102 protein-coding genes, 1 tRNA gene and 2 pseudogenes (2 of these 105 only partly in view) are annotated in these 113,493 nt (G+C 72.4%); 65 read left to right on the plus strand and 40 right to left on the minus strand.

Features of this window, described 5'->3' with window-relative positions; translation table 11 throughout:
- On the plus strand, positions 1-185 hold the 3' portion of the coding sequence (locus tag ABGB01_RS20470; protein WP_347775139.1) for a PIG-L family deacetylase. Its footprint begins 640 nt before the window's first position; the window shows 185 of its 825 coding nt (coding positions 641-825); the start codon falls outside the window, past its left edge; it ends in the stop codon at positions 183-185.
- 71 nt (positions 186-256) lie between these two features.
- Here ABGB01_RS20470 and ABGB01_RS20475 read toward each other — a convergent pair whose 3' ends face one another.
- Positions 257-1,420, minus strand: a complete 1,164-nt coding sequence (locus ABGB01_RS20475; RefSeq protein ID WP_347775140.1) for a carbohydrate kinase — start codon at positions 1,418-1,420, stop codon at positions 257-259.
- A gap of 147 nt (positions 1,421-1,567) precedes the next feature.
- Here ABGB01_RS20475 and ABGB01_RS20480 point away from each other — a divergent pair, with 147 nt between their 5' ends.
- The 4 genes from ABGB01_RS20480 to ABGB01_RS20495 all read left to right on the plus strand — a co-directional run bounded on the left by ABGB01_RS20480 (position 1,568) and on the right by ABGB01_RS20495 (position 5,438).
- Complete coding sequence (locus ABGB01_RS20480) at positions 1,568-2,551, plus strand: sugar ABC transporter substrate-binding protein (RefSeq protein WP_347775141.1); 984 nt, start codon at positions 1,568-1,570, stop codon at positions 2,549-2,551.
- Between the two features lie 11 nt (positions 2,552-2,562).
- Complete coding sequence (locus ABGB01_RS20485) at positions 2,563-3,525, plus strand: ABC transporter permease (RefSeq protein ID WP_347775142.1); 963 nt, start codon at positions 2,563-2,565, stop codon at positions 3,523-3,525.
- Positions 3,522-4,334 (plus strand): ATP-binding cassette domain-containing protein, encoded by an 813-nt coding sequence (locus ABGB01_RS20490; protein ID WP_132606027.1) that lies wholly within the window; start codon positions 3,522-3,524, stop codon positions 4,332-4,334. The genes ABGB01_RS20485 and ABGB01_RS20490 overlap by 4 nt, the downstream gene beginning before the upstream one ends.
- 93 nt (positions 4,335-4,427) lie before the next feature.
- The gene (locus tag ABGB01_RS20495) at positions 4,428-5,438 is read left to right on the plus strand and encodes a LacI family DNA-binding transcriptional regulator (protein WP_347775143.1); all 1,011 of its coding nucleotides are present in this window, start codon (positions 4,428-4,430) and stop codon (positions 5,436-5,438) included.
- A gap of 58 nt (positions 5,439-5,496) precedes the next feature.
- On the opposite strand, the gene ABGB01_RS20500 is transcribed toward ABGB01_RS20495, so the two are convergent.
- A complete protein-coding gene (locus tag ABGB01_RS20500) occupies positions 5,497-8,907 on the minus strand; it encodes a S8 family serine peptidase (protein ID WP_347775144.1) in 3,411 nt (1,136 codons plus the stop codon).
- Positions 8,908-9,046: 139 nt separating this feature from the next.
- Between ABGB01_RS20500 and ABGB01_RS20505 the strand changes: the two genes are divergently transcribed.
- On the plus strand, positions 9,047-10,012 hold the full coding sequence (locus ABGB01_RS20505) for a helix-turn-helix domain-containing protein (RefSeq protein ID WP_347775145.1): 966 nt from the start codon (positions 9,047-9,049) through the stop codon (positions 10,010-10,012).
- 60 nt (positions 10,013-10,072) lie between these two features.
- Here the strand turns inward: ABGB01_RS20505 and ABGB01_RS20510 are convergent, their stop codons facing one another.
- From ABGB01_RS20510 to ABGB01_RS20525, 4 genes are all read right to left on the minus strand, one after another.
- Complete coding sequence (locus ABGB01_RS20510; RefSeq protein WP_347775146.1) at positions 10,073-10,549, minus strand: ATP-binding protein; 477 nt, start codon at positions 10,547-10,549, stop codon at positions 10,073-10,075.
- Between the two features lie 126 nt (positions 10,550-10,675).
- Positions 10,676-14,761 (minus strand): TIGR02680 family protein, encoded by a 4,086-nt coding sequence (locus ABGB01_RS20515; RefSeq protein ID WP_347775147.1) that lies wholly within the window; start codon positions 14,759-14,761, stop codon positions 10,676-10,678.
- On the minus strand, positions 14,758-15,972 hold the full coding sequence (locus tag ABGB01_RS20520; protein ID WP_347775148.1) for a TIGR02678 family protein: 1,215 nt from the start codon (positions 15,970-15,972) through the stop codon (positions 14,758-14,760). Before ABGB01_RS20520 ends, ABGB01_RS20515 begins: the two co-directional genes overlap by 4 nt.
- Complete coding sequence (locus ABGB01_RS20525) at positions 15,969-17,672, minus strand: TIGR02677 family protein (RefSeq protein ID WP_347775149.1); 1,704 nt, start codon at positions 17,670-17,672, stop codon at positions 15,969-15,971. The genes ABGB01_RS20520 and ABGB01_RS20525 overlap by 4 nt, the downstream gene beginning before the upstream one ends.
- Positions 17,673-17,829: 157 nt before the next feature.
- Between ABGB01_RS20525 and ABGB01_RS20530 the strand changes: the two genes are divergently transcribed.
- The 7 genes from ABGB01_RS20530 to ABGB01_RS20560 all read left to right on the plus strand — a co-directional run bounded on the left by ABGB01_RS20530 (position 17,830) and on the right by ABGB01_RS20560 (position 24,752).
- On the plus strand, positions 17,830-18,249 hold the full coding sequence (locus ABGB01_RS20530; protein ID WP_347619121.1) for an SRPBCC family protein: 420 nt from the start codon (positions 17,830-17,832) through the stop codon (positions 18,247-18,249).
- A 197-nt stretch (positions 18,250-18,446) separates the two neighbouring features.
- The gene (locus ABGB01_RS20535) at positions 18,447-21,209 is read left to right on the plus strand and encodes a Na+/H+ antiporter subunit A (protein WP_347775150.1); all 2,763 of its coding nucleotides are present in this window, start codon (positions 18,447-18,449) and stop codon (positions 21,207-21,209) included.
- Complete coding sequence (locus tag ABGB01_RS20540) at positions 21,206-22,024, plus strand: Na(+)/H(+) antiporter subunit C (protein WP_347775151.1); 819 nt, start codon at positions 21,206-21,208, stop codon at positions 22,022-22,024. The genes ABGB01_RS20535 and ABGB01_RS20540 overlap by 4 nt, the downstream gene beginning before the upstream one ends.
- A gap of 37 nt (positions 22,025-22,061) precedes the next feature.
- Complete coding sequence (locus tag ABGB01_RS20545) at positions 22,062-23,627, plus strand: Na+/H+ antiporter subunit D (RefSeq protein WP_347775152.1); 1,566 nt, start codon at positions 22,062-22,064, stop codon at positions 23,625-23,627.
- Positions 23,624-24,163 (plus strand): Na+/H+ antiporter subunit E, encoded by a 540-nt coding sequence (locus ABGB01_RS20550; RefSeq protein ID WP_347775153.1) that lies wholly within the window; start codon positions 23,624-23,626, stop codon positions 24,161-24,163. Before ABGB01_RS20545 ends, ABGB01_RS20550 begins: the two co-directional genes overlap by 4 nt.
- Positions 24,160-24,420 carry a monovalent cation/H+ antiporter complex subunit F gene (locus ABGB01_RS20555; RefSeq protein WP_347775154.1) on the plus strand — a complete coding sequence of 87 codons (261 nt, stop codon included), beginning with the start codon at positions 24,160-24,162 and terminating at the stop codon, positions 24,418-24,420. Before ABGB01_RS20550 ends, ABGB01_RS20555 begins: the two co-directional genes overlap by 4 nt.
- Positions 24,417-24,752, plus strand: coding sequence for a monovalent cation/H(+) antiporter subunit G (locus tag ABGB01_RS20560; RefSeq protein ID WP_347775155.1), 336 nt, complete (start codon positions 24,417-24,419; stop codon positions 24,750-24,752). Before ABGB01_RS20555 ends, ABGB01_RS20560 begins: the two co-directional genes overlap by 4 nt.
- A gap of 76 nt (positions 24,753-24,828) precedes the next feature.
- Here ABGB01_RS20560 and ABGB01_RS20565 read toward each other — a convergent pair whose 3' ends face one another.
- From ABGB01_RS20565 to ABGB01_RS20575, 3 genes are read right to left on the minus strand one after another with little or no spacing between them, the layout of a single operon-like run.
- The gene (locus tag ABGB01_RS20565) at positions 24,829-26,859 is read right to left on the minus strand and encodes a xanthine dehydrogenase family protein molybdopterin-binding subunit (RefSeq protein WP_347775156.1); all 2,031 of its coding nucleotides are present in this window, start codon (positions 26,857-26,859) and stop codon (positions 24,829-24,831) included.
- Positions 26,856-27,827 (minus strand): xanthine dehydrogenase family protein subunit M, encoded by a 972-nt coding sequence (locus ABGB01_RS20570; protein ID WP_347775157.1) that lies wholly within the window; start codon positions 27,825-27,827, stop codon positions 26,856-26,858. The genes ABGB01_RS20565 and ABGB01_RS20570 overlap by 4 nt, the downstream gene beginning before the upstream one ends.
- Positions 27,824-28,312 carry a 2Fe-2S iron-sulfur cluster-binding protein gene (locus tag ABGB01_RS20575; protein ID WP_347775158.1) on the minus strand — a complete coding sequence of 163 codons (489 nt, stop codon included), beginning with the start codon at positions 28,310-28,312 and terminating at the stop codon, positions 27,824-27,826. The genes ABGB01_RS20570 and ABGB01_RS20575 overlap by 4 nt, the downstream gene beginning before the upstream one ends.
- Positions 28,313-28,433: 121 nt before the next feature.
- On the opposite strand from ABGB01_RS20575, the gene ABGB01_RS20580 reads away from it, so the two are divergent.
- From ABGB01_RS20580 to ABGB01_RS20615, 8 genes are all read left to right on the plus strand, one after another.
- Complete coding sequence (locus tag ABGB01_RS20580; RefSeq protein ID WP_347775159.1) at positions 28,434-29,567, plus strand: acetate kinase; 1,134 nt, start codon at positions 28,434-28,436, stop codon at positions 29,565-29,567.
- 77 nt (positions 29,568-29,644) lie between these two features.
- Entirely contained in the window at positions 29,645-31,771 is a 2,127-nt protein-coding gene (locus ABGB01_RS20585; RefSeq protein WP_347775160.1) for an ATP-dependent RecD-like DNA helicase, read from the plus strand.
- 55 nt (positions 31,772-31,826) lie between these two features.
- A complete protein-coding gene (locus ABGB01_RS20590; RefSeq protein WP_347775161.1) occupies positions 31,827-32,372 on the plus strand; it encodes an RNA 2'-phosphotransferase in 546 nt (181 codons plus the stop codon).
- Between the two features lie 119 nt (positions 32,373-32,491).
- Positions 32,492-32,713: a DUF2945 domain-containing protein gene (locus tag ABGB01_RS20595; RefSeq protein WP_132599853.1), complete on the plus strand. Its 222-nt coding sequence runs from the start codon at positions 32,492-32,494 to the stop codon at positions 32,711-32,713.
- The gene (locus tag ABGB01_RS20600; RefSeq protein WP_347775162.1) at positions 32,710-33,039 is read left to right on the plus strand and encodes a DUF3140 domain-containing protein; all 330 of its coding nucleotides are present in this window, start codon (positions 32,710-32,712) and stop codon (positions 33,037-33,039) included. The genes ABGB01_RS20595 and ABGB01_RS20600 overlap by 4 nt, the downstream gene beginning before the upstream one ends.
- 156 nt (positions 33,040-33,195) lie before the next feature.
- The gene (locus ABGB01_RS20605) at positions 33,196-34,548 is read left to right on the plus strand and encodes a potassium transporter TrkG (protein ID WP_347775163.1); all 1,353 of its coding nucleotides are present in this window, start codon (positions 33,196-33,198) and stop codon (positions 34,546-34,548) included.
- Positions 34,541-35,203: a TrkA family potassium uptake protein gene (locus ABGB01_RS20610; RefSeq protein ID WP_132599844.1), complete on the plus strand. Its 663-nt coding sequence runs from the start codon at positions 34,541-34,543 to the stop codon at positions 35,201-35,203. The genes ABGB01_RS20605 and ABGB01_RS20610 overlap by 8 nt, the downstream gene beginning before the upstream one ends.
- 197 nt (positions 35,204-35,400) lie before the next feature.
- Positions 35,401-37,518, plus strand: a complete 2,118-nt coding sequence (locus tag ABGB01_RS20615) for a DEAD/DEAH box helicase (RefSeq protein ID WP_347775164.1) — start codon at positions 35,401-35,403, stop codon at positions 37,516-37,518.
- 112 nt (positions 37,519-37,630) lie between these two features.
- Here the strand turns inward: ABGB01_RS20615 and ABGB01_RS20620 are convergent, their stop codons facing one another.
- Entirely contained in the window at positions 37,631-38,392 is a 762-nt protein-coding gene (locus ABGB01_RS20620) for a hypothetical protein (RefSeq protein ID WP_347775165.1), read from the minus strand.
- Positions 38,393-38,641: 249 nt separating this feature from the next.
- Here ABGB01_RS20620 and ABGB01_RS20625 point away from each other — a divergent pair, with 249 nt between their 5' ends.
- Positions 38,642-38,989: a hypothetical protein gene (locus ABGB01_RS20625; protein WP_347775166.1), complete on the plus strand. Its 348-nt coding sequence runs from the start codon at positions 38,642-38,644 to the stop codon at positions 38,987-38,989.
- Here the strand turns inward: ABGB01_RS20625 and ABGB01_RS20630 are convergent.
- Both ABGB01_RS20630 and ABGB01_RS20635 read right to left on the minus strand, forming a co-directional pair.
- On the minus strand, positions 38,944-40,116 hold the full coding sequence (locus tag ABGB01_RS20630; RefSeq protein ID WP_347775167.1) for an MFS transporter: 1,173 nt from the start codon (positions 40,114-40,116) through the stop codon (positions 38,944-38,946). The two genes, ABGB01_RS20625 and ABGB01_RS20630, sit on opposite strands and share 46 nt — an antisense overlap.
- A 71-nt stretch (positions 40,117-40,187) precedes the next feature.
- Positions 40,188-40,766, minus strand: a complete 579-nt coding sequence (locus ABGB01_RS20635) for a TetR/AcrR family transcriptional regulator (protein ID WP_347775168.1) — start codon at positions 40,764-40,766, stop codon at positions 40,188-40,190.
- Positions 40,767-40,929: 163 nt separating this feature from the next.
- Here ABGB01_RS20635 and ABGB01_RS20640 point away from each other — a divergent pair, with 163 nt between their 5' ends.
- Positions 40,930-41,904: an aldo/keto reductase gene (locus ABGB01_RS20640; protein WP_347775169.1), complete on the plus strand. Its 975-nt coding sequence runs from the start codon at positions 40,930-40,932 to the stop codon at positions 41,902-41,904.
- A gap of 41 nt (positions 41,905-41,945) precedes the next feature.
- On the opposite strand, the gene ABGB01_RS20645 is transcribed toward ABGB01_RS20640, so the two are convergent.
- The 5 genes from ABGB01_RS20645 to ABGB01_RS20665 are packed head-to-tail and all read right to left on the minus strand — an operon-like array spanning position 41,946 to position 47,503.
- On the minus strand, positions 41,946-42,491 hold the full coding sequence (locus ABGB01_RS20645; protein ID WP_347775170.1) for a hypothetical protein: 546 nt from the start codon (positions 42,489-42,491) through the stop codon (positions 41,946-41,948).
- A gap of 39 nt (positions 42,492-42,530) precedes the next feature.
- The gene (locus ABGB01_RS20650; RefSeq protein WP_347775171.1) at positions 42,531-44,156 is read right to left on the minus strand and encodes an alpha-L-arabinofuranosidase C-terminal domain-containing protein; all 1,626 of its coding nucleotides are present in this window, start codon (positions 44,154-44,156) and stop codon (positions 42,531-42,533) included.
- Positions 44,157-44,176: 20 nt separating this feature from the next.
- The gene (locus tag ABGB01_RS20655) at positions 44,177-45,052 is read right to left on the minus strand and encodes a carbohydrate ABC transporter permease (RefSeq protein WP_347775172.1); all 876 of its coding nucleotides are present in this window, start codon (positions 45,050-45,052) and stop codon (positions 44,177-44,179) included.
- Entirely contained in the window at positions 45,049-46,017 is a 969-nt protein-coding gene (locus ABGB01_RS20660) for a sugar ABC transporter permease (protein ID WP_347775173.1), read from the minus strand. Before ABGB01_RS20660 ends, ABGB01_RS20655 begins: the two co-directional genes overlap by 4 nt.
- A 28-nt stretch (positions 46,018-46,045) precedes the next feature.
- Positions 46,046-47,503, minus strand: a complete 1,458-nt coding sequence (locus tag ABGB01_RS20665; RefSeq protein ID WP_347775174.1) for an extracellular solute-binding protein — start codon at positions 47,501-47,503, stop codon at positions 46,046-46,048.
- A 497-nt stretch (positions 47,504-48,000) separates the two neighbouring features.
- Between ABGB01_RS20665 and ABGB01_RS20670 the strand changes: the two genes are divergently transcribed.
- From ABGB01_RS20670 to ABGB01_RS20680, 3 genes are all read left to right on the plus strand, one after another.
- On the plus strand, positions 48,001-48,996 hold the full coding sequence (locus ABGB01_RS20670) for a LacI family DNA-binding transcriptional regulator (RefSeq protein WP_347775175.1): 996 nt from the start codon (positions 48,001-48,003) through the stop codon (positions 48,994-48,996).
- Between the two features lie 98 nt (positions 48,997-49,094).
- Complete coding sequence (locus tag ABGB01_RS20675) at positions 49,095-50,264, plus strand: hypothetical protein (protein ID WP_347775176.1); 1,170 nt, start codon at positions 49,095-49,097, stop codon at positions 50,262-50,264.
- A 237-nt stretch (positions 50,265-50,501) separates the two neighbouring features.
- The gene (locus ABGB01_RS20680; RefSeq protein WP_347775177.1) at positions 50,502-51,461 is read left to right on the plus strand and encodes a nitronate monooxygenase; all 960 of its coding nucleotides are present in this window, start codon (positions 50,502-50,504) and stop codon (positions 51,459-51,461) included.
- Here the strand turns inward: ABGB01_RS20680 and ABGB01_RS20685 are convergent.
- A complete protein-coding gene (locus tag ABGB01_RS20685) occupies positions 51,445-52,920 on the minus strand; it encodes a hypothetical protein (RefSeq protein ID WP_347775178.1) in 1,476 nt (491 codons plus the stop codon). The two genes, ABGB01_RS20680 and ABGB01_RS20685, sit on opposite strands and share 17 nt — an antisense overlap.
- Before the next feature lie 100 nt (positions 52,921-53,020).
- Here ABGB01_RS20685 and ABGB01_RS20690 point away from each other — a divergent pair, with 100 nt between their 5' ends.
- Entirely contained in the window at positions 53,021-53,632 is a 612-nt protein-coding gene (locus tag ABGB01_RS20690) for a helix-turn-helix domain-containing protein (protein ID WP_347775179.1), read from the plus strand.
- Positions 53,633-53,789: 157 nt separating this feature from the next.
- Here the strand turns inward: ABGB01_RS20690 and secD are convergent, their stop codons facing one another.
- Positions 53,790-56,033 (minus strand): protein translocase subunit SecD, encoded by a 2,244-nt coding sequence (secD, locus tag ABGB01_RS20695; RefSeq protein WP_347775180.1) that lies wholly within the window; start codon positions 56,031-56,033, stop codon positions 53,790-53,792.
- 38 nt (positions 56,034-56,071) lie between these two features.
- On the minus strand, positions 56,072-56,416 hold the full coding sequence (locus ABGB01_RS20700; RefSeq protein ID WP_347775181.1) for a hypothetical protein: 345 nt from the start codon (positions 56,414-56,416) through the stop codon (positions 56,072-56,074).
- Between the two features lie 316 nt (positions 56,417-56,732).
- Between ABGB01_RS20700 and ABGB01_RS20705 the strand changes: the two genes are divergently transcribed.
- Entirely contained in the window at positions 56,733-58,367 is a 1,635-nt protein-coding gene (locus ABGB01_RS20705; RefSeq protein ID WP_347775182.1) for a cytochrome bc complex cytochrome b subunit, read from the plus strand.
- A gap of 21 nt (positions 58,368-58,388) precedes the next feature.
- Here ABGB01_RS20705 and ABGB01_RS20710 read toward each other — a convergent pair whose 3' ends face one another.
- Positions 58,389-59,924: an FAD-dependent monooxygenase gene (locus tag ABGB01_RS20710; protein ID WP_347775183.1), complete on the minus strand. Its 1,536-nt coding sequence runs from the start codon at positions 59,922-59,924 to the stop codon at positions 58,389-58,391.
- A 115-nt stretch (positions 59,925-60,039) separates the two neighbouring features.
- Here ABGB01_RS20710 and ABGB01_RS20715 point away from each other — a divergent pair, with 115 nt between their 5' ends.
- The 6 genes from ABGB01_RS20715 to ABGB01_RS20740 all read left to right on the plus strand — a co-directional run bounded on the left by ABGB01_RS20715 (position 60,040) and on the right by ABGB01_RS20740 (position 65,289).
- Positions 60,040-60,663, plus strand: coding sequence for a TetR/AcrR family transcriptional regulator (locus ABGB01_RS20715; RefSeq protein ID WP_347775184.1), 624 nt, complete (start codon positions 60,040-60,042; stop codon positions 60,661-60,663).
- Between the two features lie 146 nt (positions 60,664-60,809).
- The gene (locus ABGB01_RS20720; RefSeq protein ID WP_347775185.1) at positions 60,810-61,469 is read left to right on the plus strand and encodes a helix-turn-helix domain-containing protein; all 660 of its coding nucleotides are present in this window, start codon (positions 60,810-60,812) and stop codon (positions 61,467-61,469) included.
- A 9-nt stretch (positions 61,470-61,478) separates the two neighbouring features.
- A complete protein-coding gene (locus ABGB01_RS20725) occupies positions 61,479-62,690 on the plus strand; it encodes a cytochrome P450 (RefSeq protein ID WP_347775186.1) in 1,212 nt (403 codons plus the stop codon).
- A 173-nt stretch (positions 62,691-62,863) separates the two neighbouring features.
- A complete protein-coding gene (gene chrA, locus ABGB01_RS20730; RefSeq protein WP_347775187.1) occupies positions 62,864-64,051 on the plus strand; it encodes a chromate efflux transporter in 1,188 nt (395 codons plus the stop codon).
- 33 nt (positions 64,052-64,084) lie between these two features.
- A complete protein-coding gene (locus tag ABGB01_RS20735; RefSeq protein WP_347775188.1) occupies positions 64,085-64,906 on the plus strand; it encodes an ArsR family transcriptional regulator in 822 nt (273 codons plus the stop codon).
- Entirely contained in the window at positions 64,903-65,289 is a 387-nt protein-coding gene (locus tag ABGB01_RS20740; RefSeq protein WP_347775189.1) for a VOC family protein, read from the plus strand. The genes ABGB01_RS20735 and ABGB01_RS20740 overlap by 4 nt, the downstream gene beginning before the upstream one ends.
- A 7-nt stretch (positions 65,290-65,296) precedes the next feature.
- On the opposite strand, the gene selB is transcribed toward ABGB01_RS20740, so the two are convergent.
- The 3 genes from selB to ABGB01_RS20755 all read right to left on the minus strand — a co-directional run bounded on the left by selB (position 65,297) and on the right by ABGB01_RS20755 (position 68,490).
- Positions 65,297-67,084, minus strand: a complete 1,788-nt coding sequence (gene selB / locus ABGB01_RS20745) for a selenocysteine-specific translation elongation factor (protein WP_347775190.1) — start codon at positions 67,082-67,084, stop codon at positions 65,297-65,299.
- Positions 67,084-68,382, minus strand: a complete 1,299-nt coding sequence (gene selA / locus ABGB01_RS20750; protein ID WP_347775191.1) for an L-seryl-tRNA(Sec) selenium transferase — start codon at positions 68,380-68,382, stop codon at positions 67,084-67,086. The genes selB and selA overlap by 1 nt, the downstream gene beginning before the upstream one ends.
- 14 nt (positions 68,383-68,396) lie before the next feature.
- Positions 68,397-68,490: transfer RNA gene (locus ABGB01_RS20755), tRNA-Sec, on the minus strand.
- Positions 68,491-68,557: 67 nt separating this feature from the next.
- Between ABGB01_RS20755 and selD the strand changes: the two genes are divergently transcribed.
- Complete coding sequence (gene selD, locus ABGB01_RS20760; protein WP_347775192.1) at positions 68,558-69,586, plus strand: selenide, water dikinase SelD; 1,029 nt, start codon at positions 68,558-68,560, stop codon at positions 69,584-69,586.
- On the opposite strand, the gene nrfD is transcribed toward selD, so the two are convergent.
- From nrfD to ABGB01_RS20785, 5 genes are all read right to left on the minus strand, one after another.
- Positions 69,537-70,592, minus strand: coding sequence for an NrfD/PsrC family molybdoenzyme membrane anchor subunit (nrfD, locus tag ABGB01_RS20765; protein ID WP_347775193.1), 1,056 nt, complete (start codon positions 70,590-70,592; stop codon positions 69,537-69,539). The genes selD and nrfD overlap by 50 nt on opposite strands.
- Positions 70,589-71,386, minus strand: a complete 798-nt coding sequence (locus ABGB01_RS20770) for a 4Fe-4S dicluster domain-containing protein (RefSeq protein ID WP_347775194.1) — start codon at positions 71,384-71,386, stop codon at positions 70,589-70,591. Before ABGB01_RS20770 ends, nrfD begins: the two co-directional genes overlap by 4 nt.
- Positions 71,379-74,567, minus strand: a complete 3,189-nt coding sequence (gene fdh / locus ABGB01_RS20775) for a formate dehydrogenase (RefSeq protein ID WP_347775195.1) — start codon at positions 74,565-74,567, stop codon at positions 71,379-71,381. The genes ABGB01_RS20770 and fdh overlap by 8 nt, the downstream gene beginning before the upstream one ends.
- Positions 74,568-74,753: 186 nt before the next feature.
- Positions 74,754-75,110, minus strand: coding sequence for a hypothetical protein (locus tag ABGB01_RS20780; protein ID WP_347775196.1), 357 nt, complete (start codon positions 75,108-75,110; stop codon positions 74,754-74,756).
- Positions 75,111-75,185: 75 nt separating this feature from the next.
- Complete coding sequence (locus ABGB01_RS20785; protein ID WP_347775197.1) at positions 75,186-77,021, minus strand: glycoside hydrolase family 15 protein; 1,836 nt, start codon at positions 77,019-77,021, stop codon at positions 75,186-75,188.
- Positions 77,022-77,166: 145 nt separating this feature from the next.
- Here ABGB01_RS20785 and hypF point away from each other — a divergent pair, with 145 nt between their 5' ends.
- From hypF to hypE, 13 genes are all read left to right on the plus strand, one after another.
- Entirely contained in the window at positions 77,167-79,452 is a 2,286-nt protein-coding gene (gene hypF, locus ABGB01_RS20790; RefSeq protein WP_347775198.1) for a carbamoyltransferase HypF, read from the plus strand.
- Between the two features lie 142 nt (positions 79,453-79,594).
- Positions 79,595-80,641 carry a hydrogenase expression protein HypE gene (locus ABGB01_RS20795; RefSeq protein WP_347775199.1) on the plus strand — a complete coding sequence of 349 codons (1,047 nt, stop codon included), beginning with the start codon at positions 79,595-79,597 and terminating at the stop codon, positions 80,639-80,641.
- A gap of 15 nt (positions 80,642-80,656) precedes the next feature.
- Positions 80,657-82,462 carry a nickel-dependent hydrogenase large subunit gene (locus ABGB01_RS20800; RefSeq protein ID WP_347775200.1) on the plus strand — a complete coding sequence of 602 codons (1,806 nt, stop codon included), beginning with the start codon at positions 80,657-80,659 and terminating at the stop codon, positions 82,460-82,462.
- 9 nt (positions 82,463-82,471) lie between these two features.
- Entirely contained in the window at positions 82,472-82,927 is a 456-nt protein-coding gene (locus tag ABGB01_RS20805; RefSeq protein ID WP_347775201.1) for a hypothetical protein, read from the plus strand.
- Entirely contained in the window at positions 82,924-83,568 is a 645-nt protein-coding gene (locus ABGB01_RS20810) for a DUF5947 family protein (RefSeq protein WP_347775202.1), read from the plus strand. The genes ABGB01_RS20805 and ABGB01_RS20810 overlap by 4 nt, the downstream gene beginning before the upstream one ends.
- Positions 83,565-83,783: a hypothetical protein gene (locus ABGB01_RS20815; RefSeq protein ID WP_347775203.1), complete on the plus strand. Its 219-nt coding sequence runs from the start codon at positions 83,565-83,567 to the stop codon at positions 83,781-83,783. The genes ABGB01_RS20810 and ABGB01_RS20815 overlap by 4 nt, the downstream gene beginning before the upstream one ends.
- Positions 83,784-83,788: 5 nt before the next feature.
- Positions 83,789-84,427 carry a DUF6084 family protein gene (locus tag ABGB01_RS20820; RefSeq protein ID WP_347775204.1) on the plus strand — a complete coding sequence of 213 codons (639 nt, stop codon included), beginning with the start codon at positions 83,789-83,791 and terminating at the stop codon, positions 84,425-84,427.
- 6 nt (positions 84,428-84,433) lie between these two features.
- Positions 84,434-85,417 carry a hypothetical protein gene (locus ABGB01_RS20825; protein ID WP_347775205.1) on the plus strand — a complete coding sequence of 328 codons (984 nt, stop codon included), beginning with the start codon at positions 84,434-84,436 and terminating at the stop codon, positions 85,415-85,417.
- Positions 85,414-86,265, plus strand: coding sequence for a hydrogenase maturation protease (locus tag ABGB01_RS20830; protein WP_347775206.1), 852 nt, complete (start codon positions 85,414-85,416; stop codon positions 86,263-86,265). Before ABGB01_RS20825 ends, ABGB01_RS20830 begins: the two co-directional genes overlap by 4 nt.
- Positions 86,266-86,391: 126 nt before the next feature.
- A complete protein-coding gene (locus ABGB01_RS20835; RefSeq protein WP_347775207.1) occupies positions 86,392-86,757 on the plus strand; it encodes a hydrogenase maturation nickel metallochaperone HypA in 366 nt (121 codons plus the stop codon).
- Positions 86,735-87,007, plus strand: a complete 273-nt coding sequence (locus ABGB01_RS20840) for a HypC/HybG/HupF family hydrogenase formation chaperone (RefSeq protein ID WP_347775208.1) — start codon at positions 86,735-86,737, stop codon at positions 87,005-87,007. Before ABGB01_RS20835 ends, ABGB01_RS20840 begins: the two co-directional genes overlap by 23 nt.
- Positions 87,008-87,029: 22 nt before the next feature.
- Entirely contained in the window at positions 87,030-88,178 is a 1,149-nt protein-coding gene (gene hypD, locus ABGB01_RS20845) for a hydrogenase formation protein HypD (RefSeq protein ID WP_347775209.1), read from the plus strand.
- Positions 88,175-89,248 (plus strand): hydrogenase expression/formation protein HypE, encoded by a 1,074-nt coding sequence (gene hypE / locus ABGB01_RS20850; protein ID WP_347775210.1) that lies wholly within the window; start codon positions 88,175-88,177, stop codon positions 89,246-89,248. Before hypD ends, hypE begins: the two co-directional genes overlap by 4 nt.
- On the opposite strand, the gene ABGB01_RS20855 is transcribed toward hypE, so the two are convergent.
- Genes ABGB01_RS20855 through ABGB01_RS20865 form a run of 3 tightly spaced genes read right to left on the minus strand, consistent with a single transcriptional unit; the run spans position 89,231 to position 90,689 of the window.
- A complete protein-coding gene (locus ABGB01_RS20855; protein ID WP_347775211.1) occupies positions 89,231-89,830 on the minus strand; it encodes an SIS domain-containing protein in 600 nt (199 codons plus the stop codon). The two genes, hypE and ABGB01_RS20855, sit on opposite strands and share 18 nt — an antisense overlap.
- Positions 89,827-90,105 (minus strand): hydrogenase assembly protein HupF, encoded by a 279-nt coding sequence (locus ABGB01_RS20860; protein ID WP_347775212.1) that lies wholly within the window; start codon positions 90,103-90,105, stop codon positions 89,827-89,829. Before ABGB01_RS20860 ends, ABGB01_RS20855 begins: the two co-directional genes overlap by 4 nt.
- Complete coding sequence (locus ABGB01_RS20865) at positions 90,102-90,689, minus strand: phosphoheptose isomerase (RefSeq protein ID WP_347775213.1); 588 nt, start codon at positions 90,687-90,689, stop codon at positions 90,102-90,104. Before ABGB01_RS20865 ends, ABGB01_RS20860 begins: the two co-directional genes overlap by 4 nt.
- Positions 90,690-90,887: 198 nt before the next feature.
- On the opposite strand from ABGB01_RS20865, the gene ABGB01_RS20870 reads away from it, so the two are divergent.
- The 8 genes and pseudogenes from ABGB01_RS20870 to ABGB01_RS20905 all read left to right on the plus strand — a co-directional run bounded on the left by ABGB01_RS20870 (position 90,888) and on the right by ABGB01_RS20905 (position 96,893).
- The gene (locus ABGB01_RS20870) at positions 90,888-91,724 is read left to right on the plus strand and encodes a M23 family metallopeptidase (protein WP_347775214.1); all 837 of its coding nucleotides are present in this window, start codon (positions 90,888-90,890) and stop codon (positions 91,722-91,724) included.
- Positions 91,725-91,864: 140 nt separating this feature from the next.
- Positions 91,865-92,818 (plus strand): alpha/beta hydrolase, encoded by a 954-nt coding sequence (locus tag ABGB01_RS20875; protein WP_347775215.1) that lies wholly within the window; start codon positions 91,865-91,867, stop codon positions 92,816-92,818.
- A gap of 16 nt (positions 92,819-92,834) precedes the next feature.
- Positions 92,835-94,028 (plus strand): acyltransferase, encoded by a 1,194-nt coding sequence (locus ABGB01_RS20880; protein WP_347775216.1) that lies wholly within the window; start codon positions 92,835-92,837, stop codon positions 94,026-94,028.
- The gene (locus tag ABGB01_RS20885) at positions 94,012-94,296 is read left to right on the plus strand and encodes a hypothetical protein (protein ID WP_347775217.1); all 285 of its coding nucleotides are present in this window, start codon (positions 94,012-94,014) and stop codon (positions 94,294-94,296) included. Before ABGB01_RS20880 ends, ABGB01_RS20885 begins: the two co-directional genes overlap by 17 nt.
- 57 nt (positions 94,297-94,353) lie before the next feature.
- Positions 94,354-94,611 (plus strand): hypothetical protein, encoded by a 258-nt coding sequence (locus ABGB01_RS20890; RefSeq protein ID WP_347775218.1) that lies wholly within the window; start codon positions 94,354-94,356, stop codon positions 94,609-94,611.
- Positions 94,602-94,778: pseudogene (locus ABGB01_RS20895) on the plus strand (LuxR C-terminal-related transcriptional regulator); the annotation flags it as partial. The gene ABGB01_RS20890 and the pseudogene ABGB01_RS20895, both read left to right, overlap by 10 nt.
- A 99-nt stretch (positions 94,779-94,877) precedes the next feature.
- Entirely contained in the window at positions 94,878-95,882 is a 1,005-nt protein-coding gene (locus ABGB01_RS20900; RefSeq protein WP_347775219.1) for an NAD-dependent epimerase/dehydratase family protein, read from the plus strand.
- An 18-nt stretch (positions 95,883-95,900) separates the two neighbouring features.
- Positions 95,901-96,893, plus strand: coding sequence for a magnesium and cobalt transport protein CorA (locus tag ABGB01_RS20905; protein ID WP_347775220.1), 993 nt, complete (start codon positions 95,901-95,903; stop codon positions 96,891-96,893).
- A gap of 22 nt (positions 96,894-96,915) precedes the next feature.
- Here the strand turns inward: ABGB01_RS20905 and ABGB01_RS20910 are convergent, their stop codons facing one another.
- Entirely contained in the window at positions 96,916-97,125 is a 210-nt protein-coding gene (locus ABGB01_RS20910; protein ID WP_347775221.1) for a hypothetical protein, read from the minus strand.
- Positions 97,126-97,202: 77 nt separating this feature from the next.
- On the opposite strand from ABGB01_RS20910, the gene ABGB01_RS20915 reads away from it, so the two are divergent.
- Both ABGB01_RS20915 and ABGB01_RS20920 read left to right on the plus strand, forming a co-directional pair.
- Positions 97,203-98,186: an aldo/keto reductase gene (locus ABGB01_RS20915; protein WP_347775222.1), complete on the plus strand. Its 984-nt coding sequence runs from the start codon at positions 97,203-97,205 to the stop codon at positions 98,184-98,186.
- A 4-nt stretch (positions 98,187-98,190) separates the two neighbouring features.
- On the plus strand, positions 98,191-98,811 hold the full coding sequence (locus ABGB01_RS20920) for a TetR/AcrR family transcriptional regulator (RefSeq protein WP_347775223.1): 621 nt from the start codon (positions 98,191-98,193) through the stop codon (positions 98,809-98,811).
- Between the two features lie 528 nt (positions 98,812-99,339).
- Here ABGB01_RS20920 and ABGB01_RS20925 read toward each other — a convergent pair.
- Positions 99,340-99,939, minus strand: a complete 600-nt coding sequence (locus tag ABGB01_RS20925; RefSeq protein WP_347775224.1) for a TetR/AcrR family transcriptional regulator — start codon at positions 99,937-99,939, stop codon at positions 99,340-99,342.
- A gap of 86 nt (positions 99,940-100,025) precedes the next feature.
- Between ABGB01_RS20925 and ABGB01_RS20930 the strand changes: the two genes are divergently transcribed.
- The 4 genes from ABGB01_RS20930 (at position 100,026) to ABGB01_RS20945 (ending at position 103,962) form a co-directional block, all read left to right on the plus strand.
- Positions 100,026-100,769 (plus strand): SDR family oxidoreductase, encoded by a 744-nt coding sequence (locus tag ABGB01_RS20930; protein ID WP_347775225.1) that lies wholly within the window; start codon positions 100,026-100,028, stop codon positions 100,767-100,769.
- A gap of 229 nt (positions 100,770-100,998) precedes the next feature.
- A complete protein-coding gene (locus tag ABGB01_RS20935; RefSeq protein WP_347775226.1) occupies positions 100,999-102,012 on the plus strand; it encodes a DUF418 domain-containing protein in 1,014 nt (337 codons plus the stop codon).
- Positions 102,013-102,076: 64 nt separating this feature from the next.
- Positions 102,077-103,303 carry a histidine kinase gene (locus ABGB01_RS20940; RefSeq protein ID WP_347775227.1) on the plus strand — a complete coding sequence of 409 codons (1,227 nt, stop codon included), beginning with the start codon at positions 102,077-102,079 and terminating at the stop codon, positions 103,301-103,303.
- Complete coding sequence (locus ABGB01_RS20945; protein ID WP_347775228.1) at positions 103,300-103,962, plus strand: response regulator transcription factor; 663 nt, start codon at positions 103,300-103,302, stop codon at positions 103,960-103,962. Before ABGB01_RS20940 ends, ABGB01_RS20945 begins: the two co-directional genes overlap by 4 nt.
- Before the next feature lie 122 nt (positions 103,963-104,084).
- Here the strand turns inward: ABGB01_RS20945 and ABGB01_RS20950 are convergent, their stop codons facing one another.
- Entirely contained in the window at positions 104,085-104,966 is an 882-nt protein-coding gene (locus tag ABGB01_RS20950) for a sigma-70 family RNA polymerase sigma factor (protein WP_347775229.1), read from the minus strand.
- Between the two features lie 87 nt (positions 104,967-105,053).
- Here ABGB01_RS20950 and ABGB01_RS20955 point away from each other — a divergent pair, with 87 nt between their 5' ends.
- Complete coding sequence (locus tag ABGB01_RS20955; RefSeq protein WP_347775230.1) at positions 105,054-105,350, plus strand: hypothetical protein; 297 nt, start codon at positions 105,054-105,056, stop codon at positions 105,348-105,350.
- Positions 105,347-105,715 carry a DoxX family protein gene (locus ABGB01_RS20960; RefSeq protein WP_347775231.1) on the plus strand — a complete coding sequence of 123 codons (369 nt, stop codon included), beginning with the start codon at positions 105,347-105,349 and terminating at the stop codon, positions 105,713-105,715. The genes ABGB01_RS20955 and ABGB01_RS20960 overlap by 4 nt, the downstream gene beginning before the upstream one ends.
- A gap of 24 nt (positions 105,716-105,739) precedes the next feature.
- Here the strand turns inward: ABGB01_RS20960 and ABGB01_RS20965 are convergent.
- The 5 genes and pseudogenes from ABGB01_RS20965 to ABGB01_RS20985 all read right to left on the minus strand — a co-directional run.
- Positions 105,740-105,925, minus strand: a pseudogene (locus tag ABGB01_RS20965) (transposase); the annotation flags it as partial.
- Between the two features lie 334 nt (positions 105,926-106,259).
- Complete coding sequence (locus ABGB01_RS20970) at positions 106,260-107,468, minus strand: acyl-CoA dehydrogenase family protein (protein ID WP_347619020.1); 1,209 nt, start codon at positions 107,466-107,468, stop codon at positions 106,260-106,262.
- Positions 107,469-107,544: 76 nt separating this feature from the next.
- Positions 107,545-108,471, minus strand: a complete 927-nt coding sequence (locus ABGB01_RS20975; RefSeq protein ID WP_347619019.1) for a glucosyl-3-phosphoglycerate synthase — start codon at positions 108,469-108,471, stop codon at positions 107,545-107,547.
- 33 nt (positions 108,472-108,504) lie between these two features.
- Complete coding sequence (locus ABGB01_RS20980) at positions 108,505-109,944, minus strand: helix-turn-helix domain-containing protein (protein ID WP_347775277.1); 1,440 nt, start codon at positions 109,942-109,944, stop codon at positions 108,505-108,507.
- A gap of 162 nt (positions 109,945-110,106) precedes the next feature.
- Positions 110,107-112,089, minus strand: a complete 1,983-nt coding sequence (locus ABGB01_RS20985) for a PQQ-binding-like beta-propeller repeat protein (protein WP_347775232.1) — start codon at positions 112,087-112,089, stop codon at positions 110,107-110,109.
- A 149-nt stretch (positions 112,090-112,238) separates the two neighbouring features.
- On the opposite strand from ABGB01_RS20985, the gene ABGB01_RS20990 reads away from it, so the two are divergent.
- A protein-coding gene (locus ABGB01_RS20990; RefSeq protein ID WP_347775233.1) for a hypothetical protein crosses the window boundary here: on the plus strand, positions 112,239-113,493 show its 5' portion. The gene runs 683 nt beyond the window's last position; 1,255 of the gene's 1,938 nt are visible here — the first part of the coding sequence; the start codon lies at positions 112,239-112,241; the stop codon falls past the right edge of the window.

Genomic DNA, 113,493 nt, shown 5'->3' on the forward strand with positions numbered 1-113,493 from the left:
ACACCGAGCGCAAGCTCAAGGCGCTCAAGGCGCACGAGAGCCAGGGGGAGAACATCTTCGTGCTGGACATGCCTGAGCACATCCAGCAGCAGGCGTTCTCCCAGGAGGCCTTCGAGCGCAAGCTGTGCAAGGTCGACGCCCCCGCCCGCGAGGAAGACCTCTTCGCCGGCCTGCGCGCCACATGACCCAGGCCGGAGGTGGCCGGATCATGTCGAAGCGGACGTCCCAGGGCCCAGCCGGGTCGGCCGCTTCGACGTCATCGCGGGGCGGCGGTGGTGAGGTGGTGGGACCAGGGTGGATTGGCGCCTGCCACTGAGCACGTCAGGGCCGCCACCCGGGTGGCGAAGCCGGCCGCCGCCACCGCCGTCTCGAGGTCCAGATCGTCGAGACGCCCGCCCAGGTGGCCCTGGGCGTCCAAGGCGTGCAGCAGGCCGGCGGTGAAGGCGTCGCCGGCGCCGACCGTGTCCACCACGTCCACCTCCGGCGCCCGCACGCCCGCCCGCTCGCCGTCCACCGACACCAGCGCGCCCGCCGCACCCCTGGTGACGACGATCAGGCGGGCGCCGGCGGCGTGCCAGGTGTCGCAGGCGCGCTCCATCGACGTGCCGGGCAGCAGGAGGTCCAGGTCGTCGTCGCTGAGCTTGAGGATGTCGGTCCACTCGCACCAGCGGGTGACCTGATAGTCGTCTCTGGTGGCGAAGCTGGGACGCACATTCGGGTCGATCGAGATCGTCGCATGCCCGGCGGCGGAGCTCGCGAACTCCTCGACCGCCTCCCGTCCCGGCTTTCCGACCAGCGCCATCGAGCCGGTGTGCAGGCACCTGAAGGGGCCCACGCGCCGCGCGTCCAGCTCGTGCGGCCGCCACTGCCAGTCCGCTGCACCGTCGGTGTAGAACGTGAAGGCCGCCCGCCCGTGCGGGTCGAGAGCGGCGACGGAGAGCGTGCTCGGCTCCTCGGCTTCGACGCACGCCGACAGGTCCACGCCGGAGGCGGTGAAGCGGTCGCGGAACATCTCGCCGAACACGTCACGCGAGAGGCGGCCCAGGAACCGGGTGGGAGTGCCGAGCCTGGCCAGCGCCACCGCCGTGTTCGCCGGCCCTCCACCCGGCAGCACCCGCAGCGCCAGCCCCTCCGTCTCCTCGCCGGGCCGCACCTCACCACCGACCGGCCGACCGCCCTCACCTGACGGCCCATCACCGACAGGCCGGCCGCCCTTGCTCGGCACCTCGCCACCGACCGGCCGGCCGCCCTCGCGCGGCGGCCCACCGCCGAGTCGCGATGCGCCGTTGTCGACCCGGGTGGGCGGGTCGCCGGCGGGTGGTGAAGGGTCGGCGGGCGTGGTGGGGGCGGGCCCGCTGGGCGCGGCCGGGTGGCGCGTGGTGAAGCTGTCGGCGACGCACTCGCCCAGGACGGCGATCATCGGACCTGCCTCTCTGGCATGTTGCCGATTCGTTACGGCAGCAGGGCATTGACGTTTCCAGGATCGGAGTCCATCATCGCAGCACGAAGATGTCAACGTTGACATATGTCAACGATGACATCGGATCCCCCCTGATAGGACAGCGCCATGAATGCAAAGCTATCGGCCGGCCTCCTCGTCACCGCGCTTCTCGTCACCGGCTGCGGTGGCAGCGGCGGGGGAAGCGACTCCGCCGCCCCCAAGGTAGGACTGATCACCAAGACCGAGACCAACCCGTTCTTCGTCAAGATGAAGGAGGGCGCGCAGAAGGCGGCCCAGGCCGGCGGCATGGAGCTGATGAGCGCGGCGGGCAAGTTCGACGGCGACAACGCCGCCCAGATCACCGCCATCGAGAACATGGTCGCCGCCGGCGTGAAGGGCATCCTCATCACCCCGAGCGACACCAAGGCCATCGTCCCGGCGATCAAGAAGGCGCGCGACGCGGGCGTGCTCGTCATCGCCCTCGACACCCCCACGGAGCCGCAGGAGGCCACCGACGCGCTGTTCGCCACCGACAATCTCAAGGCGGGCGAGCTGATCGGCCAGTACGCCAAGGCCGCCATGGCCGGCGAACCCGCCAAGATAGCCACTCTTGACCTCGCCCCAGGCATCACGGTCGGCAAGCTGAGGCACGACGGCTTCCTGAAGGGGTTCGGCATCCAGGAGGGCGACCCGTCGATCGTCTGCTCCCAGGACACCAGGGGCGACCAGGCCAAGGGCCAGACCGCGATGGAGAACTGCCTGCAGAAGGCTCCCGACATCAACCTCGTCTACACCATCAACGAGCCCGCCGCGCTGGGCGCGTACACGGCGTTGAAGGCCAAGGGCCGTGAGAAGGAGGTGCTGATCGTCTCGGTGGACGGCGGCTGCACCGGCGTCAAGGCCGTACAGTCCGGGCAGATCGCCGCGACCAGCCAGCAGTACCCGCTCAAGATGGCCGAGGACGGCGTCAAGGCGGTGGCCTCGTACGCCAAGGGCGGCCAGAAGCCCTCCGGCTACACCGACACCGGCGTCACCCTGATCACCGACAGGGCGGCCGACGGCGTCGAGGCCGAGGACACCGCCTTCGGCCTGGCGAACTGCTGGGGCTGATCGTGGCCGTGATGGAAGCGTCGCTGCCGCGGCGCCTGATCAGCACCCCCGTCGCGGGCCCGCTCGCCGCGCTCCTGCTGGCCTGCCTGTACTTCGGCCTGAACACCGACCAGTTCTTCACCGGGACGAACTTCTCACTGATCATCCAGCAGGTCATGGTGGTCGGCACGCTGGCCATCGGGCAGACCCTGATCATCCTCACCGCGGGCATCGACCTGGCCAACGGCGCGATCATGGCGTTCGGCGGCATCGTGATGACGAAGCTGGCGGTGGACAGCGGCCTGCCCGCGCTGCTCGCGGTCGCCGCCGGGCTCGTGGTCTGCGCCGGGTTCGGGCTGGTCAACGGGCTGCTGGTGACGCGGATCTCGCTGCCGCCGTTCATCGTGACGCTCGGCATGCTGAACGTGGCGTTCGCGCTCACCCACATCTACTCCGGCGAGCAGACCGTCACGGACCTGCCGCCGCTGCTCACGTTCCTCGGGCAGACGTTCCAGGTCGGCCAGACGAACGTCACCTACGGCTCGCTGCTGACGATCCTGCTGTTCCTGCTGTTCGCGTACCTGCTGGGCTCGACCGCGTGGGGCCGGCACGTGTACGCGCTGGGCAACAACCCCGAGGTGGCCCGGCTGACCGGCATCAGGACGCGGCGGCTGACCGTGGGCGTCTACACGCTGGCCGGCCTCGTGTACGGCATCGCGGCCCTGCTGCTCGTCTCGCGTACCGGCGTGGGCGACCCGCAGGCCGGCCAGACCGACAACCTCGACAGCATCACGGCGGTCGTGCTCGGCGGCACCAGCCTGTTCGGCGGCCGGGGCATGGTGCTGGGCACCCTGGTCGGAGCCCTCATCGTGGGGGTGTTCAGGAACGGCCTGCAGCTGATGGGCGTACCGTCGATCTACCAGACCCTCATCACGGGCATCCTGGTGATCCTCGCCGTCGCCGTCGACCAGCTCTCCCGCAGGAGGACCCGATGACCACACCCGTGCTCCAGGCGCGCGGCCTGGTCAAGAAGTACGGCCACGTGACCGCGCTCGACGGCGCCGACTTCGACCTGATGCCCGGCGAGGTGCTCGCCGTCATCGGCGACAACGGCGCCGGCAAGACGAGCCTGATCAAGGCGCTGACGGGCGCGCTGCAGCCGGATTCCGGCGAGATCCTGCTCGACGGGAAGCCGGTGCGGTTCCGCGACCCGCTCGACGCCCGCAGGCACGGCATCGAGACCGTCTACCAGGACCTCGCGGTCGCGGCCTCGCTGGACATCGCGACGAACATGTTCCTCGGCAGGGAGCTGCGGAAGCCGGGCATCCTCGGCCGCGTCTTCCGGATGCTCGACAAGAAGCGCATGCGCGAGGAGTCGGCCAAGCACATGGCCGAGCTCAAGATCGGGCTGCGCTCGCTCACCCAGCCGGTCGAGTCGCTGTCGGGCGGGCAGCGGCAGGGCGTGGCCGTGGCGAGGGCGGTGGCGTGGGCCACGAACGTCGTGGTGATGGACGAGCCCACGGCGGCGCTCGGGGTCAAGGAGTCCGGCCAGGTGCTCGACCTGATCAGGCAGGTCCGCGACCGCGGCACGCCGGTGGTGCTGATCAGCCACAACATGCCGCACGTGTTCGAGATCGCCGACCGCGTCCACATCCAGCGCCTGGGCCGCAGGGTCGCCGAGATCGTTCCCGGCGACCACAGCATGGCCGAGGTGGTCGCCATCATGACGGGCGCCATCCAGATGTCGGAGGGCAAGTCCGTGGTGACCGACAAGGACGCGGCGGAGGCGATCGGGCTGTCGTGACACGTTCCCGTACAAGCGCTCCGCCGGGCCGGGCTGTTGTGATGCGCCCCCGTACCCGGTCTGCCGCTGTGACGGGCCACTAGCATGGGCGGGATGCGGCGTCCGACGATGACAGATGTGGCGCGCGAGGTCGGCGTCACCGCCAAGACCGTCTCGCGGGTGCTCAACGACGACGGCCCGGTCGCCGTCGAGACCCGTGAGCGCGTCATGGCGGCCGTCAGGAAGCTGGGCTACCAGCCCAACCTGATGGCCCGCAACATGCGGGTGGGCGCGCGTGACGCCGCGATCGGCCTGATCATCCCCGAGATGGGCAACCCGTTCTTCGGCACGGTCGCGGGCGGCGTCGAGAGCGCCGTCAGGGCCCGCGGGCTGACGCTCATCGTCGGCTCGTCGAGCGAGACGGCCGCCCTGGAGCAGTCGCTGATCGCGGCGTTCCTGGCCCGCAGGGTGAGCGCCCTCATGATCGTCCCGTCGGCCACCAGCGAGCACCGCGGGCTGCGCGGCGAGCGGGTGGCCGGGCTGCCGATCGTCTTCCTCGACCGCCCGGCGGTGGGCCTGACCGCCGACAGCGTGGTCAGCGCCAACCGGGAGGGCTCGCGGGCCGGCGTCGCCCATCTGATCGCGTACGGCCACCGCCGCATCGGCTTCGTGGGCGACCTGCCGGCCTCCCTCTACACCCGACGCGAACGTTTCCAGGGCTACCGCGACGCGCTGGAGCGGGCAGGGCTGCCGTTCGACCGCTCCCTGGTGGAGACCGGGCACGACCAGGATGCCGCGGCCCGGGCCACCCTGCGGCTGCTGGCGCTGAGCGACCCGCCGACGGCGTTGTTCGCGGCCAACAACCTCGCGTCGATGGGCGCGGTGGTGGCGCTGGCCCGGGCGCGGCGCACCGACGTCGCGCTCGTCGGGTTCGACGACCTGCCGCTGGCCGAGGTCCTCGACCCGCCGCTGACGGTAGTGGCCCAGGATCCGGCGGGGATGGGGGCCGCGGCGGCGGAGCTGGTGTTGTCGCGGCTGGACGGCGACCGCTCCAAGGCCCGCAGGCAGGTGGTGCCCACCCGGCTGATCGTCCGCGGCTCCGGCGAGCTCACTCCAGCCCCTTGACCGGCCGGCCCCGGGCGAGCCGCTCCTCCCCCGCGCGGGCAGGAGCGGCTCGCCGGTCTCAGCGCCTGACCGTGAACCGCCCCGACAGCGGCCCGAGCTCGACGGTGTACGTGCCGCGCTCGCCGCGCCGTACGTCGAACGAGATCCGCTCGCTCCGGCCGGGCCGCAGCGAGACGGTCCGCCGCTGGTCCTCCTGACCGTTCACGTGCAGCACAGCCGCGTACTCGCCGGCCCGCTCGCCCACGTTCTTCACCCGGGCCCGCACCCGTACGCGCCCGGACCGGGAGTTCTCCGGGGTGATCTCCAGGTCGCTCAGCGCGAACAGCGGCTCGGGGCCGGGGGCCAGGTCGTGCACGAACACGTCGGAGCGGTGGTTGGTGTCGCCTTCGACGAGGTTGGCCGCGGAGCTCTCGAAGGCCACGAACCTGCCGTCGTCGCTGATCGACGCCAGGTCGGACCCGCCGTCGCCCTCGGCTCCCTTGGGCGCCAGGGAGATCTTCCTGCTGGTGCCCGCCGCTACGTCACGCACGAACACGTCGTTCGACCTGTTCGTGTCGCCTTCGACGATGTCGTCGGCGAGGCTGTGGAAGGCGACCAGGCGCCCGTCGGCGCTCAGCGACGGCGCGAACGACATGTTGGAGGCCTCGCCTCCGTCCTTGTTGGCCGACACCAGCCTGGAGGTGCCGGTCGCCAGCTCCTGGACGTAGATCTGGCCGAGTCCGACGCCGTTGGTGAAGGCCAGCACCTTGCCGTCGGCGCTGAGCACCGGGGACCTGGTGTCGGTCTCCGGGTGCGGGACCACGACCAGCTTGAGCACGCCGGTTTCGCGGTCGAGGACGAAGGCGTCCGTCCGGCCGTTGCCGTCGCCCGGCACGAGGCCGTCCGCGTCGCTCTGGAACGCCACGAAACGGCCGTCGGCGCTGATGGACGGCTCGCGGGACTGGTCGGCCGCCTGTGAGCCGTCCTGGGCGACGGAGATCCGCTCGGTGGTGGCGGCCTGCCGGTCGCGCAGGAACACGTCGGCGCGGCCGTTGGTGTCGCCGGGCACGAGGTTGGTCGCGTCGCTGACGAAGACGGCGAGCCGGCCGTCCGCCGAGAACGCGGGCGCACCGGAGATCCCGTCGCCCTGCACGCCGTCGGACGACACGGAGATCCGCTCCGTCGCCCTCTTCTGCCGGTCGTGCACGAAGGCGTCGGTCTGGCCGTTCGTGTCGCCGGGCACCAGGTTGGCCGCCCCGCTGTTGAAGCCGACGTACCTCCCGTCGTGGTTGACCGTCGGCGAGAGCGAGAACGAGTCGCCCACGCCGCCGCCGGTCGGCACCGAGACCCGCTCGGTCGTCCGGGTCCGCAGGTCGGTGGCGAAGATGTCCAGCTCGCCGTTGGTGTCCTCGTCGCTGACGAGGTTGGAGGCGAAGCTGGCGAACACTACGACGTTCCCGTCGCCGCTCAGCTCCGGCCACCACGCCTCGTGGTTGCCCTGGCGACCGTCGGGCCCCAGCGACACGCGCTCGGTGTCCGGCCGCCGCGGAAGGGTCAGGTCGGCGGTGTTCCTGCCTCTGCCGACACTCGCCTGTACGGGCTCCGACCTCGAGATGCCGGCGGCGTTCGCCGAGACGCGGTAGCCGTCGCCGAAGGGGACGTCCTTGACGGTGTAGCGGCCGTTCCTGTCGGTCGTCGCCGACAGGTCGTCGGGCACGCCGAGCACCGTCACCGTGGCGCCGGGCACCGTCGAGCCGGTCGGCCCGTACACCACCCGGCCGGAGAGCGTGCCCCAGCGCGTCCGCTCCAGCTCGAAGCGCTCGCCGGTGAGCCGGCCGGCCCGTACGCGGACGGTCTCGGTGCTGGTCTCGTAGCCGAACCTGGACAGCGTCAGCTCGTGCCTGCCCTCGGGCAGCCGCAGCTCGAAGCTCCCGTCCTCGCCGGTCTGGACGCTGCGCCCGTCCGCCCTGGCCACCTTCACGCCGGCCAGCGGCTCGCGGGTGCGCTCGTCGGTGACGACGCCGCGCACGCCGCTTTCGAGCGCGGCCTCCGCGACGGCGGCGTAGGCGTCGATCCGGCCGGCGCCGACGCGGGGGTTCGGGCGCGGGCCGTAACGGTCGTCGGAGACGGACGTGCCGGTCAGGATCTCCAGCGCGGCGTCCGCGGTCAGGCCGGGACGGGCCTCCATCATCAGGGCGACGGTGCCGGACACGTGCGGGGTGGCCATCGAGGTGCCGTTGAGCGCCCTGTACGCGCCGCCGGGCATGGACGACAACACGTCGACGCCCGGCGCGGACAGGTCGGGCACGACGTACGAGTCCGGCCACTCCGGAGGCGCGGCGAACCAGTCGGTCTTCCTGACCACGCCGCCGCAGGAGAAGGCGGGCACGTCGTCGTTGACGTCGGTCGCGCCCACGGCCACGGACTCGTACACGTTGCCCGGGCTGCTCGACTGGCCGGGCGGGCAGTCGTTGCCGATGGCGAAGGAGGGGAACGCGCCGGCGTAGGCGATGTTCCTGGCCGGCTGGATCATCTCGTCGGCGTAGCCCACGCCGCCCAGCGACATGCTGACGATGTCGGCCGGCTCGCCCGCCTTGACGCCGTCGGCCGTGAACGGCGCGATCGCCCACTGCATGCCGGCGATCACCTGGGCGAAGGTGCCCTGGCCGCCGGGGATGACCAGGGCGCCCATCAGCGTGACGCCGGGCGCGACGCCGATCCGGGTGCCGGAGGCGTTCCCGCCCGCGATCGTGCCCGCCACGTGCGTGCCGTGGAAGCTGCTGTCGTGCGGCTGCGAGGCCACCGGCTTGCCGTCGGGGCCGAACTCGATCCAGCCGCCCGGGTGCTCGGGGTCCGAGGGGTCGGCGGTGGCGAGCTTGCCCTGGAGGTCGGGGTGGGTGATGTCGATGCCGGTGTCGAGCACGGCCACGCGCACGCCCTTGCCGGAGAGTCCGCGCTCGTCGCTCGCCCTGTCGGCGCCGATCTTGGCGATGCCCCACGTGGTGGCGCCGGCCGCCTTGGGGGTGGCGCCCTCCTCGGGCTCGGGCGCGGTCAGCGTGAAGTTGGGGATGATGCGCTCGACCGTCTCGAGCTCCGCCAGGGCGTTCAGGGTGCCTTGCGTGGCCCGTACGAGGACCATGTTCTTCAGCCAGAAGGTGTTGACCACCTGGTCGCCGCGTGAGGTGACGAGCCGGATCACGGGGTCCTGGGTGGCCTCGGCGCTCCTCGCCAGCGTGTCCCGCGCCTCGGCGCGGGACGCCGGCGCCGAGGCCGGGGTGAGCGGGGTGCGCAGCACGACGGCGGCTTCCACACGGGCGCCGTCGCTCTTCAGCTGCGCGGTCAGCTTCTGGTCGATCTTCGGCGCGGCCTCCGGCTTCGCGGCACGGATGTCCGCCGCGGCCGGGCCCGCCGTCAGCGTGCCGAGCAGGACGGCCGGTAACAGCGCGGTGAGCAGGCGTCGTCTGGCGGATCGGCGGAGGGATGGCGGCATGACGCTCCTTCGGTGCTGTGGCCACGAGGGCCGATGGTGCACCTGGAACGCTGACATGTACCGATATTTCCTGACAAGATCGCGTTGCGGCGAATATCAGCCATATGACGTGATTACGACACTCAACCGGAGGAGCGGCGTGCTCGAGGCCATCGGACTCAGGCCCCAGGACGAGGAGGTGTACGACGCCCTGGTCCGCCGGACGCAGGCGACGGTGACCGAGATCGTCAGCGACTGCCACCTGCCCGCCACGGCCGCGCGGCGCATCCTGCACTCACTGGTGGAGCTCGGGCTGGCCACCCGCTCGGTCGGCCGGCCCACCCGCTACGTCGCGGTCTCGCCCGACAGCAGTCTGGAGGCCATCCTGCGCGAGCACGAACGCGAGTTGGACGGCGTGCGCGCGCACATCAGGTCGCTGATGGACGTTTACCGTGCCGGCACGCGCTTCGCCCACCCCGGCGAGCTGATCGAGGTGGTCTCGGGCCGCGACGAGGTCAACCACCGGTGGGTGCAGATGCAGCAGGACACGCGGGCGCAGATGCGCGGGTTCGACCGGCCGCCGTACGCCGCTCCGCAGCAGCACACCGAGTCGAACCCGATCGAGCTCAACCTGCTCCGGCGCGGTGTGAGATATCGCGTCATCTACGACACCAGCGTGCTGGATCTGCCCGGCTGGCTGGAGGACGTGACGGCCGGAATGCGGCACGGGGAACAGGCCAGGATCTCCGCCGGCCTGCCGATGAAGCTGGCCATCTCCGACGACCGGCTCGCCATCATCCCGCTGCTGCGGGCCGGCGACGACGCGGTCACGGCGTCGTACCTGATCCACCCGTCACCATTGCTGGACGCTCTGGTGGCGTTGTTCGAGGCGCTGTGGGAGCGCAGCGTGCCCGTCCGGATGACGGCGGGGGACGGGGAGTTGTCCGACGACGAGGAACGGCTGCTCACGCTCCTGGCGTCGGGCGCGACGGACCGCGCGGCCAGCCGCGCGCTGGGATGGAGCGAGCGAACGGTGCAGCGGCACATCACGAAGCTGATGCGGCGGCTGGGCGCGCGAACCCGCTTTCAGGTGGCGATGGAGGCGACCCGGCGCGGCTGGATCTGAACCGTTCGGGTGATGTGCCGGCGAAGCCGAGAGCCGCTCCCCTCGGCAGCCGGGAGCGCGTCAATGGTCGCGAGGATGTTCCGCGCCTGGCGGCGGCACCTGGAGAGCCGCCAGGCGCGCCGGCGCGGGGGCAGTGACCGAGAACCACACGACCTTGCCGCCGTCGGCCGCCCGCACTCCCCAGTCGTCGGCGATCGCCGCGACGATCCGCAGGCCCCGGCCCGACGGCGCGTCGGGCCCTGGCGAGCGCGGGCGCGGCACGCCGTCGCCGGGGTCGAACACCTCACCGTAGACGCGGCCGTCGCGGTCCTCCAGCCGGAGCGCGTACGCCGACCCGCCGTACAGGACGGCGTTGGTGACGAGTTCGCTGACGATGATGAGGCAGTCGTCGATCAGGTCGTCGTGGCCCCATGCGGCCAGGTCCGCGCGGACCAGGGCGCGCGCCTCTCCGACGCCGGCCGGCACCGAGGGCAGCAGGTGCTCCGCCGTCCGGATCGGCGTCGCGGGCGGGGACCCGTGGCGGAGGGGCATGCTCATCACATCTCTCGGCTTTTGGGAGCGCTCCCACACTACGGTAAGCTCTTTCTGCACGGATGGGAATCCGTGACGGCACACATTGTTGCCATTCCGTGTCCAGCCCGGATCCCGCTCGTGCGGTGACGGTCATTCGGCGGGCAGCGTACGGTAGCCGTTCCAGACGAACCGGGCCGTGGTCACCGCGTCGTCGCCGTCTCCCGTGATGAGCTGGTGGATCGCGATCCCGTCCAGTTCCCGATATTCGCACCACTCGTGGTCGGACGTGAGCACCAGGTCCAGCCCCAGGTCGACCAGCAGGTCGAACACCTGTCCCCGGTTGGTCCTGTCGACCCCCACGAACACCTCGTCGAGCAGGATGAAGCGCGGGCACCCCGGATCGGTCTGGTAGTGCGCGGCCACGGCGGCGAACAGCGGCAGGTGCAGGGCGATGGCCTTCTCCCCGCCGGACAGCGCCCCGTGCAGCTTCCTGGTCAGATCCTGCCAGCCCTGCCCGTCGCCCCGCTCGAGCCTGACCACGAAACGGTGCCAGGAGGTGTAGTCGAGAACCTTCATGAGCTGGTCCTCCCAGCTCGCCGACGAGTTGTCGGCCCGCGCCTCCTCCACGCGGTCCCTGAAGAAGACGTAGAGGGCCTCCTTGTCGGCCTCACTCAGCCCGGCGGGATCGCGCAGCAGCAGGTCGCGGGCGCCGCGGGTGCCGGGCGACTGCGCGGGATCGACCTGCCACACCAGCCGCACGGCCACCCGCGAGGCGGTGCGGACACGTTCGAGGCGCTGGTTCATGCCCTCGACCAGCGCACTCGCCTGCCTGATGCGGTCGGCCATGTGCCGGCGCGTGTCGCCGGCCAGCGTCTGGTCGAAGAGGTCGCGCTCCGCCTCGGTGATGTCGGAGCGCCGCTCGTCGCGCTCCTTGCGCAGGGCCGCGCTGAGAGCCGCGGCCCCCGCCCGCACGCCGCTCACGGTGGCGGTCAGCATCTGCACGTCGTCGTCGGGCGCCAGCTCCAGGTCGGCCCGGCCGGCGAGGACCTCCCTGGCGTGGTGGAAGGCGTCCTGCAGCCGCGCCTCCGCCTCCCTGACGTTCTTCTGCTCGTACGGAACGGCCGCCAGCTGCTCGGCGACGGCCCTGGCCGACTCCAGCACCGCCCTGGCCCCGGCGCCCGCGGGCGGCTCGGCCGTCACCCGCGCGTCCGCCGGCAGGTGCCCGGCCGCGAGCCTCCGGAACCGTTCGCACACCTCGTCGCGCGTCCGTCCCGTCTCGGCGTGCTTCTCCTCCGCCGTGCCGAGCTCTCCTCGGAGCCGGCCGAGCCTGGCGTTGAGCCGGGCCAGGCTCTCGTTGACCGACTTGATGAGCCGGCGGCAGGCCTGGTAGGCGGCCTGGGTCTCCTGGAGTTGTTCGAGCATCTGGTGGTGCTCGGCGCCGACGGCGGACTCGACGGCGGTCAGCTTCTCCGCCAGGACGACGGCGGCGGACGCGGCCTGCTCGGCGCGTTCGACGGCCGCCACGGCCAGGGCCTGGTATTCGCGGGCGGTCTCGCGCGCGTGCCCCGCGCGTTCCCTGGCGGTGCGGGCGGCGGCGCGCCGGTCGTGCCAGACGGTGCCGGTCATCTCCGCGGCGCGCAGGGCCTCTTCCAGGTTGTCGAGCGCGGGCGCGCCCGTGGGCAGCGCGTGGCCCGCGGCCAGCTCGGTGAGCCGCCGCAGCGACGTGGCGACGTCCCGCTCGCGCTCGTGCAGGCGCTGCTCGCAGGCGTGGAGCCGGTCTTCGAGCAACGCGACGCCTCGTACCGCGCCGTCGAGCTGCTGGACCGCCTCGGCGTACGGTGTCCTGTCGGGCCTGCGCCGCAACTCGGCGGCGAGCGTGTCGCGGTCGCCCTCGACGACGGCGAGCAGGTGGTCGCACTCGGCGATCGTGCCCGCGAGCTCGCCGAGCCGGTCGTCCAGCTCGGCGATGCGGCGGCGCCTGGCCCGCTCTCGGGCGGTGGCGCCGATGTAGGAGGGCTCGGGCTTGACCCAGCGGCCCGCAGCGAGGCCGAGCCGCCAGGTGCCGTCGGCGCCGATGACCGCCGGATGGTCGACGCCGATCGCGCTGGGCGCGAACGCGATGCCGGACAGCACGGTGTCGGCGGGCACCGGCGAGTCCGCCTCCGTGAACAGCACGTGGGCGAGGCTGTAGCCGGGCGCGGGCTTGGCCAGCGAGGCCACGGCGAAGGCGTCGTGCTCGCCCGCGTCGAACCCGCCGTCGGGCAGCAGCCACAGGTCGAGCAGGCCGGCCGCTTCGAGCGCGGCCTCCACGCCCGCCTGGGCGACCGGGTCGAGCCCCGACCTGAACGCCACGGCCCGCCACAGCGGCGCGCCAGGGCGGCCCTGCCGGCTCGCGGTACGGGTGGGCGGGGCGGGCGGCGCCAGGACGGTCTGGTCGTTGAGGCGTTCGCGCTCCTTGGTCAGATCGGCGCGCTCGGCGACCAGCCGGTCGCGCAGCCCCGTCAGGTGCTGCTCGCGGGCGGCGTAGCGGACGGCCGCGGCGGTGCGGGCGGCGCCGACCAGCTCGTCCGCCTGCTCGAACCGGTCGGCGAGGTCGGCCACCTCGCCGGGGTCGAGCTTGAGCTGGGTGCAGCCGCCGGCCCATTCGGCCAGGGCCGTGGCCAGGTCGCGGGCCCGCTCGTCGCGCAGGCGCTCGGCCTGGTCGAGGGCGGCCCCGGCGGCGGCGAGGTCGTCCCCGGCGCCGTCGCGGTCCTGCTCGGCGGTGGCGCGGCGGTCGATCGCCTCGTGGTGTTCCGCGGCCCCCGCCCTGACCTCCCTGATCTGGGCGGCCCTGCTGGACACGGCGGCACGCAGCAGCTCCCGCGCCCTGCGCACGTCCTCCTCGCCGTCCGGCCCGCCCGGCGGAGCGCCGGCCGCCTCGCCGTCGGGCCCGTCCCCGAGCTTCGCGCGGGCGTCGTGGGCGGCGGCGCGTGCGCTCTCCTCGTGGACGCCGAGCAAGCCGGCGCGTTCGGCCGCCCTGCGGGCCTCGCCCCTGGCACGGCCGGCCAGCGCGGCGGCCGTGCGGGCGCCGTCCTGGGCCAGGGCGGCCGCCTCCTCCTTGGCGGAGGAGGCGCGGGCCGCCGCTCCGGCCTGGTCGCGCAGCCGGGCCGCCGTCTCGTGCGCGGCCTGCGCCTCCGTACGCAGCCGGTGCAGCTCGCCACCGGCCTGGTACGCCTCGCTCTCCTTGAGCCCTTCGATCTGGGCGGCCAGCGCCAGCTCCTGCGACTCCTCCTCCGCCAGCCGTACGGTGGCGGCGGCCAGCTCGTCCTCGGCCCCCTTGAGCGCCTCCCGCCTGGCCCGGACGTCGGCGGCCAGCGAGTCCAGCGTCTGACCGGCGGACGTCACAGCCGCGGCGGCGGCCCGCAGGACGCGCTGGGCGTACCCGCGCTGGCGGGCGGCCAGCCGGTCGGCCTCCTCCACGTCGCGGTCGAGCAGCCGCAGCTCCTCGCGCTGCCGGTCGAGCCGCTCGAAGCCCTCCGCGATCTCGTGGATCTCGCCCTCGCCGAGCGGCGGCAGCGCGCTGGACAGCAGCTCCGACAGCAGCCCGGGGTCGAGGCGTTCGGACAGCTTGGGGGTGCGGAGCTGGCGCAGGGCGGTGAGCAACGAGTCGTAGCGCTGCTCGTTGAGCCCTCGGTAGAGGGTCTGGCGCACGACGGCCCGGTAGGCGTCGGCGGATTCGTGCACCGTGCCCGACGTGCCGAGCTCCTCGGCGAGCTGGGCCTTGGTCAGCGGCTGGCCGCTCTCGCCGCTGAGCCGGATGCCGTCGGGGGTGCCGACGCGGGACTCGGTCGTGAAGTAGGCGGCGGTGACGTTCTTGGTGTGGACGGTGGCCTGGAGCCGGGCGCCGCAGGTGAACCAGCGTCCGCCGGAGTGCCGGAACTCGATCCACACGTAGCCGACCCGGGTGGCGCCGGCGGCGCCGTCGCCCATGAGGTTCCAGTGCATGGTCCGTTCGGTGCCGCCGAACGTCGACAGCCTGCTCGGCTTGAGGCTGGCGTCGAGCAGGTACGGCAGCAGCAGCTCCAGGACCTTGGACTTGCCGCTGCCGTTGGGCCCGCGCAGCAGCAGCCGCCCCCGGTGGAACTCGAACACCTCGTCGTAGTAGCGCCACACGTTCAGGATCCCCGCGCGTACGGGAACCCAGCGGTCCTCCCCGGCCTGCGCGGTGCGCGAGGGCGCGAGCTCGGTGACTGTCATGCATCCTCCTGGAGGGCCGTGCCGCGGTCGACCCGGTAGCGGGCCGCGGCGGGCAGGGCGGCGACCCGGTCACCCGTGCGGCGGGCCAGCCCGAACATCGTGAGCACCTCCAGCGCGTCGGCGGCCAGCCGCGCCCCGCCACCGTCGGACTGGTACGCCTTCGCCCACTGCGGGAAACGGCGCAGCAGCCCGCCCGCCTCGGCGTGGAGCCGCCGGGCGGTGATGGGCCCGGCCGAGACGAGCAGGTCGAGCAGCAGCAGGGCGGCCACCTTGGCGTGGCTGCCGTCGTCGGGGAACCGGGTGTCGGTGGCGGTGCCGTCGGGGTCGATGAGCAGGAACCCCTCGGCGCGCTCCTCGAGCACGAAGCCGGCCTCCTCGGCGGCGCGGCGCAGGATCCGGCGGCCGGTGAGCGAGGCGGCGTAGCCGGACTCGGCGGAGGTCAGGTCGGCGCGGTAGACGACGGGCTCGTCGAGCAGCCGGCGGATGAGCGAGTGGCGGGCCCTGAGGGTGCGCTGGGTCTCGGTCGGCTCGTCGGCGCCGTAGCGGGCCTCGGCGCCGAGCGCCGCGGTGAGCTCGGCGAGCGTGGCGGAGCCCGTATCCCCGGCAGCGATCCTCGACGGCGGAACGGGCGTGGCGAGCAGCCTGATCACGCGGGTGGTGTCGACCCGGTAGAGCACCTTGGCGTCCTCGTCGTCCAGGTAGGAGTCGGTCGCGCCGTCCATGACGGTGATCGCGCCAAGGTGTTCGAGCAGCTTGAGCGCGTCGACGAGGGCGGCCCGCTCGGCCGCCTTGACCGGGTCGAACACGGGCACGTCCGGCTCGACGGCGGCCGCCTGCACGACCCGCTGGGCGAGCATGCCGATCGTGGTGACCGGCGAGGTGAGCAGCTCGGCCGCGCACAGGCAGAACAGGGTGTAGCGGCGGCGGTCGAAGGGCGCCCTGGTGGCGCGGCGGCGGCGGGCGGGCCGGGTGGCGCTCGGCTCGGTCCTGACCTTGACCAGGCGGGCGTAGCCCTGGCGCGGCTCCACGACCAGCCGCCAGCCGCAGAAGTAGTCGAACCACTGGATGAGCGGCTGGCGGCGTTTCCTGATCAGGTCGAAGGCGGCGGGGTCGCTCTGCCGGGACACGAGCGGCCGGCCGAGCAGGGTCCTGATCGCCCGCGCGATCTCCTCCTTCTCGGCCCTGACGAGCTGGTTGGCGAGGCTGCTCATGCGCCCACCCGGTGCTCGCCGGCCGGCCCGGCAGCCGGCCCGGCGACCGACACGGCGGCGGGCACGGCGGCGGGCACGGCGGCGGGCACGGCGGCGCGGGAGTCGCCGAGCGCGCGTACGTCGATGAGGTAGTCGGGACCGCGGAACCACCCTTCGGAGGTGCGCAGCACCGCGACGGCCCCGTCGCCGGGCGTCCTGAGCACGATCTCGACGCGCCCGTCGGAGGTGACGGCCCGCCGGAGGCCGGTCGCGTCGGGGCGTTCGGCGAGGGCCCGGCCGAGCAGGTCGAGCAGCCGCCCGAACGCCTCGTGGTCCAGCTCCCCCAGCCGCGACAGCCGCATCGCCCCTGCGGTGGCCAGCGCCGCCCATGCGGCCTCCAGCTCGGCGCGCTCCTTCTCGGCCCGCGACCGGCGCCCGGCCCGCAGCTCGGCCACGTCGCGGACCCTGCCCGTGCGGCCCATCCGCTCGGTGCGCCCGCGCGAGCGCAGCAGCGCCGACACCTCCACGGGCTCGGCCTCCGACCAGGGGACCCCGGAGGGGATCAGCTCGGCGTCGGGGTGCCCGAGGTGGGCGTGCCGGGCGGAGCCGAGCCCGAACGCCGCGTCCCACAGCCGGTGCGCGTCGTGCTCGGCGGGCGCGGTGGCGAACCAGCGGGCCAGCGTACGGAAGTCGGCGGCGGCGCTGGAGGAGCGGCGGCGGGAGTCGGTGATCCGGTCGAGCACCTGCAACAGCGCCACGATCGCCTGTCTGGCCACGTCCTGCAGCTGCCGCACCCGCGGCACGACCCGCTCCCCGGCCCTGCGGTCGCCCCTGTTACCGGCCCTGTCGCCGGCCCTGTCGCCGGCCCTGTCGGCAGCGCTGTCGCCGGCGCCGTCGTGGTGGGCGAACCATGACCGCAGCCCCTCCCACCTGGCCGCCCGCGCCGCCAGCCACGGGGTGGCGTGGTCGGTGCCGGGCGCCTTCGGCAGGTCGGCGCCGTCGAGCGCCCGTGCGTGCAGCACGCCGACGCCGTGCTCCTCGACCCTCTCCAGGGCGGCGGCGATGGCCTCGCCGTGCTGCTCCAGGTTGGTGGCGAACTCCTGCAGATAGGTCACCATGGCGGACTTGACCTCGTGGAACGTGGCGAGATCGGCGCCTTCGAGGCGCAGCAGCCGCTGCAGCTCGCCGTTGAACTGCCTGGTGTCGGTGCGCAGCGCGTCGAGATGCCCCTCCAGCTCCCGCAGGCAGGTGAAGATGCGCCGGTTGTGCCGCGGATCGGGGTCGCGCAGCAGGACCTCCAGCTCCCCCAGCCGCTCGGCGATGGCGTCGAGCACCGCGGTCTGCAACGCGCCTGCCGAGGCCAGCGTCGCCGTCGCGTGCCGCAGCCCGGCGAGCGCCGCCTCCCCGCGCTTGGTCAGCGCATAGTGCAGGTTCCTGCGCTCGTACTCCTCGGCGGTCGCGAAGCCGCCGGCGTGGTTGAAGATCACGTCGAGCAGCCCCCAGCCGGCCAGCTGCTTGAGCGTGCCGGACAGGTCGTGGTCGGCGACCGGGGCGTACCATCCGGCCGATCGCAGCCGCTCGCGCACCTCTTCCGAGGTCAGCGCCGTCTCGAGCCGCTCGGCGGCCTCGCCGAAGGCGCAGAGGACGGCGGTGTTCAGGTCGGCCCGCTCGGTGGTGGTGAACCGGAACACCTCCGGCGGCACCCGTGGCAACTCCGCCATCGCCCCGCTCCCCTCCCGCGACACACCCGCACGACTCGCGCCGACAGCAAAGGTAGCGGCAGGACCCGGCGGACCGGCGGCTGTTTGCCCGCACATCACACGGGTACGGCGGGAGCATTGACCGGGGGGTGTGCCGGGGGGTGCGCCGGGGGGTGCGATGGCGGAGTTCGAGGCGACGCGCGGCATGCCGGCCGACAGCATGATCGTGTACGGCGTCGCGTCCGACGTGGAGATCATGGACAGGTGGCTGCCGCAGGGCCTGACGGTGACCGGCAGCGGCCCCGGCACCGTGGAGGCGGGCGGCGAGCTGGTGCCCGGCCCAGGCCCGCACGAAGGGTTGTTCCGGGCCTCGGACGAGCAGCTGCGCGTGGAGTGGGGCGGGCGCGACCATCCCGGCTACGCCGGCTGGCTGCAGGTCTCCGACGCGGCGAGCGGCACGAGCGAGGTGACCGTGCACATCTCGCTGCTCGACGAGCCCGGCTCGGGGGCCCACGCCGACGAGGTGCGCGAGCTGCTCGACCGGTCACTCGGCCAGCTGGCCGACGAGGTGCGCCGGCGCGTCGACGACGCCGGCTGAACGCGCTGACGGCTCCTGCCGCCGGCAGGCGGATGGCGTGCCGGTGCCCGGAGGCGCCAGGGCGTTGACGGGTCCGCCCCACCCCCGGGTGTGGGAGTGGTGAGGTTCGGGTCAACCCCGGCCGTGCCTGCGCGGCGGCGGGGGCACGGCGGGAGAGATTGGGCGGACGTACCCGGAATTTCCCGCCCGAGGAGCCCATGGAGCTGCTGCTGGTCCTCCACGCGGTGGCGGCGATCTGCGCTCCCTGGCTGGCCGCCCGCATGGGACGCGCCTCCTTCGCCGTGCTGGCCGTGCCGCCGGCCGCCGCCTTCGTCTACACGCTCTGGGTGGCGGTGCGTGGGCTGCCCGCGCGGGAGGCCACCACATGGGCACCGGTGCTGCAGCTGGAGCTGGACTTCCGCGCCGACCCGCTGGCCGTGGTGATGATGGCGCTGGTGACGGGCGTCGGCGTGCTGGTGCTGGGCTACAGCGCCGCGTACCTGCCGGCGGACGACGACGGGCTCGGCCGCTACGGCGGCGTGATGGTGGCCTTCGCCGGGTCGATGCTGGGGCTGGTGACGGCCGACAACCTGCTCCTGCTGTACGTGTTCTGGGAGCTGACCACCGTCTTCTCGTACCTGCTGATCGGCTACGACCCGCTGAGCCGGGCGAGCAGGCAGGCGGCGATGAAGGCGCTGACCATCACCACGTTCGGCGGGCTGTGCATGCTGGCGGGTTTCGTGCTGATCGGTCAGGCGGCGGGCACGTACCGGGTGTCGGCGATCGCGGCCGACCCTCCGGCGGTCGGGCCGCTCGCGCTGGTGCTGGTGCTGACGGGGGCGCTGGCCAAGTCGGCGATCTTCCCGTTCAGCACGTGGCTGCCCGCCGCGATGGCCGCGCCCACGCCCGTGTCGGCGTACCTGCACGCGGCGGCCATGGTGAAGGCGGGCGTGTACCTGGTGGCCAGGCTCGGCCCGGCGTTCGGCGACGTGGCGCTGTGGCGGGCGGTGGCCGTGCCGCTCGGTCTGGTCACGATGGTGCTCGCCGGCTGGCGGGCGCTGCGCGAGACGGATCTCAAGCGGCTGCTGGCCTACGGCACGGTCAGCCAGCTGGGCTTCCTCGTGGCGCTCTTCGGCGCGGGAACGCGGGCGACCGCGCTGGCCGGGGTCGCCATGCTGGTGGCGCACGCGCTGTTCAAGGCGGCCCTGTTCCTCGTGGTGGGCATCGTCGACCACGCGGCGGGCAGCCGCGAGACGGGCGAGCTCAGCGGAGTGGGCCGGGCGATGCCCTGGGTGTGCGCGGCGGCGGTGCTCGCGGGGGCGTCGATGGCGGGTCTGCCGCCGCTGGCGGGGTTCGCCGCCAAGGAGGCGGCGCTGGAGTCGCTGCTGGACGCGCCGTTCGCGCTGGCGGGCGTGGTGGCAGGGTCGGCGCTGACGGCGGCGTACACGCTGCGCTTCCTGTGGGGGGCGTTCGCCGTCAAGCCGGGAGTGGCGGCGCGGCCGGTGCACCGCGTGCCCGCGGCCATGTTCGTCCCCACCGCGCTGCTGTCGGTGCTGGGGCCGGCGCTGGCGCCGGCGGCCTCCTGGTACGCGAGCGCCATGTCGGCCTACACGGGGGCCTTCCGCGATCCCGGCCACGAGACCCATCTCGTGGTGTGGAGCGGGTTCGGCCTGCCGCTGTTGTTGTCGGCAGCGGCCCTGGCGGCCGGCGTGCTGCTGTTCGCGGCCAGGGAGCCGGTGGCCAGGGTGAGGGCGGCGCTGCCCGTGCTGGACTCCAGCCAGGTCTTCTGGATCATCCTGCGCGGGCTCGACCGCTTCGCCATCCAGCTGACCGGCTTCGTGCAGCGCGGCTCGGTGCCCGACTACCTGATGCTCACCATGCTGGCCACGGTCGGCGTCGGCGTGTTCTCCGTCGCCTACGGAGGTGCGCCGCGCCTGGACGTGCCGGTCGTCGCCTGGCAGCGGCCGGAGCAGCCCGTCATCACCGTGCTGGTCGCGGCGACGGCCGTGCTGGCGCTGCTCGCCCGCGCCTCCATCTTCCTGGCCGTCGTCGTCGGCATGCTGGGGTACGGGACCGCGCTGCTGTTCCTCGTGCACGGCTCGCCCGACCTGGCGCTCACCCAGTTCCTGGCCGAGACGCTGCTCCTGGTGGTCTTCGCCCTGGTGCTGCGGCGGCTGCCGATCGACTCGGGCAGGGGGCGGCTGCCGTTCCCGGTCAGGATCGGGCTCGGGCTGGCCGTGGGGGTGGTCCTCACCGGCGCGGGCATGCTGGCGGGCAGCGCGCGCGACGTCGTGCCGGTCGGCGCGCACATGGCGATGGCGGCCGAGGAGGCGGGCGCGCGCAACATCGTCACCGCGCTGATCGTCGACGTCCGCGCCTGGGACACCCTGGGCGAGAGCACGGTGCTCGTCGTGCTGACCCTGGGTCTGACGAGCCTGGTGTTCTTGCGGCGCAGGTCGTACCGGATCGAGCCGGTGGAGGCGGAGCATCCGCCGGCGGAGCCGCACTGGCTGGCCTCCACGCTTCCGCGCGGGCGGCGGGTGCTGGCGTTCGACGTGGTGGCCAGGCTGACGTTCCACACGGTGCTGCTGCTCTCGGTGTTCCTGCTGTTCGTCGGGCACAGCGGGGTCGGCGGCGGGTTCGCCGGCGGCATCGTGGCCGGGCTGGCGATCGCCGTGCGCTACCTGGCCGGCGGGCGGAACGAGCTGGCCGTGGCGGTGCCGGTGCACGCGGGCGTGCTGATGGGCGTCGGGCTGACGCTGTCGGCGGGCACGGCGCTGATCGGGCTGCTGTTCGGCTCGGCGGCGCTGGACATGCTGGCCACGGACGTGAGCGTGCCGCTCGCCGGGCACGTGCACCTGTCCACCGGGCTGCTGTTCGACCTCGGCGTGTACCTGTCGGTGATCGGCATGGTGCAGGACGTGCTGCGCGGCCTGGGCGCCGAGCTGGACCGGCAGATCGACGCCGGGGAGGGCTCGTGACCGTCTCCCTGGCGCCGTTCCTGGCCTGCCTCGTGATGATCACGACGGGCGTGACGCTGCTGCTGGAGCGGAGCCTGGTACGCGCGCTCGCCGGCGTCATCGTCCTCGGCAACGGCGTGAACCTGCTGATCGTCACGGCGGGGAGCAGCGCCGGCGGCCCGCCCATCCTGGGCGTCACGCCGCCCGCCAGGATGGCCGATCCGCTGCCGCAGGCAATGGTGCTCACCGCCATCGTGATCACCATGGGCGTGACGGCGTTCCTGCTGGCCATGGTGCACAGGACGTGGCAGCTGACCGGTTCCGACGAGGTGCAGGACGACACCGAGGACCGGAGCGTACGGCTGCGCTCGCGGCGCGGCGAGCTTGGCGACGCGGTCCGGCGCAGGGTGGACGACTACCGCCGGCTACTCGTGCGGCAGCGGGCCGAGCTGGCGAACCTGCAGGCCGAGCAGGCCGAGCGGGAGCGGCTGCAGGAGGCCGACCTGGAGCAGCGCCTGGCCCGGGTGTACGAGGAGCTCGAGGAGTGGATGCGCCGGGGACGGGAGCAGGGACTGTCGGAGGAGGAGCTGCACCGGCGCTTCGAGGACGTCGGGCTGCGGGAGGAGGCGCGGGCGGAGGACAACCTCGCGCGCATCGAGGAGTTGCGCGACGAGCACGTCCGCCGGCGGGCGGCCCAGGCGGCCGAGGTGAAGGAACTGCGCAAGAGGTTGCGGGCGCGGCAGCGGGAGGCGCGCAGGCAGATGCGGGCGGCCATCAGGGACGAGCGCGAGCGCCAGGCCCTCGCGCAGGACCCCGACCTGGAGGGGGACGACTGATGGACCGCCACTCCGGCGCGGAAAGGGGCTGAGCGCGGTGCCGTCCCTGCCCGTGGAGAGCCTCATCTGCGTGCCGGTGCTGCTGCCGCTGCTGGCCGCCGGGGTGAAGCTGGCCATCGGCGGCCGGCTGCGACGGCTGCAGTCGCTCATCAGCCTCGTCACCCTCGGCCTGTCGCTCGCCGTGTCCGTGGTGCTGCTGGTGGCGGCCGAGTCGCGCGGCCCGCTGGTCACCGACCTGGGCGGGTGGCCGTCGCCGATCGGCATCTGCCTGGTCGCCGACCGCCTCTCGACCCTGGTGCTGGTGATCTCGTCGGCGGTGACGTTCTGCGTGATGGCGTATTCGGTCGCCAACGCCTACGACGAGCAGGAGCACGACGCTCCCATGGCGATCTTCCATCCGGCCTTCCTCGTGATGGTGGCCGGGGTGGCGGACGCGTTCCTGTCCGGCGACCTGTTCAACCTGTTCGTGGCGTTCGAGCTGCTGCTGAGTGGTTCGTACGTGCTGCTCACGTTCGGCGGCACCGAGGCCAGGATCCGGGCCGGCGCGACGTACACGCTGATGGCGCTGGCCTCGTCCATGTTGTTCCTGGTGGCGCTGGCCGTCACCTACGGGGCGACCGGGACGCTGGCGCTGGCGCAGCTCGCCGAGCGGTTCCCGTCGCTGCCCGAGCAGGTGAAGCTGCTGCTGGAGCTGACGCTGCTGCTGGCGTTCGCGATCAAGGCGGCGATCTTCCCCATGTCGGCGTGGCTGCCCGACTCCTACCCGACCGCGCCGACTCCCGCCACGGCCGTGTTCGCCGGTCTGCTCACCAAGGTCGGCGTCTACTCGATCATCAGGCTGGAGGCGCTGCTGTTCCCCGGCGGCCCGGTGTCGACGCTGCTGATGTGGCTGGCGCTGGCCACCATGCTGGTGGGCGTGCTGGGCGCGGTCGCGCAGACCGACCTCAAGCGCATGCTCTCGTTCACGCTGGTCAGCCACATCGGCTACATGGTGTTCGGGGTGGCGTTGTCCACGCATGCCGGGCTCACCGGCGCGATCTTCTACGTGGTGCACCACATCACCGTGCAGACCAGCCTGTTCCTGGTGACGGGGATGATCGAGCGGCGCTTCGGCACGACGTCGGTGATCAGGCTCGGCGGCCTGATGAAGGCCACGCCGCTGATCGCGGTGTTGTTCTTCGTGCCGGCCATGAACCTGTCGGGCATCCCGCCCATGTCGGGTTTCCTGGGCAAGCTGCTGCTGGTGCAGGCCGGGCTGGCGGCCGGCGGCTGGCAGGCGGGCACGCTGGTGGCGGCGAGCCTCGTCACGAGCCTGCTCACGCTGTACGCCCTCGCCAAGGCCTGGAACAGGGCGTTCTGGAGCGCTTCGCGCGCCGACCGGGTGGGCACGGTGGTGGAGAGCGAGGAGGACACCGGCGAGGACCCGACGGTGACCACGACGTCGCTGCCGACGGCACTGACCGTGTCGGTGACGGCACTGGTGGCGCTCGGCCTGTCGTTCACGGTGTTCGCCGGGCCGCTGTCGGCGCTGGCCGAGCGGGCGGCGAGCGAGCTGATGGCGCGCGAGCCGTACATCACGGCGGTCCTGGGGAGGGAACGGTGAACCTCAACGTGCTGGCGCCGCGGGTGTTCGGCAGGCGGGTGCCGCTGCCGCTGGTCGCCTGGCTGACGCTGGTGTGGACGGCGTTGTGGGGGGACGTCAGCGCCGGCAACCTGCTGGGCGGGCTGGCCGCCGGAGTCGTGGTGACCTGGCTGCTGCCGCTGCCCGCCGTGGACCCCGGCATCAGGGTCAACCCGGCCGGTCTGGTGCGGTTCCTGCTCTGGTTCGCCGTGGAAGGGGTGGTCTCGACCCTGCGGGTGGTGTACTGGGTGGTCCACCCGGGCCCGCCGCCGACACAGGTCGTCCGCGTGCGGATGCGCACGTCGTCGGAGTCCATGGTCGTCCTGACCATGGTCGCGATCACCGCCGTGCCCGGCAGCCTGGTGGCGGAGCTCTACCCCGAGGAACACGAGCTGGCGGTGCACGTGCTGGGGCGCCCCGGCGATGTCACCGAGGCCGTGCGGGCCGACATCACCGCGCTGGAGAGGCGCATCGTGGAGGCCTTCGGCACCCGGGCCGACAGGGAGGAACTACGGTGAAGGCGGTGTACATGGTGGCGATCGGCCTGCTCGGCTGCGGGGCGGCCGCCACGCTCTTCCGGTTGTGGCGCGGGCCCTCGATGCTCGACCGGGCCGTGGCCCTGGACGTGCTGACGGCCATGGCGATGTGCGGCGCGGGGGCGTTCGCGGTGGTCATGGACGACTACTCGGACCTGCCGATCCTGCTGGTCCTGTCGCTGCTGGGGTTCGTCGGCTCGGTGTCGCTGGCCCGCTTCTACTCGGGGAGGTCGCGGTGAGCGCGCTCGACGTGGTGGCGGCGGCCTGCCTGCTGCTGGGGGCAGGGCTGGCGCTGGCGGCCGGCATCGGCCTCGTACGGTTCCGCACCACGCTGGATCGTATGCACGCCGGCACGAAACCGCAGGTGCTGGGCGTGCTGCTGGTGCTGCTCGCCATGTGGCTGCACCGGCCCACCTGGGCGACCGCCGGCCCGCTGCTCCTCGCCGGGATCTCCCAGGTGATCACGGTGGCGGTCGCGGCCTACATGGTGGCGAGGGCGTCCTACGCGAGGGAGTCGTCGGCGCCGCCCGGCGACGGCTCGGCGCCGCCCGGCGACTCATCCGTCGACTGATCGACACGGCCAGGGCGAGCGCGCCGGCCAGGCCGTAGCCGTTGGAGCGGCCCCTCTCCTTCCTCCGGTGCGGCGGCTAAAACCTTGACAGGATTCTTACCGGCGTAATAGGCAGGTCGCGCACACGATGGCCGGTCGCGTGGTGCACGGCGTTGCCGATGGCCGCGGCCGTGCCGACGATGCCGATCTCGCCGATGCCCTTGCTGCCCATCGGGTTGAGCTCGCCGTCCTGCTCGTCCAGCCAGACCGCCTCGACGTCCGGCACGTCGGCGCAGGCGGGCACGTGATACTGCGCCAGGTCCCTGCGCAGGAACCCGCCGAACTCCTCGTCCGTGAGCGTCTCCTCCATCAGCGCCATCCCGAGGCCCATCGTCATCCCGCCGATGAACTGCGACCTGGCCAGTTCGGGCTCCACGATGCGCCCGGCGGCGAAGACGCCGAGCAGGCGCGGCACGCGGATCTCGCCGGTCACGGAGCTGACCCGGACCTCGGCGAACTGCGCGCCGAAGGCGTGCCTGGCCAGCTGCGCGTCGTTCCCGACCTCGCCGGTGGTGTCGGCGCGGCCCTCCTTGCCGTCGCCGTTCCGCAGCTCCTCGCAGGCCCGTACGACGGCCGACCCCCACGAGGCCGTGCCCATGGAGCCGCCGGCGACGGGCGCCTCCGGCAGGTCGCTGTCGCCGAGCTCGACGTGCACCTGATCGGGTGGGACGCCGAGCGTGTCCGCGGCGATCCGGGCCAAGGCGGTACGGGCGCCGGTGCCGATGTCGGCGGCGGCCACCTGGACGACGTAGTCACCGTCGCGCACGAAGACGAACGCGCTGGCCGGGCGGCGCCTGGACGGATAGGTGGAGGCGGCCACGCCGGTGCCGACCAGCCACTCCCCCTCGCGCCTGACACCGGGCTCCGGGTCGCGGTGCCGCCAGCCGAAGCGGCGGGCGCCCTCGCGCAGGCACATGACGAGGTTGCGGGAGCTGAACGGCAGCCCGCCCTCCGGTTCGGCGTCGGCGTCGTTGACGACGCGCAGCTCGACGGGGTCCATGCCGAGGGCGCAGGCGAGCTCGTCCATGGCGGACTCGAGCGCGTACATGCCGGGGCACTCCCCCGGCGCGCGCATCCACGACGGGGTGGCCACGTCGAGCCGGACCAGCCGGTGCGCGGTGCGCAGCGCGGGCGTGGCGTACATGACGCGGGCCGGGGTCGCGGTCTGCTCGGCGAACTCCACCAACGTCGAGCTCTGCTCGTACGCCACGTGTTCCACCGCCGTGAGCCGGCCGCCGGCGTCCGCGCCGAGCCGCAGCCGCTGGATCGTCGGCGTGCGGTAGCCGGTGACGTCGAACATCTGCTGCCGGGTCAGCGCGATCTTGACCGGGCGGCCCGCGGCCCTGGCCGCCAGGGCCGCGAGCACGGCGTGCGGCCTGGTGGAGCCCTTCGACCCGAAACCGCCGCCGACGTGCCTGGACACCACGCGCACGTCCTCCCCGGGCAGGCCGAACGTCTGCGCGATGGTGTCGCGGTCGGGAGACGCGCCCTGCGTGCTGTCGTAGACCAGCAGCCTGCCCTCGGGGTCCCACACGGCCAGGGCGGCGTGCGGCTCCATCGGGTTGTTGTGCAGGACAGGGGTCGAGTACGTCACGTCGACGCTCGCGGCGGCGCCGGCGAGACCCGCCTCGACGTCGCCTTTCACGGTGTCGGACGGGTAGTTGGGGTTGACGACGTCCGGCCGGTAGAAGCCGGGATGGCCGGTGCGCAGGGCGACGTCGTGGTCGTCCGGGTCGTACTCGACGCGCACGGCCGCGGCGGCGGCGCGCGCGTTCTCGTAGGTGCCGGCGACGACGGCCGCGACGATCTGGCCGCGGTAGGCGACGTCGCGGCTCTGGAAGAGCGCCAGCTCGGCCTCGGCGTCCTCGGCCAGCCGGGGCGGGTCCTCGCAGGACAGCACGGCCAGCACGCCGGGCATCTCGCGGGCCTCGGCGTCGTGGACGCGGACGATGCGGCCCTTGGCGACCAGCGACTGCACGGGGTAGGCGTAGGCGACGGCTTCGACCGGGTATTCGGCCGCGTACGTGGCCAGCCCGGTGACCTTGACGCGGCCCTCGACGCGGTTCACGGTGCCAGCTCCTCGAGGGTCGCGACGATCAGATTTCTGGCCAGCGGCAGCTTGTAGGCGTTACGCGGCAGCGGGCGGGCCTGCTCCAGCTCGGCCTCCGCGGCCTCCAGGAACGCCGCGCCGGTGGCGGGCCCGCCGATCAGCAGCCGCTCGGCGCGCGCGGCCCGCCACGGGACGTGGGCCACGCTGCCGAGCGCGATGCGGCAGTCGCTCACGACACCGTCGGAGCCGACGTCGAGCGAGGCGGCGATGGACACGAGCGCGAACGCGAACGACGCCCGCTCGCGCACCTTCCGGTAGGCGGAGACCCCGGGCGGCGGCGCGGGCAGCTCCACGGCCGTGATCAGGTCGCCGGGTTCCAGCACCGTGTCACGTTCCGGCTCGTCGCCCGGCAGGCGGTGCAGCCCGGGCATCGGGATGATCCGGTCGCCTCCCGGGCCGGTGACGTGCACCTCGGCGTCCAGCGCGGCCAGCGCGACCGCCATGTCCGACGGGTGGGTGGCCACGCACGCGCCGGAGGCGCCGAGCACGGCCAGGTTGCCGTGGTCGCCTTCGATGGCCGGGCAGCCGGAGCCCGGCCGGCGCTTGTTGCACGGCCTGCTCACGTCCTGGAAGTAGGCGCAGCGGGTGCGTTGCAGCAGGTTGCCGGCCACGGTCGCCATGTTGCGCACCTGCCCGGACGCCCCGGCCAGCACCGCCCGCGCGAGCATCGGGTAGCGGGTGCGCACGAGCGGGTCGGCGGCGAGATCGGTGTTGCGCACGGCCGCGCCCACGCGGAGCCGGTCGCCGACCGGCTCGATCACGTCGAGAGGCAGCCGACTGACGTCCACCAGCAGGTCGGGCTCGGCCACGCCGAGCCGCATGAGGTCGACCAGGTTGGTGCCGCCGCCCAGGTACATGGTGCCGGGCCGGAACCGGCGCACGGCGTCGGACGGGCTGCCGGCGCGGGCGTACTCGAAGCGCTTCACGGGGCGGCCTCGGCGATCGCCTTGACGATGTTGACGTAGGCGCCGCACCTGCACAGGTTGCCGCTCATCCGTTCCCTGATCTCCTCGGGCGTCAGCTCGGGATCGAGCGCGACATCGCCGGTGACGGCGCTCGGCCCCGGCTCGCCCAGCATGGCCACGGCCGAGCAGAGCTGACCCGGCGTGCAGTAGCCGCACTGGAACGCGTCGTGTTCGATGAAGGCCGCCTGCAGCGGGTGCAGGTCGTCCCCCTCGGCCAGTCCTTCGACGGTGGTGACCTCGGAACCGTCCACGGCGACCGCCAGCGCGAGGCACGCGTTGGCCCGCCGCCCGTCGATGAGGACCGTGCACGCGCCGCACTGCCCGTGGTCACAGCCCTTCTTGGCGCCGATCAGCCCCAGCCTCTCGCGCAGCAGATCGAGCAGCGACATCCGCGGGTCGACGTCGGCCGCGCGCGGTGTGCCGTTCACCTTCAGGGTGATGTCCATGGCGCACGACTACCCGACGCCCTCGCGCAACAATCCTGAGCACGCCAAATCCAGACGGAGCCTTGATTTGCCCAGTTTTGCGGGAGCCCTGCCGGGTAGCGCGGCGGTCATGGGGCGGGCCATGGACGAACAGACGACGGACTCCGCGGCGATCCTGACCGTGAACGCCGGCTCGTCGAGCCTGCGCCTCGATCTCGTCCAGGGCGGCAGCGTGCTCGACAGCGCGCGCGCCGAGCGTGCCGCCGACCCGGACACCGCGTGGGAGGAGCTGTCGGCGTTCCTCGGCGGCCACTTCGACCGCGACATCCGGGCCGTGGCGCACCGGCTGGTGCACGGCGGCGACGTCGTCCGCGCCCCGGCGGTCGCCGACGACGAGACGGCCGCCGCGTTGCGCGGCGTCATGGGCCTGGCGCCGCTGCACCTGCCGCCCGCGCTGGCCCTGCTGGACGCGGCCCGCGAGCAGCTGCCCTCCGTGCCGCACGTGCTCTGCCCCGACACCGCCTTCCACGCCGGCCTGCCGGACGCGGCGGCGGTCTATCCGCTGCCGTCCGAATGGCGCAGGCGGCACGGCCTGCGCCGGTACGGCTTCCACGGCCTGTCGTACGCCTGGGCCGCGGGCCGGGTGGCCGACCTGCTCGGCAGGCCGCTCGCGGAGCTGGACCTGGTGCTGGCGCACCTGGGCGGCGGCTGCTCCGTGTGCGCGGTGTCGGGCGGGCGCAGCCTCGACACCTCGATGGGGTTCACTCCGCTCGACGGACTGCCCATGAGCAAGCGCTCGGGCAGCGTGGACCCGGGGATGCTGGTGTGGCTGCTGTCGGAGGGCCACCTGTCGGTGGCGGAGCTAGAAGAAGGGCTGGAACGCCGGTCGGGGCTGCTCGGCCTGTCCGACGGCCTGTCCGGTGACACGCGCGATCTGGTCAAGGCCGAGCGTGACGGTGACGGCGCGGCCGCGCTGGCGCTGCGCGTGTTCGGCCACCGGGTGAGCAGGGAGATCGCCGCCGCGGCCACCTCGCTCCGGCGGATCGACGCGCTCGTTCTCACCGGGGAGATCGGCTGGGATCAGCCCGAGGTGCGTGAAGCCGTCTGCGGCCGTCTCGGCCTGCTCGGCGTGCTGCCTCCCGTACGCGGCAACCGCCACGACGACGGGCCGGTCAGCGCGCCCGGCGCCGCCGTACCCGTCCTGGTGGTCCAGGCACGCGAGGAGCTGCAGCTCGCCCGCGAGTGCCTGGACGTCCTCGCGGACACGGATTCCTGACGGAGCGCCGGCGGGCCCGCCGACCGCGGCGCCCGGCGTTTGGACGACTGTCGGTGGCGGGTGATTGGATCCCTGCTGTGGAGGCGTCGGTCGAGCAGCTCGTCTACGTCCGCGAGGACGCGTACACCGTGGCGCGCATGAGCGCCGACGGCGTGCCCGGCTTCGTGGCCACCGGGCGGGCGCTGGGCGGGGTGCAGCCGGGCGAGACGCTGCGGCTGTTCGGCGACTGGAGCAGGCATCCACGCCACGGCAGGCGGTTCGCGGTCAGCGCGTGCGAGCGGGTGACGCCCTCGTCGGTCCGCGCCATCCGCATCTACCTCGGGTCAGGGCTGATCAGGGGCATCGGGCCGCGGCTGGCGTACGCGATCGTCGACCACTTCGGCGAGGCCACGCTCAAGGTGATCGACGCCGAGCCGGAGCGGCTCACCGAGGTGGTCAACATCGGGCCGCAGCGGCAGGGGCAGATCGTCCAGGCGTGGCAGGAGCAGAAGGCGATCGCCGCGCTCATGGTGACGTTGCAGGGCCTGGGGGTCAGCCCGCTGCTGGCCGCGAAGATCTACCAGGTGTTCGGGCCCGACGCCGACGAGGTCCTGGCCACCGACCCGTACGCACTCATCGGGCGGGTCAGGGGCATCGCCTTCCGCGTCGCCGACAAGATCGCTCTGCAGTCGGGGGTGCCCGAGCGCAGCCCGCAGCGGGTCAAGGCGGCCCTGCTCGACCGCGTCGAGGCGGCGGGCAACCGCGACGGCCACTGTTTCGTGCCCGTCGCGGCCCTGGTCAGAGAGACGGCGGAGCTGATCGAGCAGGATGAGGAGCTGGCGCGGCCGATGGTCGACGCGCTCGTGGGCGAGCGCCGGCTGGTCGTGGAGGCCGCCCCCGACCGGCCCGGGCAGGCGGTCGCCTACGCCAAGCACGTCCACGCCCGCGAGGTGGCGCTGACCGAGCAGCTCACCCGGCTGGCGCGGGCCCGCTCCACGCTGCCGCTGCGCCCCTTCCGCGAGGACCCTGAGCTCCACGACGACCAGCGCGCCGCCGTCAACATGGCGCTGACGAGCACGCTCTCCCTCCTCACCGGCGGCCCGGGGTGCGGCAAGAGCCACACGGTGAAGGCCATCGCGACCACCGTCAGGGCGGCGGGCGGCACGGTGACGCTCACCGCGCCCACGGGCAAGGCGGCCAAGCGGTTGTCCGAGCTCACCGGGCTGCCGGCCATGACCGTGCACCGGATGCTGGCCCAGCAGCCCGATCCCGATCCCGAGACGCTGTTCGACGAGCGGCCGGCCCAGGCCGACCTCATCGTGGTCGACGAGGCGTCCATGCTCGACCTGCACCTGGCGACCCGGCTGACCGCGGCCGTGCCGTCCGGCAGCCACCTGCTGCTGATCGGCGACAGTGACCAGCTCCCGAGCATCGGTCCCGGCGACGTGCTGGCCGACCTGCTGCGCGTCACGGAGATCCCGCGGGTCCAGCTCACCCACGTCTTCCGGCAGGCGGGCGGCAGCGGCATCATCGACGCCGCCCACCGCATCCGCGCCGGCCGGTCGCCTGCGGTGGGGGGCGGGTTCTGGTTCGAGGAGCTCGACGATCCCGAGCAGGTCGCCCGGCGGGTCGCCCACCTGGCGATGGTGGCGATCCCGCGCAAGCAGCAGGTCGAGCCCGACCAGGTCCAGGTGTTGTGCCCGATGCGCCGGGGCGAGACGGGCGCCGTCGCGCTCGGGCGGCTGATCCAGGACCATCGCAACCCCGCCGCCGACGGCAAGGCCGAGCACTGGTCGGGGGCGACGGTGTTCCGGGTGGGCGACCGAGTCATGCCGATCCGCAACAACTACGACAAAGGGGTCTTTAACGGCGAGACCGCGACCGTCACCGCGGTGATCCCGGAGGAGCGGATGATCGAGATCCGCACCGACGACGGCGAGAGCGTGCGCTACGGGTTCGACGAGCTCGACGATCTGACCCATGCCTACGCCATCAGCGTGCACCGCTCGCAGGGCAGCGAATACCCGTTCGTGGTCGCGCCGATCGTGGCCGAGGCCGGAGGCGTCATGTTGCGGCGCAAGCTGCTCTACACGCTGGTCACCAGGGCCAAGGCGTGGGTCGTGCTCGTGGGTCAGCGCGAGGCGCTGGAGCTGGCGGTGCACCGGGTGGGCCGGCGCAGGAACACCGGCCTGGCCCGGCGCCTGGCCCTCAGCCTCGAGAGCTGACGTCGCCCGCCGTGGCCGGGGAACATGCGGTTGACGGGCGCGGGACCATGGTGTGGTGGACGAGCGTCGCCTGACACGGATCTCGAAATACCTGGCCCGGCACCTGCGGCACGACCCGCAGCGCATCGGGCTGACGCTCGACGCCCAGGGATGGACGCCGGTCGACGGGCTGCTGCGGGCCGCCGCCGAGCACGGGTTCCCGTTCACGGAGGCGGAGTTGGGTCAGGTCGTCGCGTCCAACGACAAGCGACGCTACACGATCGCGGACGGCCGCATCCGGGCCAACCAGGGGCACTCGGTGCCGGTCGACCTCGATCTGCCCGCCGTCGCGCCTCCCGAGACGCTCTATCACGGCACCGTGAGGCGGTTCGTGGCGGCGATCAAGGAGGAGGGGCTGCGGCCGATGAGCCGGCACCACGTGCACCTGTCGCCCGATCGGGAGACGGCCACGCGGGTGGGCGGCCGCAGGGGCGTTCCCGTGGTGCTCGTGGTGGCGGCCGGGGCGATGCACAGGGACGGGCACGTGTTCCTGCGCAGCGCCAACGGGGTCTGGCTGGCCGACCACGTGCCGCCCGGCTACCTCCGCTTCCCCTCAGGCTGATCGGCGCGGCGTCATGATCAGGGCGCGACGGTGTGATCGCGGCCCGGCGGCGAACCTGCGTCCGGGTAAAGAACGGGTGCGCCGGGGCTACCCGCGCGGGCGCCGGGTAGCCGGAGCGCATGGGAAAGAAGAAGGAACCGGCCGAGGGTGACGAGGTCACCTGGCGCAGCCACGGCTCCACCGCCAAGGGCAAGGTGGAGAAGAAGCTCACCAAGAGGCAGAAGGAGGCCGGCCGCACGGTCGCGGCCTCTCCCGAGGAGCCCCAGTACGTGGTGCGCAGCGAGAAGAGCGGCAAGAAGGCCGTGCACAAGCCGTCGGCGCTGCGCAAGGAAGGCTCGTGAGCGAGGACCGCCAGGAGGTCGCGGCCGAGTTCGGCAAGTCCGTGAACATGACCGCCGGCGAGCTCGAACGCTGGCTGGCCACCGACGAGTCCCGGGCGGTCGGGCAGAAGGACGGCGGCGGCGAGTCGGTCGGCCACCAGTCCGGCAGGAAGATCGTCGACCTCCTCCGGAAGAAGAAGGGCGACTGGACGGACGACGACTACGACCACATGAACAAGGTCGTCGGCTACGTCCACCGCCACCTCGCGCAGCGTCCTTCCGGCGACGTCACGGCGTCCAGGTGGCGTTACTCGCTGATGAACTGGGGCCATGATCCACTCAAGTGACGCGGGGCGTGTTCACGGGCGGACGACTCTGGTGCGCCGGCGCCCTGGAAGGCTGTTACCGTAGTGCGCTGTGAGCAGGGGAGTCGCTCGGCTTCGACTGCCTGCTGAGGGTTCCCTAGGGGCGTGCACGATGCGTGACATGCGGGGCGGCGATCGATGATGGGCGCGACACCGCCCTTTCCAGCTAGATTCCGGCATCCCGCCCAGCTCGTGGTCGCCGCGTTCGGCCTGGCCGTGACCGTCGGCGCCGCCCTGCTCTCGCTGCCGATCGCCACCGAAGAAGGCGAGGCCACGGACACCGTGGTCGCGCTGTTCACCGCCGCCTCGGCCGTCTGCGTCACCGGGCTGGCCGTCGTCGACACCGCGTCACACTGGTCGGCGTTCGGCGAAGTGCTGATCGCCGGGCTGTCCCAGGCGGGCGGCCTCGGGATCATGACGCTGGCCACCCTGTTCACCCTGCTTCTCTCGGGCCGGCTGGGGCTGCGGGCGCGGATCGCCGCCCAGACGGAGACCAAGACGCTGAGCATGAGCGACGTGCGCAAGCTGGTGCGCAAGATCTTCCTCTTCAGCCTGGCCTGCGAGGCCGTCGCCGCCGTCCTGCTCACCGGCCGCTTCGTCATCGGCTACGGCGAGTCCTTAGGCCGCGCCGCCTACCTGGGCGCCTTCCACGCGATCTCGGCCTTCAACAGCTCCGGGTTCGTGCTCTGGCCGGACAACTTCACCCGGTTCGTCGCCGACCCGTGGATCTGCCTGACCATCGCGACCGCGGCCATCGTCGGCGGGCTGGGCTTCCCCGTGGTGTTCGAGCTGGCCCGGTCATGGCGGCATCCGAGCAGATGGACGGTGCTGACCAGGATCACCGTCGCGGTGACCGTGACGTTGCTGCTGTTCGGCACGCTCGTCTTCCTGGCCACCGAATGGCGCAACCCCCGGACGTTCGGCCCGCTCGACGACGGCGGCAAGCTGCTGGCCGCCTTCTTCACGTCGGTGATGCCGCGCTCGGCCGGGTTCAACGTCGTCGACATCGGGCAGATGTACCCATCGAGCTGGCTGGCCACCGACCTGCTGATGTTCATCGGCGGCGGCAGCGCCGGCACCGCGGGCGGCATCAAGGTGACCACGATCGGGATGCTCGCGTTCATCGTCTGGACCGAGCTACGCGGGGAGAACAAGGTGAACATCGGTCACCGGCGGCTTCCCGAGACCACGCAGCGCCAGGTGGTCACGATCACCGTGATGGGCGTCGCGCTCGTGACCATGTCGACGTACGCGCTGCTCGCGCTCACCCCCCACCGGCTGGACCAGGTGCTGTTCGAGGTGATCTCGGCGTTCGGCACGGCGGGCCTGTCCACCGGCATCACCCCGGACGTCGGCACGGCCGGGCACCTGCTGCTGACGGTGCTGATGTTCATCGGCCGGATCGGCCCTCTCACCCTGGGCTCCGCCCTGGCACTCAACAGGCGCGCCCGCCACTACGAGCTACCCGAGGAGCGAGTCATCGTTGGCTGAGTACAAAGGCGACCCCGTCGTCGTCATCGGGCTGGGGCGATTCGGTACGTCCCTGGCGCTGGAGCTCACCCGGCGCGGCACCGAGGTGCTGGCCATCGACAGCCGGCCCAAGATCACACAGAGCCTGGCCGGGCGGATCACCCAGATCGCGACCGCCGACGCCACCGACATCGAAGCGCTGCGCCAGCTCGGCGTGTCCGACTTCTACCAGGCGGTGGTGGCCGTGGGCAGCGACATCGAGGCCAGCATCCTGACCACGTCGCTGCTGGTCGAACTGGAGATCAACGACATCTGGGCCAAGGCCATCAGCACCCAGCACGGCCGTATCCTCAGCCGCATCGGCGCCCACCACGTCGTCTTCCCCGAGCACGACATGGGCGAGCGGGTCGCCCACCTGGTCAGCGGCCGGATGCTCGACTACATGCAGGTGGACGACGACTTCGCGCTGGCCAAGACCACGCCGCCCAAGGAATATGTCGGCATCCCGCTCGGCCAGTCCAACCTGCGGCGCAAATACGGGGTCACCATCGTGGCCGTCAAGCCCTCGGGCGAGGAGTTCACCTACGCCACCGCCGAGACCGAGCTGTCCTACGGGGACGTGGTCCTCGTCTCCGGCCGTACCGAACAGGTCGAACGCTTCGCGGAGCTGCCATGAGGGTTGGTACTGCTTGGACTTGTATCAGTGTTTCTCAGCGTTCCTGCAAGCCCTGATTCGGGCCGCGCCCCGCGCCGCGGCCCGCCCCGTGCCGTGACCTTCGCCCTCCGGGCATCCCGAGCCGTGACCTGCGCCTTCCTGGTGTCCTGGGCGGGCCGTTACACGGTCGCAACCTCGGCGACGGCATCCTAGGTTCGGTGGAACTCCGTGAAGCGGACCGTCTCCTCGCCGCCGCACGCGCGCTGCTGGGCGAGCACGCCGTCGTGCACCGGCAGGCCGCCGCCGCCCTCGGCAAGGTGCGCCTCGACGCGGCCAGGGCGCAGCTGGAGTCGGTCCCGATCTCCCGGCTGAAAGACGTCACCGACGGCCGGCTGCGCGTCGCCACCCTGGAGAAGGCCGGATACACCACCGTGCGGCAGGTGCTGGACGCCTCGGCGTACCAGCTGCAGCTGCTTCCGGGGATCGGCGCGCGGACGGCGGGCCACATCCACGCGGCCGCCCGGCAGATCGAGCGGGCGGCGGCCGACGCCGCGAGCGTCCGCATCGACGTCGAGCACCACGACCAGCCGGTCACCGACCTCGTGATCGCCCTGCACCGCCTGGTGCGGGTGGGCCCCGACCTGCCCCGGGCGGTCGCGGCCGCCCGCGACCTGGACGGGCGGCTGGGGCCGCTGCTGTCCGCGGCCAGGCCGGCGCGCAGCCGCCTGCGCATGTGGTTCACGCTGCCCAAGCGGCGGCAGCGGGCGCGCGACGCGCTGGCCGAGATCTCCGGCCTGCTCGACGCCTCGGCGGAGACGCCGTTGCTGCTCGCCCAGGTCACCACCGATCTGCTGCGCCCGCCCGCGTCCGAGCTGGAGGCCTGGGCGGACTTCGAGTCCCGCTCCCCCGAATACTTCGGGCTGCTGACCGACCTCGCCGGGGCGCCCCTGCCGACGGGCGAGACCTCGCTGCCCGGCGACCTGGCGGCCAAGGTCGGCGGGCAGCCGCTCGACGACACCTACCGCCGGGTGTCGCTCCGTGGTTACCAGGCGTTCGGCGCCCGTTTCGCCCTCGCCCAGGAACGCGTGATCATCGGCGACGAGATGGGCCTGGGCAAGTCGATCGAGGCCATCGCCGTGATGGCGCACCTCAGGGCGAAAGGGGCGACACATTTCCTGGTGGCGTGCCCGACGAGCGTGCTGATCAACTGGGTGCGGGAGATCGAGTCGCGCAGCACCCTGCGCGCCCACCCGCTGCACGGGCCCGACCGGCTCGCGGCCCGGCAGGAGTGGGAGCGGCAGGGCGGCGTCGCCGTGACCACCCTCGACAGCCTCCACCGGCTCGGCACGGAGGCCGTGCCCGGCCTGCTCGTCGTGGACGAGGCCCACTACGTGAAGAACCCGCAGGCCAAGCGGTCCCAGACGGTCGCCTCGTGGTGCCGGCGCGTCGACCGGGTGCTCTTCCTGACCGGCACGCCGATGGAGAACCGCGTGGAGGAGTTCCGCGTGCTGGTCTCCTACCTGCGGCCCGAGCTGGCCGCCGGCCTGCGCAACAGCGACATGGTGGCGGGCGCGCAGGCCTTCAGGAAGGCGGTCGCGCCCGTCTACCTGAGACGCAACCAGCAGGACGTACTGGCCGAGCTGCCCGACCGGGTCGAGGCGGACGAGTGGGTGGAGTTCAGCGGCGCCGACTTCGCGGCCTACCGGCAGGCCGTGTCCGACGGCAACTTCATGGCCATGCGCCGCGCCGCCTACGCCGAGCCCTCCACCTCGGCCAAGCTGAAGCGCCTGCTCGAACTCGTCGAGGACGCCGAGGCCAACGGGCTCAAGGTGGTCGTGTTCTCCTACTTCCGCGCGGTGCTCGCCTGCGTGCGGGCGGAGCTGAACGGCCGCGCGCACGGGCCGCTGTCGGGCGACGTCGGCGCCGCGCGCCGGCAGCAGGTGGTCGACGAGTTCTCCGCGGCCAAGGGCCACGCGGTGCTGCTCAGCCAGGTGCAGGCGGGCGGGGTGGGGCTCAACCTGCAGGCGGCCTCCGTCGTGATCCTGTGCGAGCCGCAGGTCAAGCCGAGCATGGAGACCCAGGCGATCGGCCGCGCCCACCGGATGGGGCAGGTCCGCAAGGTGCAGGTGCACCGGCTGCTCACGGTCGACTCGGTCGACCAGCGCATGCTGGACATCCTGCACCGCAAGTCGCGGCTCTTCGACGCCTACGCCCGGCGCAGCGACCTGGCCGAGTCGGCGGCCGACGCGGTGGACATCTCGGAGCAGGCGCTGGCCCGGCAGGTGGTCGAGGAGGAGCAGCGCCGCCTGCTCGACCACGGTGACGGCATCGGGTGAGCTCACACCCGTACGAACGGCTCCCCGGCCTCGGCGATCGACGCGACCTGGACGTGAGCCCGCCACCCACCGGCCGAGCCGCGCCTTCGCGACCTGGACGTGAGCCCGCCGCTCAGCGGCCGAGCCGCGCCTTCGCGACCGGCACCAGCACCTGGCCGGTGACGAACTCGCTCCACAACCCGAAGGTCAGCGACGACCCCGGCTTGGCCGTGGTCTCCACGAAGCTGACGGTGCGGCCGTGATGCTCGCGAGTGGCGCCGAACGACAACCGGAACCTGGTGGTGCCGGCGCGATCCTGGGGCGGGGTGTCGTTCGGCGGCAGGATCTCGTCCAGCGCCCACCGGTAGTCCTTCCGGTACGGGCGCGACACCCGTTCCAGGGTCTGCTCCAGCACCACGCCGGTGGAGGGCAGCACGACCAGCACGCCGGGCGAGCGGCCGATCCGGGTGTTGAAGGCGAGCACCTCGCGCGGCTCGCCGGTAGCGTACTCGGCCAGCCCGGTGCCCACCTGGGAGCCGTCCGGGCAGGCGGTCGCGCCCTTCTCCTCGATCAGGGCGCGGTCGCAGGTGGGGAAGGCGTCCGGGTTGAAGCGCACCGACCGGTCGAACAGGAACACGAACCGTCTGGCGCCCGCCGGCACCTGCCCGGTGCCGGCACGGCTGCGCCGGTCCCAGGCGAGCGTCACGCCGCGGCCTGGACCGGCGGTCGCCGTCACCGCCAGGGAGTCGATGTTGCGGGGACCCTCGACGTCCGCCTCGTGGGGCCGCTGCGGCCCGCCGGGCGCGGGGTCGGCGTGGGCGGCGGACGCGGGCGCTGCGGGAGCGGTCAAGGACGCGAGCGCGGTCAGGGCGGCCAGCGCGAGCTTCGCCTTCATGGATCCTCCAAGGGGGTCGATCAACGTCGCGATGGTCACTCAACCAGCGGGCACCGAAAGATCAGGTAAAGCCGTCGGTGAGACTTCCAGCATTTTCGAAGCGTCAGGGGGTGTTGCTAGCGTTCTCGGCCAGTAGTGACGACGTGACGGGAAGACCAGATGGCGCAGTGGCCGGGAGGACCCCGGGATCGATTTCGGCACGCCGGGCCGCCACCCCACCGCGCCGGCAACCGGGCCAAGAAGTTCCGCATGGCGTGGGGGTCGGCCGAGGCGGAGGACCCGATCACGGTCTGCCGCGACGGCGCGGGATACGGCTACAGCTACAAGCTCAAGCGGTGGGACGGCCCCGACACGGATGACTCTCTCTGCCGGCTGAAGGGCGCCTATCGCTACATCTCCGACGGCATCTTCACAGGCGGCATGACGCAGGCCCAGGCCGGCAAGTGGATCAACGAGCTCCAGACCGGCTACGAGGGGTTCGTCAAGCCGGGCGAGCTGCGGCTGGCCGAGGTCAAGGGCAAGCAGTATCTCCGGCTCGTCGCGAGAGCCGGTCAACCGGCGCGTACGACCCGCCCGCGGTCGCGGAGCCAGGCGTAACCGCTCACCGCGATGCCCGCGACCGTGACGGCCGCCGCCACGAGGTAGAGCGAGCGCAGCCCGAGCCCGGCGTCGATGACCCGGCCGCCGAGCCAGGCGGCGAAGGCCGCCGCGAGCTGGTAGGCGGAGGCGTTCACCGCCATGGCCAGCGTGGGCGCGGCTGCGGCGGTGGCCAGCACCCGCGCCTGCATCCCGGGGATGACGGAGAAGCCGAGCGCGCCGACCACGAACACCATCACCGCCGTGACGGCCGTGCTGCCGCTGCCAGCCCACATGAGCACGAGCGCCCCGGCGAGCAGGGCCAGCAGCCCGATCTGCGCCCGCATCGGCGACATGTCGGACAGGCGGCCTCCGACTATGTTGCCGGCCGCCGCGCCCACGCCGTACACCAGCAGCAGGACGGCGACCGCGCCGGCGGCGAACCCGGTGACGGTGGTGACGAGGGGCGCGAAGAAGGTGAAGATCATGAGCAGCCCGGCGTTGCCCACGGCGGTGACGGCGATGGCGAGGAGCACGTCGCGCCCGCGGAACACGCGCAGCTCGGCCACCGCGGAGGTGGCCGGCGCGGCGTCGCGGACATCCGGCACCAGCCGCGCCACCAGCAGCCACCCGGCCGCGCAACACGCGGCGATGGCCAGGAACGTGGCCCGCCAGCCGTGCGCCTCGCCGATGAGGGTGCCGATGGGCGCGCCGAGGATCATCGACAGGTTCATCCCGAAGACGAGCGTGGACACGGTGGACGCCTGCCTGTCCGGCGGGGCGGTGGAGGCGGCGATGACGATCGCGTTGGCGAAGAACGTGGACGTCACCAGCGCGGTCACGACCCGCGCGGCGAAGAGCACGGGATAGGCGGGCGCGAGCGCGGAGGCCAGGTTTCCCGCGATGGCGATCGCGAGCAGGGCCAGGATGAGCGGCTTGCGCGGGAAGCGGGCGCTGAGCGCCGTCAGCGCCGGGCCGCCGACGATCATCCCGATCGCGTACGCCGTCACGAGCAGCCCGGCGGCCGGGATCGACACGGTCAGGTCCTCGGCGAGGTCGGGCAGGATCCCGGCGATGACGAACTCGCCGGTCGTGATGCCGAAGACGCAGAGCATCAGCGCGGGCACGCCGGCGTTGGTCCTGATCACGAAGACTCCTATTCTTTACTGATCTGTACAAAATGACGGCAGCACGAACCCCGCGGCGGATCCCGCGGGGTTCACAGGGCGGCGACGGCCCCCTCGACGACGTCGAGCAGCGCCCGCCGGTCACCGGTGACCTTGGCGAGCACGCGCAGGCCGTAGTAGGCACTCTGGAACGCGCGTGCCACCTGGAGCGGCGGCCGGTCGGACGCCAGCTCCCCCGTGCTCTGCCCGACCTCCACCAGCCGGAGGATCGCCTGCTCCAGATCGGTGAACTGGCGGCGCACGAGCCCGGCGACGGCCTCGGTGCGCCCGCTCGACTCGGTGGCGGCGTTGAGCGCCAGGCAGCCGCGCCGGCCGGGGTCGGCCATGTCGGCGTCGATGACGCCGAGCATCAGGTCTCTCAGCCGGTCGCGCACGGAGCCGGGCTCGGCCAGCATGGCGAGCTGGGCCTCGCCCCTGGTGTCGGCGTAGCGGCGGATCGCCGCCTCGTAGAGCCGGTGCTTGCTGCCGAAGGCGTTGTAGAGGCTGCCGCGGCCGAGCCCCGTGCGGGAGCACAGGTCCTGGGTGGTGGTCGCTTCGTACCCCTTCTCCCAGAACAGCTCCATCGCGGCGTCGACGGCGACCGCATCACTGAACTCGCGTGGCCTGCCCATGGAGGGGAGGCTACCGGATTCTGTACAGGACAGTAAAGAACATACCGCGCCGGCTTACGCCACGCTCGGGCGCGGCCCGGGTGGCGGCGGACGAGGGGGAAGAAGTGCTTAACTTGGCTACGTAAAACGTTTCATTGCTCCGCGTCACCCCGGAAGGACACCCTTGGACTACGAACGCCAGCCGTACAGAAGGTGCGGCCGCAGCGGTCTCCTGCTCCCCGCCGTGTCACTAGGCCTGTGGCACAACTTCGGCGGAGGCAGGCCGCTCGACAGCCAGCGCTCGATCCTGCACAAGGCGCTCGACCTCGGCATCACCCACTTCGACATCGCCGACCGGTACGGCCCTCCGCTGGGGGCCGCCGAGTCCACGTTCGGCCGGATCTTCCCCCGGTCGATGCGCGACGAGGTCGTGGTCACGACCAAGGGCAGCAACCCCATGTGGGACGGCCCGTACGGCAAGGGCAACTCCCGCAAGCACCTGCTCGCCACCCTCGACAGGTCGCTGGAGCGGCTCGGCCTCGACTTCGTCGACATCTACTACCTGCACCGCGACGACCCCGACACCCCGCTCGAAGAGCAGGTGGCCACGCTCGACCACATGGTCCGCAGCGGGCGCGTCCTCTACGTCGGCGTCTCCAACTTCTCCCCCGAGCGCACCGCCCAGGCCGCCCGCCTGCTGCGCCAGCTCGGCACCCCGCTCCTGGTGCACCAGCCGTCCTACTCCCTGCTCAACCGGGGCATCGAGGACTCGTTGCTGGGAGTGCTCGAGGAGCAGGGCGTCGGCTGCGTGGTCTACTCGCCGCTGGCGCAGGGCCTGCTGACCGACCGTTACCTCGACGGCATCCCCGCCGACTCGCGCGCCGCCGAGGGGCGTTTCCTCACGGCCGACCGGGTGACGCCGGAGGTGCTGGCGTTCGTGCGCTCGCTGTCCGAACTGGCAGAGGCGCGTGGCCAGACGGTGGCCCAGCTCGCGCTCGCCTGGGCGCTGCGCGACCCGCGCATCACCTCGGTGCTCGTGGGCGCGTCCAGCCCCGAGCAGCTGGAGGCCAACGTGGCCGCCGTCGACAACCTCGACTTCACCCACGAGGAGCTGGCGGCCATCGACCGCGCCGCCAAGGAGTCCGGCGTCACGGCCTAGCGCGCCGCCCCTCGGCCGGCGGGCGGCGGCGCCTGCGGCGCTCAGCCGTCCGGCCGGTCGAGACGCTGGTAGAGGCCGTACACGAAGCGGGCACGGTACGCCGTGCCCGCGTGGGTGAACTCGACCGACCAGTGGTGCGGCGCCTGCCCCTCGATCGAGGTGGCCCCCGGGAAACTCGTGCCCACGTCGGCGACGACGCACGTCCAGGGGGTGAGGTCGGCGAAGGCCAGCCGCACGTCGCCGCGGGGCCGGACGAACCACTGGTTCCAGACCTCGCCCCCGGGCCCCGTCAGCACCTCGAACTCCAGGCCCGGCCACGACGGCAGGGCCCACCGGTGCACGTCGCAGGTCAGGCTGCCGAACGCGCGCGGGCCCGCGTGGTGGGGCGGGCCCAGCGCCATCCGGAACACCGCCGCTCCCTTGGGAGCTCGGGCCGCGTGGGCCAGCCGGGTCCAGTGGGTGTGCGCGGCCCGCACCTCGGCCCTGGACGCGCCCATGGCGGCGAGCGCGTCCTCCACCCGGCCGGCGTTGAGGTCGCGCATCCGGTGCATCAGGGCCAGCTCGAACTCGCGCACCCGGAACCGCATGCTCCCAGCCTGTCAGAGGGCGCCGGTCGTTCGGACGGCTCAGAAGGCGAGCACGGTCACCGAGTGCGGGCCCACGGCCCACGTGCCGTCGCTCGCCTCGACCTGCCCGAGGTCGCGCACCGCGACCGTGTCCGGCGCGCCGAGGGTGTTGACCGCGTGCAGGTCGCCGGTCCCGAGGGTGCGGATCCGCGCGCTCACGGGGGTGTCGCCGGCGGCGCCGTCGAGGACGATCCGCAGGCGCACGCTCTCGTCGCGGTGCCGGTTGACGACCGCGACCCGCACGGAGCCGTCGTCGGCCCGGGTCGCCGACACGTCGATGTAGGGGACGGTCATGGGCGCGGTGAGCAGCCGCCCGTCCGGGCCGCGGTTGTCGCCGAGCCGGACCGCCGCCGACCGCGCCGGGCCGTCCACCCGCGACGGCAGCACGGTCGGGCCCGTGTGGTGCCGGTAGAGGTGCCAGACGTGGTAGATGGCCGAGCGCAGCGCGCCGCCGGGACGGGCGACGATCACGCCGTTGGCGTTGACCAGGTTCACCGGGTTGGCCATGCTCACGGGCGCCGGCAGGCCCGCGGTGCGGTGGATGGCGTGGAACACCCCGGCGTAGAAGACGAGGTCGCCGACCGTGCGCGGGCTCCACCGGTTCACCCGTACGGGGCCCGGCCGAGCAGCGGACGCCACGTCGGAGAGCTCGCGCGGGGCGATGCCGCCGTCGTCTCCGGGGAGCGGCTCCGGCCAGGCCGCGGGCTCCAGGTGGCGCATGTTCCACTCGTCGAGGGCGAGCGCGGGCGGGCGGTCCAGGCCGGCCTCCGCGGCGAGCGCCGTGACCAGCTGGGAGTAGGACTGGATCTCCCGCTCGAAGTAGAGGGACTGGGCGACGACGTCGTCGTAGTCGTCTCCGGTCCACAGGTGGGTGCCGGCGCCGTACAGGTGGAGGGACAGGTAGTCGAGCAGGTGGCCCGCCTGCCGCATCAGGGGGCGCGTCCACTCTTCCTGCTGCCAGGGGATGCCGACGCCGATCAGGCGGAGGTCCGGGTCGACCAGGCGCATGAACTTGGCGTGCTCGCGGGCCGCGGCGGCGTACTCCTCGGGCGGGCGGTGGCCCATCTGCCACGGGCCGTAGACCTCGTTGCCCACGCCCCAGTACTTCACCTTCCACGGCTCGGCGCGCCCGTTGCGGGCGCGCCGGCCGGTGAGCGCGGTCTCCTGGGCGGCGTTGGTGTACTCGACCCAGCGCACCGCCTCGTCGACGTCCCGGCAGGAATGCACGAGGTACGGCTCCGCGCCCACGGCCTCGCACCAGGCCAGGAACTCGTCGGTGCCGAAGCGGTTGGACTCCAGCCCGCCCCAGGCCAGCTCCAGCCGGCGGGGCCGGGCGTCGCGCGGGCCGACGCCGTCCTCCCAGTGGTAGGCGGAGGTGAAGTTGCCGCCGGGCCAGCGGATGGGGCCGGGGGCCAGCTCGCGGCAGAGCTCCAGCACGTCGGCGCGCACGCCTTGCAGCAGGCCGGGTTCGTCGATGGACAGCGGCGACCCTTCGTCGAAGACGCCGCCCTCGATGTTGCCGAAGAAGGCGGACTCCAGGAAGTGGCCGTAGACGTCGTCGTCGATCCGGCCCTCCGGGTGGCGGGTGTCGATCGTCACGAGCGCCTCACGGGCGGGGACGGGCATGTCAGAGATCTCCGTTCCGGTCATTGCTTCACCGCTCCCGCGATGCTGTCGACGAACTTGCGCTGGAGCACGACGAAGACGGCGATCACCGGGATCAGCGAGATGACCGCCGCGGCGGCCATCCCCGACCAGTCGGTGCCCCGTTCTCCGACGAAGACGGTCATGCCCACGGCCAGCGTCCGCAGGCCGGGCTCGCTGAGCGTGAACACCAGCGGCAGAAGGTAGACGTTCCAGGCGAACAGGAACGTGAGGATGACCACCGTGGCGGTGATCGGCCAGGCGAGCGGGAGCATCACGCGGAAGAAGATCGTGAAATGTCCGGCGCCGTCCAGGCGCGCGGTCTCCTCCAGCTCCTTCGGCATCCGCCGGAAGAATCCCGCGTAGAGCAGGGTCGAGGCGATCTGCCCGCCCGCGCCCAGCCCGAGGATCACGCCGGCGTGCGTGTTGAGCAGGCCGAGCTGGTCGGTCAGCTGGGTGATCGGGATGATCGTGTAGCCCTCGGGGAGGAAGAAGGTGACCAGGAACACCCCGATGAGCAGCTTCTTGCCGACGAAGTCGTAACGTCCGAGCACGTAGCCCGCCAGCGCGCTGCGCACGACGACGAGCAGCACGGTGCCCACGGTGATGACGAGCGTGTTGACGAAGTACGTGGCGAAGCCCACCTCGTTCCAGGCCCGGGCGTAGTTCTCCCAGACCGGCTCCTCGGGCAGCAGGGCGAGCCCGCGGCCGAAGATCTCGGGCGAGGACTTCAGCGACGCCGAGACGAGCCAGGCGAACGGGTAGACCCACAGGCCGCCGAGCACGAGCAGCAGGACGACCGTCACCACCTGACCCGGGCTGGGGCGGCGGAGCAGGCGGGCGCGCCAGCCCGGGCCGGCCTGCGTGGTCGCCGTCATGACGCGCCGGTCCTTCCTCTGGCCCAGCGCATGCCGACGGCCTGGGCGATCGCGAAGCCCACGGTCAGCAGCCCGAACAGCACCGCCGCCGCCGACGCGTAACCCAGCTGGGGAACGGTGGCCTGGAAGGCCGTACGGAAGATGAAGATCTCGATCACCTCGGATGAGAAGGACGGGCCCCCGCCGGTGAGGGTCTGCATCAGGTCGAAGACGTTGAACGCGGCCACCGTGTCGATCAGAGTGATGATCACGAGGAACGGCACGAGCAGCGGCATCGTCACGTGGCGGAACTCCGCCCAGGCGCCGGCGCCGTCGATCATCGCGGCCTCGTGCACCCCCTGCGGGATCGTCTGCAGCGCGGCGAGCCAGTAGATCAGCGTGATGCCCAGCCACTTCCACACCCACACGGTGATCCCGGCGTAGAGGGAGGTGCCGGCGTTGGCCGCGAAGTTCGCCGGCGCGTCGATCAGCCCCGACCAGACCAGCGCCAGGCTCACCGGGCCGCTCGCGTCGAGCAGCAGGGTGAACACGACGCCGACGATGGCTCCCGTGGTGACGACCGGCAGGAAGAACAGCGTGCGGAAGAAGCCCTTGAACGGCGTCTTCTTCCGGTTCAGCACGAGCGCGAGCGCCAGCGCCAGCCCCACCCGCAGAGGTACGGCGAACACCAGGAACACGATCGAGTTCCAGAACGCGTTCCAGAAGAGGTCGTCCCCGATGAGCCGCTCGAAGTTCTCGACGCCGACGAAGGTGCCGGCGGTCGCGAAGCCCGGCCAGTCGAGGAGGGCGAACCACCACGAGGCCAGCAGCGGATAGACGGTGTAGGCGCCGTAGCCGAGGAGGGTCGGGAGCAGGAAGAGGTAGATCCACCAGTCCTGCCGCAGGCGGCGCAGCAGTCCGCGCCCGCCGCGGTCCCGCGCGGCCGCCACGGCCGGACGCTCGCGCCGCCGGATTGTCGTTGTCATCGTGCTCCTGTTCGCGGGCGGGCTCGGGTCAGCGCTCGGCGTAGGCCTGCTGGTCGTAGTCCGCCTTCCTGTCCCAGTTGGCGAACACCCAGGCCTTCGTGTCGACCTCGACGCCCTTCTCCTCGCGGACGACCTTGATGGCGCGCTCGCGCTCGGCGCTCATCGCGTCGGTGTAGCGGCGCAGCTCGCCGGCCACGTCGGAGGTCGATCCGGTCAGCACCGACTGGACGATGTCGCCGAGGTTCGGATGGACGTCGCGCATCTCGGCGAGCACCTGCCAGACGCCAGGGGTGGCGACCTCGGGCGCCGGGGCGATCCGCACGTCGTCCTGGAAGTTGGCCACGCACTGCCGGTAGGCCGGGTGCACCTCCGCCTCGTCCACCACATCGGCCAGGGCGGGCGGCTGGTCCATGGCGGCGGCCAGCCTGGCCTGGAACTCCTTGGTCGTCATCTGCAGCATGAGGTCGGCGGCGTCCTTGGCCCGCTTCGACTGGCTCGACACCCAGAAGGTGCCGGACTGCGGAGGGCTGTAGACGAAGTTCCTGCTCGTCTCGGGGCAGGGGATGCGCCAGGTCCCGACCCCGCGCTCCACGGCCTCCGGCTCGTCCACGCGCAGGCCGCCGATGAACCAGGCGCCCCACAGGTACACGCCCGCCTGACCGGCCGCCCAGCGGGCGCGGGCGTCGCGGGCGCCCATCGACGGGGACGCGGGATGCACGACCTTGTCGGTCTGCAGGGCGATCAGGAACTCGATGGCGTCGGCGTACTCCTGGGCGTCGAAGGCGTACGCGCCCGTCGTCCAGTCGATGCCGCCGGGCGCGCCGGCGGTCATGGCCAGCCGGTTCACCAGGAACTGCAGGTATTCGCTCTCCTTGCTCGGCACGACGATCCCGTACACGCCGTCGCCGGTGCCCTTGGTGAGGCGCCGGGCGACGTCGCGCAGGTCGTCCCAGGTGGCCGGCTCCTCCTCGGGGTCGACCCCGGCCTGCTTGAGCAGCGCGGTGTTGTACCACGGCACCGCCTCGTGCCAGCGGCCGGAGAACATGGGGAAGGAGTAGATCTCGCCGTCGAAGCGGTGCATGCCGTCATGGAGGAACTCGCCGACCGGGCTCCCCTTGAAGTCGGCGAGCTTGCCGATCGGCTGGAACCAGCTCTCGCTGACCAGAGCCGCGGCGGAGGTTCCCAGGCCGGCCAGCGAGTGCACGTCCGGCATCTGGTTGCTGCGCCGCCCGACCTGGAGCGCCTGCCCCAGGTCGGGCACGTCCATCTGGCGCCGCTCGATCGTGACCCCGGGATGCTCCTTCATGTAGGGGCCGAAAAGATCGTCCTGCAACATCTTCGTCAACGGGCGGAACTGGTCCCACCACTGGAGGGATCCGCTCGAGCCGCCGGTTTCCCGGCTCATCTGCCCGCCACCCGTGCATCCGGCCAGCGCCGCGGCGAGTGCGGCGGCGCCGGCGCCGCCGATGAACTGGCGTCGGCCCATGCTGGGTCGCCCGGCGCTCCCGGCGCCGGGCCGGCTTCCAAGGATCCGTTGCTGCCGCCGCATGGCGACTCCTCTTCGTCGGTTCGGTCAGCGACCTGTCCCGCCCTTCCCTGATCGCAGGGATCCCCCGGTCAAGCGGATTTATGTTTGCGCAAACCTATGTCCGCCGCCCATCAGCGTCAAGATGGTGCCGGTGAGGTTTCTGCGTAAACGGCACCGGCCACTGCGCTGGGCCTCGTCGACTTGACATCGTGATATGCATGTTTGCGTAAACAAGAGGAGCGAGCACACGAGGGCTCGGGGAACGATTTCCGCGGCCCTTGGCGGAGATGTACGCTGTCGGCGGCGACACGTCCTTGAGCGACGTCGAGAGCGTCGGCGGCCAGGCCCTGACCGGCCCGTCCCCGCCTTTTCGTAGGCTCCGCCCGCTGCGATGACGAAGGGAGACGCCCGGCGTGGTTCGAGCACCAGGCACGAGAGCGTCCGGAGGGCCGTCCATGGCCGACGTCGCCGAACTCGCCGGGGTCTCCGGCCAGACCGTCTCCAGGGTCGTCAACGGCAACGACCGCGTGACCGCCGCCACCCGGCTCAAGGTCGAGACGGCCATGAAACAGCTGGGCTACCGCGCCAACATCGCCGCGCGGGCGCTGGCGACCGGCCGGTTCGGCACGATCGGCGTCGTCACGTTCAACCTCAGCGCCGTGCTCAACGTGCGCATCGTCGAGGCCGTCGTGACCGGCGCCCAGGCGCGCGGCTACTCGGTGAGCATCGCGGTGGTCGACGCCCCCACGGAGAAGGACGTGCGCGCGGCCGTGCGCGGCCTCACCGACCGGGCGGTCGACGGCGTGATCGTGATCGAGGCGCGCGTGCTCGACACCCCCCACCTCCAGCTGTCCGACGAGGTGCCCCTGGTCATCGCCGACAGCAAGGCGGCGCACCGGCATCCGACGTTCGGCATGGACGAGGCGGCCGGCGCTCGTGCCGCCGTCGATCACCTCCTGGAGCTGGGGCACGCCACGGTCCACCACGTGGCGGGGCCCGCCGGGTCCAATCCCGCGCAGCGGCGCAGGGCGGCCTGGCAGCGGCTGCTGAAGCGGGCGGGACGCGCGATCCCGCCGCCCGTCGTCGGCGACTGGTCGCCGCGGTCCGGCTACGACGCGGCTCTGCGCCTGCTGGCCGACGACTCCGTGACCGCCGTCTTCGCCGCCAACGACCAGATGGCGGTGGGCGTCCTGCGGGCGGCGGCCGAACTGGGCCGCCGGGTGCCCGATGATCTGAGCGTCGTCGGGTTCGACGACCTCGACTTCGCGCCCTTCCTCACCCCGCCGCTGACCACGGTGCGCCAGGACCTCGCCGCGGTGGGGCGCCGCTGCCTGGAGCATCTGATCGCCCAGATCGAGACGCCCGCCGGACCCGCCACGGCCGCCGGCACCAGCCGGTTCGTCCGTCCCGAGCTGGTGGTCCGCGCGTCCACCGCGCCGCCGCGCCGCTGAGCCCGCGCCGACCGGCCATTGACAGCACGATCGAGTTAGCGCAAACATGGCCGGGCGAGTGCGCCGATGACCACCGCTCATCCCCCCAGGGAGCAACCATGCTGCGCCGACTGCCGATCCTCACCATGACCGCGGTTCTGGCCTTCTCGACCGCCGCCCACGCCACCGCCCAGGAAGGCGGACCCGTACGGAACGTCCAGCCCCGCGCTCTCGGAGCCCTCGGGGCGAACTTCAACCAGAACCTCGACGCGCTGGACTACCGTGAGCTGCGGGAGGCCGGCGCGCGATGGGTGCGCGGGTTCTACCCGATGCCCGCGGCCGACGACATCGACCCCGCCGACCACTTCGCGATCCGCACCCTCACCGAGGCCGCCGGACGCGGCTACGACACCCTGCTGAGCCTGAAGTTCCCCTACAACCAGGCCTCCTTCCCCGCGCCCGGCAGCAAGGAGATGGCCGCGGAGCTGGCCCGCCTCGACCGGGTGCTGCCCGCTGTGATGGGCAAGGTCGACATCATGACGATCGGCAACGAGCCGTTCATCGAGAGCCTGCCCGCCGAACGCGACGAGCGGCTCAACACCTTCTACGAGACCGTCGCCCGCCACGTGATCGACTATCGGCGCGAGCACTGCGGCGCGGGCTGCGGCACCAAGCTCTACATGGGCGCGCTCAACCGGCTCGACCTGGCCGACCGCCGCACGCCCGCCGCTGAGCGCTGGATGACCTTCGTCCGCGAGACTCCGGAGATCGAGGGCGTCGACATCCATCCCCACGTGCCCGCACCGGAGAACACGCAGCCGTTCCTCGACTACATCCTGCCGCGGATGCGCGCGGGCCAGACGTTCCTCGTCACCGAGTTCTCGCTGGTGTGGCACTGGAAACGGCACCTGGAGGACCCCGTCGCGGCGGACTTCGCCCGGCGGTACGGATTCGCCCCCGGCACCAAGGTCTGGCAGGTGATCAAGGCCGCCATCGACGACCCCTTCCCCCAGCGCAAATGGCGTGACTTCCTGACCAGCTGCCCGTGGTTCACGAGCCAGTCGACCTTCCTGCGCGACCAGATGCGGCTCTACCGCGGCACCGGCCGGCTGGCGGTGGCGACGTACGGCTTCAAGCAGGACGACCTGATGGTGCGCAACTTCGGCCCGGACAAGAACCCGTGGCTGCTCAACAGCGTCTTCGCCACCTACACCGTCAAGCCGCGCGGAGAGGGGACGTCCGCCCCCAACTACTGGCTCGGCGCCTTCAAGGCCCAGCAGCGGAGGTGACTCCCCCGGCGTCCCACCCTGAGGCCCTGCCGGGACGGGCCGGACAGCCTGCCCGGGCGGCGGGCCGGGGGCGCACAGCCGGGTACGCCTGGCGGGGTCCCGGGTTCGCCGGTGGCACGGCCTGCGACATGCCGCGCACCTGCGCATCGTGCGGTGCGGGCCGGGTCGTTGGCACCATGGTCACGACCGGCGTGGAGCGCGGCAGGCGATCCCCGGAGTCCCGAAGGAGCTGACAGGATGCCGAACACCTGGCTGACCGGCCGTTTCCGGCTCGATGTGCCGCTCGTCGGCGCGCCGATGGCGGGCGTGGGCGACGGGCGGCTCGCCGCGGCCGTCTCCAGGGCGGGCGGGCTCGGCATGGTCGGCGTGCCCCCCACCGCGCCTGGCTCGTGGGTCACCGAACAGGCGGCGGTGGCCGCCGCGAGCGGGCGGGCGTACGGCGTCGGGCTGATGGCCTGGGCGCTGCCGGGCAACCCCGGCCAGTTCGAGGCGGTCCTCACGGCCCGTCCCGCCCTGGTGTCCGTCAGCTTCGGCGACTACCTTCCGTACGTCGGTCCGCTGCGGGAGGCCGGCGTCACCGTGGCCGTCCAGGCGGGCACCACGGACGAGGCCCGCGCCGCCGAGCGGGCCGGGGTGGACGTGGTCGTCGCCCGCGGCGGCGAGGGCGGCGGGCACGGGCGCGCCGACGTGGCCACGCTGCCGCTGCTGCAGAGCGTTCTGGACGGGGTGGACGTGCCGGTGCTCGCCGCCGGCGGTATCGCCACGGCCCGTGGCCTGGCCGCCGTCCTGGCAGCGGGCGCGGAGGGCGCCTGGGTGGGCACCGCCTTCCTCGGGTGTTCGGAGACGACCGCCTCGGAGGCGGCTCGGCAGCGGATCCTCGACGCCGGCGAGACCGGCACCGCCTACGGGCGTGTCTTCGACGTGGCCCAGCGGCTCGCCTGGCCCTCCGAGTACGGCGGCCGCGCCCTGCGCAACGCGTTCTTCGACCGGTGGGCGGGCCGGGAGGCGGAGCTGGCCGGCGACGAGACGGCGCAGTCGGAGCTGGCGCGGGCCCGTCGCGAGGGCGACTTCGACACCGCCTGCGTCTACGCCGGGCAGGCCGTGGGCCTGGTGCGGCGGCAGCGCACGGCGGCCGACGTCGTAGAAGACTTCGCCGCCGCCGACACCCTGCTGTCCCGCTTCACCACCCCCCACTGACCCCGGCCGCTTCACCTCCCTGGCGGCTGTCGAACCGCACGCCGGGGAACCCGGGCTTCCCGTCGAGCAGGTCCGCCGGGGCGCCCTTCAGGTGCCGGTCGAAGAACGCGAGCGTGTACGCGTTGATGATGGAGTGCGCCCGCTCGGCGCCGATCGGCCCGGCCAGGCCCGCCGCGCGCATGAGCGGCGACCAGAGGGGCGCGTCGGTGTAGTCGACGTGGTACGTGTCCAGCATGAGCACGAAATAGCCCGCTCCCGGCAGCTTGTCGTACAGCGCCCGCATGGTGATCTGGTGCCGCTCGACCTCGGCCTCGTCCCAGCCTTCCCGGCGCATGGTCGCGGCGTCGCGGGTGAGCCACATGGCCGGCTGCTCGATGCCGTCGCGCACCACGCCTTCGGGCATGGGGGCGTCCATGATCAGGCAGGCGCGCAGGCGGGGTTCGCGCGCGCAGGCCTGCGCGGTGACGATGCCCCCGAGTGAGATGCCGAAGACTCCGGTACGCCGCAGGTCCAGCCGCCCGGTCAGGACGCCGCGGGGGTCGGCCTGGTCGAGCCCGGCCAGCCGGTCGAGCGTGAAGGTCACGTCCTGCGCGAGGTGCGGGATCATGCCGTCCGCGAGGGGGCGGCCGTTCAGCACCGGCGCTGTCGCGGCCGGCTTGAGGCTCTGATCGACGAGCGCCATCAGGCGGTCGCGTGGCAGCCCGGCGATCGAGCGCCCGTCGGGGAACCGTACCGATCCGGCGGCGTACGGCTGGTCGATGGCGACGACGACGTAACCGCGGGAGACCAAGGGCTCGACCTGGAACATGTTCATCTGCCGGAAGCCCTGCGCCCCTTCCAGGAACACCAGCACCGGATGGCGGCCGGGCACGGCGGGGGCGGCGGTGACGGCGTTGCTGGTCGACTGGCGCATGTGCTGGAAGGTGGCGTCGGGCACGCCGGCCAGCCCGGCGACCGCGGTGATGACTCCGGGATCCTCCACGTACGGGCTGCGCGGGGCCGACGGGCCGGGCCGCGCCGGATACCAGATCTGCACCATCAGCTCCCGGCGCGCGGCCGGGTCAGGGCCGAGGATCTCCTGGCGGCCTGCGTCCGTCCAGTGATAGGTCAGCGTGCCGATGCCGTGCGGGCCCTCGGGCGGGGGGAAGCTCAGCACCGGCAGCACCATCGGCAGGGCCACGGCCGGCACCAGCCCCATCGCGCCGAGCGCGGTGCCGAGCCTGCCCGCCCAGGAGGGAACGGGCGGGCGCAGGGTCCGCCAGAGCCACCCCGCCGACAGCGCCACGGCGAGGGCGTACGCGGGGACGAGCGGCATGCGCGCCCCTTCCACCAGCACCTGCGCCACGGCGGCGAGCGCGGCGAGCGGCGCCACGTGCCGCGCTCGGCGCAGTGGCGGCACCGCGAGCACGAGGAGCGCCAGCAGGTCCACCGCCACCAGCACGATCTCGAAGGGTCTCATTCCGTCCTCCTCTCCTGGTGCCTCTAGAATCAGCTACCTGGCAGTAGCTGTCAATACGGCAGTTACTGACAATCATGAGCACACCCAGTACGCTGGCCCCGTGCCCCTGACCCTTCGCCAGCGCAACCGGCTGGACGCGATCCACCGGATCATGGACACCGCCATGGACCTGTTCGACGAGCGCGGCTACTCCGCCGTCACGATCGAGGAGATCGCGGCCGCGTCCGGCGTGTCGCCGCGCACCTTCTACCGCTACTTCGGCACGAAGGAAGGCCTGTTCACCGCCGATCCCCTCGCCGCCGTCGGCCTCGACGGCTACTCCGGGCAGATCGACCCCGGCGACCTGCCGGGCACGCTCGAACGGCTGATCGTCCGCATCGGCGAGGGTCCGGACGCGTCCGAGGGCGGGCCCCGCAGGTCCTGGCGGGGGATGCGCTACGTCATGGAGGAGCCCTCCGTGCGGGCCGCCGTCTACGGCGCGCTCGACGAGGAGGCCGAGCGGCTGGCCGCCCCGCTGCGGGACGCCGGCCAGAGCCCGGCACGGGCCCGCGTCATCGCCCGGTCCTACCTGTTCGGCGCCTACTTCGGCGCGCTGGAGCAGTGGCACCTCGACGGCCGCTCCCGCCCGCTGCGCGACTACGTGCGGGAAGGCCTCGCGGCCCTCGCCGACCAGAGCGCGGGCGGCGGCGCCCAACAGCGGGGGCAGGCATGAAACGGGGGTGACCTGCTCGCGGCGGCGCTGCTGGAGGGCGGCCCGCCGGCGCGGGTGGGGCAGGGTCAGCGCCCAGGAAGCCGTGGCAGTGCCGCCGCATGAGCAGCGGCGGCACAGGCCACGATCTCCGGCCTTCGGCTTCAGGCCGGGGAGCGCGTCAAACCACGGCGCCCGACCCCTTGCGGGCCTCGGGTGCGCGGCGCTTGGCGGGCTCCGGCGGCGGCCGCCGGTCGAACCTGGACAACACGATCGACACCGGCCCGGCCACGAAGGAGGAGGACAGCGTACCCATCACGATGCCGGCCACCAGCGCGATCGCGAAGTCCTGCAGCGAGTCACCGCCCAAGACCATGAGCGCGACCAGGATGAACAGCGCTCCGAGACCGGTGTTGACCGTGCGCGGCATGGTCTGCAGGATCGCGCCGTTCACCGACGCGGCGAACGGCTCCTTGCGGCGTGCCGTCCACAACTCCCGCACCCGGTCGAACACCACCACCTTGTCGTTGACCGAGTAACCGACGATGGTCAGCATCGCGGCGAGGAAGACGCCGTCGATCGGCTTGCCCAGCCACGCGAACAGGCCCGCGACCACGAACACGTCCACGAGCAGCGCGATCACCGTCGCCGCGCCGAACGTCCACCGGAACCTGATCGCCAGGTAGAGCAGCTGCATCGCGACGGCCACGCCGAGCGCGATGAGCGCGTTGCGGCGCAGTTCCTCACCCAGGCTCGGGCCGATGAACTCCTCGCGCTGCTTCGTCACCTCGCCGGCTTCCCGCTCCAGCTCCTGCTCGATCTGCGCGGCCTCGTTCATGCCGAGCTCGGCCGCGCGCACGGTGACGGTGTCGCCGCTGGACTGCACCACCGCCGTGGGCAACCCGGCGCGCGAGACCGCCTCACTCGCGGCCTCGGCCGGGATCGGGCGGTTCGTGGTGAACTCCACGAGCCGGCCTCCGGTGAACTCGACGCCGAAGTTCAGCCCGCGGACGAGCAGCCCGGCGACGGCCACCAGGACCAGTCCGCCCGCGACCGTCAGCCACAGCTTTCCGGCCTTCATCAGCTGCGGGTTCTTGCGGGCGAGCCAGGTCCTGACGGTGCCGGGCGAGGCGACGCCCGACAGGCGGGGGCTCATCTTGTTCATGGCGAACTCGGTGAGCACGCGGGTGATGAGCATCGCGGAGACGAGCGAGGCGAGCACACCGACGGCCAGCGTCACGCCGAAGCCCTTGACGGGACCCGACGCCAGCCAGAACAGCAGGCCGGCGGCGATCAGGGTGGTGATGTTGGAGTCGGCGATGGCGCTCCAGGCGTTCTTGAAGCCCTTGGCCATCGCCGACTTCAGCCCTCTCTTGGGCGCCTGGCCGTACTCCTCCCTGGCTCGTTCGAAGACCAGCACGTTGGCGTCGATGGCCATGCCGATCGCCAGCACGAACCCGGCCAGGCCCGGCAGCGTCAGCGTCGCCCCCATCGCCACCAGCGCCGCGTAGGAGATCAGGCCGTAGCAGACCAGCGCAATCGTGGACAGCAGCCCGGACAGGCGGTAGACGGCGATGATGAACCCGGCCGTCAGGATCAGGCCCACGACCGCCGCCTGGGCGCTCGCCTCGATGGCCGCCTCTCCGAGCGTCGGGCCCACCGTACGCTGCTCGACCATGGCGAGCGGGACGGGCAGCGCGCCGCCCTTGATCAGCACGGCGAGGTCACGGGCCTCCTGGTGCGTGAACGAGCCGGTGATCTCGGACTTCCCGCCGGGGATGCCGACCTTGCAGGCCACCGACGGGTCGAGCGGCGGCGAGGAGATGATCTCCTTGTCGAGCACGATCGCGACCCTGCGTTTCGGGTCGCCGACCTGCTCGCACGCGGCCGCGCCGGTCAGCCGCTGCCAGGCGGCGGCGTCGCGGAAGTCGAGGGTCACGAACCACCCGGGGCCGCGCTGGGGGTCGCTCTGCTCGGCGGCGTCGCTCACCCCGTCGCCGGTGATGGCGGGCGGCCCGAGGTTCAGCGGCTGCCCGTTCTCGTCGGGCAGCGCCGACTTGTCCCCCTGCTTGGCCGCGCCGGTCACGGGGTGGAACGCGAGCTGCGCGGTGCGGCCGATGACCTCGGCCGCCTTGCGCGGGTCGAGCACGCCGGGCAGCTCGACGATGATGCGCTTCTCCCCCGAGCGGACCAGCGTGGGATCGACCACGCCGAGCGCGTCGGCCCGCTGGCGCAGCACGGACAGCGCGCGGTCGGTGGCGGCCGCGTCGGCCTTGACGGTCGGTGAGTCTCTCGCCTCGAAGACGAGCTGGGTGCCGCCGCGCAGGTCGAGACCCAGGCGCGGCTCCATGGACAGCGCTAGTACGGATGAGATCGCGATGACGGCGAGCGCCGTCACCGCACGCCAGAACGGCGCACGGAACATGGCAGCCTCCACAGGCTAAAACGTGCGGAAAAAGATCGTCAGTGCGCTGTGGAGGGAGGCGCGCGGGCGGGCGAGGCCACCGGCTTGCGCTGCGCTGTGGCCTCGGGGGCGGGCCTGGAGACGACCACGGCCCACGCGGGCCGGACGTGCAGGAGCTCGGAGGCGGGCAGCGCCGCGCCTCCCGCGCCGGTGAAGGTGTGCGTGCCGGCCCATATGCGCGCGGCGGCGGGCTGGAGCGGGTGCTGCCGGGCGGCGGGCTGCTGCCCGGCCGCGAAGGTGGCGGTCTTGACGGTGGTGACCGGCTGGACGGGCTGCGCGTGCGCGACGGCCGGCAGGAACCAGGAAAGGAGGAAGACCAGTGCGGCAGGCAGTCTCCCGCGCATCACTCCTCCTCCCCCTCAAAGCTCCCAGCCTAGCCCCCTGCGGCCGGTGCGGGGATCATTCCCGTCGCGCGGCGGGGCACGTCGGCCCCTGCCTGAACCGTCCCGGCTGTCGGGCAGCGCCGAGCGGCCGGCCTGACTTGCCGGCCTTCCATCCTTTTGCCCGGAACACCGGTCCGGCTTAGCCGCCGTTGACGGTCGCGAGACTACGCTTCGGTAATGCGGCTTACCAGTTGCTTCAGCGGCTCGCCGCGGGGGGAGTGACGACGTTCTCCCGCGTCCCGCCGCGCCGGCACGGCGGCCCACGGGGAGGCCATGCATGAACAAAGTGCCCAAATTCATCGCCGGTCCGAGCGGATATCTCGACGACCGGCTGGGGGTGGCGCCCACCCTCAAACGCAATCTGCGCAAGATCTTCCCGGACCACTGGTCGTTCCTGCTGGGCGAGATCGCCCTCTACACGTTCATCATCCTGCTGCTCACCGGAACGTTCCTGACCTTCTGGTACACGCCCAGCATGGGACATGTCGTCTACGACGGCTCCTACGCGCCGCTCAGGGGCGTGATGATGTCCGAGGCGTACGCCTCGACCCTGGATATCAGCTTCGATGTGCGCGGCGGTCTGCTGCTCCGGCAGATCCACCACTGGGCCGCCCTGCTGTTCATCGCCAGCCTGATGGTGCACATGATGCGGGTGTTCTTCACCGGCGCCTACCGCAAGCCGCGCGAGCTGAACTGGCTGATCGGCATCGCGCTGTTCACCCTGGCCCTGGCCGAGGGGCTCACCGGCTACTCCCTGCCCGACGATCTGCTGTCCGGCGCCGGGCTGCGGATCACTCAGGGAGTGCTGATGTCGCTCCCGCTGGTGGGCACGTACCTGTCGTTCCTCCTGTTCGGCGGCGAGTATCCCGGCGATGTCGTGATCCAGCGCTTCTTCACCCTGCACATATTGCTGATCCCGGGCATTCTGATCGCGCTCATCACCGCCCACCTGGCGCTGATGTGGGTGCAGAAGCACACGCAGATGCCGGGCAAGGGCCGTACCGAGAAGAACGTGGTGGGCGCGCCGCTCCTGCCCGCCTTCATGGCCAAGTCAGGCGCGTTCCTCCTCTTCACGGTCGCCGTACTGGCCGGGCTGTCGACCTTCACCCAGATCAACCCCATCTGGCTGTACGGCCCCTACACGCCGTCGGACGTCTCCGCGGGATCCCAGCCGGACTGGTACATGGGCTTCCTCGAAGGCTCCCTGCGCATGATGCCCTCCTGGGAGATCAACCTCTTCGGCACCGCCCAGGCGGGCACGTTGCCGCTGAGCGTGCTGATCCCGGCGCTGGCGCCGCTGGGCCTGATCCTCACCGGCCTGGTGCTCTATCCGTTCCTGGAACGCTGGATCACCGGCGACCGCCGCGAGCACCACGTCGCGGACCGTCCCCGCAACAACCCGCACCGCACCGCGATCGGCGTGACCGGCATCACCTTCTACGGCCTGCTCCTGGTGCTCGGCGCCAACGACCTGATCGCGACCTTCTTCAACGTCAGCCTCAACTGGACGACGTACGCCGGCCGGGTGCTGATCTTCCTGGGCCCGGCGCTGGCCTACCTGGTCACCTACCGGCTGTGCCTGGGCCTGCAGCGGTCGGACGCCGCCACCATCGATCACGGGGTGGAGTCCGGCGTCATCCGGCGGCTGCCCCACGGGGAGTTCATCGAGGTCCACACACCGCCGTCGGACGACGTCGAGGCCCACCTGCGCGGCAGGTCAGCCATCCCGATGTTGCCCGGGGCGCGCGGGGACGGCGAGCGCGTCCCGCCCGAGACCGCCCGGGGCCCGCTCGGCCGGCTCAGGCTGAGGATGAGCCGCGCGTACGGCGAGGACCAGATCCCGTACGGCGACGGCCACGACGGCGAGAAACAGGCTGCGAAGACACCCGAGAAGAAGGCGCCACCAGGCTGACGCCCGCCGCGTCGTCGCCGGTCACGGCTGCGCGCGTCCGTGCTGGAGCGCGCCCCGCAGCCAGCGGCCGAGGCCGCCGGAGGCCGGCCGGCCGCGCCAGGCCAGATGCGCGTCGGGACGGACGAGCCAGACCTCGTCGTCTGGCCAGCCGGCCGGTGTGAGCACGACGACGCGATCGCCCAGGGACGCGCCCGCCTCCGACCGGCATGCGGGCGCGGCTCGGGCGGTGGCCAGCAGCGCCCAGCGCCCGCCCAGTTCGGCATGCAGCCGGGTGACGTCGCCGTCCGTGTCGACGCACCGCAGGTCGGGAACGCGGTCGCCGGATCGTGGACGGCGGCCGGACCCGAGCAGGGAGCCGCGGACCGCCAGAGGGCCGCGGCGGTAGCTCACTCCCAGCTGCGAGGCGATCTGGGTGGCTCGGCGCTGCACCGCGGGGTGGTTGCCCAGCGGCGCCAGCACCCACTTGATCAGGAGCCGCAGCAGCGGGCCGTCGCCGATCTGGAGGCGGGTGGTGGCGCTGGTGTTGCGGAGCACCTCGGTCGCGAGCGGACGGCGTTCGTCCTGGTAGGTGTCCAGCAGCCGCTCGCCGGCGTGGCCCTGGATGACGAGCGCGAGCTTCCAGGCGAGGTTCTCGGCGTCGCCCATCCCCGTGACCATGCCCTGCCCGCCCATCGGGCTGTGGATGTGGGCCGCGTCACCGGCCAGCAGGACCCGGCCCCGGCGGTAGGCGTCGGCCAGCCGGCGGTGGACGCGGAAGACCGACGCCCAGACCGCGTCGCGGACCTTCTCCCCGTCGAGGCCGGCGCGCTCGCCCACCAGGCGGCGGAAGGCCGTGAGGATCTCGGGCTCGGTGAGCTGCTCGTCCTTGGCGCCCGGCAGGTAGGCCATCAGCCGCCACCGGTCGTCCGATTCGCCCCCGGGCATGGGCATGGCGAACAGCGGCCCGTCCCGGTGCGCCCACCCGTGTCCGCCGGCGCGGGCGAGATCCCAGCCGGCGTGCACGTCGGCCAGGAGCCACTGGTCGGTCAGCGGCGCGCCGGGAAAGGGGATGCCGGCCAGTTTGCGCACCGTGCTGTGGCTGCCGTCGCAGCCGGCCAGCCAGCCGGCGCGCACCTTGCGCCCGCCGTCGAGCACGGCGGTGACCCCGTGGTCGTCCTCGGCGAGGTCGGTCAGGGCGGTGCCCCATTCCACGTCGACGCCCAGCTCCGCCAGGCGGGCGCGGAGCTGGGCCTCGATGTCCGTCTGGGGCAGGACCAGCGCCGGCTTGGGCGTGCCCGGGCCGGCCTCGCCGAAGCGGGTGACGATCGCGGCCCGCCCGCCGATGTAGGTGGTCAGGACGAGGGAGGGGGCCGAGCGGCCGGGCAGGTCGCCGAGCGCGCCCAGCCGGTCGAGCACCTCGGCGCCGCGGGCGTGCAGGATGTTGGCGCGTGAAGTGGTGGCCGGGCCCGGCGCCTGGTCCACCACCCGCACCGTCACCCCGTGCAGCCGCAGGGCGCAGGCCAGTGCGAGACCGGCGGGCCCGGCCCCGACCACCAGGACCTCAGCGGAATCTGCCATGGCCACCACCTATGAATGATCGACGTCAGGACGGAACTGTTACGTTCCCTCGTCGTTACGTTAGCCCCCACTACGATGGAACACAACCGTTCCGTCTCAATGGAGGGTCTTCCGGATGCCCGACGCCACCTCCGGCCCCGACCGCCGGCCGGCAGGCGCGGCCGTGCTGCGCGCCGACCTCACCGACGCGATCCGCCAGGCGGCTCTGGACGAGCTGATCGACAGCGGCTACGCCCGGATGTCCATGGACGCCATCGCCCGCCGCGCGGGGGTCGGCAAGGCCGCCATCTACCGGCGCTGGGCCTCCAAGGAGCCGCTGGTGCTGGAGATCCTCACCCGCACGGCCGACGAGGCCGTGCCACTGCCCGACACCGGCACCCTGCGCGAGGACGTCGAAGGCTTCGTACGCCACGCTTCCGCGCTGCGGGCCGACCCGCGGACCATGCGCGTCCTCACCGACCTGACCGCCGAGGCCACCAGGAACCCGCGCCTGGCCGCGGCCCTGCAGACCAGCGCGGAGCAGCCCCGCCGCTCCGCGGGAGCCCGGCTGCTCCACCGCGCCGTCGAAAGAGGCGAGCTGCCGGCCGACCTCGACACCGAGCTGGCCGTCGACTGCCTGGTCGGGCTGGCCTACCTGCGGCCGCGCACCCCGTGGCAGCCCGCGGAGTCCCTGGACGACCACATCGCGCCGCTCGTGGAGGTCATCCTGGCCGCACTGGCGGCCTGCCGCCGCCGGTAGCTCCAGCGTGGGCGGGCCCGGCCGGCGGACGTCCGGGCCCCGTGACGCAGGTCACCCCTTTTCTCGCCGGCACCCCTTTGACCGCACCGGCGAGCGGCGTAGTGTGACTAATTGACCAGATTTCACATCGAGTCAAAGGGGTCGTGGTGCGGGAGCGGGCAGACCGGATTCTCGACGCGGCCGGGGAGCTGCTGCTCCGGCACGGTTACCGCAAGGTGACCGTCGACGACATCGCCGCACGGGCCGAGGTCGGCAAGGGCACCGTCTACCTGCACTGGCGCACCAAGCACGAGCTTTTCGACGCACTGCTGCTACGCGAGTCCATCGAGCTCGTGGAGGAGTTCACCGCACTGATGCGCCAGGATCCGGCGAACGTGCAACCGCACCGCTTCGCACGCCTGTCCTTCCTCAGCATGTGCCGCAAGCCGCTCCTCCGAGCGGTGCTCACCACGGACCTCGATCTGCTCGGCAAGCTCGCCAAACACCCGATGCGCAGCCACGACCTGCTCGCGGCCCAGCGCTTCTTCCAGGTCGCCGAGAAGTACGCGCTGCTCAGGACCGACGTGCCCAACCTGCCGTACACGATGACCGCCGTGCAGACGGGCTTCTACGTCCTCGACGGTTCCGAGAGCACCGAATCCGCGCTTGACGAGGAGAGCAGGGCCGACGCGCTCGCCTTCGCCGTACGCGAGGTGTTCGAGCCGGCGCAGCAGCCCTCGCGTGAGGTGCTCGCCGCGGCGGCCACGGAGTACATCTCGATCTTTACGGAACTGGTCCCGCCCTACAAAAAGTGGATCTACGACTAAGGAGAGGCGATGGCCGACATCGTCCAGCGGTACGCCATTCCCCAGCAGCACTTCTGGCTGCACGGGCCGCGATCGGGCCAGCCGGTCGAGTTCGACACGGCCACCGGGATGTGGAACGTCTACGGATATCCGGAACTGCAGGAGATCCTGGGCGATCCGGCGACGTTCTCCTCCGACACCATGCGCGTGATTCCCAAGAGCATGATGCCGGAGGCGGAGGAGTTTTCGATGGAGGGCTTCATCACCCAGATCGACCCGCCGGAGCACGGCAAGCTGCGCAAGCTGGTCAGCAGCGCGTTCACCAGGAAGGTGGTCGCGGATCTCGAACCGAGGATCGCCGCCCTCACCCACGAACTGCTCGACGCGGCGGCCGAACGGGGCCGGTTCGAGCTGGTGACCGACCTGGCCTACCCCCTTCCCGTCATCGTCATCGCCGAACTGCTGGGGGTGCCCAGCAGTGACCGTGCCCTGTTCAAACAGTGGGCCGATGCGCTGTTCGAGCGTGACAGCAAGATCTCACTCACCGAGCAGTCAGAAGAGCGCGAGGCCGAGCTCAAGGCGGCGATGAAGCCGTGGATGGAGATGTCCGGCTATCTCGCCGCCCACGCCGCGGAGCGCAGGGCGCGACCGCGCGCCGACCTGCTCACCAAGCTGGTCGAGGCCGAGGTGGACGGCGAACGGCTGCCCGACGACCAGGTGGTCAACTTCGCGATCGTCCTGCTGCTCGCCGGGCACATCACCACGACGATGCTGCTCGGCAACACGGTGCTGTGCCTCGACGCCTTCCCCGAGCAGCAGGACAGGGTCCGGGCCGACCGCTCCACCGTTCCTGCCGTGATCGAGGAGTCCCTGCGCTACTTCACCCCGTTCGCCGCCCTCGCGAGGACCACCATGCGCGAGACCGAGCTGGGCGGCGTGACGATACCCGCCGACCAGCTCGTGATGGCCTGGCTGGGACCGGCGAACCGGGATCCCCGGCAGTTCCCCGACCCCGGCGTCTTCGACCCCGGCCGCGACCCCAACCCGCATCTCGCCTTCGGCCGCGGCATCCACTTCTGCCTCGGCGCGCCCCTGGCCCGGCTGGAAGGACGGGTCGCGCTCAACATCCTGCTCGATCGCCTCGACCCCCTGCGCGCCGACCCTGACGAGCCCGTCGAGTTCATCCCCACCCCGACCATGACGGGAGTGCGCCGCCTGCCGCTGCTCTGGCCGCCGCGCTGACCGCGCCCCGCCGGCGGGGCGAGCCCTGTGGCCCGCCCCGCTCCAGCCACCGCTCGGTGGCCTCGACGATCTCGTCGTAGAGCGCCGCCACACGTGATCCACGCCATACTGTTACATCAAATGGATTTGATAGAGTCGCCGCGGCCGGCCACACCAGAGGAAGGACCGCGGCGGTGAGCGAGCACGTCACCGGAGGTTCCGGCGAGGCGAGGGCGTCCTGGCACGCGGTGCGGGAGGTGGCGCTGCTCTTCCTCAAGCTGGGCACCATCGCCTTCGGCGGCCCGGCCGCGCACACCGCGATGATGCGCGACGAGCTGGTGCGCCGCCGCGGCTGGGTGAGTGACGAGCGCTTCGCCGACCTGATGGGCGCGACCAACCTGATCCCGGGGCCCAACTCCACCGAGCTGGCCATCCACCTGGGCCACGACCGTGCGCGCATGCGCGGTCTCGTCGCGGCCGGGGTCTGCTTCATCCTCCCCGCCGCGCTCATCGTCACCGCCCTGGCCTGGGCCTACGTCACCTACGGCAGCACGCCCGCGGCCGAGGGCCTCCTGTACGGCGTCGTCCCGGCGGTGATCGCCATCATCGCCCACGCCCTGTTCGGCCTGTGGCGCACGGTGATCAAGACCGTGTGGCTGGGCGTCCTGGCTCTCGCCGCGCTGGCCGCCTACCTGGCGGGGGTCAACGAGCTGCTGATCCTGGCGGCCGGGGCGCTGCTGGCGTTCGCCGTACGCCTGCCGCGCCGCCCGCCCGGCGGTCAGAACCGGCTGCCTGGCGTGCTCGCCGCCCCGCTGCTCTCCTTCGGCGGATCGCCCCTCTTCCCCGACCCGACCGGAGGTCAGCTGACGCAGCTGTTCCTCACCATGCTGAAGATCGGCTCGGTGCTGTACGGCAGCGGTTACGTGCTGCTGGCCTTCCTGCGCGGCGATTTCGTCGAGCGGCTCGGCTGGCTCAGCTCGCAGCAGCTCGCCGACGCGGTCTCCATCGGGCAGGTCACCCCCGGGCCGGTGTTCACCACCGCCACCTTCGTGGGCTATGTCGTCGCCGGGCCGATCGGCGCGTTCCTGGCCACCGTGGCCATCTTCCTGCCGTCGTTCGTCTTCGTCGGCCTGCTCACCCGGCTCACCGGCTGGCTGCGTTCGAGCGGGTGGGCGTCCGCCCTGCTCGACGGGGTGAACGCCGCGGCGCTGGCGCTCATGGCCGGGGTCTCCTACCAGCTCGCCCGCACGGCCGTCGTCGACCCGCTGACCGCGGCCATAGCGGCGCTCAGCCTGGTGCTGCTCTGGACGACCAGGCTCAACAACGCCTGGCTGATCGCCGGCGGCGCCGCCGTCGGGCTGGCCCGCACACTGCTCGGCTGAGTCCATCAAATGCTTTTGATGTATTCTGGCGGCATGGTGACCACCGGCCGAACCGCCCCGGCGTTCGTACGCATGGCCGCCCATCCCCTGCGATGGCGCCTGCTGACCGCGCTGGCCACCGGCGACCACCGGGTGCGTGAGCTCGTCGAGCTGCTCGGCCACCCGCAGAACCTGATCTCCTACCATCTGCGGCTGCTGCGCGGAAGCGGGCTGGTCACCGCCCGTCGCAGCAGCTTCGACGCCCGCGACAGCTATTACCACCTCGACCTCGAGCGCTGCGCGCACGCGCTGGCCGAGGCGGGCGCCGCCCTCCATCCGGCGCTGCACCTCGATCCCGCCCCGTCACCCGCCCCGTCATCCAGCCCGTCATCCAGCCCGTCATCCGGCGCGCCCGGCGAGGTCCCGGCTCGTCCCCGGGTGTTGTTCGCGTGCACCGGCAACAGCGCCCGCTCGCCGATCGCCGCCGCGCTGCTGCGCCACCGCAGCGGCGGGCACGTGGAGGTGACCAGCGCCGGCAGCCACCCGAAACCGTGCGTGCATCCCAACGCCGTACGCGTCCTGCGCGAGCACTACGGCGTCGACCTGCCCGACCGGCGGACGCGCCATCTCGACACCGTGGCCCACCGCCGTTTCGATCACCTGATCAGCCTGTGCGACAAGGTCCGCGAGGTGCATCCCGTGTTCGGCGGCCGCCCCCGGCCGGCGCACTGGAGCATCCCCGACCCGGCCGCGCCGGGCGACGACGATCAGGCGAGCTACCCCGCCTTCCTGCGCACGGCGGAGGAGATCGACACCCGCATCCGCTACCTGCTGCCCGTTCTCACCCGCACCGCCGACCCGGAGGAAACGTCATGACCACGCCACCCGCCGAACTCGCCGGCGTCCGCTACATCGTCGACGACGTGGCCGCCGCCGTGCGCTTCTACACCACGCACCTCGGCTTCACCCTGCGCGCCAACCCCGCGCCCGCCTTCGCCGACGTGGTCCGCGGCCCGCTGCGGCTGCTGCTGTCCGGGCCGGAGAGCTCCGGCGCCCGGGCCACGCCCGAGGGATCCGCCGCGCCGGGCCGCAACCGCATCCATCTCACCGTCCACGACCTCGACGCCGAGATCGACCGGTTGCGAGCCGCCGGGCTGTCCTTCCGCGGCGAGGTCGTCGCGGGGCCGGGCGGGCGCCAGATCCTGCTCGCCGACCCGGCGGGCAATCTCGTCGAGCTGTTCGAGCCCGCCGGGCGCTGAGCCGCGATCATCTGCAGCGCCGGTGCACCTCGTCCACCCGTTCGGTGAGGCCGGCTCTGTCGAGGTGTTCGAGCAGCGGCACGACGACGCGGCGGGTGGTGTCGAGGGCGTGTCTGGCCTGGCTGACCGTGAACGGTTGCGGCAGCCGGCCCAGCAGTTCGGCCGCCCGTGCGTCGGCTCCCGGCAACAGCGCGACTCCTTCGCCCACGCGCAGCAGGCTCCCGGCCCGTTCGGCCGCGGCCAGTTCCCGCGGGCCCAGGCCCAGCTCCGCCAGCCGGCCCGCGTCCGGCGCGTGGAAGGGCCGCGCCGCCAGGTCCCGTCTCAGCCGCTCGACCGCCCTGGCCACCCGCTCCGGCAGGCCCGCGGGCCCGGCCACGATCCGCCCCCCGGCGAGCGTGAGCGGCGGCCGTACCAGCGTGGCGACCAGCCGCCGGTCGGGCAGGCCCAGCTCGTGGCGGGCCGCCTCGATCGGCATGGCGGGATCGAGGGGATGGCCGGCCGCGTAGTGCCGCACCGCCTCCACGAGCCGCCGGCCCAGGTCCTTCCAGTGTCCCGGATCGGCGTGCCACTCCCCTGACGTTCCGGGAGTGTCCGGCGCGACGCCCATCGCACGCAGGTCGGCGGCGCGCAGCAGCCGGTGCAGGCGCAGGGCGTACGCCGTGCCGGGCGCGACGGCCTCCGGCAGGGCCGCGTCCAGCAGCGCCGCCTCCAGGAAGGCCGCGCGCTGCCTGGCGGCGCCCCTGCGGCCCAGGGCGGGCGGGCGCACGTCGAGGACGCTCGCCCCGGCGAGCACCCGCATCTCCGACCGGTCGCGTCCGGGATCACGCAGCAGCAGCACGTCGCCTAGGTGCAGCGGCACCGGCCTGGCCAGCCGCAGCCGTACGACGCGCCCGGCGAGCGGCCGCGCCTCGGCCGCCACCGCCGCCGACCCGATGTGGACCGTCAACCGCCGGGGCAACCCGGCGGACTCGCGCCGCAGCCCTCCGACGTGGGCGACGCGGACGTCCACCAGGTCCGTGGACGTCCAGCCGCCGGGCGTGACGAGCGCGTGCCCGCGCCCAGGGACGTCATGGCCGCGCAGGTTGACCGCCACCCTCGCGACCCCGGTCACCGTGTCCCGCGGCTCCTTGAGCGACTCGAGCCCTCTCACCCGCACCGGCTCGCCGGCGAGCAGCAGTTCGTCGCCCACCGAGACCGTTCCGGCGGGCAGCGTGCCGGTGATCACCGTTCCGCTGCCGGTCACGCTGAACGCCCGGTCGATCCAGAGCCGTACCGCTGCGGCCGGATCGGGCCGGGGCAGCCCGGTCACGAGCCGGTCCAGCGCCTGCCGCAGCTCGGGCAGCCCCTGGCCGGTGCGCCCGCTCACGGCGACCGCCTCCACCTCGCCGAGTCCGGCCGTTTCCAGGCGGGCGAGGGCCTGGGCGACCACCGGGGCCGGATCGGCGAGGTCGGACCGGGTCACCACGAGCAGGCAGTGTCGTACCCCGAGGGCCTCCAGGGCCACCAGGTGCTCCTCCGACTGGGGCATCCACCCCTCGTCGGCCGCCACCACGAACATGACGGCCGGCACGGGCCCGACCCCCGCGAGCATCGTGGAGAGGAACCGTTCGTGACCCGGGACGTCCACGAACGCGAGCCGTTCGCCCGACGGGAGCGCCGTCCACGCGTAGCCGAGCTCGATGGTCAGGCCGCGCCGGCGTTCCTCGTCCAGCCGGTCGGGCTCCATGCCGGTGAGCGCGCGTACCAGGGTGGACTTGCCATGGTCGACGTGCCCCGCGGTGGCCACGACGTGCATCAGCCCCGCACCTCCGCGGCCGCCAGCACCGCGCGCTCCACGTCGTCGTCGCGCTCGGGCGGGACGGTGCGCAGGTCCAGCAGCAGGCGAGCGTGCTCGATCCGGCCGACGACCGGCGGATCGCCCGTGCGCAGCGGTACGGCGAGCCGTCCGGGCAGGCTCACGGCGGCGCTCGGCAGCCTCACGCCGGGCGCGCCGCCACCCCCCACGGCGGCCGTGCTCGGCACGCTCGACGCGTCCACCCCGGCGCCGGCCAGCCGGCCGGCCAGGACTTCGGCGCGCCTGGCCAGCGCCGCCGGGACGGCGTGCAGCGCCTCCCGGACCGGCGGTACGGGACCGCGCAGCGTCGCCTCCAGCGCGGCGAGCGTGAGCTTGTCCACCCGCAGCGCCCGGGCGAGCGGGTGCCGGCGGCAACGTTCGACCAGGTCGCCGCGGCCCAGCAGGAGCCCCGCCTGCGGCCCGCCGAGCAGCTTGTCACCGCTGGCCGTCACCAGGTCGGCGCCCGACTCGATCATGGTGGTGGCGTCCGGTTCCGCGGGCAGCAGCGGCTCGCGGACCAGCAGGCCCGAGCCGATGTCCACGACGACGGGCACGCCCAGCCCGGTCAGCTCGGGCACCTCGGCGGCGCCGGTGAAGCCCTCGATCCGGAAGTTCGACGGGTGGACCTTGAGCACGAACCCCGTCAGCGGCCCCACCGCGGCGGCGTAGTCGCGGGCGGAGGTGCGGTTGGTGGTGCCCACCTCGCGCAGCCGCGCCCCGGTGGAGACGAGCAGGTCGGGGATGCGGAACCCGTCACCGATCTCCACCAGTTCGCCCCGGCTGATGAGGATCTCCCGCCCGGCGGCGAGCGCGGTGGCGACCAGGACGAGAGCGGCGGCGTTGTTGTTGACGACGTGGACGTCCGCCGCGGCGGGCACGGCCGCGGCGAGCGCCTCTACCGCGCCCCGTCCTCGCCGTGCCCTGGCGCCCGTCACCAGGTCGAACTCCACGTCGGCGGGCCCCGCGGCGGCGGTCATCGCCGCGACGGCCGCCGCCGACAGCGGCGCCCGGCCGAGGTTGGTGTGGATCAGCACGCCCGTGGCGTTGACGACCGGGCGCAGGCTCGCCGCGTGCGCCGGGAGGGCCGCCACCGCCGCGTCGGCCACGTCCCCTGGGCTTATCTCGCCCTGCCGCGCCCGGTCCTGGGCAGCCGCCACCGCCGCCTTGACCACCGGCCTGCCCAGCCGCCCGCCCGCCTCCACCAGGCGCGGGTCGGCGAGCACGGCGTCGGTGCGCGGCACCTGCCTGCGACGGTCCATGTTCCCGAACATAAGCGGAGGCGGACGGGAATCGAACCCGCCAGGCCGAGGACCTCGGCCTCGTCGGTTTTGAAGACCGCGGGGGCCACCAGGCGCCCAGACGCCTCCAGGGGAGAACCTACCCACCGCGGGGTAGGTGACCCGGCGGCACACGCGAACTGCAGTGAGGACGGCCATGACATCGGCGAACGTGGTGGAGGACGGCCCGGTCCGGCTGACGCGGTACGCGCATGGAGGCGGCTGCGCCTGCAAGATCCCGCCCGGCGAGCTGGAGGCCGTCGTCGCCGGTCTGAAAGCGCCGCGTCCCGGCGCCGCCGGCTCACCGGCCGGGGAGCTGATCGTGGGACTGGACGACGGGGACGACGCCGCCGTCGTGCGGATCGACGGTGACCGGGCGGTCGTGGCCACCGCCGACTTCTTCACGCCCGTGGTGGACGACCCGTACGACTGGGGGCGCGTAGCGGCGGCCAACGCCCTGTCCGACGTGTACGCCGTCGGCGGGGAGCCCCTCGTCGCGGTGAACCTGCTCGGCTGGCCCCGCGATCGGCTGCCGCTCGACCTGGTGAAGGAGGTGCTGCGCGGCGGCCTGGACGTGGCGCGGGAGGCGGGCTGCCACGTCTCCGGCGGCCACAGCGTGGACGACCCGGAGCCGAAGTACGGCATGGCGGTCACCGGCCTGGCCGACCCGGCACGGCTGCTGCGCATCGACGCCGCCCGGCCCGGCCTGCCGATCTCGCTGACCAAGCCGCTCGGCATCGGCGTGCTCAACACGCGGCACAAGGCGACGGGCGAGGTGTTCGCGCAGGCGGTGAACACGATGACCACGCTGAACCGCGACGCCGCGCGGGCCGCGCTGGCCGCCGGGGTGGAGTGCGCCACGGACGTGACCGGCTTCGGCCTGTTCGGGCACCTGTACAAGCTCTGCCGGGCGAGCGGCGTGACGGCGGTGGTGGACGTGGCGGCTGTGCCGTACCTGGAGGGCGCCCGGCAGGCGCTGCGCGACGGCTACGTGAGCGGCGGCACCCGCCGCAACCTCGACTGGGTACGGCCCCGGCTCGACCCTGGCGGCTTCGGCGAGGACGAGCTCCTGCTGCTGGCCGACGCCCAGACGTCGGGCGGCCTGCTGGTCGCCGGCGAGGTCCCGGGCGCGCCGGTCATCGGCGAGCTGGTCCCCCTGGACGGTCCTCACCTCCGCCTGCGCTGACGCCTCGGGCAGCGCGTGGGAGGTGTCCGGTGTGGGGGCCGTCGCCGTCGGGAGCGGGTGTCGGGGCCGCGTCGAGGCGTTGGCGTTGGGGGACGACGGTGTACTTCGGGTCGGCGGCCGAGGCGCGGCCCGCTTCCAGGATGCCGAAGCGGGTGCACAGGGAGCCAGCCGTGAGGGCGACCCCGGCCAGGGCGGTGAGGGCGCGGCTGCGCCCCGCGACCACCGCGAGCATCCCGCCGCCGGCCGTCAGGGCACGCCCGGCACGCATGAGCCGGCCGGCCCGGCCCGTCCGGTACGGCTCCCCGACGAACCCGAGCCGCCGTTCCAGCACCTCGCCCGCGACCAACTCCGTGGCCGCCCCGAGCCCGGCCACGGCACGGGCGGGACCGGCCTGGGCCCGGGGCGTGCCGAGCATGGCGACCGCGCCCGCCGCGGCCATCGCGCTGCCCGCGAACAGGAACGGCAGCTCCCGGTACGCCTCGTGCCAGGCGGGTACGGCGGTGTCGGCGATCAGGACGGCGGTGTAGGTGGCGGTCAGCGGCCCGGTCACCCCGGTGGCCAGCAGCGCCGCGTCGCCGGCGGCCGGCAGGAGGCCGGTCAGGGCCCGGGGCAGGACGCCGGTCAGGGCGCCGGGCAGGACGCCGGGCAGGGCGGCCGCCGACAGCCCGCTCTGGGCGGTGAGGATCCACGAGCCGACGCTCATCGGGGAGGTGGGCTTGAAGACCCGCAACATGTTGAGGAACCGTTCCGGCCTGCCCAGCTCGGCGGCGAGCAGGGCGGCTCCGAGGGACGCCCCGGCCGCCGCCGCGATGCGGGCGGTGCGGTCCAGGCGGGTGTGGCCGGTCAGCCGGGCCATGACGGCGATGGTGGACGAGGCTCCCGACATCCCTCCCAGATAGAGATATGTCGGCATGTGGGGCTCGTGCCAGACGGGCGGCTTGAGCACCGGGCGGCCGTAGTAGGACCGGAACTCCGCCTCCGGCACCACCGCCCGCTCCCGCGTCACCGCCGCTCCCCCCTGCGCGACGGCCCGAGGAAGGCGAGGGCCACGGCGCCCGTCGCCGACAGCGCGGCCGCGCCCGCCCAGCGCCACATGGCCGGCAGGTCTCGGGTGGTCACCACGGGATCCGGCGGCAGGCCGTACACCTCGGGCTCGTCCAGCAGCAGGAAGAACGCCCCCGCCCCGCCCACGCCGTCATCGGGGCTCTCGCCGTACAGGCGGGCCTCCTCGTGGCCGTCGGCGCGCAGGCGGGTCACCCGTTCCTCGGCGCGCTCCCGCAGCTCGTCGAGCGGCCCGAACTGGATCGAGTCGGTGGGGCACGCCTTGGCGCAGGCCGGTTCGAGGCCGCCGAGCTGGCGGTCGTAGCACATCGTGCACTTCCAGGCCCGCCCGTCGTCCTCCCGCCGGTCGATCACGCCGTACGGGCAGGCGGGCACGCAGTAGCCGCACCCGTTGCAGATGTCGGACTGCACCACCACCGTGTCGAACTCGGTCCTGAACAGCGCCCCGGTCGGGCAGACGTCCAGGCAGGCGGCGTGCGTGCAGTGCTTGCACACGTCGGAGGACATCAGCCACCGGTCCACGCCCTCCTCGTCGCCGGCGCGCACCGGCCGTGACTGCTCGATGAAGGCGACGTGCCGCCAGGTGTTCGCCCCCAGCATGCCGGTGTTGTCGTAGGAGGTCGCCTCGAAGACGAAGCCGTCGTCGGGGATCTGGTTCCACTCCTTGCAGGCGACCTCGCACGCCTTGCACCCGATGCAGACGCTCGTGTCGGTGAAGAACCCCATCCGCTCAGCCATGGCGGTACCTCTCCAGCAGCTCCAGCGCCGCCCGGCCCCTCGGCCGGCGGCCCGGCCGCACGTCACAGGTCATGGCCTTGCCCTCCTGGATGTAGACGTTCGGGTCGAGCACCAGCGGCATCAGGTCGTTGGCGACGTCACCGGTGACCAGGCCGCGGCCGCCCCACCCCCAGTGGTACGGCAGCCCGACCTGGTGCACGATCCCGCCCCCGACGCGCAGCGGCCGCATCCGCCCGGTGACCAGCACCCTGGCCTCCACCACGGCGCGGCTGGTCGCGATCGTGGCCCAGCCGCCGTTGACCAGTCCCACCTCACCGGCGAGCTGCGGGGACACCTCGCAGAACAGCTCGGGCTGCAACTCGGCGAGGTAGGCCAGCGGCCGGCTCATCGCGCCCGCCGTGTGGTGCTCGGTCAGCCGGTACGTCGTCAGCACGTACGGGAAGCGTCCCCCCGGAGCGTTGTACGGGCTCTCGGGCCGGTGGTAGGTGCGGCGGGCCGGGTTGGCCTGCTGGGTGTAGAGCGGGTTGGCGACCGGCGACTCGTGGGGTTCGTAGTGGGCGGGCAGCGGTCCGTCGACGAGGCCGGCCGGCACGTACAGCCAGCCCTTGCCGTCTGACTGCATGATGAACGGGTCCGTCCCGGCGAGCGCGGCCTGGGCGCGGGCGCCTTCGGGCGGCACGTAGCCGGGCGGCTTGCCGATCTCGCAGTCGGGCACGTCGTCCCCGGTCCACTCGCCGCGCTCGGCGTCCCACCACACGTACGCCTTGCGCTCGCTCCACGGGCGGCCCTCGGGGTCGGCGGAGGCCCGGTTGTAGAGGATGCGCCGGTTGGCCGGCCAGGCCCAGCCCCATTCGGGCGCCACCGCGCTCTGCTCCCGGCCGGGGCGGCGGCGGGCGGCCTGGTTGACCTCGTCGGCGTACACGCCGCAGTAGATCCAGCAGCCGCAGGTCGTGGAGCCGTCGGGCTGGAGCTGGGTGGAGTTCGACAGGGCCCGCCCGTCGGGGCCGACCCCGTTGATCTCGCGGAGCACGGCCTCGGCCGAGGGCTCGCGGTGCACGCCGTGCTCCGGATAGTCCCAGGTCAGCTCGCGTACCGGCCGGTCGATCTCGTCGCCGGTCATCCGCTGTCTGAGGAGCTTGCCGAGGTGGTAATAGAACCACAGCTCGCTGCGGCAGTCGCCGGGCGGGTCGAGCGCCTTCTCCCGCCACTGGAGCAGGCGCTGGGTGTTGGTGAACGTGCCCTCCTTCTCCACGTGGCTCGCGGCGGGCAGGACGAACACCTCGGTGGCGATGTCCTCGGTGCGCAGCTCGCCCGTCTCCAGCTCCGGGCCGTCCAGCCAGAACGTGGCGGTCTCCACCAGGGTCAGGTCCCGGACGACGAGCCAGTCGAGGTTGGCCAGGCCGAGGCGCTGAGCCCGGCCGCCGGAGGAGCCGACGGCGGGGTTCTCCCCGACCACGAAATAGCCCTTCACGGTGCCGTCGATCTGGCCCATCACGGTGGTGTAGTGGCCGTGGTCGCCGGTCATGCGCGGCAGGTGGCCGAAGCAGAAGTCGTTCTCCTCGGTGGCGGCCTCGCCCCACCACGCCTTGAGCAGGCTCACCATGTAGGAGCGCCGGTTGCCCCAGAAGCCCGTCGTGCCGCCCTCCACCTCCAGGTAGTGGTCGAGGCCGCGATGCCGTCGGGCGTGCGGCATGTCCAGGTAGCCGGGCAGGATGTTGAACAGCGTCGGGATGTCGGTCGAGCCCTGGATGCTGGCGTGGCCGCGCAGCGCCAGGATGCCGCCGCCGGGCCGTCCCATGTTGCCGAGGAGGAGCTGCAGGATCGAGGCGGTGCGGATGTACTGCGCGCCGACGGTGTGCTGGGTCCAGCCGACCGAGTAGACCCAGGCGGTGGTGCGCTCGCGGCCGGAGTTGGCGGTCACCGCCCCGGCCAGTTCGGCGAAGCCGTCGCGCGGGATGCCGCACAGCCGCTCGACCAGCTCCGGGGTGTAGCGGGCGAAATGCCGTTTCACGATCTGGTAGACGCAGCGCGGGTGGGTCAGCGTCGGGTCGGTGCGCGGGCTGGGGTGCGCGCCTGGTCCGCCCGCCCCGTAGGTGTCCGCGCCGGCCGCCTCGGCGTCCTCGGGCCCGCCCTCCGCCTGATCGGCCGGGGGCTGCTCACCCGCGGGCTCGTACGCCCAGCTCCTCGGGTCGTACGTGGCCGTCTCCTGGTCCCAGCCGGAGAACAGGCCGTCGAGGTCCTCGGTGTCGCGGAAGTCCTCGGACACGATCGTGGCGGCGTTGGTGTAGGCCAGCACGTACTCGCGGAAGTCCAGCTCGTTCTCCAGCACGTGGTTGATCAGCGCGCCGAGCAGCACGATGTCACTGCCCACGCGGATCGGCAGGTGCCGGTCGGCCAGCGCGCTCGTACGGGTGAAGCGCGGGTCGACGTGGTAGACCTTGGCCCCGCGGGCCTTGGCCTCCATCACCCACTGGAAACCGACGGGGTGGCATTCGGCCATGTTGGAGCCCTGGATGACGATGCAGTCCGCGCCTGCCAGGTCCTGCTGGAAGGTGGTCGCGCCGCCACGCCCGAAGCTGGTCCCCAGACCGGGGACGGTGGAGGAGTGTCAAATGCGGGCCTGGTTCTCGACCTGGATGGCTCCGAGGGCGGTGTAGAGCTTCTTCATGAGGTAGTTCTCTTCGTCGTCGAGCGTCGCCCCGCCCAGGCTGGCGATGCCCAGCGTGCGGCGCACGACCTTGCCCTCGTGGGTCTCCTCCCAGGTCTCCCGCCGGGTGCGCGCCACCCGGTCGGCGATCATCTCCATCGCGGTGTCCAGGTCGAGCCGCTCCCAGGCGGTGCCGTACGGCCTGCGGTAAAGCACCTCGGTCTGGCGGCCCGGATGGGTGACGAGCTGCTTGCTGGCCGAGCCCTTGGGGCACAGCCGGCCACGGGAGATGGGCGAGTCGGGATCTCCCTCGATCTGGGTGACCTTGCGGCCGTCAGGGCCGTCCTCGACGTAGACGAGCTGGCCGCAGCCGACGGCGCAGTAGGGGCAGATCGAGCGGGCGACCGTGCCGGCGTCCTCGGTGCGGGGGCGCAGAGCGTCGGTGCGGGCCGAGCGGGCCGCGTCGCTCCTGCCGTCCTCGCCCATGAGCTGGCGAATCACCGGCCACCGGGCCAGCCATCCCCTTCCTGGCATGATGCGGCTTCTGCCCGTATTCACCTGGCCCATTCGGGCGGCTCAGTCAAATTCGGGGCACGCAACGGCCCTGTGACGGCCCGTTCGGCCGAGGGAAGATCGTCCGAACGGCCGATGCCGGGCCGGGGCGGCGACCCTTTCCGCCGACGTGGACGTCCGGTCTGGCTCAAGCGCTCATGCCAGGGTTCACCCGGCGGGCTCCGGCTCAGCGGAGGGCTGGATGCTCAGCTGTTCGGCCCGGGAGAGCCCGGCGGCGGCGTCCGGGACCAGCCCGAGGCTGACGGTCTGGCGGCTGAGCAGGCCGGCCAGCGCCCAGTCGGCGGCGACGCGGAGCCGGTTGCCGGCGGCGGGCAGGGCGAACAGGTGGTACGCGCCGGTGATCGCCGCCGCCGCCCGGCCCGTCACCCGCAGGTTGAACGGCGCGGCGACGGCCTGCCCGCCCCCCAGATCGGCCACGGCGCCCAGGTCGCGGTGCCGGTAGGGCCGGGCCCGCCCGTGGCCGAGGCCGGCGGCGACGTTGCGGGCGGCGGCGCTGGAAGCCACCCTGGACGCCGTCAACCGAGCGGCGAACGTGGTCCGTCCTAGGAGCAGGACCCCCTCTGGGCCGAGGGCCGAGCCTCAGCCGAGCGCGCGGTCGAGGTTGAACGCCGCGCTGATCAGCGCCAGGTGGGTGAAGGCCTGCGGGAAGTTGCCCTGCTGCTCGCCGCTGCGGCTGATCTCCTCGGCGTACAGGCCCACGTGGTTGGCGTAGGTCAGCATCTTCTCGAACGCCAGCCTGCCCTCCTCCACGCGGCCCGCGCGCACGAGCGCCTCGACGTACCAGAACGAGCAGATGGAGAACGTGCCCTCCTCCCCGCGCAGGCCGTCCGGGCTGGCCTCCGGGTCGTAGCGGTAGACCAGCGAGTCGGACACCAGCTCGGCGGTGAGCGCGTCGAGGGTGGCCAGCCACTTCGGGTCGGTCGGTGAGATGAACTTCATCAGCGGCATCATGAGGACCGCGGCGTCGAGCACGTCGGCACCCTCGTACTGCACGAACGCCCTGAGCTCCTTGGACCAGCCGCGGCGCATGAGCGTGTGGTAGATCGTGTCGCGGGCGAGCCGCCAGCGCGGGATGTCGGCGGGCAGGCCGCGCCGGATGGCCACCCGCATGGCCCGCTCGATCGCCACCCAGCACATCAGCCGCGAGTAGAGGAAGTTCCTGCGCCCGCCGCGGGTCTCCCAGACGCCCTCGTCGGGCTGGTCCCAGTGGTCGCAGACCCAGTCCACCAGGCCGCAGACCTCGTCCCAGTGGTCGCTGGAGATGGGCTGCCCCCACTTGTCGTAGAGGTAGATGGAGTCGATGAGCGCTCCGTAGATGTCGAGCTGGAGCTGGTCCGCGGCGGCGTTGCCGACCCGCACGGGGGCGGAGCCCTGGTGCCCTTCCAGGTGGTCGAGCTCGCGTTCGGGCAGGTCGGTACGCCCGTCGATGCCGTACATGATCTGGAGCGGCCCGGAGGGGCCGTCAGCGCACCGGGTGACGCGCCGGGTCAGGAAGTTCATGAACGCCTCGGCCTCGCCGGTGAATCCCAGCCGGAGCAGGGCGTAGACGGCGAAGGCGGCATCGCGTACCCAGAGGTAGCGGTAGTCCCAGTTGCGCTCGCCGCCGATCTGCTCGGGCAGGCTCGTCGTCGGCGCGGCGACGATCGCGCCCGTCGGCGCGTACGTGAGCAGCTTGAGGGTCAGCGCGGACCTGTGCACCATCTCCCGCCACCGGCCGCGGTAGCGGGAGGCGGACAACCACCGCCGCCAGAACGTCACCGTGGCGGCGAACTCGTCCTCGGCCTCGGCGTACGGGCACGAGCGCGGCATCACGTCGCCGCCGACCTGGTCGAGCGCGAACACCTCCGACTCGCCCTCGTCGAGGGTGAAGGCCGCCCTGGCGTCCAGGTCGTCGCATTCGACCGGCACCGTGGCGGTCAGCGCCAGCGACAGGTCCTCCGACTCGAACAGCACCATCCCGTCGTGTTCGCGCACGCGGTGTGGCTGCGCCGCGTAGCCGAACCTGGGCGCCACCCGCGCGTGGAACGGGATCGACCCGCGCACGCAGATCACCCGCCGGATCAGCCGGTGGCGGCGGGCCTCGCCCGAGTCGCTGGTCACCGGCATGAAGTCCTGGATCTCGCCCACCCCGCCCTCGGTGAAGAACCGGGTGATCAGGACGTTGGTGTCAGGGAAGTAGAACTGCTTGGTCTTCGCGGGCACACTTGCGGCCAGTTCGAACGCTCCGCCCTTGCCGGCGTCGAGGATCGAGCCGAAGACGCTGGGCGAGTCGAAGGTCGGGCAGCAGTACCAGTCGATGGTGCCGTCGGTGCCCACCAGCGCCACGGTGCGCAGGTCGCCGATCAGGCCGTGCTCGGCGATCGGCAGGTAACGGGCGGGCCCGCCGCGGGCTCCCCGATCGGATGTCTCGGCCATGGCAACCTCTTTCCGGCGTCGCGCTCTCCCTACCCACGGTTGCGCCGCCGTCTCGCCCCCGATCCGGCGGTGCGAACCGTCATGGGCGTGCCACGTGTCGGCGGGGCTGCCCCGATCCCGCCGCCTTCCGGTGCACACTGGCCCGATGGGGGTGCGGGTCCGGGTCGAGGGCGTGGTCCAGGGGGTGGGGTTCCGCCCGTTCGTGCACGGGCTCGCCACCCGGCTGGGGCTGGCGGGCCGGGTCGGCAACGACGCCCGCGGCGTCTTCGTCGAACTGGACGGCGAGCGCGACCGGATCGCCGAGTTCCTGACGCGGCTCGAACGCGACGCGCCCCCGCTGGCCGCGATCGAGCGCGTGACCGTCACCCCGACCGGCCGGGCGGCCGCCGGGGGTGAGGGCCGGTTCCTGATCGTGGCGAGCGAGCGCTCGGGAACGCCGCGCACGCTGGTCTCGCCCGACATCGCGACGTGCGCCGACTGCCTGGCGGAGCTGGCCGACCCCGCCGACCGGCGCTACCGCTACCCCTTCGTCAACTGCGTCAACTGCGGGCCACGGCTGACGATCACCCGGGCCCTGCCGTACGACCGGCCGCTGACCACGATGGCGGGCTTCGCCATGTGCGACGCCTGCCTGGCGGAATACCACGACCCGGCCGACCGGCGCTTCCACGCCCAGCCCGTCTGCTGCCCGGCCTGCGGCCCGGCGCTCAGGCTGGTGGACGCGCGGGACACCCCGCAGGCCGGCGGCGACGTGCCGGCCGCCGCCGCCCGAGTGCTCCGCGGAGGCGGGGTGCTGGCGGTGAAGGGCCTCGGAGGCTACCACCTGGCGGTCGTGGCCACCGACGAGCGGGCCGCCGCGGAGCTGCGGCGGCGCAAGCGGCGGGCGGACAAGCCGTTCGCCGTCATGGTGGCCGACCTGGCGCAGGCCCGCCTGCTGTGCGAGGTGGACGCGGTGGCGCGGGCGCTCCTGACCGGTCGCGATCGCCCCATCGTGCTGCTGCCGCGCCGCACGGACATCTCCGGGGCCGTGGCGGACGCGGTCGCCCCCGGGCAGCGTCACCTCGGGCTGATGCTGCCGTACACGCCGCTGCACCACCTGCTGCTCGCGGAGACGGGCGCGCCCATCGTGCTGACGAGCGCGAACCTCGCCGGCGAGCCGATCGAGTACGACGACCGCGCCGCCCTCGACCGGCTGGGCGGCATGGCGGACGCGTTCCTGACCCACGACCGGCCCATCCACCTGCGGGCCGACGACTCGGTGACGCGGGTGGTCCGGGGCAGGGGCACGCTTCTGCGGCGCTCGCGCGGCCACGCCCCGGCCCCCTTCACGCTGCCGTGGGAGGCGCCCCGCCCGGTCCTCGGCTGCGGCGCGGCGCTGAAGAACACGTTCTGCCTGGTGAGGGGACGGCACGCGGTCGTCTCCCCGCACCTCGGCGACCTGGAGGGCTACGAGGCGCTGCGGGCGTACGCGGCGGGGATCGAGCACTTCTCGGCCCTGCTCGGCGTGCGTCCCGAGGTGGCCGCGCACGACCTCCATCCGGACTACCCGTCCACCCGGTACGCCCTGAGCCTGCCGGACGCCGAACCGGTCCCGGTGCAGCACCACCACGCGCACATCGCCTCGTGCCTGGCCGACAACGGCGAGCACGGCCGGGTGATCGGCGTCGCGTTCGACGGCCTCGGCTACGGCGCCGACGGGACGTTGTGGGGCGGCGAGTTCCTCCTGGCCGACCTGGTCTCGTTCGAGCGGGCCGGGCATCTGGCGCCCGTTCCGATGCCGGGCGGCCAGGCGGCGGTCAGGCAGCCGTGGCGGATGGCCGCCGCCTACCTGGCGGGCCTGGACGGCGCGGCGGGCCCCTGCGAGGCGGCGGTGGCCCGCCGCGCGGGGGCCCGGTGGGAGAGCGTGACCGCGCTGGCCAGGCGCGGCGGGGCGGCGGCGCCGCTGACCTCGAGCGCCGGGCGCCTGTTCGACGCCGTGGCGGCGCTGGCCGGCGTGCGCGACACGATCACGTACGAGGGGCAGGCCGCGATCGAGCTGGAGCAGCTCGCCGACCCCATGGAACGCGGCGCCTACCCGGCGGGCATCGCGCGGCACGACGGGGTGCTCGTGGTCGCCGGCGCGGACCTGGTGCGGGCGGCGCTGGAGGACCTGGCCGGGGGCGCCGGCCCGCCGGTCGTGTCCGCCCGCTTCCACAACGGCGTCCGCGAGCTCATCGTGCGCTGCTGCACGGCGCTGCGCGAGGAGACGGGGCTGACGACGGTGGCGCTGTCCGGTGGCGTCTTCCAGAACGTGCTGCTGGCGGAGCGCACGGTGGAGCGGCTGGAGCGCGCAGGGTTCAGGGTGCTCACCCATGCGGGCGTTCCGGCCGGCGACGGCGGCATCAGCCTCGGCCAGGCAGCCGTCGCCGCCGCCCGCGACCTCTTCCGGTAGCGGGCGCGTTCCGCCTCCGCGCAGGTCAGCGAGGTTTCGGCCGGCCCCGGGGGCGGTATGTCCGCTACGTAGAGCTACTGTCCGGGCACATCACGACACCGGACCGGAATCTCTGCATCCGGCCACGAAAGGGGCTTGGGCCATGACGACCACGCAGACACCAACAGGTCTGGACGAGCTTCACATCCTGTGGACCTCGGAGGGGATGAGCTGCGACGGCGACACCGTCTCCGTCACCGCGGCGTCCCTGCCGAGCCTGGAGGACGTGCTGCTGGGGCTCGTGCCAGGGCTGCCCAAGGTGCACCTGCACAACAAGGTCCTGGCGACCGAGGTGGGCGACGCCTTCATGGCCGCCTTCCACCAGGCCCACCAGGACGAGCTGGGCCCGTTCATCCTCGTGGTCGAGGGGTCGATCCCCAACGAGAAGATCAACGGCGACGGCTACTGGACGTCGATGGGCAACGACCCGGCCACCGGCGAGCCCATCACGGTGAACGAGTGGATCGACCGGCTGGCTCCCAAGGCCTGGGCGGTCGTCGCCATCGGCACCTGCGCCGCGTACGGCGGCATCCACGCCATGGCCGGCAACCCGACCGGCTGCATGGGGCTGGCCGACTACCTCGGCAAGGACTTCCGCTCGGCCGGCGGCCTGCCCATCGTCAACGTGCCCGGCTGCCCCGTGCAGCCGGACAACTTCATGGAGACCCTGACCTGGCTGCTCTACCAGGCGGCGGGGATGGCTCCCACCATCCCGCTCGACGAGATGCTCCGGCCCACCTGGTTGTTCGGCAAGACCGTGCACGAGGGCTGCGACAGGGGCGGCTACTACGAGCAGGGCGACTTCGCCCACGACTACAACTCTCCCAAGTGCCTGGTGCGCGTCGGCTGCTGGGGCCCGGTGGTCAACTGCAACGTCACCAAGCGCGGCTGGATGGACGGCGTCGGCGGCTGCCCCAATGTGGGCGGCATCTGCATCGCCTGCACCATGCCCGGTTTCCCCGACAAGTTCATGCCGTTCATGGACGAACCCCCCGGCGGATCGGTGTCGGCGGCGGTCAGCGGCGCGTACGGCTCACTGATCCGCAAGATGCGGTCGATCACGAACAACACGGCCAACAAGGAACCGAAGTGGCGTCACAACCGCCGCAGGCTGACGAGCGGGTACGACCCGCGCTGGGGAAACGGCTAAAGGGAGAGTGGCGAGGTGACAACCCGTACAGCGGGCGCCAAGCAGCAGGCGGGCGAGGCCCGCGAGCTGGTGGAGATGTCCTGGGACCCGATCACGAGGATCATCGGCAACCTGGGCATCTACACCAAGATCGACTTCAAGAACCGCGAGGTCGTCGAGTGCAAGAGCACCTCGTCGCTGTTCCGCGGCTACAGCGTGTTCATGAAGGGCAAGGACCCGCGCGACGCGCACTTCATCACGAGCCGCATCTGCGGCATCTGCGGTGACAACCATGCGGTCTGCTCGATCTACGCCCAGAACATGGCGTACGGGGTCAAACCCCCGCCGCTGGCCGAGTGGATCATCAACCTGGGCGAAGCGGCCGAGTACATGTTCGACCACACCCTCTTCCAGGACAACCTCGTCTTCGTCGACTACTGCGAGCAGATGGTCAAGGAGACCAACCCCAGCCTGCTGCGGCGGGCGGAGACCGCGGAGGCGCCGAACGCCGGGGTGCACGGCTTCCGGACGATCGCCGACATCATGCGCGCGTTCAACCCGTTCAGCGGCGCCGTCTACAAGGAGGCGCTGCAGGTCAGCAGGGTGACCAGGGAGATGTGCTGCCTGATGGAGGGCCGGCACGTGCACCCGTCGACGCTCTACCCGGGCGGCGTGGGCACGGTGGCGACGCCCCAGGTGTTCACCGACTACCTGGTGCGGCTGCTGCGGGTGCTCGACTTCGTGAAGAAGGCCGTCCCGATGAACGACGACCTGTTCGACTTCTTCTACGAGGCGCTGCCCGGTTACGAGGAGGTCGGCCGCCGGCGGGTGATGCTCGGCTGCTGGGGCGCCTTCCAGGATCCCTCGGTGGTCGACTACGACTACCGGACCATGAACGCCTGGGGCAGGAAGATGTTCGTCACCCCGGGCATCGTCCTGGACGACGAGTTGCTGACCACCAACCTGGTGGACATCAACCTCGGCATCCGGATCCTGCTGGGCAGCTCCTACTACGACGACTGGCAGTCCGAGGAGACGTTCGTCACCCACGACCCGCTCGGCAACCCGGTGGACCAGCGCCACCCGTGGAACCAGACGACCCTGCCCAAGCCGCAGAAACGCGACCTGGAGCACGGCAACTACAGCTGGGTGATGAGCCCGCGCTGGTACGACCAGCGCACCGGCGACCACCTGGCGCTCGACACCGGCGGCGGCCCGCTGGCGCGGTTGTGGTCGACGGCGCTCGCGGGCCTGGTCGACACCGGCACGGTGCGCGCCACGGGCCGGAGCGTGGAGATCAACCTGCCCAAGAGCGGCTCCCTGCCGGAGATGCGGCTGGAGTGGAAGGTGCCGCGCTGGGCCAACACCATCGAGCGCAACCGGGCCCGCGCCTACTTCGTCGCGTACGCGGCGGCGATGGCGGTGCACTTCCTCGACCAGGCGCTGGGTGAGGTGCGGGCCGGCCGCACGCAGGTGTTCTCGGACTTCGACGTGCCGGACGACGCGATCGGCTGCGGCTTCCACGAGGCGGTGCGCGGCGTGTTGTCCCACCACATGGTGATCCGCGACGGCAAGATCGCCAACTACCACCCGTACCCGCCGACGCCGTGGAACGCCAGCCCGCGCGACATGTACGGCACGCCGGGGCCGTACGAGGACGCGGTGCAGGGGTTGCCGATCTTCGAGGAGAACGGGCCCGAGGACTTCAAGGGCATCGACATCATGCGTACGGTGCGCAGCTTCGACCCCTGCCTGCCGTGCGGCGTGCACATGTACCTGGGCGGCGGCAAGGAGCTCAAACAGGTGCACTCCCCCACCTTCGGCGCGAGTCTCTCCGGTTAGGGGCGAGGGATGGACGATCGCATCGCGCGGATCGAGGTCATGCTCGACGAGGCCGGCCCTGACGCGGTCGAGCTCGTCAAGGAACTGCTCGACCTGTACGGCGAGGGCCTGGCCCGCGTCATGGCGGTCCTGGAGGAGGAGCAGGCGGCGCGGCTGGCCGCCGACGAGTCGGTGGCGCCGCTCCTGCTGCTGCACGACCTGCATCCGGTGGACGTGCGGGCCCGCGTGGAGGCGGCGATCGGCGGCTCGGCCGAGGTGCTCGCCGTCGAGGACGACCTGGTACGGCTGCGCGTGCGGCCCGCCGGCTGCCGCTCCTCGTCCGAGGCCGCGACCTCGGCCCTGCGGGAGGCGGTACGCGCCGCCGCCCCGGAGATCGAGCACGTCGACATCGAGGTCGAACGCCGGGAGACGCCGCTGATCCCGGTCGAGAGCCTGGCCGTGCGCTCCGGCCCGCGGGCGCCGTGACCGGCCTGCTGCGCCGGCTCGCCACGCAGGCGCAGCAGGCGCGTGAGCGGGAGCCGTCCCGTCAGGCGGAGGCGTGCGCGTTGTGCGGCGAGGCGCTGCCGGACGTGCACCGCCACCTGCTGGAGCTGCCGTCCCGCGAGCTGCGCTGCGCGTGCCGGGCCTGCCAGGTGTTGTTCGACCACGTGGCGGCCGGTGGCGGGCATCTCGTCCTGGTGCCGGACCAGCGCAGGCGGCTGAGCGGCTTCGTCCTTCCCGAGGAGGTCTGGGCGCGGCTGGGCGCCCCGGTGCGCATGGTGTGCCTGGTGCGCGACTCGGCCTCCGGGGGGATCGTCCAGTTCTACCCCAGCCCGGCGGGGGCGGTGCGGGCGCCCGCCGACCCGGCGGCCTGGGACCTGCTGGTGCGGGACAACCCGGTGCTCGCGCAACTGCGCCAGGACGTGGAGGCCCTGCTCGTCGACCGCGACCGCGGCACGTGGATCGTGCCGCTGGACGACTGTTACGCGCTCGTGGGGACGATCCGGGCCCGCTGGCGCGGGCTGACCGGCGGCCAGGACGTGCGCACGCACCTCGCCAGATTCTTCACCGACCTCGACGACCGGTCCTTCACCGTACCGGCCACCGACACCAGGAGCCCAGCGTGAGCAAGAAACACCCGATCAGGACAGGCCGCCCGGACGTGCACCCCGACGCCTCCTCACATGTGAAGGGCGTCAAGGAGGGCAACAGCCGCGGCAACTACGACAAGCAGGAGGGCCACCTGCCCGACGGCCGCTCCACGGCCCGGCGCTCGACCGGCATCAATCCCCGCAAACACGATCCCATCGACCCCGACATGCCCAACCTGTCGCCCGCCTGATCACGATGCCACCGACAGCACCGGCCGTGCGGATCGAGGTCCACGGCGTCGAGCCGGCCGCTCCGGCCGCCGCGCCCGCCCTGGACTTCCGGCTGCGCGTGCACGCCGACGCGCCGGTCCGCGCGCTCACGCTGGCCACGCAGCTGCGCATCGACGCCGACGCGCGCGACTACGACGAGGACGCGCGAAGACGGCTCGAGGGACTGTTCGGCCCGCCCGCGACGTGGGGACGCAACGTGTCCAGCCTGCTGTGGGCGCGGACCGTCACCCACGTGCCCGCCTTCACCGGCAGCACCCAGGCGACGCTCACCGTCCCGTGCACCTACGACTTCGACGTGGCCGCAGCCACCTACCTGCACGGCCTGCCCGGCGGGGAGGTGCCGCTGCGGTTCCTGTTCACCGGCACCGTCTTCTACCTCGACGACGGCCGCCTGCAGGCGGCCTGCCTGCCGTGGGACACCGAGGCGGGCCACCGCATGCCGGTGCGGGCGTGGAAGGAGCTCATGGACCGCCACTTCCCGCGCACGGCCTGGATCCGGCTGGAGCGCGACACGTTCGACCGCCTGTACGCGCACCGGGTGCGGCACACCCTGCTCGGATGGGACGACACGGTCAGGTCACTGTTGGAAACGAGCGGAGGCTGACCGCGCATGGACCCGCAGACGGATCAGGTACGGCAGATCGCCCAGGCCGTGCTGTACGAGGGCTACCTGCTGTGGCCGTACCGCGAGTCGTCGCTGAAGAACCGGCACCGCTGGACGATCGGCGGCGTGCACCCGGAGGCGTACGGCCGGGCCCACGAGGGCAACCGCTGGCGGATGCGTACGGAATGCCTCGTCGAAGCGGAGCCCGGCGACACCGTCGACGTGTGCGTACGGTTCCTGCACGTCGTCACCCGCGAGCCTGTCGCCGGCGGCCCCGGCCGCCTTCCCGGCGAGGAGGCGCGGGAGCGCGAGCTGACCATGCCCGGCCTCGTCGTGGACGAGCTGGCGCAGGGCCCGGCCGTCACGGCCATCGACCTGCCCGCCGGACGCCGGATCGAGCCGCTGGACGGGCTGTCTCCTGGGGCGGGCGGGCAGGCGGGGACGGTGGTGCGCAGCTGGGAGGCGCTGCGCGGCCGGATCGAGGCGAGCGCCCGGCGGCTGGGACCCGGCCTGTTCACGATCGCCGTGGAGGTGGTCAACACCACGCCCTGGGGTCCTGGCACCCGCGCCGACGCGCTGCGCCGCACGCTGGTCTCCGCGCACACCGTGCTGCACGGGCCGCGGGCCCGGTTCGTCTCGCTCATGGATCCGCCGCCGGAGCTGCGCGAACATGCCGAGGCGTGCCGCAACGAGGGCGCCTGGCCGGTGCTCCTAGGTCCGCACGGCGACCGGCACACCGTCCTGGCGTCGCCGATCATCCTGTACGACCACCCGGAGATCGCGCCCGAGAGCCCCGGCGACCTCTTCGACAACACCGAGATCGACCAGTTGCTCACGCTGAGCGTGCTCGCGCTCAGCGACCAGGAGCGGCAGGAGATCCGCGACGGCGACCCGCGCGCCCGCGCGATCCTCGACCGCTGCACCGCGCTCGCTCCCGAGGACCTGATGCGCCTGCACGGTCTCATGCGCAGGACGGAGCCACAGGCATGAACGACTTCTGGACGCGGATGGCCGGGCGCGGCCCCGGCGAGGTGATCGTGGACGGGACGGTGGTCGGCCCCGGCAGCCTGGTCCGGCTGCGGCCGAGAAGCCGGACCGACGTCTTCGACCTCGTCCTCGACGGCCGGGTGGCGGTCGTGGAGAGCGTGGAGCAGGACGACGAGGGCGCCCTGCACGTCGCGGTCACGCTCGCCGACGATCCCGGACGCGATCTGGGCGAGGCCAAGATGCCCGGGCACCGGTTCTTCTACTCCGCCGAGGAGATCGAGCCGATGGGCGAGCACCGGGAGCGGCCGGGCGGCGCCCGGATCCTGGTCGCCGGCATCGGCAACGTCTTTCTCGGGGACGACGGCTTCGGCGTCGAGGTGGCCCGCCACCTGGCCGAAGGGCCCGCCGTCCCGGGCGCGGACGTCGTCGACTTCGGCATCCGCGGCATGGATCTGGTTTACGCGCTCCAGCGCGCCTACGCGGGCGTGATCTTCGTGGACGCGGCGCCACGCGGCCACGCCCCCGGCACGCTCACCGTGCTCGAACCCGCCCTGCCCGGCGACGGTGAGGCGTCCTCGGGAGGGCCCGCGGAGGGGCCCTTGGAAGGGCCCTTGGAAGGGCACGGCATGGACCCGGTCAGCGTCCTGCGGCTGGCCCGGCGGATGGGACACCTGCCCGCCCGGGTGCGGGTCGTCTGCTGCGAGCCGGTCACCGCCGACGAGGCGCTGTTCGAGCTCAGCGAGCCGGTGCGCGCCATGGTCGGGACGGCGGCCGGCCTCGTGAAGTCCCTGGTTATGGAAATGATTGCGGAAAACGCCGGGCCTGGTTCCCGGGATCCGCTCCCACAGTGAGGTGATGTAGAGATGTGGAAGAAGCGCGTGGTGAAGCTGGTCGCGCTCGGCGGACTGGTGGCGATCGTCGTCCACCAATGGCCGGAGATCCACCGGTACATGAAGATCAAACGAATGTAGGACGGCATGCATGAGATCGGGATGTGCGAGGGCCTGGTCGAGCTGATCGAGCGGCGGGCGGCGGGCAGGCGGGTCACGGCCGCGCGGGTGCGGGTCGGCGCCCGCCACGCCGTCGTGGACGCCGCCTTCGGGCAGGCCTTCACGCTGGCCGCGGCCGGCACCGCCGTCCAGGACGCCGTCGTGGAGCTGGTCATCACGCCGATGACGGTGGGCTGCCGCGCGTGCGGCGGCCGCTCCGAGTCGGCCGACCCGCTGGCGGCCTGCCCGCTCTGCGGCGACGAGGGCGTCGACCTCAGCGGCGGCGACGAGCTGGTCCTGGAATCGGTCACCTTCGGCGAGGAGGCGGCCGATGTGCCTCGGCATCCCCGGTGAGCTGGTCGAGTTCTCCCAGGAGCACGAGGATCTGGCCGTCGTCGACGTGAGCGGCGTGCGCCGGCGCGTCAACGTCGGTCTGCTCGCCGACGAAGGGCTGCGGCCCGGAGACTGGGTGCTCGTGCACGTCGGCTTCGCGCTGTCGAAGATCTCAGAGCGGGAGGCGCAGGCGGTGTTCGACTACCTCGAAGGGCTCGGGCAGCCGTACGCGGACGAGCTCGACGCGCTGCGCGGCTCGGACATCGGGTAACCGGGACAACCAGGGGGCACGGATGCGGTTCGTCGATGAGTACCGCGACGCGGGCCGGGCGCGGGCGCTGGCCGAGCGGATCGCCGGGAGCTGCCGGCCGGGGCGCCGGTACACGTTCATGGAGGTGTGCGGCGGCCACACCCACACCATCTACAAGCACGGCCTGGAGGATCACCTGCCGTCCGAGGTGAACCTCGTGCACGGCCCCGGCTGCCCGGTCTGCGTGATCCCGATGGGCCGGGTGGACGACGCCATCCACATCGCCCGGCAGCCGGACGTGATCATGACGTCGTTCGGCGACATGATGCGCGTGCCGGGCGGATCGGGGTCGTTCCTGGACGCCAAGGCGGCGGGGGCCGACATCCGGATGGTGTACTCCCCGCTGGACGCGTTGAAGATCGCGCGGGCCAACCCGGACCGGCGGGTCGTGTTCATGGCCATCGGCTTCGAGACCACCGCGCCCTCCACCGCCATGACGGTGCTGCGGGCCGCGGCCGAGGGTCTCGGCAACTTCTCCGTCTTCTGCAACCACGTCATGATCATCCCGGCGATCAAGGCCATCCTCGACTCGCCTGACCTGCGCCTCGACGGGTTCATCGGCCCCGGCCACGTCTCGGCGGTGATCGGCTGCCGGCCGTACGAGTTCATCGCCCGCGACTACCGCAAGCCGCTGGTGGTGGCCGGCTTCGAGCCGCTCGACATCCTCACCTCGGTGCACATGCTGCTCGGGCAGCTCGCCGAGGACCGCTGCGAGGTGGAGAACCAGTACGCCCGCGTGGTGCCCTGGGACGGCAACCGCATCGCGCTGTCGACCATGGGCCAGGTGATGCGGCTGCGGCCGCACTTCGAGTGGCGCGGGCTGGGCTTCATCGCCCACTCCGCCCTCGCCATGGCCGACGAGTACGCCGCCTTCGACGCCGAACGGGTCTTCGACCTGCCCGGCCTCCGCGTCGCCGACCCCAGGTCGTGCCAGTGCGGCGAAGTGCTCAAGGGCGTGCTCAAGCCGTGGGAGTGCAAGGTGTTCGGCACCGCCTGCACCCCGGAGACGCCGATCGGGACGTGCATGGTCTCCTCCGAGGGCGCGTGTGCCGCGTACTACAACTTCGGGCGGTTCAGCCGCGAGCAGATCAGCGCGGCGGCGCGCGAGCCGAGGGAGGCGAGCCGGTCGTGACCCGCGAGCAGCAGGTGCTCGACCGCATCGAGCGGATGCGGCGGCGCAAGCCCGTCGTCAGGGAGGAGCGCATCACGCTCGCCCACGGCGCCGGAGGCAAGGCCACCCAGACCCTGATCGAGGCCGTCTTCCTGGAGGCGTTCCGCAACCCGATGCTCGCCCCGCTGGACGACGGCGCGCTCGTGCGGCTCGGCGACGGTCCTGTGGCCTTCACCACGGACTCGTACGTGGTCTCGCCGCTGTTCTTCCCCGGCGGAGACATCGGCGACCTGGCCGTCAACGGCACCGTGAACGATCTGGCCATGTGCGGGGCCCGCCCGGTCCACCTGTCGGCGGGCTTCATCCTCGAAGAGGGCTTCCCCGTCGCCGACCTGCGGCGCATCACCGCCTCGATGGCGGCGGCCGCGGCGGAGGCACAGGTGACGATCGTCACCGGTGACACCAAGGTCGTCCAGCGCGGCAAGGCCGACGGCTGCTACGTCACCACGGCCGGGGTCGGCGTCGTCGAGCAGCCGGTCACGCTGTCGGCCTCGGGCGCGCGGCCAGGGGACACGGTCATCGTGTCGGGTCCGATCGGCGCTCACGGAGCCGCCATCATGCTGGCCAGGGACGACTTCGGCATCGAGGCGGCGATCACGTCCGACACCGCGCCGCTGCACGGCATCGTCGCCGAGCTGCTCAAGGCGCTGCCGCGGCACGTCAGAACCCTGCGGGACGCCACCCGGGGCGGTGTGGCCACCGTGCTCAACGAGGTGGCCCGCGCGTCCGAGGTGGCCGTGGTGCTGCAGGAGGACCAGGTCCCCGTACACTCCGAAGTGACCGGAGTGTGCGAGCTGCTCGGTCTCGACCCTCTCTACGTCGCCTGCGAGGGCCGCTTCGTGGCCGTGGTCGACGGCGAGCACGCCGGGGAGGCCCTCGACACGCTGCGCGCCCACCCGCTGGGCGCCGAGGCCGCGATCGTCGGGACGGTCGCCGCCGACCCGCCGGGGCTGGTGCTGCTGCGCACCGCCTTCGGCGGCACCCGGGTGGTCGACGTACTGGTGGGCGATCCGCTACCGCGCATCTGCTGAGACCAGCTCGGCCAGCACGTGGTAGAGCGTCGCCTGCGCCTCCTGGATCCGGTGCACCGACGACGACGGGATGACGAACAGGTGCTCGGCCAGCCGTTCCTCGGCCATGCGCCCGCCTCCCGAGCCGGCGAAGCCGACGGTCGTCATGCCCTGGCTCCTGGCCTGGGCCAGGCCGCGCAGCACGTTCGCCGAGCCGCCGCTGGTCGACAGCGCGCAGGCGATGTCGCCGGGCCCGCCGAGCGCGGCGAGCTGGCGGGCGAAGACCACGTCGAACCCGACGTCGTTGCCGAGCGCCGTCACGAGCGCCGCGTCGCCGGTCAGCGACACCGCCGGCAGGCCGTGCGCGGTGCAGAGGTCGGCCACCGACTGCGCGTCCGTGCTGCTGCCGCCGTTGCCGAAGGCGAACAGCCGCCCGCCGGCGCGGAACGCGGCCGCCAGCTCCGCCGCGGCCACCGCCAGCGGCGTCAACAGCTCGTCGAGCACCCGCCGCCGCAGCTCCAGGCTCTCGCGGGCCTTCTCCTCGGTGGACGCCCGCACGTCCAGCGGGTCGCGCCGCAGGAACGGGTACATCGTCTCGGTCATGCGCCTGCCCTTTCCACCACGGCGATCGCCTCGCCCGCGTGCACCAGCACGGTGTCGCCGACGCGCGCCTCGACCAGCGCCACGCTGATCTCCTCCGTACCCGCGCCCGCCCCTGTGCCCGCGCCACCTGTATCCGTACCTGTGCCTGTACCTGTACCGACCAGCGCCAGCCCGCCGGGCAGCAGGCCGACGACGCGTACGCGCACGGCGACGTCGCCGCACGTCACGCAGGAGTCGCAGAACGGTGCCGCCTCTTCGTCACCACCGCCGGTCACGTGCCCTCCTCCGACTCCAGGAACACGTGCGCCAGCTCCCACAGCAGGTGGTACACCGTGATGTGGATCTCCCGCACGATCAGCGGATCATCACTGTGCGCGGCCAGCACGTGCTCGGCCGCGACGCCGCCTCCCGCGGCCCCCGCGCCAGCCGCCGACTCGCCCGCCGTCCTCACGCCCGCCGGCGCGCCCGCCGCTGTCGCAGGCGTGTCGCGGGTCGCGCCCGCCACCAGGGCGACGGTCAGCATGTCCAGCTCGCGAGCGGCGGCGAAGTCGCCTGCGGCCGGGAGCACGCCCACGGCGATGTCACCCGGCCGTCCCAGCACGGGCAGCAGGCCGGGCTCGCCGCCCAGGCAATGCGCGGGAAGCGCGGGCTTGCCGACGATCACCGGGTGGCTGAACTCCACCGCCACGTGCGCCGCGTCGGCCGCCGCCGCGCCCCGGCCGAAGGTCAGCAGCCTGCTCCCCCTCCGGAACCGCCCGGCCATGGCGGCCGCGGCCTCGACCACGGCGCCGGCGTCGGCCACCAGCGCCAGACCGGCGGACTCCCGGCCGGTGCGGATCCGATCGAGCACTCCGGCCATGCCGCCACCCCGTCTTCCCCCGCGTACCACGACACCGCCCATTCCACCGTGGTCCCGCGCGGCCGGCGCGGCGTTTCCCGCAAGGGGACCGGCAAGGTCCCGGCAAGTTTCCCCACGCGGCCCCGCCGGAGGGTCCGTACGACTGTGTGCCCGCGACGTGGGTAGATCTCATGCCGCCGCCCGCGTGGCGGCGCAGACGTGATCCCCCACCGAGAGGACGTCATGTTCCCGGTCATCCTCGCCCGGATCCGGATGCCGATGATCATCATCGGCCTGCTCCTGGCGATCGGCGAGTTCGTCCACCACGTCCCCTCGCTCAGCGTGGCGGGCGTGATCCTGTTCCTGGCCGGCTTCGCCTCGATGTTCCTGCCCGTGGGCTCCGTCGAACGCGCGCCGATCCCGATCGCCAGCCCCGTACGGGGACGCTGGCTCGCGGTCAACAGCCCGGCCGACAAGGTGCCCAGCCACGGCCTGCACGCCTACGGCCAGACGTACGCGGTGGACCTGGTGAACTGGCCGGACGAGAACACCGAGTGGAAGGCCGTGGTGCGCGCGCCGTTGATGAGCCGCCCCGAGACGTTCCCCGGCTTCGGCCGCCCGATCTACGCGCCCGCCGCCGGCACCGTCGTCGCCGCCAGGGACTTCTGGCGCGACCACCTGAGCCGCAACTCCTGGCCCGCGCTGGTCTACACCATGGCCGAGGGTGTCGTGCGCGAGCTGGCAGGCCCGGGTGGCGTGCTCGGCAACCACGTCATCCTCGACCTCGGCGACGGCGTGTACGCCGCGTTCGCCCACCTCAAGCGCGGCTCGGTCCAGGTCCGCAAGGGTGAGCGGGTCGAGGCCGGGCAGTTGATCGGGCAGTGCGGCAACTCGGGCAACTCCAGCGAGCCGCATCTGCACTTCCAGCTCATGGACAACGCGCACCCGTCCATCGCGGCCGGGCTTCCGTTCACGTTCGAGGAGACCCTTCCCGACGGCACCACCCACCGACGCGTCCCGAGCAAGCGGCAGCCCCTTCTGTCACCGGCGCGCTGACCGTCCCGCGCGCGGAGTCTCCACCCCGTAATACGTCAGAGCTACGCCGGAGGTGCACCCCGCAGCGGGACGCCGGCTAGCCGCGGTGATCCATACCTTCGAGGCCCGAGTACGTCTCCGGCACGGAAGGATCACCGCCCATGGCGACCCGCCGGCGAGGCAGCCTGCGCCGCGTCCTGCTCACCACGCTCGTCACTGCCTCGGTGGCGGGGCCTATCAGCGGCGTGACCCGCCCAGGAGCGGTGCCGGCGCCCGCGCCCGCCCCCGTGGCCCCACTGGCCGCCGCGACCCCGTCCGAGCTCGCCCGGCGGTACGCGTCCGCCCGCGCGGAGATCCTGGCCGCCGAACGGACGGCGGCCCGGCACGGCCACCGGTGGCGGGCCGCCCGGCTGCGGGAGATGGCCGATACCGCGCGGCGGTTCCTGGCCTTCGACGGCCGGGACGGCGGCCGGACCGTGGAGGTTCTCGGCGACCTGGCCGCCGCCGAGCGGATCGCCGTGATGGTCCCGGGCGCCGGCATCGACCTGGACAAGTACGGGATGTTGCGCGGCGGCTCGTTGCGCCTCCATGACGCGCTCGGCGACCGGTCGGCCGTGGTCGCCTGGCTCGGCTACCCCACGCCGAGCAGCGTGAGCCTCCAGGCGTTGACCCCCCACCGCGCCGCCGAGGCCGCTCCCCGCCTGCGCGCCTTCGTACGGGAGCTGCGCGCGGCCAGGCCGGACGCCCGGGTCACGCTCCTGTGCCACTCCTACGGCTCCGTGGTGTGCGGCCTGGCCGCGCCGGGGCTGGACGTCGCCGGCATCGTCCTGTTCGGCAGCCCCGGCGCGGGGGTGCCCGACGCCGCCGCGTTCCGTACCCCGGCCACGGTGTGGGCGGGGCGCGCGGCGGGAGACTGGGTCGCGGGCCTGCCGCATGTGTCGGTCGCGTTACCGTTCGTCACGGTGGGGCTGGGCGCCGACCCGGCCTCGCCCCGGTTCGGCGCCCGGATCTTCGCGGCGGGCGGCGGCGGGCACAGCGACTACCTGGCCCCCGGATCGAAGGCGCTGGCGAGCATCACGCGGATCGTGTCCGGGCAGGCCGGCGCCGATGCGTGACCTCAGCGCACGGATCATGTCCGCACGACCCGCACGAACGCGTGACCTCACCGCGCGGATCGACGCCGCGACCCCGGACGGCCGCGACCGCGCCCTCGACGCCCTGCGCGCCCTGGCCATCCTCGGCGTGGTGGCCGGGCACTGGATGGTGACCGCGCTGGTCGTGGAGAGCGGGACCGTGCGGGTCGCCAGCCCGCTGCGGCACATGCCGCAGCTCGCGCCGCTGTCGTGGGTGTTCCAGACTCTGGCGGTCTTCTTCCTGGTGGGCGGGCTGGTGGGGACGCGTTCCCACCTCCGTGCCCGTGCGCGGGGGGTGCCGTACGGGCGGTGGCTCGCCGGGCGGGTGGCCCGGCTGTTCCGGCCGGCGGTGGTCGTGCCGGCGGTGTGGGCGGTGGCGGCCCTGGTGATGCTGGCCGTCGGGGCGCGGCTGGAGAGCGTACAGGCGCTGGTCAAGCTCGTGCTGTCGCCGATGTGGTTCCTGCTGGTGTTCACGGCGCTGACCGCGGCGACCCGGCTGGTGTCGAGGCTGCACCCGGCTTGGCCGCTGGCCGTGGTCGCGTGTGTCGACCTGGTCAGATTCGGCGGCCTCGCGGAGGGCCTGCCGGCCGGGCTCGTGGGCGGCTCGCTCTGGTGGATCAGCGTGGCGGCCGGGTGGCTGGTGCCGTACTGCATCGGGGCGGCCTGGGCCCGCGGCCGCCTGAAGGGGCGCGCGACCGGATGGGTGCTGCTGCTCGGCGGCGGGGCCGCCGCCGTCGCGCTCGTCGGCTGGGGCGGCTACCCCGCCACCATGGTCGGCGTGCCGGGGGCGCCGCTGTCCAACCTCGACCCGCCCTCGCTGGCCGCCGTCACCTTCGGGATCGCCCAGAGCGGCGCGGCGCTGCTGCTGCTCGGCCCGCTGCGGCGGCTGCTGCGCCGCCCAGCCGCCTGGGCCGCGGTGGCGCTCGCGAACCTGGCGGCGATGACGATCTTCCTGTGGCACCAGACCGCGATGATCGCGGTCGCCTCGGTCGCCCTGCTCGCCGCGGGCTGGACGCCGTGGACCGGGCTGCACACCGTCCCCGACGGGCCGGACTGGGTGCTCGCCCGGGTGGCCTGGCTTCCGGCGTTCGCGGTGGCGCTGCTGGTGTGCTGCGCGGCGTTCCACGCTCACGAGCGGGTACGATCGCCCGCCGGGCCGGTTGCGGAGCGCCTGCATGCTGGATCATCCTGACCGGGGGCGGGTCGAGGGCGGAGGGGACGTGGGCGAGGTGGGCAGGCTGCGACGAGCCCTCGACGCCGTACGCGCGGACCTGTGGACGGCCCGCGCCGACCCCCTTCCCCGCATGTCGCGTCCGCGTGGGCTGTCCCGCCTCCCGCACGTTCTGGTCATCCTCTACGCGCTGGCCATGGGCCTGCTCCCCGATGGGGAGGGCATCGACCCGACGGTTCCGCTGCTCGCCATGATCCACGCGGCGGTTCTCTTGCTGGCGATGTCCTGACCGCTGCCCGCCTGGTGGGCGTCGATCGCCGTCATGCTCATCGGCGCGCGTACGGGAATGACCTATCTTCCGTGGACCGAGAGTTTCCCCTGGATGATCGCCTCGCACGAGGTGGCTTTCGCGACCCCGGACGGCCGCACGATGGCTCGCCCTCAGGCGACGCTCATGATCGACGACGCGGTGGCGTACCCGTGGACGGGCTCCGGCATCGCGCTGCAGGCCGGTGTGATGTTCCTGCTGGCGCTGCGGGTGCGCCCCCGGGTCACGGCCCAGGCGCTGGCGATCACCACGCTGGCGGTCGTGCTCTGCGTCTGATCGCCCAGGGCCTGTCGAACGCGGAGATCGCCGAGCGCCTGGTCGTCGCCGAGCAGACCGTCAAGACCCACGTGAGCAGGATCCTGGTCAAGCTCGGGCTGCGCGACCGCACGCAGGCGGCCGTCTACGCGTACGAGACGGGGCTGGTGCGCCCGTCGGGTTACTAGGCGCGCACTAGGCGCGCCTTCCGTGCGCTGACAGCGAACCGGGTCCGCTGTCGGTGAACCCGCCTGGGCGCTGGGCGCTCGCGGTGCTTGGGTGGCGGGATGGACATCGTGGTTCTGGGCGGAACGGCATGGGTGGGCCGGGAGGTTTCCCGGCAGGCGATCGAGCGCGGGCACCGGGTGACGTGCCTGGCGCGCGGCGAGAGCGGGCCGGTGGCCGACGGCGCGGCCCTGGTGGCCGCCGACCGGCGTGACCCTTCGGCGTACGCGCCGCTGCTCGGCCGCGACTGGGACGCGGTCATCGAGGTGTCGTGGCAGCCGGGCTTCGTGCGCGAGGCGCTCGCCGCGCTGGGCGGCCGGGCCCGGCACTGGGCCTATGTCTCCTCCGGCAACGCCTACGCCTCCCACGCCGAGCCGGGCATGGACGAGTCCGCGCCCCTCCTGGCTCCGACCGACCGCGCCGAGACCGACCGCGCACTCTACGGCGAGGCGAAGGTCGCCTGCGAGCAGGCGTCGGCGGCGGCCGTGGGCGACCGCCTCCTCATCGCCCGCGCCGGTCTCATCGGCGGCCCCGGCGACCACAGCGGGCGCTCCGGCTACTGGGTGGCCCGTGCCGCGCGCGACCCGCACGGGCCGATGCTGGTTCCGGCCACGCCGGACCAGCCGACGCAGGTCATCGACGTACGCGACCTCGCCGCCTGGCTGCTCGACGCGGCGGAGCGCGGCACCACCGGCACCTACAACGCCGTCGGCCCCGTCGTCCCGTTCGAGGAGTGGATCGAGCTGTGCCGCACCGCCGGCGGGCACACCGGCCCGGTCGTCACGGCCGAATCGGCCTGGCTGCTCGAGCACGGCGTGACCCAGTACATGGGAGCGGAGTCGCTGCCGATGTGGCTGGTCGAACCGGGCTGGGAAGGATGGTCGGCCAGGAGCGGCGCCGCGGCGCAGGCGGCGGGGCTGCGCCATCGGCCCCGCGCCGAGCTGGTGTCCGCCACGCTGGCCTGGGAACGCGAGCAGGGCCTCGACCGTGAACGACGCGCCGGCCTCAGCGCCGAGCGCGAGCGCGCGCTCCTCGACGCCCTCGGCCGAGAGGCAGCACGCCGGTGACCGCGCGACAATCTCACCATGATTGTGGACAAAGCCATCTACCGCGGTGGTGTGCGTGAAACCGTCAGCGGCGACATCAGCGAAGCCTTCAGCGCTGCCCGGGCCAGAGGCGACAGCTTCCTGTGGATCGGCCTGCACGAGCCCACGCAGGAGGAGTTCGATCTGATCACCCGCGAGGTGCGGCTGCACCCGCTGGCGGTGGAGGACGCGATCCACGCCCATCAGCGGCCGAAGCTGGAGCGCTACGACGACACCCTGTTCGTGGTGCTCAAGCCCCTGCTGTACGTCGAGGAGACCTCCGACATCGAGGTCGGCGAGATCAACCTCTTCCTGGGGAGCGACTTCGTCATCAGCGTCCGCCACGGCCAGGCCAATCCGCTGGGCGGGGTGCGCCGTCGGGTCGAATCCGATCCCGGCCTGCTGTCGACCGGCCCGGCCGGGGTGCTCTACGCGATCTGCGACCAGGTCGTCGACACCTACGCCGAGATCTCCCACGAGGTCGAGCTCGACCTCATCGCGCTGGAACGCCGGGTCTTCAGCGGGGAGCGCGACGACGTCACCGCCGACATCTACTCGCTCAAGCGCGAGGTCCTGGAGTTTCGGACCGCCCAGGACCCGCTGGTGCCCGTGCTGGAGGAGTTCGTGAAGGGCCGGGTGGCGTTGTGCGACGGCACCCGCGATCACTTCCGTGACGTCCTGGACCACCTGCTGCGCGTGGACTCCCAGGTCGACGAGCACAACGAACTGCTCACCAGCGCCTTGAGCGCTCATCTGGCCCTGGTGGGGCGTGACCAGAACAAGGTGGCCATGCAGCAGAACGCCGACATGCGCAAGATCTCCTCGTGGGCGGCCGTCATCGCGGTCCCCACCATGATCGCCGGGATCTACGGCATGAACTTCGACCACATGCCCGAACTGCACTGGTCGCTCGGCTACCCGCTGAGCCTCTGCCTCATGGTCGTCGCCGTGATCGTCGTCCACCGGTTGTTGCGCAGAAGCGGCTGGTTGTGAAGCGCCAACCGCTCCCGCCGCGCTACGGCCGCTGAGGTTCGAAACGCCGGCGGGTCGCGCCGTACGGTTCCCGGGTCGCGACGCCGACCACCGTGTGGAAGGCGAACCGGTAGACCTGCCAGGGCGGCGGCCCCGCGCTGGGCGCGCTGAACGGCACCGTGAGCGCCTCACCGTCCACCTCCGCGGGCCGGCCGCCTCGTAGTGCCGGACGATCGCCTCCATGCCCGGTCATCACCGGCTAAGCCCGTGCCTTCAGGGGCTCGAACCCGGACCTGCTGATCAGGCCACAATGTGATAGCGTTTCACAATGTGAATGCTAATCACATCAACGTGCGGCAGCTCGGCAAGACGGACATCGAGATCAGCCCCATCGGACTGGGATGCATGCAGTTCGCCGGCACAGCCAATTACACGCGCCTGATCATCAATCCGATCGACCAGGAGATGGCCACCTCGGTCGTGCGCGCCGCCCTCGACAACGGGGTGACGTGGTTCGACACCGCCGAGATGTACGGCAAGGGCCGATCGGAGGAGACCCTCTCCACCGCGTTGAAGCAGTGCGGTCTCGCCCCCGGGCAGGTCAGCGTCGCGACGAAGTGGACGCCGCACCTGCGCACCGCGGCCAGCATCGCCGCGACCGTCGGTGACCGATTGAAGCACCTGGGTGGCCATCCCATCGCTCTGCACCAGATCCATTCGCCCAGCGGGAGCCTGTCGAGCATTCCCGCCCAGCTCAAAGTCATGGCGAGACTGTTCAGGGAAGGCACGATCGGTGCGGTCGGCGTGTCCAACTTCTCCGCTCGGCAGCTCGTGCTCGCCCACAACGTGCTGGCCGCAGAAGGCGTCACGCTGGCCTCCAACCAGGTGCGGATCAGTCTGCTGCACCGGAAGATCGAGCGGGACGGCGTGCTGGAGGCCGCACGAAGGCTGGGCGTCACGCTCATCGCGTACTCGCCTCTGGAGGGCGGGGTGCTCACCGGGCGCTACCACGACAACGCGAGCCTGGCCAGGTCCGCGCCGCCGGCGCGCAGGATCTTCTCCCGTAGCCGGCTGAGCGACCGAGGGCTCGCACGCACCGCTCCGCTCATCAACGCCATGCGCCGCATCGGTGAGGAGCACGGCGCCACGATCTCCCAGGTGGCGCTCAATTGGCTGATCACCCGGTACGGTGACACGGTCGTGGCCATCCCTGGCGCCTCCAAACCTGGCCAGGCGGCCGAGGCGGCGGGCACGATGAGTTTCCGGCTGACCGAGAGCGAGATCCGTACGCTGGATGAACTGTCGTTAACCTGAGACCATGCCCCGACAGGTGTCCCGAACGACCAAGCGTGACCGCTACCACCACGGCGACCTGCGCGCTGCGCTCATCGAAACCGCCATGGAGCTGGTCGCCGAGCGGGGTGTGCAGGCCTTTTCCATGGCGGAGGCGAGCAGGCAGTTGGGTGTCGCGCTCAGCGCGCCCTACCGCCACTTCACCGATCGCGACGAGTTGCTGCTCGCGGTCGGCGTACGCGCAGGAAACCTCCTGGTCGAAGCCGTCACCGCGGAACGCGGCGGCAGCGCACCGCAGGATCGGCTGGTCGCTGTGGCCAGGGGATACGTGCGGTTCGCCGCGAAGCACCGGGCGCTGTTCGAGACGCTGTTCGGCATGTGGTCGACGGCCAACGAACCGGAGCTGGAACAGGCGTCCCGCCCCGTGAAGGAGGCCTTCCAGGCAGGGGCCATGGCCCTGTCGGCGGATGATCCGGTGGCCGCCGAGGCGCTCGGGCTGGCCGTCGCAGCCACCGCGCACGGCCACGCCGAACTCCTGCACCTGGGCATGTTCGGCACCGGCGAGCAGGGCGTGGAGCTTGCGGTTCAACGCGCGGCCGCCGCCACGCTCGCGCTCATCGACGGCCGCGCGTCCCTCACCAGCTGAACGCGGACCGGCCGGGAGCCCGTGGACGGCCAGAAGGTCACAGCCGGGTGCTGGTGCGGCCCTCTCGCCGGACGTTCGGGCAGTGACCGCAGCGCAGATGATGGTGTTCCCCGCGGTATGCGTAGGGATGAACGCGGGCGCCGACGTCGCAGCCTTCAAGAACACCTCCTCTCGTCAGTAGCTGCAGAGGATGATCTTCCGAATCGAGGTTGGCCCGGCCATATCGGCTGCGTTTAAGGGCTTCGATTCTCGTGACGTTGCCCTCGACGGCGCCGGAGGAGTGGAGTGGGCTCCCAGCGACGGTTCGGGGCCGGCGCGTCAAAGTCCCGCTCCAGCAGGTCAGCGGGCCGCTCCCCACCGGCCGGCAGCGTCGTGCGGGGCCGCTTACGGCGCGCGCACGCGCCCTCGATTCCTCAGTCACGCATCAACCGCTCGACCGTGCACCGCGCCACCTCGATTCCCTGACGATTCGCTCCAGACCTTGCGCGCCCCGTACACCTTTCTGCCCGGAGCCGGCGTCGCTTCGAGTCAGGGCGATGATCCGGAAGCTGGAGGCCAGGCCTGGAGGGCCAGGTCGACCATGGCCCGCAATTCGTGGCGGGGCGCACCGTTCGCAGCCTGGACGGAGATGCCGTAGGAGATGGCCCACACGTACCGTGCCAGCGCCGCGGGGTTCGCCGAGGCGGGCAGGTCGCCCTCGGCTCGTGCCCGTTCGAAGCGTTCGCGCAGGCCGGCCTCGGCCGCGCGCCGCAGCGCGGCGAGTTCTTCCCGGACCGGCTCTCCCTGGGTGCCGGTGACCAGGGCGCCCTGCACCATGAGGCATCCGCCCGGCCCTTCGGGTGTCGTGGCGACGTCGACGGCTCCGCGCAGCAGGGTCTCCGTGACGGCCAATGCCGTCGGCTGATCGAACGCCGTGCGGATGTGGGCGGCGGGGCCGTCGAGGTATCGCTCGAACGCCTTGCGGAAGAGGGACTGCTTGTTGCCGTACGTGGCGTACAGGCTGGGCCGGTTGACGCCCATGGCCTCGGTCAGGTCCGACAGGGCGGTGCCCTCGTAGCCCTGACGCCAGAAGACCGCGAGGGCGCGGTCGAGCCGTTCGTCGACGTCGAATCCACGCGACCGTCCCATGGTGCACTCCCTCCACCCATTCTGTACCGATAGGTATAGTACTCTCTCCTCATCAATACCGATCGGTACAAAAACGGAGGACGGACATGACGCTTGAGGGAAAGGTCGCGCTGGTGACCGGTGGATCGCGGGGCATCGGGGCGGCGAGCGCCCGCGCGCTCGCCGATGCCGGAGCCGACGTGGCGATCGGTTACGCGACCTCGGCGGAGAAGGCTCACGTGGTCGTTGCCGACATCGAGGCGAGAGGACGCCGCGGCGCCGCCTACCGGGCCGACCAGGGCGACCCCGGCCAGGTCACGAACCTGATCGACGCGGTGGCCAGGGATTTCGGGCGGCTGGACGTGCTGGTCAACAGCGCGGGCGTCTCGGTACGCGGCATGATCGGTGACCGGCACGACGACGCGGCGGCGCGGGACAACCTGTACGACGTCAACCTCGGCGGCGTGGTGGCGGCCATCCGCTCCGCGGCGAAGGTGATCGCCCAGGACGGCCGGATCATCACGATCGGCTCCGTCATCGCCGCGCGTGCCGGGTTCACCGGGATGGCCGACTACGCCGCGACCAAGGCCGCGATCGTCGGCTACAGCCGGGGAGCCGCGCGCGACCTGGGCCCGCGCGGGATCACGGTCAACGTCATCCAGCCGGGCGCGGTGGCGACCGACATGAACCCTCCGGAGGGGGACTTCGCGGACGAGCAGCGAGCGCTCAAGGCACTGGGCCGCTTCGGCCGCCCGGAGGAGATCGCGGCGGGTGTGGTCTTCCTCGCCGGCCCGGGCGCGGCGTTCGTCACGGGCACGGTACTCACCATGGACGGGGGCTATCTGGCCTGACGCCGACGATCGCGTACGAAGCGCCGTGATCACCACACCCTCAGGTGGGACGGCGCTCCGGCGACTGGTCATGACCTCGGGCGATCCGGCACGGGAGGGCCGGTCCGCTGCGTCAGATGATCGCCGCTCCGCAGGGTCCTGAGGAGGAAGCGGAATCGGCCACGGGAACGAGAAGGAAATGGCCACGCGCCCGAAGCGGACGCGGTCCCCCGCTCGTCATCCTGGTCGCATGCTTCCACTTGGCCCGGATCGCCCGCACAGGCGGATCGCCGCCCTCGACGCGCTGCGCGGCTTCGCCCTGTGCGGCATCATCTTCATCAACATTCCCCAGACCATGGAGATGTTCGCGTACGCGGGCGAGCTGCCCACCCCGCTCCTCCTGCTGTTCTACGGCCGCTTCTACCCCATCTTCTACCTGCTGTTCGGTGTGGGCTTCTGCATCTTCCTCACCTCGGCCGCCAGACGCACGAGCCGTCCGAGGGTGCTGCTCGTGCGGAGGCTCGTCGCGCTGGGCGTCCTCGGTGGAGTGCTCCACCTGCTCCAACCCGGCGAGGTGCTGCTGCCGTTCGCCGTCACCGGTCTGCTGGTGCTCCTGCCACTCAGCTACCTCCCGCGCCGGGCGCTCCTCGCCGTGGCCGTCACGCTGACCGCGGCGGGGATCCTGGCAGGGGTGGGCGGGCTGGGGATGCTGCCCGGGCTGTTCGCGCTCGGATTCGCCGCGGCGGAGTGGCGAGTGCACGAGTCCCTTGGCGACCGCCCAGGCCGTCTGGTGGTCATGGGCGTCGCTGCCGTGGCCGTGTGGGGGCTGGGGGTCTGGCTCGTCACCCTGCCCTTGCCCGAACTCGCGCAGATCCGGCTCGGGTTGACGGTGTCGCTGGCGACCGCTTGCTGCTACATCGCGGTGTTCCTGCTCCTGCTGCGTACGCCGGTGGGCACCGTGCTGTCGTGGGTGCTGGCCCCGATGGGCAGGATGGCGTTGACGAACTACTTCAGCGCCGCCCTGATCTTCGTCCCCGCGGGCACGACGATGGGCCTGCCCGGTTCGGAGCGGTGGCCGGCCTCGGCGCTGCTCGGCGTCGGCATCCTGCTCGTCCAGGCCGTGGTGAGTAACCTGTGGTTGCGCCGGTTCGGTTACGGCCCGTTGGAGTGGGCGTGGCGGTGTGCGACGTACTGGCGGCGGCTGCCGATCCGTGGTGGCGCGAGCCGGGCTCGCGCGACGGGACAGGCCGTCGAAGCGGGATGACGGGAAGGGCCGGCGAAGCGGGATGACGGGAAGGGCCGGCGAAGCGAGGGTGAGCAGGAAGGGCATGGCGATGGCGCGGCCCAGGGCCGGTCTGCCCGAGGGCCGGGACGTCCTGGTGGCGGCGGTCCTGGCCGTCATCGTCACGGCGCGGCTGGCGTTCGTCCTCGACGACGCCCGGATGGCCGGGCTGCCGGGCTGGGCGTTCGGTGTCAGCCACCTGCTGGCCCTCGCCGACCTCGCCACCATAGCCTTCCGGCGCAGCCACCCCGTGCCCGCTCTCGTGGCCGCCACCGTGATCCCGCTGGTGAGCATGTCGCTACCGACCCGCTCCGCGCTGATCGGGGTAGGTCTGCTGATCTGCTCCTACACAGTGGCGAGCCGCCTGCCGCAGGTCAGGGCCACCGTCGTGGTCTCCGCCTGCGCGGCGGGCCACATGCTCGGCGGTCTGCTCCTGAGCGCCGCCGGCGCCGACCACGGCGGGCTGCTCACGTTCTGGGGAGTGGCGCGGGGCGACGTGCCGGGCATGGTCGCGGCCGTGACCGCGGCTTACCTGCTGCCGGCCACCGTGGGGTTCTCCGTTCGGTCCAGGCGGGCCGCGAAGATTAGGGAGGCCGCGCGCATCGCGGGCGAGCAGGAGGAACGCGCCAGGGCCGCCGTTGCGGAGGAGCGCGCCAGAATCGCCAGGGAACTGCACGACATCGCGGCCCACGATCTGTCGGCGATCGTCGTCCAGGCGGGTGCGGCCGACCGTCTGCTCGATCGCAACCCGGCCGCGGCCAGGGCCACGCTGCGCGCGATCAGGGAACAGGGGCGTGACACGCTGGTGTCGATGCGCGCCCTGGTGGGGATCATGCGCGAGAGCGAGACCGGGACGGATCTCGACTCCGCCGGTGGCAGGGCGCCAACCCTGGCGGGTCTGGAGGAGACCGTCCGCCGTTCCCGTACCACAGGCATGGACGTCGAGTTGCGCGCCACAGGCGAGCCGCGCCCGCTGCCCGTCACCGTCGATCTGGCCGCCTCGCGCCTCGTGCGCGAGGCGCTGGTCAACGCCAGGCGGCACTCCCCGGGAGCATCGGTCAGCGTGACCACGGCCTTCGGCGGCGCCGAGTTCGTAGTCGCGGTACGCAACTCGAGCCCCACCCGCACCCCGCCTCCCGCCGAGCCGAACGGCGGACACGGCCTGCTCGGCATGCGCGAGCGCGTGAACCACGCGGGCGGTGAGCTCACCATCGGACCACAACCCGACGGCGGCTGGCTGGTCAGCGCCACATTTCCTTTGGAGCGGCCATGACCGTCGACATCGTGATCGCCGACGACCAAGCGGTCGTGCGCACCGGCTTTCGCACGATCCTGGAATCGGAGCCCGATCTCCGGATCGTGGGGGAGGCCGCCGACGGGGAAGAGGCCGTTCGCCTCGCCAGGCGGCTGCGGCCCGACCTGGTGCTCATGGACGTCCGGATGCCCGTGCTCGATGGGCTGGCCGCCACCGAGCGACTCGCGGGGCCGGGGATCGAGCAGCCCGTCGCCGTGCTCGTCGTGACGACGTTCGACCTCGACGAGTACGTCTTCGCCGCCTTGCGCGGCGGGGCGCGCGGCTTCCTGCTGAAGGACGTCGAACCCGACGACCTGGTGGAGGCGGTCCGAGTGGTCGCCTCGGGCCAAGGCCTGGTCGCGCCCGGTGTCACGCGGCGGCTCATCGCCGAGTTCGCCCGCACCTCGAAACGGCCGCGGACCGTGGAGCCGCTGCCGGAGCTGACGGTGCGAGAGCGCGACACACTGGAGCTCATCGCCAGAGGCCGGTCCAACGTGGAGATCGCCGAAGCCTTGACGGTCAGCGTCTCGACGGTCAAGACCCACGTGGCCAACCTCCTCCCCAAGATCGGCTGCCGTGACCGTGTGCAGGCGGTCATCTACGCGTACGAGCACGGGGTCGTCGAGCCCGGCACATGACCGAAGTCATGCCGATGGTGATCGCGGCGCCGGACCCCACGAAGTTCGACGCCGTCCCGGTCACTCACGGATCCGGCCCTCGGCCCTGGCGCGGCACAGCACGCCTGGGGGCGGCCTCCTGATCACCTACTGCTCTGGCCGATAAGGACGGAATCTCGTGGCTGGTCGCGCAGTGACATCGTGCCGGCCGCGTACGGAGTGATCTCGATCCTCGTGATGAGACCGGCGTCGATGCGGAAGCGGATGAGCGCGTACGCGTGGCCGCCGGGTGCGATGACCGCGCCGGGCCGCCCCGCGATGAGGACCGGAGCCGCGATGGCGATGCGGTCGACGAAGATCCTCGTCTCTTCCGCGACCGCCGCTGCCCCCCGGACTTCCGTTGCGGAGCCTGCCGGGAGCAGGGAAAGGTCAGCGGTACGGACAACGTCGGGAGCCATCAAGGTGACGAGTCGTGCGATGTCGCCGCCGCGTGCGGCTGCCAGGAACGCCTCGATGATCTCGTTTTCTTCCGCGTCGTGGCGGCGTACGACAGGTCGCACGTCGCGCAGCCGTGCGCGCGCACGGCTGGCCAGCTTCTTCGCCGAGACCGCGTTCGTGTCGAGCGCCGCGGCGACCTGATCGAACGGGATGGCGAAGAGATCGTGCAACACGTACGCCACTCGCTGTCTGGGCGAGAGTTCGTCGAGCAGCACCAGCAGGGCTCTGGACACTTCTTCACGGCGAAGGAACGCCTCGTCGGCACTGATCCTTCCGCCGGCGATGTCATCGGAGTGCAAGGGGAGTTCGCCACGTCGCTCACGTGCCCGCAGCAGGTCCAGGCAAAGACGCGCGGTCACCGTGGTGAACCAGCCGTCCAGGTTGGCGACGTCGGCCGCCCCGGCCGCCTGGACCCGCGTCCAGGCGGTCTGGACCGCGTCCTCGGCGTCGTGATACGAGCCCACGATCCGGTGGGCCAGCGACATCAGCCGGGGACGAGACGCCTCGAAGTGTTCGACGAGTTTCATGGGTGATGTCACCTTTCGTGTGTGCTCAACGTCAGGAGGGGTGAGAGACCGGCTACCTGACGAGCACACCTCCTTGAGGAGACACACATGAGCGTACAGATTGTCCGATTCAACACCACATCCGAACAGGCTCCGGAAGCGGAGGCTGCCATCAAGAAGTTGTTCGCCGCAATCGAGGAAGCAGCACCGACCGGCCTTGACTACACAGCCGTGCGGGTGGCGGACGGCACAGAGTTCCTGCTGACCCTCCACCTTGCCGACGCGGACATCAATCCGCTCCTCGACATCCAGGAGGCCCTCGCGTTCAGGGTCAAGGTCGCGGAGTGGGCCGGCGCGCCGATACCTCCGCGACCAGTGACGCTGCTGGGGCGGTATGCCCGTTGACCACGGCACTCGACATCGGGCTGTTCATCGCGACTCTCGCCTGCATCCTGGCCAACGCCTTCGAGGTGATCGCGAAGGCGGTCTCGGCTCAGTTCGTGGTGCGTAACTGTGCCGAGGTCGGCCTAGATCCGCGGTGGATCCCCTACCTCGCGGTCGTTGAGGGCTCCGGGGTCGTAGGGCTCGTGCTCGGGCTGCTCGGCTGGCCTCTCCTCGGGCTGGCCGCTGCCTTGGGGCTCGTGCTGTTCTTCGTCGGAGCCGTCCTCGCCCATGTCCGCGCGCGTGTGTTCCACAACCTCGGCTTCCCGATGGTCTTCCTCCTTCTGGCGGTGGCTGCCGGCGCGCACTTCGGTGGGTCGCTCGCCTGATCGCGCGGGGCACGCCACCGGGCGCAGGGCGGCGAAGCGCGAGGTTCGGGTCGGGGCCGGCGGCGTTCCGGTGAGCCACGCGTCAAGCCTGGTGAGGTTCATCGCCGCGGCGATAAGAATGTGCTGGAGATGGCTCTCGGCGGTCCGGCGATAGCGGCACCGCCGCAGGCCAAAGCCTTTGACGCCGCGGGCGATGGTGCCCTTCACGCCTGCCCCCGTGGGCGTAGCGTTGCTGCCATGCCAGCCGATTCATGGTGCGCATGGCCATGAGCATGTGGGTGGAGTCGGTCCGCTGCCGACCCCCGGCTCGAAGCAGCCCGGCGGTCACGGCACGATCCAAGATCGTTTCGAGCAGGCTCTGTTCAAGCGATCCTGCAATCAGGCGATCCCGGAACTCGCTGAGCACCGAGTAGTCAAAGCCGGCGTTGGACCCGCGAGGCCATTGACCGGCAGTTCCGGCGGCCGAAGCCGCTGAGACAGAACTGAGCGACGGTGTGCCGCCATGATGCTCCTGCGGACACGCCATCCCTTTGACGTGGTGTTCTCAGCGGACCGGCAGGCCGGTGACCGCCCGGCCGATGATCAACCGCTGGATCTCCGACGTGCCCTCGAAGATGGTGAAGATCTTGGCGTCGCGGTGGAAGCGCTCGACCGGATGGTCGCGCGTGTAGCCGGCGCCGCCCAGGATCTGGACGGCCTGCTCGGTCACCCACACCGCCGTCTCTCCCGCCACGAGTTTCGACATCGAGCCCTCCGCCTGCTCGAAGGGCCTGCCGTTCCTGGCCATCCAGGCGGCTCGCCAGGTCAGCAGGCGGGCGACGTCGACGCGGGTCGCCATGTCGGCCAGCAGGAAGGCGATCGCCTGGTTCGAGCCGATCCTGCGGCCGAACTGCTCCCGCTCGCGGGCGTAGTCCCTGGCGTACTCGAAGGCCGCCCGCGCGATGCCCACGGCCATCGCGGCGACGGCGGGGCGGGTGGTCTCGAACGTGCGCATCGCCGCCTGTTCCCCCGCCCGCTCCCCGTTGCGCACCCGGCTCAGCCGGGCCTCCAGCTTCTCCTTGCCGCCCAGCAGGCACGAGCCCGGTACGCGGACGCGGTCGAGCACGACCTCGGCCGTGTGCGAGGCGCGGATTCCGTGCTTGCGGAACTTCTGGCCCATCGACAGGCCGGGCGTGCCCGGGGGGACGACGAAGGAGGCCTGGCCACGGGTGCCGAGTGACGGGTCGACCGAGGCGACGACCACGTGCACGTTGGCGATGCCGCCGTTCGTGACCCACGCCTTGACGCCGTCCAGCACCCAGTCGTCACCGTCGGGCACGGCGCGGGTGCGGATGGCGCCGACGTCGGACCCGGCGTCGGGCTCCGACGCGCAGAAGGCGCCCAGCTTGACGTCGCTCTCCGAGCCGAACATCTGCGGCAGCCACTCCCCCACCTGCTCGGGCGTGCCGTTGCCGGCCAGGGCCGCGGCCGCGAGCCCGGTGCCGACGATGGACAGGCCGATGCCCGCGTCACCCCAGAAGACCTCCTCGAACGCCACCGGCAGCGCCAGCCCGCTCTCCTCGAACCACTGGGTGGCGAAGAAGTCGAGCGAGTAGAGCCCGATCTTGGCCGCCTCCTGGATGACCGGCCACGGGGTTTCCTCGCGCTCGTCCCATTCGGCGCCCGCCGGGCGGATCACGTCGCGGGCGAACGCGTGCACCCAGTCGCGTACCTCGGCCACGTCGTCGCTGGGCTCGGGACAGAAAGCGCTCATGCAGGACCCCTTGCTCGTTACCGCCGGTAACACCCTACCGGCGGGTATGCCGATCAGGAAGCCGTTGATCAGGGGCTCAGGCGGCCATCGTGATCATCGGCGGGCGTTCGGCGATGCCGATGTCGGTCAGCAGGACGTCGTGCCCGTCCGCCGCCCTGCGGAACTGAGCCAGCCGGAGCGACGGCACATGGCACGCCTCGATCTTGCCCTGGCGTTCCAGCCGTGACCACGCGGCCAGCATGATCTGGGACGCCATCCCTCCCAGGGCCTCCGTCGACTGCGGCGCGTGCTCCCGCGAGCCCAGGTCCACCTGCGCGAACGCGTCCAGCCCTGCCAGTTCGAGCAGGTCGATCAGCAGCCCGAGCTCCACGCCGTACCCGGTCAGGAACGGCACCCGCTCCAGGGCGGAGCGCCGGCCGGCGTACTCGCCCGCCAGCGGCTGCACGAACCCGGCCAGCCTGGGCCAGTGGAGGTTGATCAGCGGGCGGGCGACCAGTTCGGTGACGCGGCCGCCGCCGTTCGAGGAGCCGTTCAGGGGACGGTCATAACAGGCCTTGGCGTACACCACGCTCGGGTCGGCGAGGATCGGTCCGAGCAGCCCGAATACCAGTGAAGGATGAAATTTCCGGATATCGGCGTCGGCGAACACCAGCACATCCCCCGACGTGACCGCCAGCGACTTCCAGAGCGCCTCCCCCTTGCCGTCGAGCGGCTTGAGCTGCGGCAGGATCTCGTCCTGAGCGTGCACCGTGGCGCCGGCCCGCGCGGCAACCAGCGCCGTGTCATCGGTGGAACGCGAGTCGATGACCACGACCTCGTCCACGAGCCCGCCCAGCTCCCGCCGGATCACCGTGACGATCTCCCCCACGGTCTCCCGCTCGTCGCGGGCCGGGAGCACCACGCTCACCGTGGTCGTCCCCTTCGCGGCCACCAGGTCCCCGAGCGGCCAGTCCGTGACGCACGAAGTACGGCGTCGCAACCATCCACGCACCTCAGGCAGCATGCGACCCCTCCCCCCGTATCCCCACATTTCAGCTTAGAGGGTGGTGGCGTGGCGTTCCAGGAAGGTGTAGACGTCCGCCTCGTCCACACCGGGGAACGACCCGGGCGGAAGCGCGGCCAGGACGTGGGAGTTGGCGCGGGCGGACGGCCAGGCGTACCCCTCCCAACGTTCGGCCAGCCCGGCGGGCGGGCGGCGGCAGCAGTCACCGGTGGGACAGCCGGAACGGGTGCGGTTGGTGGTCTCGCGCCCCCGGAACCAGCGCGACTCCTTGTACGGCACCCCCAGGGTGATGGCGAAGTCCCGCTCGCGCGACGGATCGACGTGGGCCACGCAGAAGTAGGTCCCGGTGGGCGAGTCGGAGTACTGGTAGTACACCGAGAACCGGTCGGGCGAGGCGAACACCTGCCGCCCCGACCACTGCAGGCACATGCGCTGACCCTCGATGGCCCCCTGCTCGTCGGCGGGGAAGACGATGCCGTCGTTCTCGTACGCCTTGTAGATGATGCCCCCGGCGTCGTTGCGCACGAAGTGGCAGACGAGGCCCAGGTGGTGGGTGGCCAGGTTGGTGAAGCGGTGAGCGGCCATCTCGTACGACACCGCGAACACGTCGCGCAGGTCCTCCACCGACACCGCCCGCTGCGCCTTGGCCTCCTGGAGGTAGGGCGCGGCGGCCCGCTCGGGGACGAGCACGGCGGCGGCGAAATAGTTGGCCTCGGTGCGCTGGCGCAGGAAGTCGGCGAAGTCGCGGGGTTTGTCGTGGCCGAGCGCGAGGTGGCCCAGCGTCTGGAGCAGGATCGTGCGCGGGGTGTGCATGCCGAGCTGCTCGTGTTTGACGTAGATGCGGCGGTGGCGGAGATCGGTGATGGAGCGCACGGAGCGCGGCAGGTCCTGGGCGGTGTGGACGGTGTAGCCGAAGTGCGTGACCAGCCCCTGGATCATGCTCTGCGACAGGGCGCCCGTACGGTAGCCGACGGCGTCGAGCGCCTGGGCGGCGGCCTTCTCGATGTCGGGGAAGTAGTTGCCCACCTCCCGCTGCCGGCGGCGCAGCTCGGCGTTGGCGACCCTGGCCTCCTCCGGAGTGGCGGTGCCGCGGGCCTGCCGGGCGCGCAGCTCGCCGTACAGGCCGAGGAGGTGTTCGAGCACGTCGTTCGGCACGCGCGCGGAGACCTTCAGCCGCGGCAGGCCGAGCCCCGCGTAGATGGGGTCGCGCTGGGCCTCCTCCAGCGCGATCTCGAGCTGGGCGCGGCGGTTGGGCGGCTGGCGGCGCAGCAGTTCCTCGACGGGGACGCCGAGGGCGGAGGCCAGCGACTTGAGCAGCGACAGTTTGGGCTCGCGCTTGCCGTTCTCCAGCAGTGACAGCTGGCTGGGCGCCCTGCCGACGCGCGATCCCAGGTCGGACAGGGTGAGGCCGCGCTGTTTACGCAGGTGGCGGAGGCGCTGGCCGAAGGCGATCAGATCCAGCTCCTGTGTCAAAGACAGCGGTTCTTCACCGAGCAACGGCCCCATGCTCGGCATCTTAGGCAGAAAAACGAGCCATTTTCTAGCCTTCGCCGGCCTGCCGCCAGCCCAAGAGGGCCGGCTCGCGCACGCCTACCGCGCCGGCGGGCCGGCGCGGAACCCACGACACGTCCCGGCTCAGGCCGGAACCTCGGTCCCGGGGGCGGGGACGGTCACGGGCGGGCAGCGCGGGTCCAGCCGGATCCGCGCCAGGTCGCGGCCCGCGATCGCCCAGGCGTACCAGGATCCGGGCTCGAAGTGGAGCTGCGGGTTGGTGTGCCACTCGTCGCCCATCCCGGTGGCCAGCAGCGTGGCCCCCCGCTCGGCGTCGAGTTCGTACGCGTTGCCGCCGTCGCGGAAGACCGAGGCGAACAGGCGGCCCCGGTGCGCGGTCAGCTCGCCGTAGCCGGACAGCGTGCCCTGCCGGACGACCTGCCGGGTCGCGGGGTCCCAGGCGATCCAGGCTCCCGAGTCGCGCTTGTACGACGCGTACAACAACCCGCCGTGCAGCTTGACGTCCTGGAAGGTGCGGTGGCCCGGCACCGGCTCGGCCTGCCACAGGACGGTACGGCGGGCGAGGTCGAAGGCGGCTATGGAGGCGGACGGCGCGCTGGTGCCGAACACGTCGCCGGCCAGGTAGACCACGCCCCGCTCGGCGTCGAGCGTCAGGCTCATGAGGTTCTGGCCGGGGATGACCCCCTGGTACACGTCCATGTCTCCGGTGTGCGGATCGACCACCGACAGCGCGCCGCTGATGCTCGCAGACAACGACGCGGTCGCGACCAGGAGCTTGCCGGAGCGGGAGTCGTACTCGATGTCCCAGGGCCGCTTCTGGTCGTGGCCGAGGTAGCCGAGACTGCGGACCTCGTCGGTGTGCACGTCGACGGAGATGATCTCGCCGGTGGGGTACATGGCGGCGTAGACCTTGTTCCCGTTCCCGACCATGGCCTTGGGCTCGCCCGGCACCCGGATCCTGCGCTGCTCGCCGGTGCGCAGGTCGCGGATCTCCATGGCGAAGTGCCCGCCGGCGTACACGGCGCGGCCCGGGACGAGCAGCATGCTCTGGGTGCGCTCGGCGCCGGGCGGCAGGCCCGCGTCGATCAGGTCGGTGAACTCGGCCGCGCCGGTGCCCGCATCCAGCGACCACAACCCGCCGCTGCCGGCGACGGACAGCAGCGTGTTCTCGCCGGTCACGTGGAGCAGGCGGTTCTCGTCGCCGTAGGACGGCGGGGCGATGACCTTGGTGAGCGCCGTGTCGCCGGTCCGGTAGCGGTAGACGGTCCCGTCGGGGCGGGAGGCGGCGTAGACAGAGCCGTCCGCGGCGGTGGTCAGCGCGTCCAGGAGCCCGGACTCGACGGTGACCCGCCGCAGGTCCGTACCGTCCTTGCGGACGTCGATCAGCTCGCCGCCGGCGGCGGCCAGGACCCGGTCACCGTTGAGCGCGACGACGCCGATCGCGGCGCCGCCGGCCGCGAGCTGGCGTACGGCGCCGCTCTCGCGCTCGATCCGCACGAGCAGTTGCTTCTCCAGCAGGCCCGCGTAGACATAGCGGTCGTCGGCCGCCACCGCGCGCACGTTGTGCTCGCCCTGCGCCGGCACGTCGTAGCGGCGGACCGCGCCGGTGCCGGGGACGTACTCCCATACGCGCCCGTCAGGGGAGGTGCCCGCGTACAGGGTGCCGTCGGGGGCCGCGGCCAGGCTCCAGACGAAGCCGCCGGCCTTGCCGAAGGAGTGCAGGTGCTCGACCTTTCCTGTGGCGATGTCGAAGCCGTACAGGTCGGGTACGGGATAGGTGCCGACATAGACCTTGCCGCCGGACACGGCGACGGCCCAGCCGCCCTCGGGCTCGCCGTCGGCCGGGCCGTCGGGGAGCGTCGCGCTCCTGACCACCTTGAGGGTGTTCAGGTCGATCTCGGCGAGCACGGGCGGTTTGGGGCCGCGGGTGACGACGTAGGCGTGGCCCTCGTGGACGGCGGCGCCGACGACGGCCCCGGTCACCGAGGCCGGTCCGTACGTGGTGACCGCCTGCCCGCCGCACCGCGAGGGGGCGGCCGAGGCGGCTGCGGGCGAGACGAGAGCGGGTAACAGGCCCGCCACGACGACAAGCAGGGATCGGAGCATGCCCAGACCTCTCGTTCATTTGTGCTTTATTTTGGTCCAGACCGTAACCTTGTGAGCATCCTCCGTCAACGGCGGAGGGCCGTTCGCGATCTAGACATTACGGCCCAGGCCGTTATAACGTGCGGCGAAACCGCACCAGGGAGCCGCACATGATCCCCCGCCGTCGATTCCTGCAGGCTGCCGCCGTCGCCACGGTGGCCGCCGGCCTGCCGGCCACAGCCGCCCACGCCGCCCCACCCGCCGAAGGCACGCTCACCGACCTGGGCCCCGCCAGCGTCGCCAGCCCTCTCGGCAACGCCGAGTTCGTCGGCGGCGTGCTCTACGCCGGATCGCGCGGGCTGTCGCCCAACGTGGTCGGCGCCTACGACCTGGCCGAGGATTCGGTCACCGCCCATTTCGACATCCCCACGGGCATCGGGGTATGGGCGATGTGCAAGGTCGGCACCGACGTCTACGTCGGCACCCACGCCAAGTCGGACCTGTACAAGCTCGACACGGTGGCCGGCTCGGTCACCAAGGTCGCCTCCGTTCCCGACCACTTCATCTGGACCCTCGCCGCCGCCCCCGACGGCAAGGTCTACCTGGGCACGTCGGAGCCGGGCAAGGTCAAGGAGTACGACCCCGCCACCGGCGCCGTCCGCGACCTGGGCGAGGCCGTGCCGGGCGAGGCGTACGTACGCGCCATCCAGGCCGACGACACGCACGTCTACGCGGGCGTCGGCGCCAACGCCCATCTCATCGCGATCGACCGGGCCACCGGCGAGCGGCGCGACCTGCTGCCGTCCGAGCTGGCCGACCGCGACTGGGTGTCGAGCATGCACGTCTCCGACACCCACATCGCCGGAGGCATGAACTCGCTGGCCGAGCTGATCATCCTGAACAAGGCCGACCCGTCCGACCACAGGGTCGTCAAGGCCACGGCCCCGGGCGAGAAGTACATCGTCTCGGTCCTCATCCACGACGGCCACGTCTACTTCGCGGGGCGCCCCACCGGCACCTTCTACCGCTGCCGGCTGGACACCGGCGAGCTGGAGGTCCTCGGCGTGCCGTACTTCGAGGCCGCCACCCACCGCATCCTGGCCCATGAGGGCCGGATCTACGGTGTGCAGGACAACGCGGTGTTCGTCTACGATCCGGCGACCGGCGCGCTGGAGTACCGCAACCTGGTGCAGCGCGGTTTCCGCGCGGCGGCGGAAGAGCCGATGTCGGTGCACTCCGACGGCGAGCGCGTCTACGTCGGCGGCAAGAGCGGCGCCGACATCCACGACCTGGCCACCGGCGCGGTCACCCGGCTGTCCATCCCCGGCGAGCCGAAGACCATGCTCACCGTCGCGGGCACCACCTACCTCGGCGTCTACACGCAGGCCGCGCTCTACTCCCACCGCGCCGGCGACACCGAGGCCA

The sequence above is a fragment of the Nonomuraea sp. B5E05 genome, from assembly GCF_039880665.1.
Classification (GTDB): Bacteria; Actinomycetota; Actinomycetes; order Streptosporangiales; family Streptosporangiaceae; genus Nonomuraea.

Excerpts from the sequence above, each read along its gene's own strand:
- ABGB01_RS20475 (WP_347775140.1), bottom strand. The coding sequence starts at position 1,420 with ATGATCGCCGTCCTGGGCGAGTGCGTCGCCGACAGCTTCACCACGCGC.
- ABGB01_RS20480 (WP_347775141.1), top strand. The coding sequence starts at position 1,568 with ATGAATGCAAAGCTATCGGCCGGCCTCCTCGTCACCGCGCTTCTCGTC.
- ABGB01_RS20485 (WP_347775142.1), top strand. The coding sequence starts at position 2,563 with ATGGAAGCGTCGCTGCCGCGGCGCCTGATCAGCACCCCCGTCGCGGGC.
- ABGB01_RS20490 (WP_132606027.1), top strand. The coding sequence starts at position 3,522 with ATGACCACACCCGTGCTCCAGGCGCGCGGCCTGGTCAAGAAGTACGGC.
- ABGB01_RS20495 (WP_347775143.1), top strand. The coding sequence starts at position 4,428 with ATGCGGCGTCCGACGATGACAGATGTGGCGCGCGAGGTCGGCGTCACC.
- ABGB01_RS20500 (WP_347775144.1), bottom strand. The coding sequence starts at position 8,907 with ATGCCGCCATCCCTCCGCCGATCCGCCAGACGACGCCTGCTCACCGCG.
- ABGB01_RS20510 (WP_347775146.1), bottom strand. The coding sequence starts at position 10,549 with ATGAGCATGCCCCTCCGCCACGGGTCCCCGCCCGCGACGCCGATCCGG.
- ABGB01_RS20515 (WP_347775147.1), bottom strand. The coding sequence starts at position 14,761 with ATGACAGTCACCGAGCTCGCGCCCTCGCGCACCGCGCAGGCCGGGGAG.
- ABGB01_RS20520 (WP_347775148.1), bottom strand. The coding sequence starts at position 15,972 with ATGAGCAGCCTCGCCAACCAGCTCGTCAGGGCCGAGAAGGAGGAGATC.
- ABGB01_RS20525 (WP_347775149.1), bottom strand. The coding sequence starts at position 17,672 with ATGGCGGAGTTGCCACGGGTGCCGCCGGAGGTGTTCCGGTTCACCACC.
- ABGB01_RS20530 (WP_347619121.1), top strand. The coding sequence starts at position 17,830 with ATGGCGGAGTTCGAGGCGACGCGCGGCATGCCGGCCGACAGCATGATC.
- ABGB01_RS20535 (WP_347775150.1), top strand. The coding sequence starts at position 18,447 with ATGGAGCTGCTGCTGGTCCTCCACGCGGTGGCGGCGATCTGCGCTCCC.
- ABGB01_RS20575 (WP_347775158.1), bottom strand. The coding sequence starts at position 28,312 with ATGGACATCACCCTGAAGGTGAACGGCACACCGCGCGCGGCCGACGTC.
- ABGB01_RS20580 (WP_347775159.1), top strand. The coding sequence starts at position 28,434 with ATGGACGAACAGACGACGGACTCCGCGGCGATCCTGACCGTGAACGCC.
- ABGB01_RS20595 (WP_132599853.1), top strand. The coding sequence starts at position 32,492 with ATGGGAAAGAAGAAGGAACCGGCCGAGGGTGACGAGGTCACCTGGCGC.
- ABGB01_RS20605 (WP_347775163.1), top strand. The coding sequence starts at position 33,196 with ATGATGGGCGCGACACCGCCCTTTCCAGCTAGATTCCGGCATCCCGCC.
- ABGB01_RS20620 (WP_347775165.1), bottom strand. The coding sequence starts at position 38,392 with ATGAAGGCGAAGCTCGCGCTGGCCGCCCTGACCGCGCTCGCGTCCTTG.
- ABGB01_RS20625 (WP_347775166.1), top strand. The coding sequence starts at position 38,642 with ATGGCGTGGGGGTCGGCCGAGGCGGAGGACCCGATCACGGTCTGCCGC.
- ABGB01_RS20635 (WP_347775168.1), bottom strand. The coding sequence starts at position 40,766 with ATGGGCAGGCCACGCGAGTTCAGTGATGCGGTCGCCGTCGACGCCGCG.
- ABGB01_RS20645 (WP_347775170.1), bottom strand. The coding sequence starts at position 42,491 with ATGCGGTTCCGGGTGCGCGAGTTCGAGCTGGCCCTGATGCACCGGATG.
- ABGB01_RS20650 (WP_347775171.1), bottom strand. The coding sequence starts at position 44,156 with ATGCCCGTCCCCGCCCGTGAGGCGCTCGTGACGATCGACACCCGCCAC.
- ABGB01_RS20655 (WP_347775172.1), bottom strand. The coding sequence starts at position 45,052 with ATGACGGCGACCACGCAGGCCGGCCCGGGCTGGCGCGCCCGCCTGCTC.
- ABGB01_RS20660 (WP_347775173.1), bottom strand. The coding sequence starts at position 46,017 with ATGACAACGACAATCCGGCGGCGCGAGCGTCCGGCCGTGGCGGCCGCG.
- ABGB01_RS20665 (WP_347775174.1), bottom strand. The coding sequence starts at position 47,503 with ATGGGCCGACGCCAGTTCATCGGCGGCGCCGGCGCCGCCGCACTCGCC.
- ABGB01_RS20670 (WP_347775175.1), top strand. The coding sequence starts at position 48,001 with ATGGCCGACGTCGCCGAACTCGCCGGGGTCTCCGGCCAGACCGTCTCC.
- ABGB01_RS20675 (WP_347775176.1), top strand. The coding sequence starts at position 49,095 with ATGCTGCGCCGACTGCCGATCCTCACCATGACCGCGGTTCTGGCCTTC.
- ABGB01_RS20680 (WP_347775177.1), top strand. The coding sequence starts at position 50,502 with ATGCCGAACACCTGGCTGACCGGCCGTTTCCGGCTCGATGTGCCGCTC.
- ABGB01_RS20685 (WP_347775178.1), bottom strand. The coding sequence starts at position 52,920 with ATGAGACCCTTCGAGATCGTGCTGGTGGCGGTGGACCTGCTGGCGCTC.
- secD (WP_347775180.1), bottom strand. The coding sequence starts at position 56,033 with ATGTTCCGTGCGCCGTTCTGGCGTGCGGTGACGGCGCTCGCCGTCATC.
- ABGB01_RS20700 (WP_347775181.1), bottom strand. The coding sequence starts at position 56,416 with ATGCGCGGGAGACTGCCTGCCGCACTGGTCTTCCTCCTTTCCTGGTTC.
- ABGB01_RS20705 (WP_347775182.1), top strand. The coding sequence starts at position 56,733 with ATGAACAAAGTGCCCAAATTCATCGCCGGTCCGAGCGGATATCTCGAC.
- ABGB01_RS20710 (WP_347775183.1), bottom strand. The coding sequence starts at position 59,924 with ATGGCAGATTCCGCTGAGGTCCTGGTGGTCGGGGCCGGGCCCGCCGGT.
- ABGB01_RS20715 (WP_347775184.1), top strand. The coding sequence starts at position 60,040 with ATGCCCGACGCCACCTCCGGCCCCGACCGCCGGCCGGCAGGCGCGGCC.
- ABGB01_RS20725 (WP_347775186.1), top strand. The coding sequence starts at position 61,479 with ATGGCCGACATCGTCCAGCGGTACGCCATTCCCCAGCAGCACTTCTGG.
- ABGB01_RS20735 (WP_347775188.1), top strand. The coding sequence starts at position 64,085 with ATGGTGACCACCGGCCGAACCGCCCCGGCGTTCGTACGCATGGCCGCC.
- ABGB01_RS20740 (WP_347775189.1), top strand. The coding sequence starts at position 64,903 with ATGACCACGCCACCCGCCGAACTCGCCGGCGTCCGCTACATCGTCGAC.
- selB (WP_347775190.1), bottom strand. The coding sequence starts at position 67,084 with ATGCACGTCGTGGCCACCGCGGGGCACGTCGACCATGGCAAGTCCACC.
- selA (WP_347775191.1), bottom strand. The coding sequence starts at position 68,382 with ATGGACCGTCGCAGGCAGGTGCCGCGCACCGACGCCGTGCTCGCCGAC.
- selD (WP_347775192.1), top strand. The coding sequence starts at position 68,558 with ATGACATCGGCGAACGTGGTGGAGGACGGCCCGGTCCGGCTGACGCGG.
- ABGB01_RS20770 (WP_347775194.1), bottom strand. The coding sequence starts at position 71,386 with ATGGCTGAGCGGATGGGGTTCTTCACCGACACGAGCGTCTGCATCGGG.
- ABGB01_RS20785 (WP_347775197.1), bottom strand. The coding sequence starts at position 77,021 with ATGGCCGAGACATCCGATCGGGGAGCCCGCGGCGGGCCCGCCCGTTAC.
- hypF (WP_347775198.1), top strand. The coding sequence starts at position 77,167 with ATGGGGGTGCGGGTCCGGGTCGAGGGCGTGGTCCAGGGGGTGGGGTTC.
- ABGB01_RS20795 (WP_347775199.1), top strand. The coding sequence starts at position 79,595 with ATGACGACCACGCAGACACCAACAGGTCTGGACGAGCTTCACATCCTG.
- ABGB01_RS20805 (WP_347775201.1), top strand. The coding sequence starts at position 82,472 with ATGGACGATCGCATCGCGCGGATCGAGGTCATGCTCGACGAGGCCGGC.
- ABGB01_RS20820 (WP_347775204.1), top strand. The coding sequence starts at position 83,789 with ATGCCACCGACAGCACCGGCCGTGCGGATCGAGGTCCACGGCGTCGAG.
- ABGB01_RS20825 (WP_347775205.1), top strand. The coding sequence starts at position 84,434 with ATGGACCCGCAGACGGATCAGGTACGGCAGATCGCCCAGGCCGTGCTG.
- ABGB01_RS20830 (WP_347775206.1), top strand. The coding sequence starts at position 85,414 with ATGAACGACTTCTGGACGCGGATGGCCGGGCGCGGCCCCGGCGAGGTG.
- ABGB01_RS20835 (WP_347775207.1), top strand. The coding sequence starts at position 86,392 with ATGCATGAGATCGGGATGTGCGAGGGCCTGGTCGAGCTGATCGAGCGG.
- ABGB01_RS20840 (WP_347775208.1), top strand. The coding sequence starts at position 86,735 with ATGTGCCTCGGCATCCCCGGTGAGCTGGTCGAGTTCTCCCAGGAGCAC.
- hypD (WP_347775209.1), top strand. The coding sequence starts at position 87,030 with ATGCGGTTCGTCGATGAGTACCGCGACGCGGGCCGGGCGCGGGCGCTG.
- ABGB01_RS20855 (WP_347775211.1), bottom strand. The coding sequence starts at position 89,830 with ATGACCGAGACGATGTACCCGTTCCTGCGGCGCGACCCGCTGGACGTG.
- ABGB01_RS20865 (WP_347775213.1), bottom strand. The coding sequence starts at position 90,689 with ATGGCCGGAGTGCTCGATCGGATCCGCACCGGCCGGGAGTCCGCCGGT.
- ABGB01_RS20875 (WP_347775215.1), top strand. The coding sequence starts at position 91,865 with ATGGCGACCCGCCGGCGAGGCAGCCTGCGCCGCGTCCTGCTCACCACG.
- ABGB01_RS20880 (WP_347775216.1), top strand. The coding sequence starts at position 92,835 with ATGTCCGCACGACCCGCACGAACGCGTGACCTCACCGCGCGGATCGAC.
- ABGB01_RS20885 (WP_347775217.1), top strand. The coding sequence starts at position 94,012 with ATGCTGGATCATCCTGACCGGGGGCGGGTCGAGGGCGGAGGGGACGTG.
- ABGB01_RS20890 (WP_347775218.1), top strand. The coding sequence starts at position 94,354 with ATGACCTATCTTCCGTGGACCGAGAGTTTCCCCTGGATGATCGCCTCG.
- ABGB01_RS20900 (WP_347775219.1), top strand. The coding sequence starts at position 94,878 with ATGGACATCGTGGTTCTGGGCGGAACGGCATGGGTGGGCCGGGAGGTT.
- ABGB01_RS20905 (WP_347775220.1), top strand. The coding sequence starts at position 95,901 with ATGATTGTGGACAAAGCCATCTACCGCGGTGGTGTGCGTGAAACCGTC.
- ABGB01_RS20910 (WP_347775221.1), bottom strand. The coding sequence starts at position 97,125 with ATGACCGGGCATGGAGGCGATCGTCCGGCACTACGAGGCGGCCGGCCC.
- ABGB01_RS20920 (WP_347775223.1), top strand. The coding sequence starts at position 98,191 with ATGCCCCGACAGGTGTCCCGAACGACCAAGCGTGACCGCTACCACCAC.
- ABGB01_RS20925 (WP_347775224.1), bottom strand. The coding sequence starts at position 99,939 with ATGGGACGGTCGCGTGGATTCGACGTCGACGAACGGCTCGACCGCGCC.
- ABGB01_RS20930 (WP_347775225.1), top strand. The coding sequence starts at position 100,026 with ATGACGCTTGAGGGAAAGGTCGCGCTGGTGACCGGTGGATCGCGGGGC.
- ABGB01_RS20935 (WP_347775226.1), top strand. The coding sequence starts at position 100,999 with ATGCTTCCACTTGGCCCGGATCGCCCGCACAGGCGGATCGCCGCCCTC.
- ABGB01_RS20940 (WP_347775227.1), top strand. The coding sequence starts at position 102,077 with ATGGCGATGGCGCGGCCCAGGGCCGGTCTGCCCGAGGGCCGGGACGTC.
- ABGB01_RS20945 (WP_347775228.1), top strand. The coding sequence starts at position 103,300 with ATGACCGTCGACATCGTGATCGCCGACGACCAAGCGGTCGTGCGCACC.
- ABGB01_RS20950 (WP_347775229.1), bottom strand. The coding sequence starts at position 104,966 with ATGAAACTCGTCGAACACTTCGAGGCGTCTCGTCCCCGGCTGATGTCG.
- ABGB01_RS20955 (WP_347775230.1), top strand. The coding sequence starts at position 105,054 with ATGAGCGTACAGATTGTCCGATTCAACACCACATCCGAACAGGCTCCG.
- ABGB01_RS20970 (WP_347619020.1), bottom strand. The coding sequence starts at position 107,468 with ATGAGCGCTTTCTGTCCCGAGCCCAGCGACGACGTGGCCGAGGTACGC.
- ABGB01_RS20975 (WP_347619019.1), bottom strand. The coding sequence starts at position 108,471 with ATGCTGCCTGAGGTGCGTGGATGGTTGCGACGCCGTACTTCGTGCGTC.
- ABGB01_RS20985 (WP_347775232.1), bottom strand. The coding sequence starts at position 112,089 with ATGCTCCGATCCCTGCTTGTCGTCGTGGCGGGCCTGTTACCCGCTCTC.